The following is a 104,818-nucleotide window of genomic DNA, read 5'->3' on the forward strand; positions in this document are numbered from 1 at the left end:
TCGTCGTGAGTTCCTCGGCGATCTGCTGTTCGCGTTCGGCCGATGCGTTCTCCGGATCGAACCGGGACTCGAACAGCCCGACGAGCAGGGCCGCGGTGCGCGGGGCACCGAGCAGCACCCCTTCGATGTTGTACTGGCTGTACGGGAATTCGGTCTGGCGCAGGTACTTCGCGTAGGCCCGGAGTAGCACGACCTGATTCCAGGTGAGCCCGGCGCGCAGCACGAGCTGGTTGAACCGGTCGGTCTCGACCGCCCCCCGCCATGCCACGGTGAAGGTGTCGGTGAGTCGACCCGCCAGCGTCGGGTCGGTCTCGACGATGTCGGGCTCGATGTCCTCGGGCAGGCAGAGCCCGAAATCGTAGATCCAGCAGTCTATTCCGTCCGATCGCGGCAGCCGGTAGGGCCGCTCGTCGACGACCTCCACACCGAGGCTCTGCAACACCGGGAGGATCCGGCCGAGGGTGACCGTCTCGTCCGCGACGTACAGGGTGAAGCGCAAGGACAACGGGTCGTCGGAGCCCGGGCGGTACAGGTGCGTGTCGAGATCACCGGAGTCGAGGGCTTCCAGACGCCGCAGGTCGTCCAGGGCGCGTTCGGAGCCGAAGTCCTCCTTGTACGCCTCGGGCACGACCTCCGCGTACCGCTGCACCAGCAACGGGTCGAGATCGCCGGTCGCCGCTGCCACCTCCCCGAGCCGATCGGCCCAGTTGCGGGTCACCTCCGCGAGCATCGCCTGGATCCGCAGGCGGTTGTCCTCGGAGGTGTCGACCTCGCGACGGGCGCGCCCGGAGAACCGGATCGTCACGTGCAGCAACGCGAGGTCACGTTCGGAGACCCGCGCGGTGTAGTCGAGTACGCCGCCGCCGAACTCGCGCAGCAGGATGTCCTGGATCGCGACGCGCACCTTCGTCGTGTAGCGGTCGCGCGGCAGGTAGACCAGGCACGAGATGTACCGGCCGTAGGTGTCGACGCGGACGAACAACCGCACCTGCCGGCGGATGTCGACGACCGCCGTGACGGTCTCGTAGAGGGTGTCGGTGTCCATGGAGAACAGTTCCGCGCGGGGCACCGTCTGCATGATCTCGAGCATCGCCTGACCGCTGTAGGACGACAGCTCGACCCGCGCCCGCGCGACGACCTCCCGCACCCGGCGCGACACCACGGGGATGTCGAGGATGTTCTCGTGCAGAGCGGTCACCGTGAGCACACCGAGGAAACGGTCCTCCCCGACGACCGCGCCGTCGGCGTCGAGTCGGGCGACGCCGACGAAGTACGGATAGACGGACCGATGCACGGTGGCGGGAAGCGCGCCCTGGGTGAGCACGAGCAGCGGACGGTGACCCGTGCCGACCTCACCGGGCAGGTCGAGGGGGTCCGCGACCGAGGCATCCGTGCGCAGCACTCCCCTGCCGCTGCCGGGCACGGGCATCGCGCGCACGTTGTCGTCGCCGCCGTCGGGCACGAAGTCGTAGCGGCGGTAGCCGAGGAGGGTGAAGTTCCCGCCGCTCAACCACCGCAGCAGTTCGGCGGTCTCGGTGAGCTGGTCGGCCGTGTACTGCGCGGGCGGGTGGGCGGCCAGGCCGTCGAGTGCGTCCGCGATGTCGCGCTGCAGGGCGTGCATCTCGCCGGAGTCCGACGCCACCTGCCGCACATCGGAGAGCACGCGCCGCAGTCCGTGATCGATCTCCTCCACCGACTCGTCGTCGACGGGCCCGCGCAACTCGATGTGCATCCACGATTCGGCGACTCCACCCGAGGCCCGTCCGCCTTCGTCGGCCAGGCGCTCGAGATCGCCTTCGGCGGTGCGACGCACCGACAGGACGGGGTGGATGACCGTCCCCACCGAGACACCCAACCGGGAGAGCAGTGCCAGCACCGATTCGACGAGCAGCGGCATGTCGTCGGTGACGATCTGCACGGCGACACCCATACCCTCGGTGCGGCGCACACCGACGACAGCAGTGTCCGGCGCGCGGCGACGACCGAGGCGGACGTGCTCGAACGCGGCTGTGCCGTGGTCGGTGGTGAACTCTCCGGAGCTCCGGTAGATCCGCTCGAGGACTGCCTCGGGGGAGTCATCGCTGCCTGTTGGATTTGCCTGCGCCACAGCCGGATCGGCCATCGACACCCCTCCTGCTCTGTCGGGCGGATACACCGCGCGCCGCGGACGGACTCGTGATCGAGCCTATCCGCGGCGCGCAGTCGGGGGGTCGGAACCGGCGGGTCGGGTGACCGGCTCAGCCGGCCGACACGCCGTACCGGCTCAGCCGGTGGGCGTGACGGCGCGGTGCCGGTCGAGCACCGCGCGCACCTCGTCGGTCAGCGGCCGGGACGTGTCGGTCTCGGGATCGAAGCCGACGAGCACGGTGTCGGCGACGGCACACACCATGCCTTCCCGGTCGAGGATCGTCTGACGCACGGTGAACGAGCTCGTGCCGATACGCAGCACCGTCGTCTCGACCTCGATCGGCGCCGACGAGTCCTTGAGCGGCCGCAGGAACTCGACGTCCATCTTCCGGACCACGACGGCGTCGCGTGCCGGCAGCACGCTCCGGAAGAACTTGATGCGCCCTTCCTGCAGGTACTCCACGACCTTGGCGTTGTTGACGTGTCCGAGCCGGTCGGAGTCGCCCCAGCGCACCTCGATCGGGCACCGGTAGGGCCGGTGGCCGTTGCGCTCAGTCACGCGTGAGTTTCCGGTGCGTGACGCGGTGCGGACGTGCCGCATCGGCTCCGAGACGCTCGACCTTGTTCGCCTCGTAGGCCTCGAAGTTGCCCTCGAACCAGAACCACTTGCCCTCTTCGACGTTGCCCTCCCACGCCAGGATGTGGGTACAGGTGCGGTCGAGGAACCAGCGGTCGTGGGAGATCACGACGGCGCAGCCCGGGAACTGCTGCAGGGCGTTCTCGAGCGACGACAGGGTCTCGACGTCGAGGTCGTTGGTCGGCTCGTCGAGGAGGATCAGGTTGCCGCCCTCCTTGAGCGTGAGCGCGAGGTTCAGGCGGTTGCGCTCACCACCGGAGAGCACACCGGCCGGCTTCTGCTGGTCGGGGCCCTTGAACCCGAACGCGCTCACGTACGCACGCGACGGCATCTCGTTCTGTCCGACCTCGATGAAGTCGAGACCGTCGGAGACCACCTCGAAGACCGTCTTCTTCGGATCGATGTTCGCGCGATTCTGGTCGACGTAGCTCAGCTTGACCGTGTCGCCCACCTTGACGGTGCCGCTGTCCGGCTCCTCGAGACCGACGATGGTCTTGAACAGCGTGGTCTTGCCGACGCCGTTGGGGCCGATGACACCGACGATGCCGTTGCGCGGCAGCGTGAACGACAGATCCTTGATCAGGACGCGGCCGTCGAATCCCTTGTCGAGGTGCTCGACCTCGACGACGACGTTGCCCAGACGCGGCGGCGTCGGGATCTGGATCTCCTCGAAGTCGAGCTTGCGGTACTTCTCGGCCTCGGCTGCCATCTCCTCGTAGCGGGCCAGACGCGCCTTGTTCTTCGTCTGCCGGGCCTTGGCGCCGGAGCGGACCCACTCGAGCTCCTCGCGGAGCCGCTTCTGCAGCTTCTGGTCCTTCTTGCCCTGGACCTCGAGACGCTCGGCCTTCTTCTCCAGGTAGGTGGAGTAGTTGCCCTCGTAGGGGTGCAGCTTGCCGCGGTCGACCTCGCAGATCCACTGCGCGACGTGATCGAGGAAGTACCGGTCGTGGGTGACGGCCAGCACGGCGCCCGGGTAGGACGCGAGGAACTGCTCGAGCCACAGCACCGACTCGGCGTCGAGGTGGTTGGTGGGCTCGTCGAGGAGCAGCAGGTCGGGCTTGCTCAGCAGCAGCTTGCACAGCGCGACACGGCGGCGCTCACCACCGGAGAGATGGGTGACGGGCTCGTCCGGCGGAGGGCAGCGCAGAGCGTCCATGGCCTGCTCGAGCTGCGAGTCGAGATCCCACGCGTTGGCATGGTCGAGCTCCTCCTGGAGCTTGCCCATCTCCTCCATCAGCTCGTCGGAGTAGTCGGTGGCCATGAGCTCGGCGATCTCGTTGAACCGGTCGAGCTTGACCTTGATCTCGCCGAGGCCCTCCTCGACGTTCTCCCGGACCGTCTTCTCCTCGTTGAGGGGCGGCTCCTGCTGGAGGATGCCGACGGTGGCCTCCGGATCGAGGAAGGCCTCGCCGTTGCTGGGCTGATCGAGCCCGGCCATGATCTTGAGAATCGACGACTTGCCCGCGCCGTTGGGTCCGACGACGCCGATCTTCGCGCCGTGGTAGAAGCTCATGGTGACGTCATCGAGGATGACCTTGTCACCGTGCGCCTTGCGCACCTTCTTCATCGTGTAAATGAACTCCGCCATGACCACCAGCGTATCGGTCGACGGTCGATAACCCACATCGTGCGAGCGCGACAGGTGGGGCCGGCGCCGGAGTCCGGCAGGTGCCGGAGCAGTTGCCGGGGTCGCAGCAGCTCCGCTGTCGGGGTCGCAACAGCGCAGCTGTCACGGTCGCAACAGCGCAGCTGTCATGGTCGCAGTAGCTCCGCGACGAAGCCCGTGGTGTCGGGCAGCGACGCGAACATCGTCTCCGAATGCCCCGTCGGATACGTCCTGAACTGCGCGTTCGCACCACCGGCCCACAGATCCGCGATCAGCTTGAACGCGAGCGGCGCGGGCACCGTCGTGTCGCGCAGGCCCTGGGCGAGGAACAGCGGCCGGTCGTATCCGGCGGTCGGCACGGCGAGGTAGTCGGTGAACGCCGCACGGAACCCGTCGTCGTCCAGCGGTCGGGCGAGGACCTCACCGACGCCGACCTCGCCGTACCGGTCGATCAGGTCGTCGTAGCAGAGGTGTTCGGCGGCGTCGACGATCTCCCGGCCGAGGGGCGTGAGGTATCCGTCGAGGTCCAGGGCCGGATCGGCGTCGCGCAGGCCCGCGAAGATGTAGGCGGCGAAGGCGGTGAGTCCGTCGAGGCCGAGATCGGGGAAGCCCGGGAATCCGAGCGGGAACAGGTACTCGAGGTTGGACGGGGCGCCGGTCGTGAGCGTCCCGCGGAAGTCCAGTTCGGGTGCGCGGGTGGTCGCCGCGTGCGCGGTGTGCAGACCGGTGTGCCCACCCTGCGACTGGCCGATCACGACCCAGCGGTCGGACAGCGACGGTTCGACGGCGCGTCCTGCCCGCACGATGTCGATGACGCTGTTCGCGGCGCTCTGCCCGTCCAGATAGCGGTGCAGTCCGTCCGACCCGAGACCCGGATAGTCGGCCGCCACGACGGCGTAACCCTGCCCGAGCCAGTGGTCGAGATAGGCGGTGTCGCGCGGTGTGCGCGGCAACCGCGAGGGTGCGCACGAGTCGTCGAGGCCGACGGTGCCGTGCGCCCACGCGACGACGGGCCACCCTCCCTCGGGAGGCGTGCCGTGGGGAAGGAACAATGCCCCGGTCGCGGTGATGGGAGCGCCGCTGCGCCACTGCGTCGTGTAGGCCAGGGTCCGCGCCGAGGACGCGCCGGGCAGCGACAGCCCGGGCTCGAGCGGAGCGACATCGACGACGGTCCCCGGCGTCGGACTCGCATGCACCGCGGGAGGTGCGAGGAGTGGCGTCAGCAGTGCCAGGGCACAGGTGAGCAGCAGGGCCGGGACACGCGTGGTACGGGTCACGTCGTGGACGATACGGGCCGTGCGGCCGCTACGTCCGCATTCGTCCGATTCGCCGGACCGGGATTGAGTGATCCGCAGGACGGGCACCCTCCCGGCATGACATCCCCCTCCCACGGATCCGCGCCCGCCACATCTCCCGCGACCCGCACCGGTCGCGACATTGCCCGCGTCGTGGCCGTGGCGGTGAGCGCTCCGCTTGCCGTCGTGGTGTCGTTCTTCGGTTCGGGTGCGGCCGGTGGGACGCCGGTCGCGGAGGCCGCGGGTGGTGCGTTGTCGGCGGATGCCACGGCGGTCGCTCCCGGCGGCCCGGCCTTCTCGATCTGGACCCTCATCTACGCCGGTCTGCTCGCGCTCGCGGTGTGGCAGGCGCTCCCGGCGAACCACACCGATGCGCGGCAGCGTGCGGCGGGCTGGTGGATCGCCGCGTCGATGCTGCTCAACGCCGCGTGGATCACGGCGATCCAGTTCGACCAGGTCTGGCTGAGTGTCGTGGTGATCGTCGCGCTGCTCGCCGTGCTCGTCCGGGTGTTCCTGATCTTCACGCGCGTGCTGCCGTCGAGCAGGCTCGAAGCGGTGGTCGTCGACGGCACGATGTTCGTCTACCTGGGCTGGGTGTCGGTGGCGACCGTCGCCAACACCTCCGCGGCCCTGCGTTACGAGGACATCGATCCGTTCGGCTGGGGAGCCGACGTGTGGGCGATCATCGTGCTGGCCGTCGTCGCGGCCGTCTCCGTCCTCCTCGCGACTGCGGGCCGGGGCCGGCTGGCCGTCACCGGCGCGCTCGTGTGGGGTCTGGCGTGGATCGCGGTCGCCCGCACGGGTGACGGTGGGCTGGTGTCCACGCCCGCAGCGGTCGCCGCCGTGACGGCCGCGGTCATCGCAGTCGTGGCCACCGTGGTGATCCGTATCGGCGCCGAGCGCTCCCCCACCCGCACGACAGCAACGGCCTGATCTCCTCGGACGTGCACGTCTCGTCGGTCCGTTTCGGCGTGTCGCGACGAGATGTGCACGTCGGAGCGTGTGCGGTCAGCGACCCTCGCGGTCGCGGCGCGCCAGCTCGGCGAACATCGCGTTGTGTGCCGCGAGGTCGGCGTCGTCGTCGCGCTCGGCGGCCCGGTCGACACGTCGCGCCGTGCGCCGGTCGCTGCGCGACCACTGGACGAGCAGGGCGAGCATCACGAGCACGAGCGGGATCTCACCGGCCGACCACGCGATGCTGCCGCCGACCTTCTGGTCGGAGAACAGGTCGTAGTTCCACGGCAGTGCCAGGCCGCGGTAGTAGCTCTCGGCCATCACCGTGCCCATGCTCATGAGGGTGACACCGAAGAAGGCGTGGAACGGGAGCGAACCGAAGACCATGGCCAGCTTCGTCACCGGCTGCAGGTCGCGCGGCGACGGGTCGACACCGATCACCACCCAGTAGAAGAGATAGCCGCTGAGCAGGAAGTGCAGGTTCATCAGGACGTGCGCGGTGTGGCTGTCGATGGTCGCGGAGAAGATCCCGCCGAGATACAGGGCGTAGAAGCCGCCCACGAACATGACCGACGCGACGATCGGATGCGTGAAGAAGCGCGACGGCGGGCTATGGAGGAACTCGAGGATCCATTCGCGCGGTCCGGGAGGGGCGTTGCGTCCGGCCGGCTTGAGCGCACGCAGGGCGAGGGTCATCGCCCCGCCGAGCGCGAGGAGCACCGGGGCGAGCATCGACAGGGCCATGTGCGCGCCCATGTGCACGCTGAACATCGCCGGCGAGTACATCCCGACGCCGGAACTGGTGGCGACGAACAGCACGAAGCAACCCGAGAACCAGGCGATCGACCGGCCGACCGGCCACGAGTCACCGCGCTTGCGCAGCGTCCACAGTCCGACGGCGTAGGCGGCGGCGAACACGAGAGCAGCCGTGCCGAAGATCAGGTCGAAGCGCCACTGGCCGAAGAACAGGCTCACGAACGACGGCGGTACGTCGAGCTGGTAGCCGAGCTCGACCTCCTGGATCGTCGGCACCGAGGCCGGCGGCGGCGGGGGCGTGCGGCCGAGTCCCACGGCCAGACCCATCGTCGCGGCGAGGACGAACGCCTCGACGAGGGTGAACCGCACGAGCGCGGACCGGTTGGTGGGGTCGGCCTCGAGGGCCGGCAGGGCCCGGCGGCGCTGTGCCCAGCCGAAGATGCCGAGCAGGATGAGCGCGACGATCTTCGCGAGCAGCAGCCTGCCGTAGGTGGTCGTGGTCAGGTCGTCGAACGACATGCGGACCGCGGCGTTGATGACACCGCTGACGGCCATGACGACGAAGGCGAGTCCGGCGACGAAGGAGAATCGCCGCGCCGCGATGTCGGTGTGCTCGCCACCCCGCATCGAATGCGCGAGCAGGGCGAACAGCCCGCCCGCCCAGACGGACGCCGCGACGAGATGCAGCACGAGACTGTTGGTCGCCATGTCGTGCGAACCGCCCGACGAGGAGTGCCCGGTCAGGGCGATCGGCATGAGCGCGATGAACGACAGCAGCAGCAGATAGGGCGTCCACGACCAGCGCACCGCGAGCCGGATCAGCAGGGCGGTGATCAGGGCGAGCACCGTCGTCCAGGCCCAGGCCAGCGACACTTCCACCTGGCCGAGCGCCGAGAAGAGGTTCTCCGGACGGATGGCCTCGCTCAGCGGGCTGCCGGACGTGTCGGACAGGGTCAGCGGCACCATCAGCGCCGCGGTGATCGCCCACACCGTCGCCGCGACGCCCGCGGTCCGGACGGCACGGTAGCCGCCGACGTCGAGCACACCCCCTCGTTGCGGGGGCACGAGGAAGGCCGCGAAGAACAGCGATCCGATCGTGATCACGGTCGCGATCTCGGAGATCGCACGGACCGCGGGAAGACCGTAGGTGGTGAGCGGACCGGGATCGGGGATGCCGAGCAACACCAGAGCCTGCGCAGCGGACAGTCCGACCGCGAACGCCGCGACGATGGCGGCGAGGAGGCCGAAGAGGATCAGCAGTGCCGGCGGGTTTCCCCTCGTAGGGGCGGGCGCCGGAGGCTGCGCGGGAGACGCGAGCTCGGATGTTGCCATGCCTACCAGGGTAGGACGTCCACGCCATGACCTACGACACGCCGTCGGAGCCCTCCGGGGCCGGAATCGGCGCATGTGACGACGTCGACGGCGTGCTGCAACGCGAGGAGTGTGTCGGCCGCCACCAACGCGTCGCAGTGCGGGAGCGCCGCGGACATCGCCCCGGTGGAGGGCGTGAAACCGGACTGCCCGGCCCGCGGATTGAGCCACACCACCCGGTGGGCGCGTCGCCGGATCCTGGCCAGGACGTGCGCGAGTGCGGTGGGATCGTCGCTGTCCCAACCGTCCGACGCGACGACGACGATCGCTCCGCGCAACAGGTGGCCGTGGTGGGAGGCGACCACCTCGGCGAGGGACCCGGCGATGCGGGTGCCCCCGAACCGCGTCCGCACCCGGTCGTTGGCGATGTCGATCGCCTGCTCGACCGACCGGTGCCGCAGGACCGGCGTCAGACGCGTCGCTGTGGTGGAGAACACGAAGACCTCGGCCGTTCCGGTGTGCGCAAGAGCACGGACGAGATGCAGATACACCCCGACGTAGGGCCGCATCGACCGGCTGACATCGCAGAAGACGACGATCTGCCGCCGCCGTCGACCGGGACGGGTGCGGATCAACCGGAGCGGTTCGAACCCGGTGCTGTGCGAGGCGGCGATGCTCGCCCGCACGTCGACGCGTCCGGTGTGGCGTTCGACCCGGCGCCGGGTGCGGCGGGTCGCCCATCGGACGCCGGCCTCCTCGATCCACGATTCGAGCAGTGCGAGTCGTGCGGGGTCGAGGTCGTCGAATCGTCGGTCGGCGATCTCCGCCAGCGCACTCGCGACCTCGCGGCCGGGCCGGTCGGCCGCCCGCTCCCCCTCCGCCGATTCGACGACGGTCCTCGTGACCCACGGGACGTCGTGGCCACCGGCCGGAGCATCCCGCCCGAGACGGGACGCGTCCGTCGTGGGCGCCGCGGGCGTGCCGTCGTCCTCGGGTCCGGTGCGGCGGGCGTGCGGGTCGAGTGGGAGCGGAGCGTCGCCGAAGACCCGGTCGAACACCGCGTCGAAGGTGGCGAGGCTCTCGTGCCGGTCGACGAGGGTGAGCCGCGCCGTCCAGTACAACCGGCTCCGGGTGCTCGGAGGGCACACGCGCAGCGCACGCGTGAAGGTCGCCGCGCCGTCCGCCGGCACCACGATCCCGGCGGACCTGAGCCGGTCGACCAGTCCGACCGCGAAGGCTGCGTGATCGACCCCGGGAAGCAATCGGGCGCTCACGACACCTCGGTGGAGACGAAGGTGGTCAGCGCTTCCCCCAGCGCATCGACGTCGTCGGGGGTCTTCGCGAGCGCGGCGAGCGACATCGCCGCTTCGGGCCGCACGAGGTCGGCGACGCCGAGCGCCGCGAGCGCCGACACCCAGTCGATGGTCTCCGCGATCCCCGGTGCCTTGTCGAGATCGAGGCCGCGGGCCACCGCGACGAAATCCGTGGCGCGTTCGACGAGCGCGACGTTCGCCGACGGCACCGTGCGCCGCAGGATCGCCACCGCACGGTCACGGTCGGGAAAGTCGATCCAGTGGTACAGGCAGCGCCTTCGCAGTGCGTCGTGCAGGTCGCGGCTCCGGTTGGAGGTGAGCACCACGACGGGCGGGCGGGTCGCGGTGAGGGTGCCGAGCTCGGGGACGGTGATGGCGAACTCCCCCAGGAATTCGAGCAACAGCGCCTCGAATTCGTCGTCGGCGCGGTCGATCTCGTCGACGAGCAGGACGGCGGGTCTGTCGCCGCGATGGCGGACGCAGCGCAGAATGGGGCGTTCGAGGAGGTACTCCTCGGAGTACAGATCGGCCTCCGCGGGAACCTCGCCACGCGCTTCGGCGAGCCGGATCGCGAGCAGTTGACGCTGATAGTTCCAGTCGTAGAGAGCTTCGGCGACCGACAGTCCCTCGTAGCACTGCAACCGGATCAGCGGGCTGCCGAGGATCTGCGCAAGGACCTTGGCGGCGGTGGTCTTGCCGACCCCGGGTTCGCCTTCGAGCAACAACGGTCGGCCCAGCGCGACCGCGAGGTGGATCGCGGCGGCGGTGCCCTGATCGAGCAGATGGTCGTGGTCGTCGAACCTGGCGACCACGTCGTCGACGTCGGTGAAGATGCCCGGGGACGACGGATCGGTCACGCCACGTCGTCCTTCTCGTAGCGACGGCGACAGCCCGGGCAGCAGAACCACACCGTCCGCCCGGCGACGACGAGGTGCGGGGTCGACTCGGTGACCGTGACGGTCATCCCGCACACCGGGTCGACGGCCGTGCGCGGTTTCGGGCCCGTCTCCCGCGGCACCTCGATGCGTCGCCCGGTCTCCTCGGAGGATCGGGCGAGCCCGCCGCTGCGCGCGACACGCACGATATCGGCGACGATCGACAAGCCGATCTCGGCCGGGGTGCGGGCACCGATGTCGAGGCCGGCCGGGGTGTGGATGCGGGCACGCTCCTCGTCGGTCGGTTCCACCTCGTCGAGCACCGCGTCGCCCCGGGTGCGACTCGCGACCAGGCCGACATATCGGCTTCCGGCGTCGAGGGCCGCGCGAATCACGGTCGCCTCGTCGCCCCCGTGGCTCGCGACGATCACCACCGACGCCTCGGCGGGCACGCGCGTCCCGCGGATCGGTTCCACCGAGTAGTCGACGCGCCGCGCGAAGTCGCTTACCGCTTCGGCGACGGGCGAGTCCCCGAAGACGGCCACCACGATCGGGGGCATCCGTGGTTCGAGGAAGATCTCGGTGGCCCCGCCGGACATGCACGGGTTGACCGCGATCGTCGCTCCCGGGGTGTCGGGGAACTCGCCGGCCCCGGCGGGCAGCACCCGCAGGAGCATGCTCTCCCCTCGTTCGAGCACCGTGCGGGACGCCTCACGCACGGAACTCTCGGTGCACTGCCCGCCGACGAACCCCTCGATCGTGCCGTCGGCGAGGACGAGTGCCCGGTCGCCCGAGTGTGCGGACGTCGGTGGCTGTGCCCGCACGACCGTCGCCTCGACGAACGGCCGTCGTTCACTGCGCAACTGCTTCGCCCGCACCGCGAGATCCATGTTCCCGTCCTCCGATCGTTCTACTGGCATCGTCCGGTGGCGTCGCTCAGATCGGTGGGGTCGCGCGACCCTGCATGGCCTCCCACACCCGCGACGGCGTCAGCGGCATGTCGGCGTGCCGGACGCCGAACGGCTTCAACGCATCGACGACCGCGTTGACGATCGCGGGTGGCGAACCGACGGTGGCGGATTCGCCGATGCCCTTCGCGCCGATCGGATGGTGCGGCGACGGGGTGACGGTGAACGCCGTCTCGAGCGTCGGCACCTCGAGGGCCGTGGGGATCAGGTAGTCCATGAACGACCCGCCCAGGCAGGTGCCGTTCTCGTCGAACGCGATCATCTCCATCAGGGCCATACCGATCCCGTCGACGATGCCACCGTGCACCTGGCCCTCGATGATCATCGGGTTGATGCGGGTGCCGCAGTCGTCCACGGCCAGGAACCGGCGGATCTTCACCTGCGCGGTGCCGGGATCGACGTCGACGACGCAGAAGTAGGCACCGTACGGATAGGTGAGGTTCTCGGGGTTGTAGCAGATCTGCGCCTCGAGACCGCCTTCGAGACCCTCGGGCAGGTCGCCGGCACCGTGGGCGCGCATCGCGATGTCCTGGATGGTCACCGACGCTCCCGGGTCGCCCTTCACGTGGAAGCGGCCCTTCTCCCATTCGAGGTCGGCGACCGAGACCTCGAGCATGCCGGCGGCGATGATCTTCGCCTTGTCGCGCACCTTCCGCGCGACGAGCGCGGCGGCCGCCCCGGACACCGGTGTCGAGCGACTCCCGTAGGTGCCGAGCCCGAACGGGGTGTTGTCGGTGTCGCCGTGCACGACGTCGATGTCGTCGGGCGGGATGCCGATCTCCTCCGCGACGATCTGCGCGAAGGTCGTCTCGTGCCCCTGTCCCTGCGACTGCACCGACAACCTCACGACGGCCTTGCCGGTGGGATGGACACGCAGTTCGCACCCGTCGGCCATGCCGAGACCGAGGATGTCCATGTCCTTGCGCGGACCGGCTCCGACGGCCTCGGTGAAGAACGACATGCCGATACCCATCAGCTCACCCCGAGCGCGGCGTTCGGCCTGCTCGCGGCGCAGTTCGTCGTAACCGACGATGTCCATGGCCTTGCGCATGGTGGTCTCGTAGTCGCCCGAGTCGTACTTCCAGCCGGTCTTGCTCGTGTAGGGGAACTGCTCGGGTCGCAGGAGGTTCTTCAGGCGCAGTTCCGCCGGGTCCATGTCGAGGTCGTAGGCGAGGCAGTCGACGAGCCGTTCGACGAAGTACACGGCCTCGGTGATGCGGAACGAGCAGGCGTAGGCGACGCCGCCGGGCGCCTTGTTCGTGTAGACGGCCGTCATGTGGCAGTAGGCGGCCTCGATGTCGTAGCTGCCGGTGAACACACCGAAGAAGCCGGCCGGATATTTCACCGGGGCGGCGGTGGCGTTGAAGGCACCGTGGTCGGCGAGGACCTGCGACCGGATGGCGAGGATGCGGCCTTCCTTCGTCGCCGCGATCTCGCCGACCATGATGTAGTCGCGCGCGAAGCCGGTGCTCATGAGGTTCTCGCTGCGGTCCTCCATCCACTTCACCGGATGCCCGGTGACCAGCGACGCCACGATCGCCCCGACATAGCCGGGGTAGATGGGGACCTTGTTGCCGAATCCCCCGCCGATGTCGGGTGAGATGACGCGGATCTTGTGCTCGGGCAGACCCGCGACCAGCGCGTACAGGGTGCGGTGGGCGTGCGGGGCCTGCGTGGTGGACCAGAGCGTCAGCTTCCCGGAGATCCGGTCGTAGTCGGCGACCGCACCGCAGGTCTCCATCGGGGCGGGATGCACCCGCGGATAGACGATCTCCTGCCGGGTGACGACGTCGGCCTTCGCGAAGACCGCGTCGGTCGCCGCCGCATCGCCGGCTTCCCAGTCGAAGCAGTGGTTGTCGGTCTTGCCGTCCAGATCGGTCCGGATCACCGGCGCCTCGGGCGACAGGGCCGTGCGCACGTCGACGACCGGGTCGAGCATCTCGTAGTCGACGTCGATCAGTTCGAGGGCGTCGCGCGCCGAGTAGTGATCGTCGGCGACGACGAAGGCGACTTCCTGACCGTGGAAGCGCACCTTGTCGGTGGCCAGCACGGCCTGCACGTCGTTCGACAGCGTCGGCATCCAGGCCAGGCCCTTCTCGGCGAGGTCGGCGCCCGTGATCACCGCCCGCACCTTCGGGTGCGCGAGGGCGGCGGACGTGTCGATGCCGTTGATGCGGGCATGCGCGACCGGCGAGCGGAGCACCGCGAGATGCAGCATGCCGGGCAGCCGGACGTCGTCGACGTAGTTGCCGCGTCCGCGCACGAATCGCGGGTCCTCCTTGCGCAGCATCCGGCCGTGACCACACGGCTTGCGATCGTTGTCCTGTTCCTCCGGGCGTGTGTCCGGTTCGACGGCGGTCATCACGACACCTCCGTGGGTTGCGCCTTCGAGGAGTGTTCGGCGGCCCACCGGACCGACCGGACGATGGTGGTGTAGCCGGTGCAGCGGCAGATCTGCCCGGAGATCGCCTCGCGGATCGTCGCCTCGTCGGGGTCGGGATCGCGATCGAGCAGGGCCCGGGCGGTGATCATCATTCCCGGGGTGCAGAAGCCGCACTGCAGTCCGTGGCAGCGCACGAAGCCTTCCTGCACGGGGTCGAGGACACCGTCGCGTTCGAGTCCCTCGACGGTGAGCACCTCGTGGCCCGCGGCCATGACCGCCAGCGTGGTGCACGACTTCACCGGTTCGCCGTCCACGGCGACGACACACGTTCCGCAGTTGCTCGTGTCGCATCCCCAGTGCGTTCCGGTCAGACCGAGGTGGTCGCGCAGGAAGTGCACGAGCAGTGTCCGGGGTTCGACGTCGGCGGTGACGCTCTCGCCGTTGACCGTCATCGAGATCTGCATCGGTTCACACCCTTTCGGTGACGCCGAGACGTTCGGCGGATCGGCGCAGGGCCCGCACCGTCAACTCCGATGCGAGGTGACGTTTGTAGGCGGCGGTGCCGCGCTGATCGGTCTCGGGATCGCATGCCGACGCGGCCGCGGCGCCCGCCTCGCGGAAGAGTTCCTCCGAGGGCGGCGAGCCGCGCAACAGCTCGGACACCCTCGACAGTGCCGCCTCGTCGGGGCGCACGGCCGTCAGCCCGACACGCGCGTCGGTGATGCGTCCGTCGTCCGCCATCCACAGCGCGGCGCCCGCCGCGGCCACCGCCCAGTCCCCCGCGCGACGCTCGACCTTCTCGTACGCGCTCGAGGCGGTGCCCTTCCGCGGCAGTCGCACCTCGACGAGCAACTCGTTCGGGGCGACCGCCGTCTCGTAGGCACCGAGGTGGAAGTCGTCGAAGGCGAGTTCACGCACCCCCGCCGGGCCGCGGACGACGCACGTCGCGCCGAGCACGGCGCACACGGTGGACAAATCCTCGGCGGGGTCGGCCTGGCAGATCGACCCTCCGAGGGTCCCGCGGTTGCGGACGATCGGATCGGCGATGACCTTCTCCGCGTCCCGGAAGATCGGAAAGATCTCGGCGAGTTCGTCGGATTCGAGCAGCCGACGGTGGCGCACGAGGGCACCGATGCGAACGACCTCGGGTTCGACCGTGATGTGGTCGAGTTCGTCCCCGAGGTCGTTGATGTCGATCAGGTATTCCGGATTCGCGAGCCGCAGTTTCATCATCGGAAGAAGGCTGTGTCCGCCGGCGACGACGCGGGCACCTTCTCCGTGCCGGTCGAGCAGCTCGACGGCGTGCTCCACTCCGGTTGCGCGCGCGTATTCGAACGGGCCAGGAACCTGCATGAAGAACTCCCACCCTCGGGCGGACGCATCGGTTTTCCCCCGCCGATCCGTCCGCACTTCCCCCTTCGGCGCCCAGGTTAGCCCCGAGCCACGGTCCGCGGGTCGAAACGGACGATCTGGACCGAACCCCCATGTCCGCGCCGGCGGGTCGAGAGCCGAACCGCGCTCGTCAGGAGCCCTCGGCGGCGCGAACGGATAGCGTGGAAGCAGCCGATCCGGCGGACGCGACGGGAGCACCACGCATATCCATGGACGTGATCAACGAATTCATCATCGGCCAGGCCGCAGCCCTGTGGGTCTATCCGTTGGTCTTCGCCGTGTGCATCCTCGACGGCTTCTTCCCGCCGGTGCCCAGCGAGACCGTCCTGGTGACCCTGGCGTCCCTCTCCGGTTCGACCGGGCGTCCCTATCTGTGGCTCGTCATCGTGCTCGCGGCGCTCGGCGCGATCATCGGCGACAACATCGCGTACACGATCGGGCGGAAGGTCGGTACCGAACGGTTCCGGTGGATGCGGCGCCCGAAGGCGCAGGCCGCCTTCGCGTGGGCGCGGCGCGGACTCGACAAGCGCGGCGCCGCAGTGATCCTCACGGCCCGCTACATCCCGATCGGTCGGATCGCCGTGAACATGACGGCCGGAGCGACCCGTTACCCGCGGCAGAAGTTCGTGCCCCTCACGATCCTCGGCGGCACGACCTGGGCTCTCTACTCGGCGTTGGTGGGGCGCCTCGTCGGCGGATGGTTCGAATCGCAACCGCTGTTCGGCGCCGCGGTGTCCATCTGCGTCGCGGTGGTCCTGGGTGTCGGAATCGACCATCTCATCCAGCGGTTCAAGACTGGTGGCGTAGACGTTCCCCGGAGCGAGTCGAGCCCCGACGACGAACGCGGCAGCACGCTCGAGCGCTGACCCCGGCGGGCGCGAGGGTGTGTGCGGCGACGCCCGGAGGCACCCGCTAAGATTCTGGCCGCGCCTCCGTAGCTCAGCTGGATAGAGCAAGAGCCTTCTAATCTCTAGGTCGCAGGTTCGAGTCCTGCCGGGGGCACCTCCGACCGTCGGCGCATCGCCCGCCACGGGGCCGCACATCGTACCGATGAACCGGGCAATTCGCCCGACGGACAGGCCGTTCCGGCCGTGTGTTTCTCATCCCACCTTGGAGCCGGGTTAACACATGCTAAGGGCCACGCCCTATAGTTTTCGTCGTAAAACCCTTGTTACAGAATCCTCACAGAGTCAGGTAGGTGGGCGTGTCGACATCGGACCGCATCGAAGAGATCTACGAGCAGGTCAAGGCCCGCAACGCAGGTGAACCCGAATTCCACCAGGCTGCGGCCGAAGTGTTCGAGTCTCTGCATGTCGTGCTCGAGCGCCACCCCGGATACTTCGAATCCGGCCTGATCGAGCGCCTGTGCGAGCCGGAGCGCCAGATCATCTTCCGCGTGCCGTGGATCGATGATCAGGGCAACGTCCACGTCAACCGTGGCTTCCGCGTCCAGTACAACAGCGTTCTCGGCCCCTACAAGGGTGGCCTGCGTTTCCACCCGAGCGTCAACCTCGGCATCGTCAAGTTCCTCGGCTTCGAGCAGATCTTCAAGAACGCGCTCACCGGCCTGCCCATCGGCGGCGGCAAGGGCGGCTCGGACTTCGACCCCAAGGGTCGCTCCGAGCAGGAGATCATGCGCTTCTGCCAGTCGTTCATGACCGAGCTGCACCGCCACATCGGTGAGTACACCGACGTCCCGGCCGGTGACATCGGCGTCGGCGGCCGCGAGATCGGCTACCTGTTCGGCCAGTACAAGCGCCTCACCAACTCCTACGAGTCCGGCGTCCTCACGGGCAAGGGCCTCACCTGGGGTGGTTCGCAGGTGCGCAAGGAGGCCACCGGTTACGGCGCGGCCTACTTCGTCAACGAGATGGCCAAGACCGCCGGCACCTCGCTCGAGGGCCGCACCGCCGTCGTCTCCGGTTCGGGCAACGTCGCGATCTACGCCATCGAGAAGATCCACCAGCTCGGCGGCACCGCCATCGCGTGCTCCGACTCCTCCGGCTACATCGTCGACCGCAAGGGCCTCGACCTCGAGCTGCTCAAGGAGATCAAGGAGGTCCGTCGCGGACGCATCTCCGAGTACGTCGACGAGCGCGGCGACGCCGAGTTCTACCCCGGCGGCAACATCTGGAACGTTCCCTGCGACATCGCACTGCCGTGCGCCACGCAGAACGAGCTCGACGAGGAGTCGGCCAAGACCCTCGTCAACAACGGCGTGAAGATCGTCGCCGAGGGCGCCAACATGCCCACCACCCCGGGCGGCATCAGCGTCTTCCGCGACGCCGGAGTCGCCTTCGCGCCCGGCAAGGCCGCCAACGCCGGTGGCGTGGCGACCTCCGCACTGGAGATGCAGCAGAACGCCTCGCGCGACTCGTGGCACTTCGACTACACCGACGAGCGTCTCGCCGGCATCATGGCCGACATCCACGGCCGGTGCGTCGAGACCGCTGCCGAGTACGGCAAGCCGGGCGACTACATCCACGGCGCCAACATCGCCGGTTTCGTGAAGGTCGCCGACGCCATGTTCGCACTGGGCGTCATCTGACGCTGCGTTCGCACCGGGCGTCATCCGACGACCGAAGTCTCATACGGAGTGCGGGTATCGACGAGTTCGGTACCCGCACTTCGCGTTTCGGGTGAAGGGTCGTCCCGCCGGGGAGGGCGGGACGGCGGTCTAGCGGACGATCTCGCGCCGGTCGTCGGGGAGTCTGCGTGTGCGACCGGCCTTGTCGAGCCGGTCGAGCAACGGCAGGACCACCCGCCGTGTCGTTCCCAGCCGCTCGCGCGCGGCGCTGGTCGTGAAGGGTTGATCCAACTCCCCCAGCAGCTCCACGGCCGAATCGGCGGCATCGGGGAGCAGGACGATGCCCGGGCCCACCCGCCACAACCGTCCGCTGCGTTCGGCCGCGCCGAGGGCACGATCGTCGAGGCCGAGCTCGCGCAGGCGATCGGCGGTCGGGGCCGCGAACGGAGCGGCCGACAGATCGCGGCGCACCTGCTCGACGGCCTTGCGGATCTTCGGCGGCAGACCGTCGGCGCCGGGAGCGATCACCCGTCCCCCGACCACTTCGAGTGGCGGCCGCACCAGCGCCCGGACGAGGTCGGGTGTGGGAAGACGCAGCTGCGACGCCAGCACCGTCAACGGTGCCGCCGGATCCAGTGGATGGGCACGGGCGTGGGCCTGCACGAGTGTGGGCAGCCGGTCGGCGACGGCCTTCGCGAGGCCGGGTGCGACGAGCCACGGCCCGACCGTCAGGTGTTCTCCCTGTTCGAGCGGAATGCCCAACTGCCGCAACCGTTGCCGATGCAGGAGTCCGCGGCGGGAGAGCTCGTCGGCCAGGCGCGGCGTCCCGTCGGCCCCCGCCAGTTGCAGCGCACGGCGTGCCGCCGCACCGCGACGCCGGAATCGCGGCGGATCGGGGTCGAGAACGTCGGCCCGCCAGATCATCCGACGGCCCGGGTCGCGCAGCAACGCGCGGTCGCCGATCCGCAGGGGCAACGGGCGGTCGAGGGTGAGCCGAACGAGATCGTCTCCCAGCGGACGGCACCGGACGCCGACGTCCGCGGCTCCGATGTGCAGCACCGGAGCGACCGGAGGCCGGTCCTCGCCGCTGATCCGCACGTCGACCACGGAGGTGTGGTGCCACGCGCCGGGCGTGACGAGCACACTGCCCCGTCCCAGGTCGTCGACCCGACCGGTGAGGTTGAGGGCGACCCTGGCCACGCCGCTCACCGCGCTCCGGTCGCGACCGAGTGCCTGCACGCTGCGGACGCGCAGCGGTGTGTCCCCGAGCGCGAGGGTGTCCCCGACGCGCACCGTGCCTGCGGGAAGCGTTCCGGTGACGACGGTTCCGGATCCACGCACGGTGAACCGGCGGTCCACCCAGAGCCGGACGTCGGCCTGCGGATCGGGGTCCGGGAGCGAGGCGACCATCGTCGTCAGGGCGCCCCGGAGATCGTCGAGGCCCATCCCGGTGCGCCCGCTCACGGCGACGACGGGTGCCCCCGCCAGACTCGTACGGGCGACCTCCGCCGCGGCCCGCGCGGCCGCGGGTCCCGGATCGGCGAGATCGGCGCGGGTGACGGCGACGACCGCGTGACGCACGCCGAGCGCGTCGAGCGCTGCGAGGTGTTCGGCCGCCTGCGGCATCCACGGATCGTCGGCGGCCACCACGAACAGCGCGGCCGGGACCGATCCCACTCCGGAGAGCATCGTCGTCAGGAATCGCTCGTGTCCGGGGACGTCGACGAAGGCGACCTCCCCCACCTCGGGCCAGGACGTCCAGCAGTAGCCGAGCTCGATGGTCAGTCCTCGTCGCCGTTCCTCGGCGAGCCGATCCGGATTCGCACCGGTGAGCGCCTCGACCAGCGTCGACTTCCCGTGATCGACGTGACCGGCGGTCGCGACGACGTACATCAGGATCCTTCGCGAGTAGCCACGCGCGTCACGGCGTCGATCAGCTCGCCGTCCTCGGCGGGGTCGACCGCGAGCAGGTCGAGCAGCAACCGGCCGCGTTCGACGCGGCCGACCACGGGGTGCTCACCGAGCCGCAACGGGAGTGCGAGATGTTCGGGCAGGGCGATCGCGACGCTCGGCAGGACGACGTCCGGGGCGCCGCCGCCCCCGACGACGCCGTCGGAGTCGACCACCTCGGGGTGGCACTCCGAGGGCAACGCCACGCAGATCGCCTGTGCGCGGGCGCGGAGATCCTCCGGGCGGGAGGCCAGCGCCGACGCCACGGGTGGCATCGGTCCCGTCAGGGTCGCTTCGAGAGCGGCCAGGGTGAGCTTGTCGACGCGCAGCGCCCGCGCGAACGGGTCGCGCCGCAGGCGTTCCACGAGTTCGGCCCGCCCGAGCAGCAGGCCGGCCTGCGGACCGCCGAGGAGCTTGTCGCCCGAGGCGGTCACCAGGTCGGCGCCGGCACGCAGCGCGGTGGTGGCGTCGGGTTCGTTCGGCAGCCGCGGATGCGGGGCGAGCAGACCCGATCCGATGTCGACCACGACGGGCGGTCCGAGTCCGGTGAGTTCCCGGACCGACACCGACGACGTGAAGCCGCTGACGGTGAAGTTCGAGGGATGCACCTTGAGGACGAAGGCGGTGTCGTCGTCGACGGCCGCGGCATAGTCGCTCAGGCGCACGCGGTTGGTGGTGCCGACCTCACGCAGCGTCGCGCCCACGGATTCCAGCAGTTCCGGGATCCGGAAGCCGTCGCCGATCTCGACCAGTTCGCCCCGTGCGATCACGATCGAGCGACCACCGCGTGTGAGCACCCGGGTGACCAGGGCGAGAGCCGCGGCACCGTTGTTGACGACGTGGACGCCGCCGGCGTCGGGTACCTGTTCGGCGAGCGCCTCGAGGGCGCCGCGTCCTCGCCGTCCGCGCCGGCCGGTGGCCAGGTCGAGTTCGACGTCGGTGGCACCCGCCGCGGTGGACACCGCCTCGACCGCCGCTCGGGACAGCGGGGCGCGACCGAGATTGGTGTGCACCACCACGCCGGTCGCGTTGACGACGCGACGCAGGGTGGTCGCCTGCTGCGGCAGCGACGCGACCGCGACGTCGGCGACGGCGTCGGGCCCGATCTCGCCGTCGCGGCACCGTTGCTGGGCCGCGACGACGGTCTGCTTGACCAGTCGGGCGCCGAGCCGGTCGACGGCCTCGCGCAGGCGCGGATCGGCCAGGACCTGGTCGGTGCGGGGAACGTCCCGTCTCGGATCCGGCACGCGCTCCTCATCCCACGGTCGACGAAAACATTTGGCGGAGGCGGACGGGAATCGAACCCGCCCAGCCCAGATACTGGGCCACAACGGTTTTGAAGACCGCGACCGTCACCAGACGAGAACCACCTCCGCGCTCACCCTAACCGAAGCCGGACCCTCGGTGACGACTCGCCCGTATGTTTGGGTCCATGACCGCACACGTCGACCTTCCCGAGGGCGCCATCCGACTCACCCAGTACGCCGCCGGCGGCGGTTGCGCATGCAAGGTTCCGCCGGGTGAACTCGAACGGGTACTCGGCGGTCTGCAGGGCGGACGGGCCGCCGGCGAACTGTTGGTGGGTGTGGAGAACGGCGACGACGGAGCCGCGGTCCGGATCGACCCGGCACCCGACGGCAGCGGCCGGGCCGTCATCGTGACGGCCGACTTCTTCACCCCGGTCGTCGACGACCCGTACGACTGGGGACGGATCGCCGCCACCAACGCCATGTCCGACGTCTACGCGATGGGTGGCACGCCGATCATCGCGGTCAACCTCCTGGGCTGGCCGCGCGAACTCATCCCGTTCGAACTCGCCGCCGAGGTGATGCGCGGCGGCGCCGACGCGTGCGCCGAGGCGGGTGCCCATCTCGCCGGCGGGCACAGCATCGACGACCGTGAGCCGAAGTACGGGCTGGCCGTGACCGGTCTCGGCGATCCGGATCGCCTGCTGCGCAACGACGCTGCCACGCCCGGCCTGCCGCTCACCCTCACCAAGCCGCTCGGTCTCGGCATCCTGAACAATCGTCACAAGGCCACCGGCGAGCGGTTCGAGGAAGCGGTCGCGGTGATGACGACACTCAACCGCGAGGCGGCGCAGCTCGCACACGACGCCGGTGTCCGCGCCGCCACCGACGTCACCGGTTTCGGTCTGCTCGGGCACCTGATGAAGATGATGCGGGCCAGCGGCACGACCGCTGTGATCGACTCCGCGGCAGTGCCGTACGTCGCCGGGGCACGAGAGTCGCTCGCGGAGGGATTCGTCCCCGGCGGGAGCCGGCGCAATCTCGACTGGGTGCGCGAGCAGGTCGACTCGGAGGTGGACGAGGACGAGCTGCTGCTGCTCGCCGACGCCCAGACGTCCGGCGGTCTGCTGGTCGTCGGAGAGCTGCCCGGCCATCCCGTCATCGGTGAGGTCGTCCCCGCGGGTGAGCACGCGATCCGGGTGCGCTGAGGCCCCGGACCGCCGGATCTCCGGGACTGCGTGACACGACGACACACCTGCACCGGGATTAACCGGCACGAAGCATGGGTAGACGGTAGCTTCGGAACGAGAGCGCAGGAAAGGAGTACCGATGGCGGAGAAGGACACGTCCCTCCCCTGGCCCGTCCTGCGTCAGTTCCTCGGCAAGGATCTGCTCGGACGCGGCAAGGCCGCACGGTCCCGTCGTACCGAGGAGATCGAACCGCGCACCTCCACCGCCGATCGTGTCGCCCGCAGCGTGTGCCCCTACTGCGCTGTCGGATGCGGACAGAAGATCTTCGTCAAGGACGAAAAGGTCGTCCAGGTCGAAGGCGATCCCGACAGCCCGGTGAACCGTGGGCGCCTGTGCCCGAAGGGTTCGGCGAGCAAGAACCTCGTCACCAGCGAGCTGCGCGAGACCCGGGTCCGCTACCGCCGGCCCTACGGCACCGAATGGGAAGACCTCGATCTCGACACGGCCATGGAGATGGTCGTCGATCGCGTGCTGAAGACCCGCCGCGAGACCTGGCAGGAGTTCGACGACAAGGGCCACCGGGTCCGGCGCACGATGGGTATCGCCAGTCTCGGCGGTGCCACGCTGGACAACGAGGAGAACTACCTCATCAAGAAGCTGTTCACAGCGATGGGGGCGGTCCAGATCGAGAATCAGGCCCGTATATGACACTCCGCCACCGTCCCCGGTCTGGGGACCAGCTTCGGACGCGGCGGCGCCACCGGCTACACGGCCGACCTTGCAAACGCTGACTGCATCATCATCCAGGGTTCCAACATGGCCGAGGCCCACCCGGTGGGCTTCCAGTGGGTCGTGGAGGCCCAGAAGCGTGGTGCCCGCGTCATCCACATCGATCCGCGCTTCACCCGTACCAGCGCGGTGGCGGACAAGCACGTCCCGATCCGGGTCGGCAGCGACATCGCCTTCCTCGGCGGCATCGTCAATTACGTCCTGAGCAACGAGCTGGACTTCCGCGAGTACGTCGTCAACTACACGAACGCCGCGGTGCTCGTCAGCGACAAGTTCGAGGACACCGACGATCTCGACGGGCTCTTCTCGGGCTTCGACCCCGAGAAACGGACCTACGATCCGACGAGCTGGCAGTACGACGTGGAGGACGAATCCGGCGACCTGCACAAGTCGCAGGCCAACGGTTCCGAGGAGCACGCCGAGCATCGGGAGACGGCCGCGGGCCTGCAGAACGAGGCGCACGGCATGCAGACGGCGAGCCACCCGAGGCGCGACGAGACGCTGCAGCACCCGCGATGCGTCTACCAGGTGCTCAAGCGGCACTTCGCCCGCTACACCCCCGAGGTGGTCGAGCAGGTGTGCGGCGTCTCGCAGGAGGACTTCCTCGACGTCTGCCGCGCGTGGACGGAGAACTCCGGCCGGGAGCGGACGACGGCGCTCGTCTACAGCGTCGGCTGGACCCAGCACAGTGTCGGTGTGCAGTACATCCGCACCGGCGCGATCCTGCAGTTGCTGCTCGGCAACATGGGCCGCCCCGGCGGAGGCATCATGGCGTTGCGCGGTCACGCCAGCATCCAGGGCTCGACCGACATCCCGACGCTGTTCAACCTCCTGCCCGGCTACCTGCCGATGCCCGACGCGAACAAGCACCACTCGTTCACGGACTGGGTCGACAGCGTCCGCAACCCGGGCAGCAAGGGTTTCTGGTCGAAGGCCGACGCCTACGCCGTGAACCTGCTCAAGGCCTACTGGGGCGACGCGGCGACCGCGGAGAACGATTACTGCTTCGACTACATGCCGAGGATCACCGGCGACCACGGCACCTACCGTTCGGTGCTCGACATGATCGACGGAAAGGTCAAGGGCTACTTCCTCCTCGGGCAGAACCCGGCCGTGGGCTCCGCTCACGGGCGCGCGCAGCGGCTCGGGATGGCGAACCTCGACTGGCTCGTGGTGCGCGACCTGTTCGAGATCGAGAGCGCCAACTTCTGGAAGGACTCCCCGGAGATCGAGACCGGCGAGATCGTGACCGAGGAGTGCGCCACCGAGGTGTTCCTCTTCCCGGCGGCCTCCTACGCCGAGAAGGAAGGCACCTTCACGCAGACCCAGCGGATGCTGCAGTGGCGGGAGAAGGCCGTCGAGCCGCCGGAGGACTGCCGCTCGGAACTGTGGTTCTTCTACCACCTCGGCCGCATGATGCGGGAGCGTCTGGCCGGGTCCACCGACGAGCGCGACCGGCCGCTGCTCGACCTGGCATGGGACTATCCCGTGCACGGCGAGCACGACGAGCCGAGCGCCGACGCGGTGCTCATGGAGATCAACGGCTACGACGTCGCGACCCGCCGGCCGTTGTCGTCGTTCACCGAGATGAAGAACGACGGCTCCACCCTGGGTGGCTGCTGGATCTACACCGGGGTCTATGCCGACGGCGTCAACCAGGCCAACCGGCGCAAGTCCCGGCACGAGCAGTCGTTCGTGGCTCCCGAGTGGGGCTGGGCGTGGCCGATGAACCGCCGCATCCTCTACAACCGGGCCTCCGCCGACCCCGAGGGCCGGCCGTGGAGCGAACGCAAGGCCTACGTGTGGTGGGACGACGACGCGCAGCAGTGGACGGGCGCGGATGTTCCGGACTTCGAGAAGACGAAGCCGCCGAGCTACCGCTCCCCCGAAGGCGCCGACGGTATCGAGGCGCTCGAAGGGATCGACCCGTTCATCATGCAGGGCGACGGCAAGGGCGCCCTCTACGTGCCGCAGGGGCTCGTCGACGGTCCGATGCCGACGCACTACGAACCGGTGGAGTCACCCTTCCGCAACCCGCTCTACGCGCAGCAGGCCAACCCGACGCGCAAGGAGTACCGCCGCGACGACAACCCGATGAACCCGGCGCCGCCGGACGACCACATCGACGTGTTCCCCTTCGTGTTCACGACGAGCCGTCTCACCGAGCACCACACCGCCGGCGGCATGAGCCGCTATCTCGAACATCTCGCCGAACTGCAACCGGAGATGTTCGTGGAGGTCTCCCCCGCCCTGGCGGCCGAACGCGGACTCGAGCACATGGGCTGGTGCCACGTGATCACCGCCCGCTCCGCGGTCGAGGGCCGGGTGCTGGTGACCGAGCGGTTGCGGCCTCTGAAGGTGGAGGGACGGACCGTCCACCAGGTGTGGATGCCCTATCACTGGGGCAGCGGCGGCATGGTGACCGGCGACTCGACCAACGATCTGTTCGGAATCACGTTGGATCCCAACGTGCTCATCCAGGAGACCAAGGTCGGTACGTGCGACGTCCGCGCCGGACGTCGACCGACCGGAGCGGGACTTCGGGAGTACGTCGAGGGATATGCGCGGCGGGCCGGGGTAACCGATCACGTGTACCCACCCATCGTGACCGTCCCGGACGGTGATACGGCCTCGGACGACCGACATGCCCCGGAGGCCTCGGACGACCGACATGCCCCGCAGGAGGACGAGTGACCGGCCCCAACAGCTTCTTCGGACCGATCGACCCGGCACCCGATGCCGGGTACGAGGATCCGCCGGCTCGCAAGGGCTTCTTCACCGACACCAGTGTGTGCATCGGGTGCAAGGCCTGCGAGGTGGCCTGCAAGGAGTGGAACGACGTCCCCGAGAACCTCTTCGCGATGCTCGGCACCTCGTACGACAACAGTCATTCGCTCAACGCCAACCAGTGGCGGCACGTCGCCTTCATCGAGCGTCCTGCCGAGTCGAAACCGCCGGTGTCGCTGGGGATGCCGACGGTCGGGGCGACCCCGACGGAGCTCCCGGAGGAGGAGAAGCCGGACTTCCGCTGGTTGATGTCCTCGGACGTGTGCAAGCACTGCACCCACGCGGCGTGCCTCGACGTGTGCCCGACCGGGTCGCTGTTCCGCAGCGAGTTCGGCACGGTGGTCGTGCAGGACGACATCTGCAACGGTTGCGGATACTGCGTGGCCGCCTGCCCGTACGGCGTCATCGATCGTCGCAAGGGTCCGGAGGGCGACCCGAAGGTCGGTATCGCCCAGAAGTGCACGCTCTGCTACGACCGGCTCACCGACGGCCAGACACCGTCGTGCGCGCAGGCATGCCCCACGGAGTCGATCCAGTTCGGCGACGTCGAGGAGTTGCGCGCCCGCGCCGAGGAACGACTGGCCACCCTGCACGAGCGCGGTGTGGGCGAGGCACGGCTCTACGGCAACGATCCCGAGGACGGGGTCGGCGGAACCGGCGCCTTCTTCCTGCTCCTCGACGAACCGGAGGTCTACGGCCTGCCGCCGGATCCGGTGGTGACGACCAAGGATCTTCCGGAGATGTGGACGCGCGCCGCCGTCGCGGCCGTCGCGATGCTGGCAGGCGCCGCCGTGTCGTTCCTGAGGAGGCGCGGATGACCCAGGTGCAGCACGGCGGCAGCCCGGGCAACCCCCGCCGGTCCGGTGGCGGTCGCGGCGGCGACCGGGTGATGGTGCCGGAGGCCGACTTCGAGTCCTATTACGGACGTCAGATCGTGAAACCGGCTCCGTGGGAACACGACATCGCCATCTACCTGTTCACCGGCGGCGTGGCCGCGGGCAGTTCGCTGCTCGCCGCGGGTGCCGATCTCACGGGGCGGCCCGCCCTGCGCCGGGTGGCCCGATTCGGTTCGCTCACATCGTTGCTCGTCAGTGTCGGTGCACTGGTCCACGATCTCGGCAAACCGAGTCGCTTCCTCAACATGCTGCGGGTCGCCAAACCGACCTCACCGATGTCGGTCGGGACGTGGATCCTGTCGCTGCACGGTCCGTTCGCGGGCGTCGCGGCGGTCGCGGAGATCGCCGAGATGCTCCCCGCCCGGTGGAAGCGTGGGCCGGTGCGCCTGCTGCTCGCCCTCGGCCGGCCCGCCGGGATCGTGGGCGCACTGACCGCACCGCCGGTCGCCGCGTATACCGGAGTCCTGTTGTCCGATACCGCAACTCCGGCCTGGCATTCCGCCTTCAAGGAGATCCCCTTCGTGTTCTGCGGGTCGGCGGCCGCCGCATCGGGTGGTCTCGGACTGCTGGGCGCGCCGGTTGCCGAGGCCGGACCGGCGCGCGCCTTCGCTGTCGGCGGTGCGCTCGTCGAACTCGCGACCGAGCAGCAGATGGAGAAGTCGATGGGCCTGTCGGCCGAGACGCTCCACCAGGGTCGCCCCGGACGACTGATGAAGGCCAGCAAGGCATTGACGGTGGCCGGTGCGCTCGGCGCGCTCGTCGGTCGCCGCAATCGGGTGGTGTCGGCCGTGTCCGGTGCCGCCCTCATGGTCGGTTCGCTGTGCACGCGACTCGGCGTCTACGAAGCCGGCATCGCGTCGGCGAAGGATCCCAAGTACACCGTCGTTCCCCAGCGTGAACGAGTCGATCGCGGGGAACCCGTTCGCTACCGCGGCTGAGATCCGGCTCGCGGGCAGAACGAAGGAGAACGCATGGACTCCGGCAAGCCCACGCGCGAACCACACGGCGACACCGCGACGACACAGCCTCCGGGCAGCTTCCGCTGGTTGCTCGTCGCCGGAGGTCTGCTGTTGCAGTTCTCGATCGGCGCGGTCTACGCGTGGTCGGTCTTCGGCGGAGCCCTCGAGAGCGCCGACTCCTGGCAACTGAGCACGGTCCGGGCCTCACTGCCGTTCACCGTCACCATCGGCATGATCTTCATCGGCACCTATCTCGGTGGCCGACTGCAGGATCTGAAAGGCCCCCGCGTCGTCGCGCTGATCGGCGGCATCATCTACGCGCTCGGTATCCTGCTCGCCTCGTTCACCGACGGAGCCGACGACTACTGGCTGCTCATCCTCGGATACGGCATCATCAGCGGCTTCGGGTTGGGCTTCGCATACATCGTCCCGATCGCCATGCTGCAGAAGTGGTTCCCCGACAAGACCGGTCTCATCACCGGACTCGCGGTGGGCGGCTTCGGATTCGGCGCGGTGCTCACCTCGCCGGTCGCGCAGTGGCTCATCGACCGGAACCCGGACGACCCGACGAGCGCCTTCCTGCCCTTGGGTATCGCCTACCTCGTGATGTCGCTGGCCGGTGCCGCACTCTTCCGCAACCCGCCCGAGGGATACACCGTGCCGGGCTTCGAACCCACCGGCAGCGACGGCAGCGGAACCGACCGCGGCAAGGAGTACACCCAGGGCGAGGCCCTGCGCACGCCCCAGTGGTACCTCCTGACCGCCATCCTCACCCTGTGCGTGACCGCCGGCATCTCCTTGATCTCGCAGGCGAAGCCGAGCGCGTCCGACATCGCCGGTTTCAGTGCTTCCGGCGCGGCGGCACTCGTGGGCGCGCTCGCGATCTTCAACGGTGCCGGCCGGATCGTGTGGGCGGCGATCTCCGACCGCATCGGCCGGATGAAGACCTTCACCGCACTGCTCGTGCTGCAGGGCGTGTGCCTGATCGTGCTGCCGCACGCCAGTGGAGTGGTGCTGTTCTCGATCCTGGCCGCGATCGTCTACCTCTGCTACGGCGGTGCTTTCGGCACCATGCCGGCCACTGCAGGCGACTTCTTCGGGGTCCGCAACGCCGGCGCCATCTACGGCCTGATGCTCATCGGCTGGAGCATCGGCGGCATCATCGGTCCGATCATCGCGTCCACGCTCCTCGGTGACGACAAGGCGTACACCCTCGCCTACACCACCATCGGCATCATCGCGCTCGTATCGGTCGTGCTCACGTTGATCACGAAGGTGCCGGAGGCGCGCCGGGAATCGGTCCCGTCCCGGTCCTGAGCCGGATCGCCGTCCTGCTCGTTCACGCTCCGGGTGCTTCGTGGGTGTGCAACCACGAGACGACCTGCGTGCGGGAGTGCACGCCGAGTTTGTCGAGGATCCGTTCGACGTGACCGTCGACGGTCCGGCGTGAGATCACGAGCCGGTCGGCGATCGCGCGATTGCTCAGGCCTCCGGCGACGAGTCCCGCGATCTCCTGCTCCCTCTTCGTCAGCGGGGATGTCCGGGAGGCGGACTCGCCTCCCCCGCGCTGCCGTCGGGCGGAGCCCGGAGCACGCGAGGTCCGCCTGCCCGAGGACTCTCTCGGCTCCAGAGCGCTGTCCACGAGATCGACGATGCGCATGCCGGACTGCGGGTGGGGCGATTCGGCGGTGTCCGTCTCGCCCATCCGTTCCCGGAGGCGACGCTCCGCTGCCATCGAGTCCTGCTCGATGTGCGGCCCGAATGCTGCGATCGTCGTACCGAGGCGCTGCCACACCGTCCGTGCGGCCCCGAACAGCCGTGCGGCCTTCTCCGTGTCGCCTTCGGCGCCTGCCGACCAAGCCAGCAGTTCGAGCGACAGTGCCGTGCAGATCTTGTCCTCGAAGTCGCGCTGGACGGCCAGCGCGCCGTTCGCCGCTTCGACCGCAGGGCCGAGGCGCCCGAGATGGTAATGCGCAAGCCCCGAGACCCACAGCGCATAGGCCTTGTTCCACCGCTCGCCGTGCTGATCCGCCATCTCGACGACGCGAGCGCACGTCTCCAGGGCGTCGTCGAGTCGTCCATCGTAGGTCTGCGCCATCGCCAGCTGGAACAGGCAGGTCAGGTGGGCGGCGTGGTCGCCGTGCGCACGATGTACCCGGGCCGCACGGAGGTAGAGGTCGATCGCCTCGGCCGTCGCCCCGCAGAACAGTGCGTGCAGAGCACTCCAGTGATCGCAGTGGGCTCGCAACCGTACATCACCGGATCCGTCTGCGATCGAACGGCACTCGTCGAGGTGGACCGCCGCTCCGTCGCGGTCTCCCTGGATGAGGGCCGTCCACGCGGTCACCCACAGCACGTTGCCGCGCTCGCTGCTCGAGCGCGGAAGTCGTTGCAGGAGTCGTTCGAGCCGGGCCCGCCCGGTGGACAGGTAGCCACCCGCGATCCAGTGATAGCGCAGCGCGACGGCGAGCGCCGCCCCCGTGGCGAGTTCGTCGTCGTCCCGGATCGATCGGTCGAGCGCTGCCATGAAATCCGCGTGGTCGGCGCGCATCGACGACAGCAGGGCGGATTGCCTCGGCCCGTACCAACTCTCGGCGCAGCGACGGGCACGGTCGAGATAGTGCTCGCAATGCCGCCGGTACAGCTGTTCCCGTTCCCCGCGGGCGTCGAGCAGTTCGTGTCCGTACTCGCGCACGGTCACCAGTTGCGAGTACCTCAACACCGACGACGAACGATCGACACCCACAAGCGATTTCGCGATCAACCTGTCGAGCAGGTCGATGACCTGTTCGCTCGGCAGATCGTCGTCGGCGCAGACGGTCTCCGCGGCTTCGAGGTCGAAACTGCCGGTGAACACCGACAACCGTGCCCACAGCGTCCGCTCGGCATCGGAGCACAGTTCGTAGCTCCAGTCGATCAGGGCGCGCAAGGTCTGCTGCCGCGGCACCGCCACGCGACTGCCCCCGGTGAGCAGTGCGAAACGACGATCGAGCCGGTCGACGAGTTGTGCCGGAGACAACGAACGCAGCCGGGTGGCCGCGAGTTCGAGAGCGAGCGGCACACCGTCGAGCGCGATGCACAGGTGCGCAACGGCATCGGCATTGTCGTCGGTCACCTCGAAGCCCGGGACCACCTGCCGGGCCCGTTCGACGAGCAGACCCACCGCTTCGAACCGCTCGAGATCGGCCGCCCGGTTCCCCGTCGATCCGTCCGGTGTCGTCAGAGGTGGAAGCACGTACTCCGCCTCCCCCGCCACCGCGAGCGGCTCACGACTGGTCGCGAGGATCCGCACCTCCGGTGCATCACCGAGAACGGCAGCGACGAAGTCGGCCACGGTCGCGATCAGGTGTTCGCAGTTGTCGACCACGATCAGCATGTGCTCGTCGCGGAGACGGTCGATGATCTTGTCCATCACGGGTCTGGTGGACTGGTCGGTCACGCCCAGAGCGGCCGCTGCAGCCGAGGGAACGGACTCCGGATCCCGCACCACCGCCAGATCGATCCAGCGGAACGAATCGCGGAACGCGCGCGAGGTTCGCACCGCCAGCTCCTCGGCCACCCGGGTCTTCCCCACTCCACCCGGACCGAGGATCGTCAGCAGCCGGGTCCGCTGGAGGCACGACCGGGCCTCGTCGATCTCGCGACGGCGACCGATGAAGGTCGTCACCGAACGGGTGGGCCCCGGGGTGCGGGGTGGTGCAGCTTCCGGCAGGGCAGATTCCATCGTCACGCTTCTCAGAGATAGTGGGCCCAACATACCCGGGTGGTCGTGTGACGGCCAACACAGGTACTCGATGGGGTAATTCGCCCCGCGTTCTCGTGTGTGATCCACGTCATCGTCGATGCAGACCTTCGGTTCATCCGCCGGAGCGACATCACCGATACCGAGGAGCCAGGACAGATGACCACTTCCTCCACCACCCCCGACACCGACGTCGTCGTCGTAGGAGCCGGATTCGCCGGCCTGTACGCGCTGCACAAACTGCGCGACCGGATGAACATGTCCGTGCGGGTCTTCGAGGCCGGCGACGATGTGGGTGGCACCTGGTACTGGAACCGCTATCCCGGCGCCCGCTGCGACATCGAGTCGATCCACTACTCGTACTCGTTCGACGAGGACCTGCAGCAGGAGTGGCAGTGGAGCGAGAAGTTCGCCGGGCAACCGGAGATCCTCCGCTACCTGAACCACGTGGCCGACCGCTTCGACCTGCGGAAGACGATCACATTCGGCACGCGGGTGATCGGCGTGCACTGGGACGACGAGAACTCGTGGTGGACCGTCCGCACCGACACCGGTGAGACCGTGACGGCCCGGTGGTTCATCTCCGGCGCCGGCAACCTCTCGGTCCCCAAGAAGCCCGAGTTCGGAGGCATCGACAACTTCCGTGGGCAGGTGCTGCTGACCGGCAACTGGCCGCACGAGCCCGTCGACTTCACCGGCAGGCGGGTCGCGGTCATCGGCACCGGCGCCAGTGGGATCCAGGCGATCCCGCTGATCGCGCAACAGGCCGCGGAACTGGTGGTCTTCCAGCGCACGCCCCAGTTCGCCACCCCGCTCGGGAACGGTCCGCTCGACCCGCAGGTGCTGGACGAGGCCAAGAAGATCTACCCCGAACTGAGAGAGGCCGCACGCAACCACTTCCTGGGTGTTCCGTTCGACCAGGTGCAGCCGTCGGCGCTCGCCGTCGATGCCGAGGAGCGTCGGCGGGTGTTCGACGAACGCTGGAACGCGGGCGGGTTCCGCCTGTTCATCGACAGCTTCCAGGACATCCTCTTCGACAGGCAGGCCAACGACACCGCCGCCGAGTACATCCGCGAGCGGATCCGCGAGCGGATCCGCGAGCGGGTCCAGGACCCCGCCAAGGCCGACACGCTCGCACCCCGGGGATACGCCTACGCCACGAAACGTCCCCCGCTCGAGACGAACTACTACGAGGCATACAACCGCGACAACGTGCACCTCGTCGACGTGAAGAGCACTCCGATCAGCGAGATCACCGAAACCGGTGTGCGCGTCGGCGACCGCACCTACGAGGTCGACACCATCGTGCTCGCGACCGGCTTCGACGCGATGACCGGACCGCTCATGGCCATGGACATCCGCGGCCGCAACGGTGTGCGCCTGGCCGACAGGTGGGCACACGGGCCGCGCACCTATCTCGGCATCATGATCGACGAGTTCCCCAACCTCTTCACGATCACCGGACCGCAGTCGCCCTCGGTGCTCTACAACATGCCGCTGGCGATCGAGGACCACGTCGACTTCGCGACCGACGCGATCGCGTATCTGCGCGCACACGATCTCCACGTCATCGAACCCACCCCGGAAGCCGAAGCCGACTGGGTGCGCACCACCACCGAGATCGCCGAGCAGACGCTGCTGCCGCAGACCGACTCGTGGTACATGGGCGCGAACATCCCCGGCAAACCGCGTGCCTGCATGGTCTACCTCGGGGGTGCCCCCACCTACCGGCAGGTCTGCGCCGAGGTCGTCGACGGCGGTTACGTCGGCTTCGACCTCGCCCCGGCACGAGCCACCGTCCCGGCCGCCTCGTAGCGCACCGATCTCCCCCACCTTTCGGAAGGAAACCACCCATGGCACTCGACGACCACGCCGCCGGCCTCATCGCAGGACTTCGGCAGCAGGGATTCACGTCGTTCTCGCAGATGACGGTCGATCAGGTCCGCGCGACGATCGCGACCTTCACCGATCTCCAACTTCCACCGCAGGACGTCGAGCGTGTGGACGAGACCCACTACGAGAGCGACGGCACCCGTCTCCCCCTACGGATCTACACCCCCGGGACGGACACCGGGCCGCGTCCGGTGGTGCTCTACTTCCACGGCGGCGGGTTCGTCGCGGGCGACCTCACCGTCGTGGACGAACCGGCGCGGGCGATCGCCCGCGCGACCGGGGCCACCGTCGTGACCGCGGGATACCGTCTGGCGCCGGAACATCCGTTCCCCGCAGCGGCCGACGACGCGTGGGCTGCGTTGCAGTGGGTCACCGCGCACATCGCCGAGTGCGGCGGCGACCCGCACAACCTCGTGGTGATGGGCGACAGTGCCGGTGGCAACCTCGCAGCCGGAGTCGCGCTGCGGGCCCGCGACGAAGGCGCACCGGTGCTGCGCGGACAGGTGCTGATCTACCCGGCGCTGGACCGCGCTGCCGACCTGCCCTCGCGCCGCGAGTTCGCCGAGGGGTACATCGTCACCGCCGCCGACATGGACTGGTTCCTCGACCGGTACTTCGCCTCACCCGAGGACGCAGAGACACCGTATGCGCTTCCCGCACGCGCGCCCCGTGTGGACGGTCTGCCACCGACCCTGGTGCTCACCACCGAGAACGAGGTGCTCCGCGACGAAGGTGAGCTCTACGGACGACGGCTACGAGAGGCCGGAGTGGACGTGACGATCCGCAGGTTCGACGGGCTCGTGCACGGCGCGTTCTGGATGTCGGGCGCGGTGCCGCGCAGCGGCGAGATGCGCGACGAGGTGGCCGGGTTCGTCACCCGCACCACCTCGGGCGTCCCCGCGCGGTAGGAACTCGATCCGCTACTCCGCGGGAGGGGCCGAGCGACGATCCGACGTCGCCGGCCCTTCTCCGCGTTCCTCGTCGTCCCGCGCCGCGCGAGCGGCCTCGCGCATCTCGATCGCGTCGGTGATCAGTTCACCGATCTCGCGGGTGACGTCCCGGACCGCCCCGGTGATGATCCCCGCGATCGCGCCGACGTGGGTGGCCGCCGACTCGGTGACCTCCTGGATCGTGTCCTTGTTACGCTCGAATCTTCCCACCATGTTCGACCCCCTCGATCGTGTCGTCCGCGAGGGTACCCGCATCGCCGACGAGGTGGTCCGCGCCGCGACGACGGTCGATGATCACCTGCGACTCGGGTTCGGAACGCACCCATCCCGGCGGGAGAGCGAACTTGAAGATCTTCTTCCACACCGACGTCACCTGGGCGGTGAGGCCACCGGTGTTGTACGGAAGTCCGTGCTTCTCGCACAGTTCCCTGACCTTCGGGGCGACCCCCGGATAACGGTGCGCCGGCATGTCGGGGAACAGGTGGTGCTCGATCTGGTGCGACAGGTTGCCCGACATGATGTGGAACAACGGGGAGCCGGTGATGTTCGCGCTGCCCAGCATCTGCCGGACGTACCACTCGCCCCGGGTCTCGTCGGCGGTCTCCTCCTCGGTGAAGGACTGCACGCCGGACGGGAAGTGGCCGCAGAAGATGATCGAGTACGCCCACACGTTGCGCACCAGATTGGCGGTCGCGTTACCGAGCAGGGTCGGGACGAACATCGGTCCGCTCAGCAGCGGGAAGGCGATGTAGTCCTTGATCACCTGGCGACCGGCCTTGCGCCACCAGCCCTTCGCGATCGGGATCACGTCGCGCCAGGAGCGTTTCCCGGCGACGATCCGGTCGACCTCCGCGTCGTGCATCATCACGCCCCATTCGAACAGGAACATGAGAGCGGTCGCGTAGACCGGATTGCCGAGATAGTAGGGATGCCACTTCTGGGCAGGGTCCATACGCAGGATCCCGTATCCGATGTCGCGATCCTGGCCGAGGATGTTGGTGTAGGTGTGGTGCACGTAGTTGTGCGAGTGCCGCCACTGGTCCGACGGGCACACCGTGTCCCACTCGAAGACACGGGAATTCAGTGACGGTTCGCGCATCCAGTCGTACTGACCGTGCATCACGTTGTGCCCGATCTCCATGTTGTCGAGGATCTTCGACACGCTCAGTGCTGCGACCCCGGCGACCCATGCGGGCGGGAGGAATCCGACGAAGAGCAGACCGCGACCGGCGATCTCGAATCCGCGCTGCGCCCTGATGATCCGGTAGAGGTACTCGCGATCCTCGTCACCGAGGGATGCGAGCGTCTGCTCCCGCAGTGCGTCGAGTTCGCGACCGATCTCCTCGACGCTGTCGTGGTCGAGGACGAGCGGTTCGTTCTCGGCCGCAGAACTGCGGCCGGACAGGAAGGGCAGGAAGGGGACGGTGGGTAGGGACAATCCGAACATGATGTCCTCCAAGGTTTTCGGTGGTGTCGTCCGATGGCCGGTTCAGAGTTCGACGGCGACGTCGCCGACCGGGGCGTTGACACAGATCTGGATGCGGCGACCGGGTTCCGAATCGACGTCGCCGGTACGCACGTCGCGCGTGCAGCCCGACAGCCGGACTGCGGTGCAGCTGTGGCAGATGCCCATGCGGCATCCGTGTTCGGGCGTGAGCCCTGCCGCTTCGGCCTGCTCGAGCAGCGTCGACCCGGTGTTCTCGGCAACGACGCTGGATTCGGCGAACGAGATCTCGCCGCCGGCATCGTCCGTCGACACGACCGGTGGTGCGAGGACGAATTCCTCGGTGTTCACCATGGTCTCGGCACCCCGCTCGGCGTAGACCTCGCGGATGCGCGCGACCATCTCCGCCGGACCGCACACGAAGGTGGGTGTGTCGGCATACCAGGGCGCGACGGCCGCGAGGTGGTTACGGTCGAACCGCCCCTGCAGCAGCCCGTCGTCGGAGCGGGTGTGGGCGTGGACGATCTCGATGTTGGGGCGGTCGGCGAGCGCCTCGAGTTCGGCGCGACGCGGAACGTGCCCGGGCGTACGGGTGTAGTAGAGCAGCACTGCGGACCCGTCGTACCCCTCGGCGACGAGACCGGACAGCATCGACAGCACGGGCGTCAGCCCGGAGCCCGCGGCGACGAACAGCAGGCGTCGAGGGCGTGGGCTCGGCAGCACGAACTCGCCTGCGGGAGAACCGAGTTCGACGACATCTCCGACCTGCGCACGGTCGTGGAGGTGGCGCGAGACGGTGCCCTCGGAATGCCTGCCGATGGTGAACCGCAGGTCGGGCCTGCGCTTCGACTCCGCGTCGACGAGTGTCGACGAGTAGCAGCGCGTGTGCCGCACGCCGTCGACGCGGACCGACACGGTCACGTACTGCCCGGGAAGGGGTCGGCACGGCTGTGCGGGCCGCACCGTGACCGTGAGCGAGTCGGTGGCACTTCGGTCCACATCTGTAATCCGGGCGTAGTTCGCCGACGTGACGAGAAGTGGGTCGGCGAGTTCCAGGTAGCGGTCCGGGTGATGCGGATAGGACAGCATCCCGAGTGCTCCTACCAGGAGTTTCCGCAACGAACCCGAGCGCGGGACGGGTGTTGGACGGTCGCGCACGATCATGTCTGTCCGCCTTTCGGTAGACCTCTGCGTGCTCAGTGAACGAATGTGCACTGAAATCAGTGTGACAGTCGGACACACCTGTCTGTCAACCCCGATGTGACCGCAGACACAGATGACCGGACACCGCCCGGAACGTCGTGCCTAGACTCGGGGGGTGTCCACCGCTTCCGTACCCCCGCCGACCACCCGCGCCGAACGCAAGGAACGCACACGTCAGGCGCTTCTCGACGCCGCCCTCGAACTGTCCGCCGACCGGGGACTCGGCGGGGTGAGCCTGCGGGAGGTGGCCCGCAGCGCGGGCATCGTGCCGACCGCGTTCTACCGGCACTTCTCGTCCATGGACGAGCTCGGTGTCACTCTCGCCGCCGACACGATGCGGGTGCTGCGGCGCCTGCTGCGCGACGCGCGGCGAACACCCGGCCCGGCAGGGGCGCGGCAATCGCTCGACGTGCTGGTCCAGCAGGTACGGGCACACAAAGCGGCCTTCCGGTTCCTGGCACGCGAACGCCACGGCGGCGTTCCCGAGGTCGCCGCCGCGATCTCCGTCGAACTGCGCCTGCTGACCAGCGAGCTCGCCGCCGACCTGGGCCGCTCCCCGGGACTCGAAGACTGGGATTTCGACGATCTCGAGATGGCCGCCGACCTGCTGGTGACCGCGATGCTCGATTTCGTCCTCGACCTGCTCGCCGTCGAACGTCCCGGCAGCGCGCAGGAATCGGAGGTGGTCACGCGCGCGGAGAAACAGATGCGTCTGATCCTGCTGGGCGCGGCGGCGTGGCGGCCGCGACGGACGTCCGGCGACCGGTGACGGGTCGGGGTGACGCCGGTTCGTCGAGGTGGACAGGAAATCCTGTCGCAGACCCTCCCCTTCCGTAACGTGGTTCCTATGGCATCGACCGAACCCGCCACCTACGACGACCTGACCTTCGACGTGCGTGTGGCGGGTCCGAGGGACGGCACACCCGTCGTGCTCCTGCACGGCTTCCCCGAGACATCACGCAGCTGGACGCCGGTGGCGCGCCTGCTCGTCGAGCGCGGTTTCCGCGTGATCGCCCCCGACCAGCGCGGATACTCCCCCGGTGCCCGGCCGACCGGCGTCGAGCACTACGGGGTGCCGGCACTCGCCGGCGACGTCCTCGGCCTGCTCGACGAGTTCGAGCTCGATCGCGTCCACCTCGTCGGGCACGACTGGGGCGCCGCTGTGGCGTGGTACTTCGCCGCCCACAATCCCGACCGCGTCTCGGCGTTGACCGCGGTCTCGGTCCCCCACCTCGCTGCCTACGGCTGGGCGTTGCGGGAGGACGCCGACCAGCGCGAACGCTCCTCCTACATCGGGCTCTTCCGCGAGGAGGGCAAGGCGGAGGACCTCCTCCTCGCCGACGACGCGCGGCGCCTGCGGGCGATGTTCACCTCCGCCGTCGACCACGACTCGGTCGACCACTACGTCGCCGCCATGTCCGCGCCGGGCGCTCTCACCGCCGCCCTGAACTGGTATCGCGCCATGACGCGGGATCTCGATTCGACTCCCCCGGTCCGCGTCCCGACGACCTACATCTGGAGCACCGCCGACATCGCGATCGGCCGCGCCGGCGCCGAACGGTGCGGCGAGTTCGTAGACGCCGAGTACGACTTCGTGGTCCTGCCCGACGTCTCGCACTGGATTCCGGAGGAGGCCCCGGACGAGATCGCGAACGCGATCACGCGGCGGCGGAACGGCTGAGAGCCCGCCCACCGCGGCTTCCGTCAGCCCACGACCGGGGCGAGCAGCACCTCGAGTTCGGCGACGACCGCATCGAGCGGAGCCGGACTGCGCTGCGCCTGGGCCACCACCAGTGCGCCCTCCAGAGCTGCGATGACCAGGTTCGCCAACGACCGCGCACGCTCCGCGCCGACGCCGTCGGCCACCAGGGACCGCGTGACGACGTCGACGAAGGTGTCGAAGGCCTCCGCTGCTCGTGCGCGCGCCCGCGGTTCGGTCCCGAGACCTGCGGCCACCACCGGGCATCCCGCGACGTAGTCGGTGGCCACGAGACCCTCGCGCCACAGGTCGACGACGGCGCGCACCGTCTCCACCACGCCGAGACCGTCGACCTTCGCCGTCAGCGACCGCTCGATCCGGGTTGCGGCCTGGTCCGTGGCCTCTTCGACGAGTTGGGCCTTGCCGCCGGGAAAGTGGTGGTAGATGGAGCCGCGCGGCGCCCCGCTGTGCTCGAGCACGTCCCGGAACGATGTGGCCGCGACACCTCGTTCGCTCATCAGCGCGATCGCGCTGGCGATCATCGCAGCGCGCGGTCCGTCCCGCCGTTCTGCAGCGCTCACCCGTTCCTCCGGCAGTGGTGGTTGTCACCCATATTCTATGTATGTAGTCGTACAGATCCGACGCTGGGCGACACCATTTTCGAGGAGACCCTGCCATGACCGACGTCTCGGTGACCACTCATGTCTTCGACGCTGCCGTCGACCTGTTCGAGGTCCGGGACGATCGCACCGAAGGGCACACGCACCCCGCCTACGCGAACATGGTCGGTCCGTTCGGTGGCATCACCGCCGCGACTCTCCTCCGAGCGGTCGAACGACACCCGGATGTCCTCGGCATGCCGCTGTCCCTGACGGTCAATTACGCCGGACCCATCGCCGACGGCCCGTTCGACCTCGCGGTGCGCCCGGTGCGGACGAACCGCACCACCCAGCACTGGTCGATCGAACTGTCGCAGGGCGGCGAGGTCGCCACCACCGCGACGGCCGTCTTCGGTCTCCGTCGCCCCACCTGGTCGTCGACCGAACTGCAGGCACCGGCCGCCCCGGCACCCGACTCGCTCGAGCCGACCCCGCTGCCGGACTACATCGCGTGGGCACGCAACTACGAGATGCGATACGCCGCGGGAGCCGTTCCCGAGGAGGGCAGCGCGGAGGTCGCCGACTCCACGTCGACGCTGTGGGTCCGCGACGTCCCGTCGCGTCCGCTCGACTTCGCCTCGCTCACCGCGATGTGCGACATCTTCTACCCCCGCGCCTTCCTCCGGCTGGGTCGGGTGCTGCCGGCCGGCACGGTCTCGATGACCGTCTACTTCCACGCGGACCCGGAGACCGTTGCCGCACAATCCGACAGCCCGGTGCTCGCGACCGCACGTGCGAATCGCTTCGAACAGGGCTTCTTCGACCAGAGCGCACAGCTGTGGGGACGCGACGGCGTCCTCCTCGCGACCTCGCACCAGATCGTCTACTTCAAGGCGTGACCGGAGGGGCCGGTGATCGATCGACCCGAGCCGTCGGCGTTCGGCGCCGTTCCCGGTCACCGGCACACCTGTAGCCTCGGAAACATCCACCCACCGGATTGCGAGGTCCACTGTGACGATGCCGAGGCTCCTCCGACGGACGGGTGTCATCGCCTGCGCCGCAATCGTGTTCACGACCGTGGGCACGGTCGCCTGCGCCGACACGGAGGACACGGCCCCGGCCTCGGACTATGCGTCGTACGTCGCCCTGGGAGACTCGTTCACCTCCGGACCCGGCATCCCGCCGCAGACCGAAGGCGATCCGTGCGGGCGGTCGGCGAGCAACTACCCCACCCTCGTCGCGACCGATCTCGGCATCGAGGACTTCGTCGACGCGTCGTGCGGTGCCGCCACCTCCCTCGACTTCGCGATGCCGCAGACCACCTTCCGGGGCGCGACGGTGCCACCGCAGTACGACGCGCTGCGCCCCGACACCGAACTCGTCACAGTGGGTATCGGCGGCAACGACATCGGTCTCGTCCAGCTGGCGCTGGGATGCGTCAATCTCGCCGCACCGCCCCAGGGCACCTCGTGCGCGATCACGAACGCCCCTGACGGCACCGACCGCATCGATGCCGCCATCGACACCTTCGCTCCCGTCTACACCACGGTGATCGACGAGATCCGCCGCCGTTCCCCGGAGGCACGCATCGTGCTCGTCGGCTACCCCACCGGGATCCGCGACGGCGGGTGCTTCCCCGAACAACGGATCTGGCCCGACGACGCGACCTACCTACAGGAGAAGATCGACCGGTTGAACACCGTCATGCGCGAGCAGGCCGAGGCCGCGGACGTGGACTACGTCGACCTGCGCGATTCGACCCGCGACCACGACGCGTGCGCCGACCCGGAGACCCGGTGGATGGCCGGCCTGCAGCCGACCGCCGGATCGATCCCGCTGCATCCGAACGCGGCCGGGCACCGCAACGCCGCCGACCAGGTGCTCGCCACGATCACCGACTGAGCCGGTTCACGCCGTCGCGGACGCCTCGGGAGCCCGCACGGCGAGCAGCGCCACCAGGCCCGCGCCGAGCACGATCAGCAATCCCACGATGCCCGCGCGGTCGGTGCCGAACCACCACGCGAAGAACCCGAACAGCGTCGGCGCCAGGAACGACACCGCGCGTCCCGTCGTCGCGTAGAGACCGAACATCTGTCCTTCCCGGCCCGGCGGGGTCAGTCGCGCCAGGAAGGTGCGCGCCGACGACTGGGCGGGACCGACGAACAGGCACAGCACCAGACCGAAGATCCAGAACATCGTGGGACCCGAGACCACGAGCAGGACGATGCCGGTCGCGATCATGGCGACCAACGAGCCCACGATGACCGCCTTGGGTCCGACCCGGTCGTCGACGCGTCCGGCCACCAATGCGCCCACCGCGGACACGACGTTCGCGGCGACACCGAAGATCAGCACGTCGCCCGCTCCGATCCCGTAGACCGTGACGGCGAGGACCGCGCCGAAGGTGAAGACACCGGCGAGACCGTCCCGGAACAACGCCGACGCCCCGAGATACCAGATGGTGCGACGATCCGCCCGCCACAACTCCGTCAGGTCGCGCCACAGCACGCGGTACGACTCGACGAAACCGGCGCGGCGGGCGACGTCGCCACGCGCGACCGGCTTCTCCGGGACGGCGAGGAGCACGGGCACGGCGAACACCGCGAACCACACGGCCGCGAACAACGCCACGAGCCGGATGTTGGTGCCGTCCTCGGTGGGCACCCCGAGGAAACCGCGGGTGTCGCCGTCACCGGCGATGAACCCGGTGTAGCACAGCAGCAGAAGCACGATGCCGCCGAAATAGCCCATCGCCCAACCGAAACCCGAGACCCGGCCGATGTCGTCCGGCGTCGACACCTGACGCAGCATCGAGTTGTACGGCACCTGCGCGAGCTCGGCCATCACGGACGCCACACCGAGCAGGACCAGGCCGAGCCACAGATAGTGGTAGTCGTCGCGCACGAAGTACATCGCCGCCATCGCCGCGACGGTGACCGCGGTGAGAATGCCCAGCGACCACTTCCGTCGCCCGGCCGCGTCGTACCGCTGACCCGACACCGGGGCGGTCACGGCGATGACGAACCCGGCGATGCCGAGCGACCATCCGAGCCAGGTGCTCGCCGAGATCCCACCCGGCAGGTCGTCGCCGACCGCGTCGGTGAGATAGACGGAGAACACGAACGTCAGGATCACGGCGTTGAACGCCGCGGAACCCCAGTCCCACAGACCCCACGAGACGACCTGACGACGTGTCGTGGCCTCCCCGGCCCCGCTCGCCGTGTCCGTGAACGCATTCATGCCCCGGAGCCTAGGCTTCCGGAGTCCCCGCAGCACCGAACGACTCGGCCTCGAGCCGGGGGCGGGCCCGGTCACCACTCCAGCGCCTGCCGCTACGCTGACCCACTGTGACTCTGCCGAATCCCCATCCCGATGCCCGTGCCGTCGTCACCGGAGCGTCCTCCGGCATCGGCGAGGCCCTCGCAACCGAACTCGCCGCCCGCGGCCACTCGCTGATCCTGGTCGCCCGTCGCGGCGAGGTGATGGAGGCGCTCGCCGAGACCCTGCGCGCGCAGCACGGCGTGACCGTCGAGGTTCGCGCGTGCGATCTGTCCGACCGCGACGCACGGACACCGCTCGTCGACGAACTCGGACGTCGGCGCATCAGCATCCTGTGCAACAACGCCGGTATCGCCACCTTCGGCGCGGTCGCCGAGCTCGACGCGGCCTACGAGCGGGCACAGGTCGAGCTCAACGCCGTCGCCGTGCACGACCTCACCCTCGCAGTGCTGCCGCAGATGGTCGAGCGGAACTCCGGCGCGATCCTCATGGTGGGTTCGGCCGCCGGCAACATGCCGATCCCGAACAACGCCACCTACGCCGCGACGAAGGCGTTCGTCAACACCTTCTCCGAGTCGCTGCGCGGCGAACTCAAGGGCACCGGCGTGCACGTCACGCTGCTCGCCCCCGGCCCGGTGCGCACCGAGGAACCCGACCCCGCCGAGGCGTCGATCGTCGACAAGCTGGTCCCGGACTTCCTGTGGATCTCGAGCGAGCACACCGCGAAGGTCTCGCTCGACGCGCTCGCCGCGAACCGGATGCGCATCGTGCCCGGTGTGATCAGCAAGGCCATGTCGGCCGCCGGTCAGTTCTCGCCGCGGTCGATCTCGGCCCCGATCGCCGGCGCGTTCTACAAGAAGCTCGGCGGCAACTGACACGCAGCACCATTTCACCGCCTTCGGCGGCAGCAACACTTCACCGCCTTCGGCGGCGTCCCGTGCCGAAGAGGCTCCGGCCGATCTCCCGGCCGGCCGCGGACGCCGCCGAACGGATGAAGCTGCGCACAGCCGCACTGCCGAGCACCTGCTCTACGACCGATGCCCCGGCATCGTCCGGTGCCTGCGACGACACGTCCGGGACCGGTTCGACGTCGGTCGCCCCGACCACCGACGCGGTGAGCTTCTCGTAGGCCGATTCCCGGTCGATGGTGCGGCCGTATTTGCCGTAGAGCGGGTTCGCCTGCGCCGACGCACGCATCGCGCACTCCCCCACCGTGCCCATCAGCGAATGCGGCGGTCGCAGCCGCGTCCAGGCGACGGGAGTGGGCGCACCCAGTTCGGACAGGACCGTCACGATCGCCTCACCGGTTCCCAGGCCGGTCAGTGCGTCGGCGAGGTCGTAGGCGTCGGTCTTCGGGAAGGTGCGCACGACCTTCGACAGTGCGGCTTCGTCCTCGGGTGTGAAGGCGCGCAGCGCGTGCTGGATCCGCGCTCCGAGCTGAGACAGCACGCTCCGGGGCATATCCGTGGGCGACTGCGTGCAGAAGACCACGCCGACGCCCTTGGACCGGATGAGCTTCACTGTCTGTTCGATCTGCTGCAGGAACGCCTTCGATGCATCGGTGAAGAGCAGATGCGCCTCGTCGAAGAAGAACACGAGCCGCGGCTTGTCGACGTCGCCGACCTCCGGTAACGACTGGAACAGGTCGGCGAGCAACCACATCAGGAACGTCGAGAACAGCGTCGGCCGGGTGGCCTCGGCGCCGAACTCGAACAGGTTGATCGTGCCCTGACCGTCGATCACCCGCAGCAGGTCCTCGACCTCCAGTTCGGGTTCGCCGAAGAATCCCTCCCCGCCCGCGTTCTCGAGGTTGACGACCGCACGGAGGATGACGCCCGCGGTCGCGGGCGACACGGCACCGAGATCGTCGAGTGCGTCGCGCCCTTCGTCGCTCGTCAGGTGCCGGATCACCTGCCGCAGGTCGGCGAGATCGAGCAGCGGCAGGCCGTTGCGATCGGCCCAGTGGAAGATCAGGCCTAGGGTGGACTCTTGAGTGGCGTTGAGCCCCAGCACCTTCGACAGCAGGATCGGCCCGAACGAGGTGACGGTGGCGCGGACGGGGATACCGACCCCCTCGGTGCCGAGCGAGTAGAAGGCCACGGGATGTCCCGTGGGCGTCCAGTCCTCGTCACCGGTGTCGGCCGCGCGGGTGAGCACCGCATCGTCCGGCTCGCCGGCGGCCGACAGACCCGACAGGTCGGACTTCACGTCGGCCATCACCACCGGCACCCCCGCCGCCGACAGTTGTTCGGCCATGACCTGCAGCGTCTTGGTCTTGCCCGTGCCGGTCGCACCGGCGACCAGCGCGTGACGATTGAGCGTGGCGAGCGGGATGCGCACCGGCGCGTCGGGATCGGCGACGCCGTCGAGCACCACCGTGCCCAGTTCCAGCGCCTCGCCGATCACCTCGTACCCGGCCGCGATGGTCGCGGCGGTGATCTCCGGCTTGTCGGTCATGCTCGCCCCCTCCGGCCTCGACCTCGCCCACCGCGACGGTACCGGGCCGCCGAACCCACGGAAGGACCATTCTTATCGGGTGCCAGAATTGTCGCATTACAGTGATTCCCCTCACAACAGCAGCGGGGAGGTTTCCCGCTCAGCGAACCGCGTTGACCTGCACTTTCTCCGCGAGAATCCGTGCCGTCGACGACGCAAGGATCGTTCGCAAAAACAACGACGTGTGCTAGCAACGAACTACGCGACATATTCCACGAACACAGGAGAAACACATTGACGCCCAAGATCGCCATTCTCGGAGCAGGTCCCAGTGGACTCGCACAGCTGCGCGCTTTCGAAGCAGCCCGAAAGGCCGGTCTGGAGCAGATCCCCGACATCGTCTGCTACGAGAAGCAGCCCGACTGGGGAGGAATGTGGAACTACACCTGGCGCACGGGACTCGACGAGCACGGTGAGCCCGTCCACGGGAGCATGTACCGCTACCTGTGGTCCAACGGCCCGAAGGAATGCCTCGAGTTCGCCGACTACTCTTTCGAGGAGCACTTCGGGCGCCCCATCCCGTCGTACCCGCCGCGCGCCGTCCTGCTCGACTACATCATGGGTCGCGTCGAGAAGAGCGACGTGCGCAAGTACATCCGGTTCAACACCGCGGTGCGGTGGGTCGAGTGGTCCGACGAGACGCAGAAGTTCACCGTGACGGTGATGGACCACGACCGGGGTGCGCTGGAGTCCGACGAGTTCGACTACGTCGTCGTCGCCACCGGACACTTCTCCACCCCGCACGTCCCCCACTTCGACGGCCTCGACCGGTTCCCGGGACGCGTGCTGCACGCCCATGACTTCCGCGACGCCCGCGAGTTCACCGGCAAGCGACTGCTGCTCGTCGGCAGCAGCTACTCGGCCGAGGACATCGGAACGCAGTGCATCAAGTACGGCGCCGAACAGGTCACCTTCAGCTACCGCAGCGCACCGATGGGTCACGACTGGCCCGAGCAGTTCTCCGAGGTGCCGTTGCTCACCCACGTCGACGGCAAGGTCGCCCACTTCCGCGACGGCAGCACCCGCGAGGTCGACGCCATCGTGCTGTGCACGGGATACAAGCACCACTACCCGTTCCTGCCCGACGAACTCGCACTGCGCACCAGCAACCGGCTCTACCCGCGCGACATCTACAAGGGCATCTTCTTCCAGCGCAACCCGAAGCTGATGTACCTCGGCGCGCAGGACCAGTACTTCACGTTCAACATGTTCGACGCGCAGGCCTGGTACGCACGCGACTTCATGCTCGGCCGCGTCGACCTGCCCGACTTCGACATGCGCGAGCAGGACATCGACCACTGGCGGGCACGCGAGGAGAAGCTGTCGTCGCCGGTGGAGGACATCGACTTCCAGGCCGCCTACATCCGCGATCTCGTCGACCGCACCGACTACCCCGAGTTCCACGTCGAACGCCAGGGCGAGGTGTTCAAGCAGTGGAAGCAGGACAAGAAGCGCGACATCATGGGCTACCGCAACAACAGCTACCCCTCGACGCTCACCGGCACCGTCGCTCCGCCGCTGCCGGCACCGTGGATGGAGATCCTCGACGACTCCCCCGAGTCCTTCCTTCGACACGATTTCACCGCGCCTGAAGTGACCGCAGAGGGGCGGTTCACCGCCCCGGAAGTGACCTCGGAGGGGCGGACCCTCGACCGTCAGCACACCCCGGCGGCACGTCGTCCCGCCCGTCCGGCCGCGTCGCGCACCGTCTCCGTGAAGGCGTGACGGTGCCCGTTTCGTCCCGGACCGTCGACGCCGCGCCTCGTGGGTGCGGCTCCGGTCGATAGTCTGTCTGTCGTGCAGGACAAACTCGTATGGATCGACTGTGAGATGACGGGGCTGCGTCTCGGCAGCGACAAACTGATCGAGATCGCGGCTCTGGTCACCGACAGTGATCTCAACGTGCTCGGCGAGGGCGTGGACATCGTGATCCACGCCGATGACGACGCCCTCGCCGACATGCCGGAGGTCGTGCAGCAGATGCACGAGCGATCCGGCCTGACCGAAGAGGTGCGCCGCTCGACGGTCAGCCTCGCCGAAGCGGAGAAGCAGGTCCTCGCGTACATCCGCGAGCACGTCCCCGAGGCGGGTACGGCCCCGCTGGCCGGCAACTCCATCGCGACCGACCGCGCGTTCATCACCCGCGACATGCCCGAGCTCGACAACTATCTGCACTACCGGATGGTGGACGTCAGCTCGATCAAGGAGCTGTGCCGGCGCTGGTATCCGCGCATCTACTTCGGTCAGCCGGAGAAGGGGCTGTCGCACCGGGCGCTCGCGGACATCAAGGAGTCGATCCGCGAACTGCGCTATTACCGGCGCACGGCGTTCGTGGCGCCTCCCGGCCCCACGCCTGCCGACCTCGCGGCCGTCGTGAAGGACCTGGGACCGGCCTGACCAGCCGATTCGTCTTTTTCGACTTCGTCAGGCTAGTATCTGTACCGCAGGCGCAAGCGACCGAGAGGTTGCCGGCGGATGCGATGGTGAGTGTAGTTCAGTTGGTAGAGCACCAGGTTGTGATCCTGGCTGTCGCGGGTTCGAGTCCCGTCACTCACCCCGAAGAGAGCCCCCGATCGGATTTCCGATCGGGGGTTTTCTCGTTCCTGTCGGATCCTCACGCCCGGCGGTTCCTCACGCGCAGGGCTCCTCGCGCGCCGAACCGGGGTTCGCCGCTGCTGCAGCGCGCGCACGGCCCGGTTCGGGGCGCGAAGGCCGGTCTATTCGACCGAGCGCGTCACGAAGGCGTCGACGTCGGCCCGGGAGCGCTCCACCGTCGTGTAGTGCCCGGCCATGTAGACGCGGTAGTCGACGTCCGCCCCTGCGGCCTTCATGTCGGCGGCGAGCGCCGCGGACAGCGGCAACGGGACCATCACGTCGTGGATTCCGTGGGCGAGGAAGACCGGCCGGTCGTAGCCGTCCGTCGGGGCGGCGAGATAGTCGGCCAGCAGCGCCGGCATCTGGCCCTCGGCCAGCGGGCGCGCGAGCAGGTCCCCGACCGGGATGTCGCGCACCGACTCCTCGAGATCGTCGTAGCAGAGCTCTTCGGCCCGATCGACGACCTCGCGGCCGACCGGGGTCAGGTAGCCCTCGACGTCGGCCTCGGGGTAGGCGTCGCGCAACCCGGCGAAGATGTATCCGCTGAAGCTGACCAGCCCCCACAGGCCCGGATCGGGGAAGCCCGGGACACCGATCGTGAAGGCCCGCTCGAGGTTCGCCGGGGCGCCCGTGGCGACCGTTCCGCGGAAGTCGAGTTCGGGAGCGCGGGAGGTCGCGATCGCGGCAGTGTGCAGCGCTGCGTGCCCTCCCTGCGACTGCCCCATCACGATCCAGCGCTCCGACAGCGGTGCCCCGCCGTCGCGGGCGGCCCGGACGATGTCGACGATGCTGTTCGCGGCGCTGGGGCCGTCGAGATAGCGGTGGAGCCCCTCGGAGCCCAGACCCGGGAAATCGGCGGAGACGACGGCGTACCCGGAATCGAGCCAGTGCTGCAGATAGGTCCGCTCGAGATCGGAACGCGGCGTGCGGGTCGTGAGTGCGCAGTCGTCGCCCACGCCGGTCGTGCCGTGTGCCCACGCGATGACGGGCCAGCCACCCTCGGGGGCGTCGCCCTCGGGCAGGAACAACGCGCCCGTGGCGAGGGTCGGCTCACCGGACCGCCACTCGGTGGAGTATTCGAGCTTGGTGGCCGTGGCAGCACCGGGCACCGACAGTTCGTCGGGCAGCGGCTGTTGCGAGACCACCGAACCCGGCGCCGGCGCGGACGGCCCCACCGGCGAAGCCGCAGCCCCGGTCGGTGTCAGGGCCGCGAGCAGCACGGCACCGCAGCAGGCAGCACGCAACCATCTCCCCCGAACGGCCATCGATCCCCCTTCACCCGTCACGCCGCAGCGTTGCCGGCCTTCCACGTCGACCACGGGATGTTCCAGTCACCGAGTCCGTCCGTTCCGGGGAGAGTACCGCCCACGGTGTTGCGGACCACGACGATGTCGCCGCGCTTGGTGTTGTCGAAGATCCACTTGGCGTTGGCGGGGCTGAGGTTCAGGCAGCCGTGGCTGACGTTGCGCACACCCTGGTCGCCGAGCGACCACGGTGCGGAGTGGAAGAAGATGCCGCTGTAGGACATCCGCGTCGCCCATTCCACCGGGGTGCGGTAACCCTGCGCCGAGTCGGCGGGAACCCCGTAGGTGGACGAGTCCATGATCATGTTCTCGAACCGGTCGCCGATGATGTAGACGCCGTTGGGCGTGGGCGAGGAGTCCTTGCCGAAGGAGGTCGGCATCGTGATCACGTCGACCCCGTTGCGGTTGACGGTGACCTGCTTGGTCACGTCGTCCGCGGTGATGACCACCGCGTCGCCGATGGTGAAGGACGAGTGGACGTCGGACTGGCCGAAGAGGCCGTCGCCGAGATCCTTGCCGTAGACGTTCACGTCGACGGTGATGGCGGTGCCGGGCACCCAGTAGTTCTCCGGCCGCCACCGCACCTCGCGGTTGTTGACCCAGTAGAAGGCGCCCTCGACGGGCGGGTTCGTGGTGACGGTGATGGCCGCCTCGGCCGCGAGCCGATCCGGAATGTTCTCGTCGAACTGCACGGCGATCGGCTGACCGATGCCCACGATCGAACCCTCACCGGGCAGCACGTAGGGCTGGGTGAGGTTGGCCGGCGACGAGGTCGTGAACGACGCCGTCGACGTGGTCGCGCCGCCGAGTCCGTACGCGACGGTCTCGAGCGTGTAGGAGCGGTTGTACCCGAGCGGTTCGGTGTTCACCCAGGTGAGTCCGTCGGCGGCGAGTTCGCCCTGCACCGGTTCGCCCGCCGGGTTGAGCAGGGTCACCGAGTCGAGCTTGCCGTTGACGACCGAGACCGTCACCGGATCGATCGGCGAGAAGCCGACCGAGGCGTCGGCCACACTCGACGACACCGTCGGCTTGATCAGCGCGGCCACGGGATTGGAATCGATCGGCACCTCCTCGGCGCCCGTTCCCGAACCTCCGGCGCATCCCGTGACGAACGCAACAACGCCGACGACGACCACTCCGAGGATTCCCCGTACCCGACGACCCCGGGGGTTCCCCGCACTCGACTCCGTCACTTCCATACTCCGATCCCGCCTCCCCCAAGGCACCGAAAACGCACGTCACAACACCGAACACGATGATGCCAGCCCCTCTTGCGGCCGACCCGACGCGACTCCCCCGTACGTCGGTAACGTTCGAATGACAATCGCTCCGACCGTCCGATCCGTTACATCCACAACCTTACAGAAAACATTCTGACCAGGCGATTTGGCGCGTCGCGCGACGGTGTGTAATGTTCTCTTCGTTGCTGGGACGGCATCCCGGGAACAGATCGTCAAGCGCCATTAGCTCAATTGGCAGAGCAGCTGACTCTTAATCAGCGGGTTCGGGGTTCGAGTCCCTGATGGCGCACAACACGAAGGCCGGACACCCAGTGTCCGGCCTTCGTTCTGGCGGTGACCCCGTCCTCCGCATCGTCGGGACGACGACCGGGAGACACATCGCCACGCGCCATTAGCTCAATTGGCAGAGCAGCTGACTCTTAATCAGCGGGTTCGGGGTTCGAGTCCCTGATGGCGCACAACACGAAGGCCGGACACCGGAAACGGTGTCCGGCCTTCGTCGTTCGCGACGGTCCCGGAACGAGGAACACCCACGCCGGGTCGGCGTGGGTGTCCTGTGAAGCGGTGGAGCGGACGGGTCAGCGCAGGATCCTGCGCAGCACCAGCAACCCGACGACCGTGCCGGCCGCGATCGCTGCGTACTTCTTCACCTGCGGCTGGTTCACCTTCGCGATGAGGGTCTGCTTCGTGCTCTCCATGAGATTCTTCGGGTTGGCGCGGACACTCAGTTCGTCGAGTGTGCTCGCGAGCTGATTGCGGGCCTTCTCGATCTCCCGCTCGATGTCCTCGGTGTCCCTAGCCACGTGTCCTCCAGAAGGTCGCTGCAGTGTGCTGCGACCACGGTAATGGACGCGCACCGGGAATGGCTGCACGGTCCACTACTGTCGCCTTCATGACCGAGAACAGCAGACTCGCCCCCGGCGATCCCGCACCTGATTTCACCCTTCCCGATGCCGACGGCAACGAGGTGTCGCTGTCGGACTATCGCGGACGCAAGGTCATCGTGTACTTCTACCCCGCCGCGAGCACCCCGGGATGCACGAAGCAGGCGTGCGATTTCCGCGACAGTCTCGCCGAGCTGAACGAGGCGGGTCTCGATGTGATCGGCATCTCGCCCGACAAGCCGGCCAAGCTCGCGAAGTTCCGCGACGCCGAGCAGCTCACCTTCCCGCTGCTGTCGGATCCCGAGAAGACCACCCTCCAGGCGTGGGGTGCCTTCGGCGAGAAGAAGATGTACGGCAAGACCGTCACCGGCGTCATCCGCTCGACCTTCCTCGTCGACGAGGACGGGAAGGTCGAGGTCGCGCAGTACAACGTCCGCGCGACCGGGCACGTGGCGAAGCTGCGCCGCGACCTGTCCGTCTGACGCCCGGCGGCTCGGCCGGCAGCGTTACCGCGGCGCCAGCGAGGTCAGCAGCAACGCCTCGGCCACGGCGAGATTCTCGATCTCGGTGGGATCGACACTCTCGTTCGGCGCGTGGATGACACAGCGCGGTTCCTCGACGCCGATCAGGGCGATCTCGGCCCGCGGCACGGCGCGTTGCAGCGCGGTGCACAGCGGGATCGAGCCGCCCTGACCGGCCGTCCCGACCTCCCGGCCGTAGGCGGTCTCGAGCGCGGCGCGCAGCGCGGCGTAACCGGGACCGTCCGTCGCCGCCCGGAAGGGCTCGCCGAGGACGTCGCGGTCGATGCGCAGGCGCGCGCCCCACGGCACGTGCGTCTCGAGGTGGGCGACGAGCGCGTCCTGGGCGGTGCGGGCGTCGATGCCGGGCGGCACGCGCAGGTTCAGGCGCGCGGACGCGCGCGGCACGACCGCCGCGGCCGATCCGACCACGGGCGGGGCGTCGATACCGAGGACGGTCAGTGCCGGTCGCGCCCACACCGCGTCGGCGACGGTGCCGGAGGTGGGCAGCGAGACACCGTCGAGCACACCCGCGTCGGTGCGGAAACGGTCCTCGGGATACGGGACACCGTCCCAGGTGGCGGTGCAGTCCAGTCCATCGACGACGGTGTTGCCGTGCTCGTCGCGCAGGGTGCCGAGCAGATGGATCAGCGCGGCCAGCGCGTCGGGTGCCGCTCCCCCGTACATCCCGGAGTGGATCTCGCCCTTCAGCGTCTCGATGTGGACGTCGACGTTCGCGATGCCCCGCAGCGTCGTGGTGAGGGTGGGCCGGCCGACCTCGGCATTGCCGCTGTCGCCGATGACGATGAGATCGGCGTCGAACAGCTCGGGTCGTTCGGCGACGAGGTGGTCGAGGCCGGCGCCACCCATCTCCTCCGAACCCTCGATGACGATGCGGACACCGACGGGCAGCGGGCCGTCCACACGCAGCGCGCGCAGCGCGAGCAGGTGCATGACGACGTTGCCCTTGCAGTCGGCGGCGCCGCGGCCGTACCAGCGACCGTCCCGTTCGGTGAGCATGAAGGGTTCGCTGTGCCAGAGCGATTCGTCGCCGGGCGGCTGAACGTCGTAGTGGCTGTAGAGCAGAACCGTCGGGGCGCCCTCGGGGGCGGGTGTGTGACCCAGCACCGCGAGGGAGCCGTCGGCGGTCTCGATCGTCTCGACGTTCTCGATTCCCGCCTCGGCGAAGGCATCCCGCACCCAGTTCGCCGCACCGACGCATTCCTCCACCGGGAACTGGCGCGGATCCGCGACGGAACGGAACGCGACGAGCCGCGCGAGGTCGTCGCGCGCGGCGGGCATCGCCTCCCGGATCCGCTCACGGATGCGCTGCGTCGCGTCGGTGTCTGTCGCTGTCATGATCCGTCCTCCGCACGTCGGATGAATACGTCGATTCGGTCCGGCAGTCGTTCGAGACCGAAACGGTGGTCCTGCTCGTGCCATACTGCCCCGGCCGCGATCGGCCCGGTCGCTGCCCCCGCACTGTTCTGCAGCGAACCGCACGGTGACCTGTGGCTGCCCGGTTTGTGACACTCGGACTCACAACAAGTATTCGGGAAAGGACGGACGTCCGGCTAGCCTGGGCGCGTGGAGTCAGCAACGAACGGCCGCCGCGCCCCGCGCCGGATCGATCCGGCGCTCGAGGTTCAGGCCGAGCCCCAGGAGCTCGTGCCGCGTCGGCGGCCCACCCAGGAGCGGAGCCGCCGCAAGTTCGACGCCCTGTTGGCCGCCTCGCGTGAACTGCTCACCGAGGTCGGCTTCGAGTCGTTCACCTGTGAGGAGGTCGCGTCCCGCGCCGACGTCCCCATCGGCACGCTCTACCAGTTCTTCGCCAACAAATACGTGATCGTGTGCGAGCTCAACCGTCAGGACCTCGTCGGCGTCCAGAGCGAACTCGCCCAGTTCAACGGCAAGATCCCGTCCGTCGACTGGTTGCGCTTCCTCAACAGCTTCGTCGACCACCTCGCCGGACTGTGGACCACCGATCCGTCACGCCGCGAGGTGTGGCTCGCGATGCAGTCCACCCCGTCCACCCGGGCCACCGGTGCCATCCACGAACGCGAGTTCGCCGAGCAGGTCGCGCGGATGCTCGCGCCGCTCACCCCGGACACCCCGCGGCCGCGCCGCAAGCTCATGGCCGAGGTGCTCGTCCACATCGTGTACTCGATGCTCAACTTCTCGGTACAGGACGACCAGACCCACGCCGACGCCGTCGTCGAGCTCAAGCGCATCATGGTCGCCTATCTGCAGATCGCCGAACAGGACTCACGCGCCCAGGCCAAGCGACGCAAGCGCCGCGAGGAACGTGAGGAATCCGCACGCGAACAGGCCGACCGGCAGGACACCGAAACGGATCAGGCCGAGGAAGCTCGCGCTCCCTCGGCCTGAGTCCCCACATCTACGTACGCCGGTCGTCCTCGTCGAGGACGACGAACGCGCCGGCCATGTCACCGTCGTGGGTCAACGACACATGGATCCGGACGCCGGTCAGCTTCTCGGCGACCTGCCGGTGCAACCGGATGCTCGGGCGACCCCACGCGTCCGAGACCACTTCGATCTGCTGATGGATCGTCTCCGGTAACACCGGTGGACTGCCGAACAGCGACGCCGACCACGCCTTGATCACCGCCTCCTTCGCCGCCCACCGGGCGGCGAAGTGACGGGCGGGATCGGAGCTGCGGGTGTTCGCGTCGCGACGCTCACCCGGTGTGAAGTTCGCCAGCATCGTCGTTCCCGTCCGACTCAGCTGCTCCGCGAACTCCGGCACCGACACGAGGTCGAACCCGACACCCGCAACTCCCATCCCGAGACCCGCGCCTACTTGCAGCCGGGCAGACCGGAGCGGTACACGTCGTCCTCACCGAGGCGGGCCTCCGGCGAGAGCAGCACGTCCGCCTCGAGCTGACGCGAGGCCGGTGCCGGCACGCTGTCGCCGCCGAGGCGACGATCCGCGGGCCGCTGGTAGAGCGACGCTCCACCGGTCATCGCGTCCACCAGGCGACGCTTGCCGGCCACGGTGCGCTCGGCAGCCTTGGCCAGGTAGGCCTCCCGGCGCTCGGCCGGGATCGCCTCGACGAACGCCTGCGGGTGGACCACCGCGATCAGACCCGACACGTGCCCGAAACCGAGGCTCGTGAGCAGACCCGCCTTGAGCGGAAGCTGCTCGCCGAACCGGATCGGGGTACGCGGCCACACGAGGTGCTCGAACTCCGCCATCTTCTCGTCGACACAGTCGAGGCTGCGGTTCGGCGGAACCACACCCTGCGCGAGGACCTGGCACAGGCCGATCAGCTGGAAGGCGGCGGCGCCGCCCTTGGCGTGACCGGTCAGCGACTTCTGCGAGACCACGAACATCGGGTTGCCCTCGCTGCGGCCCAGCGCGGCGGCCAGACGCTCGTGCAGCTCGGCCTCGTTCGGGTCGTTCGCAGCGGTCGAGGTGTCGTGCTTGGAGATCACCGCGATGTCGTCGGCCGTGAGACCGAGCTTGCGCAGTTCCTTCGCCAGACCCGACTCGCGTCCACCGCGACCCGCACCGAGCGCACCGATGCCGGGCGCCGGGATCGAGGTGTGCACACCGTCGGCGAACGATCCGGCCCAGGCGACCACACCGAGCACCGGCAGGCCCATCTCGAGCGCGACATCGCCGCGGGCGAGCAGGATCGTGCCGCCACCGGCCGACTCGACGAAGCCACCGCGACGACGGTCGTTGGCGCGGGAGAAGCGACGATCGCTGATGCCCTTGGCCTGCATGTCCTCCGACTTGGCGGTCGCGGACATGTCACCGAAGCCGACGATGCCCTCGATACCGAGATCGTCGAAGCCACCGGCGACGACCAGATCGGCCTTGCCGAGCTTGATCTTGTCCACGCCCTCCTCGACGGAGACCGCAGCCGTGGCGCAGGCCGCGACCGGGTGCACCATCGCGCCGTAGCCACCGACGTACGACTGGACGACGTGCGCGGCGATGACGTTCGGCAGGGCCTCCTGCAGGATGTCGTTCGCCCGCGACTCGCCGAGCAGCGTGTCGATGTACAGCGACCGCATCGAGGACATGCCACCCATGCCGGTGCCCTGCGTGTTGGCGACCATCGACGGGTGCACCCAGCGGAGCAGCTCGGACGGGGTGAAGCCACCGGTGAGGAAGGCGTCGACCGTGCTGACGATGTTCCACAGACCCACCCGGTCCACCGAGTCCGCCATGTCGGCGGGGATGCCCCACTTGGTGACGTCGAAGCCGGTCGGGATCTGGCCGCCGACCGTGCGGGTCAGCTTCGCCTTGCGCGGCACGCGGATCTCGGTGCCGGCCTTGCGGGTGACCGTCCAGTCGCCCGACTCGGCGTCGACCGACGCGACCGTGTTCTCCGGATCGGAGTCGACGAACGCGCGGGCCTCGGCCTCGGAACCGACGACGAAGGACAGGTCCTTGTCGAGGAAGACCGAGGTGAGCAACGGAGCCGTGTTGTCGATCATCGCGCCGTCGTCGCCGTAGCGGCGGATGCCGCAACGCTCGACCACCGCGTCGTGGTAGCGGTCGGCGATCTCCGCCTCGGGCACCAGTTCACCGGTCTCGGTGTCGTAGAAGCCCGGCTTGGGATCGTTCTCCCAGCCGATCAGGCCCGTGACCCAGGCGAGCTCGAGCACACCGGCGGCCGACAGTTCCTCGTCGACCTCCATCTCGAAGCGGGTGCGAGCGGAGCCGTAGGGGCCGAGCTCACCGGCACCGACGATGACGACCGTGTCGGCGAGGTCGGCGGTGACCGGGCCCCACTCGGGGGTCGGCAGCGCCTCGGCGCGCGGAGGCTCGGGCAGCGCCGCGATGGTCGCGGTGTCGTCCTCGTCCGCCTCGACGGCGTCGGCCGCGTCCTGTGCCTGCTTCGCGAGCGCCGGCAGGTCGACGTCCACCTCGGACAGTCCGCCGGTGAGGTCCGCGACGAGCGGAGCCTCGGCGGCGAGACGCGTGGCCTCCGGTCCGACCAGCTTCAGCAGCTCGCCGGCCATCTCGTCGGTCGACCAGGTGCGGACACCAGCAGCCTCGACGGCCTCGACCAGCGGGTCGTTGCCGCCCATCAGACCCGTGCCACGCACCCAGCCGATGAGAGCGTGGGCGAGGGTGACGCGCTCGGCCCAGGTGCGCTCGGCGCTCCAGCGGTTGATGATCGCGTCGAGTGCGGCCTTGGCCTCACCGTAGGCACCGTCGCCACCGAACTTGCCGCGGTTCGGCGAACCGGGCAGCACGACGTGCAGGTGGGTGTCGACGTCGCGGTCGTACCCGATCTGCGACAGTCCGGCGATCAGTCGCTCGACCGACCACAGCAGCACCCGCATCTCCATCTCGGCGCGCGCACCGGCGTCGGCGAGCGAGCCCGCCACGCGCGGCGCGGCGAACGGGAAGAGCAGCGTCGGGGTGAGCGCGTCCTTGATCAGCTTCTTGGCGCCACCGGCGACCTCGACGGTCTCGGTGCCGATCCACTCGATCAGGGCGTCGACGTCGCTGTAGGACGCCATGTTCGCGGGAACCACCCACAGTGCGGCACCGGCGCGAGCGTTGCGTGCGTACAGCTCCTTGTAGAAGCCCAGACGGCTGTCGTTCAGCGAGGAGGTGGTGACGACGACCGTCGCACCGCCGGCGAGCAGCTTCGCGGCGACGGCTGCGCCGATACCACCCTTGCTGGCACCGGTGACCACGGCGACCTCGTCCGCGTACTCGGCACCCTCGGTGACGACGGCGGTCTCGGCGATCGCGGCGTAGGTCTGCGCGAGCTCCGTACGACCGGCCTCGATGGCCTTGCGGCCCCAGAACTCGGCGTGCGCAGCCACGGTCCGACCCGCACCGGTGAAGCGCTCGACGTCGAAGCCGTTCGAATCCCCCGTCGCTCCGCTCGCCCCTTCCCCGAGCCAGACACGGGCCAGGTCCTCACGGGCGGTGGCCCAGCGGTCGTCGATCAGGACGGCCTTGCGCTCGTCGAATGCCGGAGCGACCAGACGCGGCCAGTCGGAGCCGAGCTCCGCGGAGACCAGGTCGACGAGTTCGTCGTCGGCCTTGTCGGCCAGACCCGAGACCTGCTCGGTGTGGCCGAGCTGCTCGAGCACGAGGCGGGCGGCGCCGGCGAGCACCCCGTCGCGACCGGTGATCTGCTCGGCGAACTCGCCGAGGGCAGCGGCGTCGACCGTCGCTCCCCCGCCGCCACCGGCGGACGGCATCGACACGGCGATTCCGCGACGCGAGGCCACCGACTGCACGGCGGCGTCGATCAGCTTGTCGACCGAAGCGGCGTCCGCGAGGGCACCGTCGGTCAGGCCGCCCAGGTCACCACCGCGGACGGACGAACCGTCGCGGCTACCGAGAGCAGCTTCGGCGGTGACGTGCGACGCCCAGCCCTCACCGAGACCCCACACCTTGGTGACGCGGTCGGCGATGTAGGCGGGACGCTTGCCCGACGGACCGAACACCTTGCGCAGATGGTCGTTGATCGAGTCCGACAGCACCGGGCCGAAGGGGCGGTAGGTGCGGGCGAGACGGTCGACCGTGCCGGCGAGGGCACCCATGTCGGCGTCGGCGGCACCGTCGATCGCGCCGAGCGAGAGCTCGGAACCGAGGTCGACGAGGAGCTGATTGCGGCGCGAGGACACGCCGTCGCACAGCGCCTCGATGGTGTCGGCGGGGCCGATCTGGTCCGGGCGCAGCTTCGTCCACAGGGCGATGAGCACCTTGGTGGCGTCGGCGGCCTTGAACGCGATGTCGTCCGGGGTCGGTCCACCGGCCGGCGCAGCGGGAGCCGCGGCAGGCGCCGGGGCCGCAGCAGCGGCGGGAGCAGCCTCGGCGGCCGGTGCGGCCGGCTCGTCGTCCTCGACCGGAGCGGGATCGGTGTCGGTCGAGTACACGATCGACGCCTCACGCTCGATGTTGAGCACCTCGACGGGCTGACCGAAACGGCCGGGCAGCTTCAGCGTCTGCGACGCGAGGTTCGCGACGGTGGGCGCGCCACCGAGGCCGACCTCGACGAACCGCTCGACACCGAGACCACCGTCGGCCTCGTCGGCGAACAGCAGGTCCTGCGTCTCGATCCAGCGCACCGGCGACGCGAACTGCCAGGCCAGCAGCTCGGCGAGCACCACGCGGGTGAGCTCGACCGGCTTGGCCGACCAGCTGTCGAAGTCCGCGAGGACATCGGCGAGCGGCTGCGACGGCACCAGGTCGGCGATCTCCTGGATGAACTCGCGACCCAGGTTGAACGGCCTGGGTACGAGGTTCGGGATGTACCGGCCGATGAGGATGTTCGGGTCGATCTCCTGCGGCAGCAGGGCGAGCAGGCGCTCGCGGAAGTCGTCGACACCGCCGCGCAGCACGGTCGAGTGGAACGGCACGTCGATGCCCGGAACCAGGATGAACGCGCGCTTGCCACCGAACTCGGCGACCTTGCGCTCGATCACGGACTCGAGGGCTTCGAGGCCGGCGACCGTACCGGCGATCGCGTACTGCGATCCGCGCAGGTTGAGGTTGACGATCTCCAGGAATTCCCCGGTCTCCTCGGCGACACCGGCGACGAAGGCCTGCAGGTCCGCATCGTCCACACCGAACTGCGACGGCCGGATCGCGGCCATGCGGTAGTTCGAGCGGCCGTGCTCGTCGCGCGGCACGAGGGCGTGCATCGCGGAGCCGCGCTGGAAGACCACCTCGAGGACGGCCTCGAGCGGCAGCACACCGGCGACCGCGGCGAGCGCGTTGTACTCACCCACCGAGTGACCGGCCAGGAAGGCGTCGTCGACGAACGCGCCCGCCTCCTTGAGCTCGGCGATCTGCGCGACACCGAGGGTCGCCATCGCGACCTGCGTGAACTGGGTCAGGTGCAGCACGCCGTCGGGGTGCTTGTGAGTGACACCGCGGGCCTTGAGAACCGTCGGGTTGTCGCGGACCACGGCCAGGATCGAGAAGCCGAGCGCCTCGCGGGTGTGCTTGTCGGCGCGCTCCCAGATCTCGCGGGCGGCCTTCGAGCGGGCACGGGCGTCGAGGCCCATGCCGGGACGCTGGATGCCCTGACCCGGGAAGGCGTAGACGGTCTTCGGCGCGGCGATACGGCCGGTCGCGACCATCACCAGATCACCGTCGACGCGGCAGCCGACCTCGACGACCTCGGCTCCACCGTCGGTTGCGATGCGGTCGACGCGCACGTCGATCTTCGCGCCCGGACGGACCATGCCCAGGAAGCGGGTGGTCCACGCCGTCAGGCGACGGACCGGCAGCTTCGCGTCCTGCTCGATCGCGGTGACGACCTGCTGGGCCGCGGCCGACAGCCACATGCCGTGGACGATCGGGCTTCCGAGACCGGCGAGCAGCGCGGCATTGTCGGAGGTGTGGATCGGGTTGTGGTCGCCGGAGACCTTCGCGAAGGCGCTCATGTCGGTCGGCGCGACGATCACGGCGTCACGGCGGCGACGACGCGGGGTGTCGGTGACGGCCTCGGTGAGAGCGCCACCGGCGCGGACCGGATCGGCGAGATCGGCGGTGCCGGTGCGGCCGCGGATCGCGAACCGCTCGGCCAGGGTGGCGACCACGCGGTCGCCCGAGCCGTCACCGCTGTCGGCGGTGATGACCACGTCGACCTCGACGACGCGACCCAGGTCGGTGTCGGAGACACCGGTGACCTCGGCCTTGACGCCCAGGAAGGCCGGATCGGTGGGCAGACCGTTCTTGACGTCGATCGCGTGGTCCAGGTGAACCAGGTCGAGCATGCCCTCGATGACCGAGAGATCGGTCTCGGTGCGGGCGGCGCCGAGCGCGGCGAAGACGGCCGGCCAGCAGGCACCGACGAGCACATCGGGCACACCGTTGCCGCTCGGCGTCAGGGTCGCGGGCAGACCCGAACCGGTGACACCGGCGTGGTCGGCGATCTTCTCCGGGAGCCAGCCCAGTGTGATACGGGCAGCGCCCTTCTTGACCTCGGGCAGTTCCTGACCGGCGGCGACACCGAGCAGAGCGGACATCGACGCATCGGCGTCGGCCTCGGTGACGACGGGCGCGCCACCGGAGACGACCGAGGCGGGCACGGTCAGGCGGATCTCGACGGCCTTGTCGCGCACCAGCGGAACCCGCAGGCCGACGTGCTCGTCGTCGAGGATCGTCAGGGTCGCACCCGTCGGGGCGTGCGAGGCAGCGGTCTCCGACTCGACGGTCCACTCGTCCAGATCACCGAGACGGTGGATCGGGTTGCGGGTCTGGCGACCCGCCCACGAGACGTCGGGCGAGGACAGCACGGCGTCGAGCAGACCCGGCGCGATGTCGCGGTGGCGACGCGCGGGAAGCTCGACGGGCTCCGCTCCCTCGGCGACGAGCTCGTCGGCCGTGGCCTTCTCGAAGCGGTCGAGGAGTTCACCGACCGGCTCGTCGACGCGGGTGATGCCGGCGACGGCGACGGTGCCGGGGATGACGCAGACCTGGTCGGCGGAGTACCGCGGATCGTGGGCCTGCCACAGCGAATCCGAACGCCACCAGCGACGCACGTCCTGGTCGACGACCGGAACGAAGTTCACGGGCTTGCCGGGCGTGCGGCACAGCGACACGAAGAACGGCACGTCGGCGGGGTGCAGCACGACGTCGCCCGCGTCGGGGTACTGCGCGAGCAGCGACTTGATCGCGGCGTACGGGCGCTCGAGCACCGCGTCGTCGTCGAACAGCGTCGGGATCGGGCCCCGGCAGACGGGGTGCAGACGGGCTTCGGCGCGCTGCAGCATGTCGCGGAAACGCTCACGCCACGACACGTCCAGCCACGGGCTGGTGTGCGCCTCGGCGAGGACGTCCGCGAGATCGGTGCCGCAATCGAACTCGGCACCGTTGTCCGCGCCGACGGCCAACTCGAGGTAGCGCTCGAGCCACTGCAGGTAGGTCATGGTGTCGAGGTCACCGAAGTACGGCTTCGCCGTTCCGTTCAGGGCCTCGATGATCTCGTCGCGGCGTGCTGCCACGGCGTCGGCGTCACCGGCGACCTCGTCGAGCAGGCGACCCGTGCGCGATGCGGCGTTGTCGATCTCGTGGATGTCGGCACCGAGCTGGCTGCGGCCGGAGGCCATACCACCGGTTGCGGTGCCGGCGGCGACCCAGTCGGGGGTGCCGGGAGTGTCGGCGAGAAGCTGCTTGACCTCGGGAGCCGTCGTGGCCTCGAGGGTCGCCATCGCGGCGGTGCCGACGAGGATGCCGTCGAGCGGCATGGCCGGGAAGCCGTAGACGGTCGACCAGCGACCGGTCAGGTACTCGGCCGCCTTCTCCGGCGTACCGATGCCACCACCGACGCACAGCACCAGGTTCGGGCGCGTACGCAGCTCGGCGTAGGTGTCGAGGAGCAGGTCGTCGAGGTCCTCCCACGAGTGGTGACCACCGGCGCGGCCGCCCTCGATGTGGGCGATGACCGGGTAGTCCGGGACCTCGTTGGCGATGCGGATCACCGAACGGATCTGCGCGACCGTGCCCGGCTTGAAGGCGACGTGCTCGATGCCTGCCTCACGCAGGTCGGAGATGATCTGCACGGCCTCGTCGAGCTCCGGGATACCGGCGGTGACGACGACACCGTCGAAGGGCGCACCCGCCGCGCGGGCCTTGGGCACGAGGCGCTTGCCGCCGACGTGCAGCTTCCACAGGTAGGGGTCCAGGAACATCGAGTTGAACTGGACGGCGCGACCCGGCTCCAGCAGCTCGGTGAGCTCGGCGACGTGGTCGGCGAAGATCTGCTCGGTGACCTGGCCGCCACCGGCGAGCTCGGCCCAGTGTCCGGCGTTCGCGGCCGCGGCGACGATCTTCGGATCGACGGTCGTGGGGGTCATGCCCGCGAGCAGGATCGGCGAGCGGCCCGTCAGGCGGGTGAAGGCCGTCTCGACGGCGATGCGGCCGTCGGGCAGCGCGACCGGCTTCGGAGCGAACTCCGACCAGGCACGCGGAACCTCGGGCTCGGCGCCCGGGGTGAGGAGGTTGCGCTGACCGCCGCGGGTCGCGGCGGCGATGATGCCGACGCCCTGACCACGCAGGCCCGAGCTGGTCATGCGGGTGAGGAGCTCGCCCGGACCGAGGTCGAGGATCCACGAGGCGCCGGACGCGACGGCGGAGTCGACCTGCTCGACCCAGTCGATCGGGGAGACGAGGATGGCCTGCGCCAGGCTGCGCGCGAGCTCGGCGTCGAGCTCGCAACGGGCGGCCCAGTCGGCGACCTGGTCCACGGCGTCCGCGAAGGCGGGGTGATGGAAGCCGACCTCGGCCGCGACGGGCTCGAAGGTCGGGGAGAACACGGCGCCACCGCGCTTCTTGGCCTCGCGCTCGCGGGTCTCCGCGGCGGAGATCTGCTCGCAGCGCTGCTGCACGCGCTCGAGGGCGGCGGGCGGGCCCGACAGCACGACACGACGACGGGCGTTACGGATGGCGACGACGGCGCTGCGCTCGGGATCCTGGCCCTCGAAGACCTCCGCGACGATCGCGCGCAGGCGCTCGGGGTCGACGTTGGCGACGGCGAGCATCGGGTACTTGCCGGCGCCGGAGATCAGGCCGCGGCGGCGACCGACGAGGGTCGCGGCGGCACCGATGAGCTGAGCGATGGCGAGGATCTCGGCGTCCTTGCGGCCGGCGGCGGCGACGGACTCGACGGCGAGGACGCCCTGCGAGTGGCCGATGACCGCGCTCGGCGCGACGGAGTCGACGTCGAGGCCCTGGTTCGCGAGCGCGCGCAGCGCGGCGACCTGGGTGAGGAAGACGCCGGGAAGCGACACGGCGGCAGAGGTGAGAGCTGCCTCGGAGGGGCCGGCGGGCGCGTCGTCCTCGTCGGCGAGTTCGGCCTCGAGGATCCACGCGACGGGGTCGAAGCCCGTCGGGCGGACCACGACGAGGTCGCTCGCGACCGGGGCGAGGTGCGCGGTGGCGCGGTTGACCAGGTCGGTGAGGACCGGTTCGAGTCCGTTGTCGCGGCTGAGCTCCTCGAGCGAGGTGAGCCAGGGGGCACCCTGGCCGCCGAATGCGAGCGCGTAGGGCTCACCCGCGAGGAGCTTGTCGACCAGGGCACGGGCCGGAGCGGCTGCCGTGGACCGATCGGTGGTGCGTCGTGATGCCTTCGAGTTCCGTCCGTTGTCGCCTGGTGTGGTCTCGTCGATCGTCACGCGTGTGGTTCCTCTCCTGAACACCCCGGCGTCGAGGCTTCGTATGTCAGCGCTGCGCGCCGGTGTGCTGCTGGACTAGTGGTCCGCTGTTCGGGCACGCCCAGGTTCGCACAAAATCATGAGGGGTTCCTCATGTTTTGTTTCGCGCAGTTTGCCCAGCACCTCCCCCACCAGTGATTTCCCTCACATGCCCGCTCGAAAGTAACTGGTCGGTAACCCGAATCACTCCTGGCTGCGCCGATGCGTGGACGTCCATGAACCCGAGGAATCCCTCACGTTTTTCGTTATCAAATCGTTACCTATTGACGGGCGTCGCGGATCGTGCATCGCAAGATCGAAAAAGTGTCGGTGCCCCGCGATAGCTTTTCGAGCGAATCGAACAAATATTCGATAGGGGGCACGGTGGGGAGAAGGGTGAAGTACACGCGGGAGGTTCTCGAGGAGGCGGTCGCGAAGGCGACCAGCGTCGCGGGCGTGTTGAGGCAATTCGGATTACGGGAAGACGGCGGCAACCATGCCAACATCAGCCGACGAATCAAGCTCTACGGAATCGACACGTCCCACTTCCGGGGTATGGCCCACCAGAAGGGGATACCGCCTCGGAACCGCCTGCACTGGTCGGAGGTGCTCACGGTCTCACCGGCCGGCTCCAACCGCAGAGAAGCTGCCCGCCTCAGACGAGCGCTCATCGAATTCGGGCGGTCGCACAGGTGCGAGAACTGCGGCACCGGTCCGGAATGGCAGAAATCGCCGCTCGCACTGCACGTCGACCACATCGACGGCAATCCGAACGATTCCCGTCCGGAGAACCTCCGCTTCCTGTGCCCCAACTGCCACAGCCAGACACCCACCTGGGGCAGGAGGATCCGACACAACCGACCGATCCGAGCTCTCGACGCGGCTCCAGCCGAGTCGAGCATCGAGGTGGAAGCGGGGGCACGGTGACGCGACCGGTCAAGTACACGAAGGAGATGCTCGAAGAGGCAGTTCGCAGCTGCGTCAACTTCGCCGACGTCATGCGGTACTTCGGTCTCAAACCCAACGGAGGACATCACACGCATCTGACCCGCAGGATCAGGGCACTCGGTATCGATACGTCCCACTTCACCGGCCGCCCTCCCGTTCAGGGTGGACCTGTGGTGAAGCGGCACTGGACCACGATCCTGGTCGAGACACCGGCAGGCTCGCCACGAACCAAACCTCATCTGCTGCGTCGGGCTCTCGTCGAGTCCGGTCGCCCACACGAATGCGAAGGTTGCGGCACGGAGCCATATTGGTACGGCCGGCCGTTGGTCTTCCACGTCGACCACATCGACGGAAATCCCAACGATTCGAGACCCGACAACGTCCGGTTTCTGTGCCCCAACTGCCACACCCAGACACCGACCTGGGCCGGGCGGCGCCGCTTCACCTTCCGTAGGGAAGAGCCGTCCTCGTGACGTATTGTGTCCGTGACGCGCGAGTGGCGGAACGGCAGACGCGCTGCGCTTAGGACGCAGTGTCCATAGGACGTGGGGGTTCGAGTCCCCCCTCGCGCACCACGTGACCTCACCCACGGTGCACCGACCGGTCTTGGCAGGTCGGTGCACCGTTCGGGTACCGTCGAGGGCGTGTCCGAGCATCGCCCTCCCCGCCGGTTGGCCCTGATCATCCTGGTTCTGGTGGCCGCGGCCGGATGCCTCGGCCTCGGTTACTGGCAGTGGGTCCGGTTCGAAGCGGTCGGCGGCACCTACCAGAATCTCGGCTACGCCCTCCAGTGGCCCGCCTTCGCCTTCTTCTGCGTCTACGCATACCGGCGCTTCGTCCGCCTCGAGGCCGAGGAGCAGGAAGCCGAGAGCACCGGCGGACGACGCCCGTCCGAGCCGGACGAGCCCACCGAGATCCCCGAGGATCTTCTTCCCACCCGTCCGCGCACGCTCGCCGAGGCACGCGAGCAGGAGGCCGCGGATCCCGACGCACAACAGATCAACGAGTACAACGAGTACCTCGCGCAACTCGCGCGCAGGTCCGATAGGAGCGCTCAGTGAGCACGACCCCCGAGCAGGCGTCCGGCCAGGCCACCACGCCGCGCGTCGTCAGTGACGCCGACCGGAAGAAGATCCGGTCCGCTCTGCTGCGTTACCGCGTGCTCGCCTACGCGACCGGTATCTGGCTGCTGATCCTCACCGGTGAGATGGTCGCCAAGTACATCATCGGTGTCGAGAACGTGCCGGCCTGGATCGCGATCGTGCACGGCTGGGTGTACGCGGTGTACCTGGTCCTCACCTTCGACCTGTCGATCAAGGTGCGCTGGCCGATCGCCCGGACGGTGTGGACGCTCCTGGCGGGCACCATCCCGTTCCTGTCCTTCTTCGTCGAGCACAAGCGCACCCAGCAGGTGAAGGCCGACTTCGGCGTCTGAGCCGGCCACCTCCTCGAACACGAATCGGGCGGATCCTTCGACAGGATCCGCCCGATGTCGTCTGTAGACCACGCGCGCTCAGCGTCGCGGCAGGCGCACCACCTGGACGAAGAACTCGTCGATCTGGCGCACCGCGCGGATGAACTGGTCGAGGTCGACCGGCTTCGTCACGTACGCGTTGGCGTGCAGCTTGTAGCTGCGGAGGATGTCCTCTTCCGCTGCCGAGGTGGTGAGGACCACGACGGGGATGTCGGTGAGGTCGGTATCGGACTTGACCTGTTCGAGGACCTGCCGTCCGTCGTACTTGGGCAGGTTCAGGTCGAGGAGGATCAGGTCGGGCCGAGGGGCGTTCTCGTACTCCCCGCGCCGGTAGAGGAAGTCGAGTGCTTCCTCGCCGTCGCGGACCACGTGAAGGGTGTTTCCGATCTTGTTGTCCTCGAACGCTTCGCGCGTCATCAATTCGTCGCCGGGGTCGTCCTCGACGAGGAGGACGTCGATCGGCCGCCCGGAAACGCTCATGCAGATGCCCCTTTCAGAGCGACTTCGGTTGCAGACATGTCGTCGCCTGCCTTGGGAATCGTAAAGCAGAACCGACTGCCCTCCCGATACTGCGGGTCGAGCCAGATCTCTCCACCGTGGTATTCGACGATCTTGCGGCAGATCGCGAGGCCGATGCCGGTGCCGGTGTACACGTCCCGGCCGTGCAGTCTCTGGAAGATCACGAAGACCTTGTCGGCGAACTCCTCGGCGATACCGATGCCGTTGTCCTGCACGGAGAATCGCCAGAACTCGTCGTCCCCGTCGACGATCTCCTCGCAGTCGACACGGATCTCCACGGGCCGGTCTTCTTGGCGGAACTTGATCGCGTTTCCGATCAGGTTCTGCCACAACATGATCATCAGTGTGGGATCGCCCACGATCGTCGGCAGCGACTCGGGCCGGGCGATCTTCGCCCCGGATTCCTCGACCGCCTGGGAGATGTTCGTCAGGGCCGCGTCGAGGGTCACGTCCAGTTCGGTGCGGACGTGCGCGTCGCTGACGCGTCCGACGCGGGAGAAGGTCAGCAGGTCGTTGATGAGCACCTGCATCCGCTTGGCACCGTCGACCGCGAAGGCGATGTACTGGGTGCCGCGTTCGTCGAGCTTGTCGCCGTAGCGCTTCTCGAGCAGCTGGCAGAACGACGCGACCTTGCGGAGCGGCTCCTGCAGGTCGTGCGAGGCGACGTAGGCGAACTGTTCGAGTTCGGAGTTCGAGCGCCGCAGTTCCGTCGCCTGGTTCTCGAGTTGCTCCTCGCGGTCGTGCGCGACCTGCAGTTCGCGCACGATGCGCTCACGCATGTCCTCGACGTCGCGGCCCAGCGCATAGATGTCGGCGGGGCCCTGCGGCTCGATCTCGCGCTCGAAGTTCTGCCCCGCGACGACGCTGCGCGAGCCCTGCCGCAGGCGTTGGATCGGACGGACCACGATCATCTGGAGCAGGACTGCCAGGCCCACACCGGTGAGGAGGAAGACCACGACCATGCCGGCGAGGATGCGATCGCGCGTGATCCGCGTGTCCTCGAGCGTGGCGATGCCGTCCTCTCGGGCCTGCGTGAGGTCGGCGTTCTGGACGGCGAACGCGGCCCGGATCCGGTCGAAGGCGTCCCGTCCCGCTGCGACGACGGCGGGGTCGACGAACTGCGGCTGCCCCGGCACGACCGTGGAGATGAGCGGCTGGGCGTACACGCGCCGCCATTCCGCCGCGTGTGCCTCGATCGCGTCGAGGTCCGCCATGAGATCCTCCTCGTCGCCGACGAGGGCGCGCAACTCGGCGGCCGCGGCCTCCTCCTCGCGCCGCCCCTCCTCGTAGGGCATGAGGAAATCGGGATCGGCGGCGAGGATGTAGCCCCGCGCGCCCGTCTCCTGATTGATCAGTGCCGATTGCAACCGGTACGCCTCGACGCGGGCGGGCTGGATGCGGTCGCGCACGTAATTGGAGTACTCCGTCGTCTCCCGGAGGAAGTGACTGCCGACCACGGTGCCGACGACCACCAACACACCCATCACGCCGAGTACGAGCAGGAACCATGCCTGGACCGTCATCCTGCGAGACGGAGGGCGACGCACGTCCCCCGCCTCCGCCGTTGCGTCGCTGTTCGTCATGCGGTGATGATCACTTCCTGTTCCATTGCACGTGGACGACTGCCACGTCGTCGGACAGCCCTCCCCTACTGTCCGCGAGTTTCTCGGCACCGTCGATCAGCGAGTCGGTGAACTCGGCAGCCGGCAGATGGGCGCGTTCGCGCGCGAGCTCGAGGAGTCCTTCCTCACCGAGTCGTTCCGGGCCGTCGCCCCGATGACCCTCGAACAATCCGTCGGTGAACAACACGATCGCGCCGTCCTCGGGCAGATCCAACTCGTGGACGGGCCAGGTGGCCACTCCCGGCACCAGGCCGAGAGCCGGACCACCGGGCGCTTCGACCCAGTCGATGGTTCCGCCGTGGCGGAGCAACAGCCCGGGATGACCGGCCCGCATGACCTCGACGGTGCTGCGGTCGGCACACATCGTGAGGTTCGTCATCGACGCGAAGAAGCGGCTCTCGGTGCGCTCCGCGACGAGGATCTCCTCGAGCTGGTGCAAGCGGCGGGGACCGTCGACCCCGCTGAGCACGAGCGTGCGCCACGCGATGCGCAGGCCCACGCCGAGGGCTGCCTCGTCGGGACCGTGACCGGAGACGTCGCCGATGAGGACGTGGACGGTGCCGTCGCCGGTCTGCACGACGTCGTAGAAGTCGCCGCCGAGAAGAGCCGACGACCGGCCGGGTCGGTAACGGGCGACGACGTCGAAGTCCTGCCCGTCGCGCAGGAGCGGCGACGGGAGCAGGCCGCGTTCGAGTCGGGCGTTCTCCTGCGCGTGAAGCTGACTCGCCTGGAGTTCCGCCGCCGCGATCTCGGTCTGCTTTCGCTGGATGGCGTAGCGGACGGCGCGGCCGAACAGATCGGGTTCGACGCGTCCCTTGACGAGATAGTCCTGGGCGCCCACGGACAGCGCGGCGAGGCCGGTCTGTTCCTCCGCGAGGCCGGTGAGGACGACGATGGGGACGGAATCGGTGATCTCCTGGATACGGGCGACGGCTTCGAGGCCGCTCGCATCGGGCAGGTGGAGGTCGAGAAGTACGCAATCGGGAGCCGATGTGGCGAGTTCGTCGCGGGCCTGCGCAAGTGTCTGCACCCACACGACGGTCATCTCGGGGGCACTGTCGACGACGAGTTCCTCCACGATGAGCGCGTCACCCGGATCGTCCTCGATGAGGAGCAACGACGGTGGTTCGACCGACTCGCTCTGCGCTCGGTGCATGTCCACTCGGCGCCCCTCCCTCCCTGCTCGAAAGGGAACATTACAGACTCGACGACAGCATAATCACAGGGTGGTCACGGCGGGTCGCGGCCACGGCCGACGGACCGATGTGTGCATCTATCGGCACGATCTTGCATGATGGCAAGGTGAACGATCCCATGACCGCGCATCCGCATATGACTCTTTCCACGACCCGCAACGGCTCCGTGGCCGTGCTGTCCGCCAACGGCGAAGTCGACATGACGAGTGCCCCGCTCCTCGAGCAGGAAGCCCTCGCGCTCCTCGACTCCGACATCTCCGGACTGATCGTCGACCTCAGCGGGGTTGATTTCCTCGCTTCGATGGGTATCGCTCTGTTGGTCGAGTTGTCCAAGCGAGCCGCCGACAGCACCGGTTTCGCCGTCGTGGCACACGGCAGTGCCACGGCACGCCCGCTCGAACTCCTCGGCCTCGGAGAGGTCCTGGCGATCCATCCGAAGCTCGACGACGCGCTCGTCGGCCTCGGTGCCTCGCCGGAAGGCGTCTCCGAGTAGACCGCCGTACCCGACGAACCGAGGAGCCATGTCGTCTGCGCCCGAGGAGTCAGCTTTGCTCTTTCCCGACGAGATCCGTTCGTCGGGTGTGCACGCCGACCCGACCGAGATTGCAGGCCTGCGGGTCGTCACGAGGCGGTGGCTGGCGAAGCTTCCCCTCAGCGAGGACCAACGACAGGACATACTGCTCGCGAGCTACGAAGCGCTCGCGAATGCCGTCGAGCACGCCTATGCGCCGGACGATGCGCACGGGACGCTCGACTACGAGGCGACGTATCTGCCCGACGAGGGTGAGGTGGTCGTGCGGGTCGTCGACCACGGCTCCTGGCACGACGCCGTCGACAGCGATGCCCGACGTTCACGCGGTCACGGGCTGACGCTGATCCGCAATCTGGCCAGCGACGTCCAGGTCTCGGCCGGCCCGAAGGGCACGGTGGTCGAGATGCGCTGGATCCTCGACGAGACGGACGGGGCAGAGGACGACAGGGCGGAGGACGAACTCTCGTCCCACGACGCGAGCTGATCTGCGCGGTAGGCACGCGTCGCGAGTTCCCGATCGAAGCGGCCGCGGGAGGAGCACGATGCTCCTCCCGCGGCCGCTTTCGTCATACCTGCAGGGCGCCCACGTCCGGCTTCGCGGCACCGAACTTCAGTGCCAGTTCGCGGCGTGCCGCACGGTCGCCGAGGTGTTCGAGCAACCGGCGCCCGGGAGCCGATCTCTTCAGGACCTGCGATTTGACGATGTTCGTCGCGACGACGGGGACGACCGCCCAGGGCGGGGTGACCGGTAGCCCCAGATCGTGGAGTCCCTGCTCCCCGAGGAAGAAGCGCAGCATGCTGAGCAGCCGCAGTCGTTCGTAGGCACCCCGGACCCGGGAGAAGCGTCCGTAGTCGAGCGTGCGCTGACCGTCGACGAGCGCGCGGGACAGATCGGCGCCCGCGGGTGTGACGTCGTCCTGCACGAGCACCACATGGTAGTTGAAGCGGTGCTGCTCGCGTTCGGAGTCGAACAACCATTCCTCGTCCACGCCCATGAGCCAGCCGACGTACTTCCACAGGTGCATCACGGCGCGGGATTCGTCGCGGCTCACGGTGTAGCCGAGTGCGCGAACACCCAGGAGCAGGGTGCCGTTGAACAGTCCGAGGGTCGCGGCCTGGTCGGTCTGGTTGATCGGCAGTCCCCAGTGCTCGATGTCCCATCGGCCGTTGTTCTCGAACCGGTCGTTGACGAGTGCGTGCATGGCGCGTACGTGCACGGTGAGCTTGAAGCCGTCCCCGTTCCGGCGCATGCCGCCGGGCTCACCGACGGCGGTGCCCCACTTCTGGGTCTCGCCGAGACGGCGCATGGCGGTGGATCCGGTGAGTCCGCCGGTCTCGACGAGGAGGTCCGGCGGCCCGCCGAAGCGGTAGCCACCGATGAGCGACAGTTGGAGCAGCACGTCGTTGCGGGTGCGGCCCATGCGACGGAATGCCCGTGCACCCTTCTCGAGCAGGTCCCGGTCCACCCAGTCGGGGACGGTGTCGACGACGGCGAAGAACTCGCGCAGCGCAGCGGGTGCATCGGGTACCGCGTCGATCCCGTGTTCCAGTGCCCGGTGGAACTGCTTCATGGTGACGCGTTCCGGGTCGTCCCGGTCGCGGCGCATACCGCGGACGAGCGCGGCCCCCACCTCGTCGCGGGCGAACATCCTCCGGCCGATGCGGTCGAGCAGGTGCTGATCCACCTCGTGGATCCGGGCGAACTTCTTCAGCGGTCTCCCGATGCGCTCGTTGCGGGGCCGATTGCCCTCGTACCGCGTGGGGTACGGGCGCGTGCTCTCGTCCCGTAGCAACTCCTGTGTCACCATGAGGCGATGTTCACACGAGCTGTTACTCGCGTTCAATTCGCGTTTCCGGTACGGCGATGAGCCCGAGCGACCGGCGCCGGCGGCGCGCGCCGCAACAGGAACGTTCCCGCGCGATGGTCGAACGGATCATCACCGCAGGTCGCACGGTTCTGCTGGAAAACGGCTATGAAGGTGCCTCGACGAACCGGATCGCGCGCGTGGCGGGGATCAGTCCGGGCTCGCTGTACCAGTACTTCCCCGACAAGGACGCCATCGTCGCGGAGGTGGTGGACCGCTGGACGGACGGGATGCATGCTCGCATTTCGCGCGTGTTCGCGGACGCTCTCGAAGGCCCGCCCACCCCCGTATCGGTGCGCGACACGATGGGCGAACTGCTCGACGCGCTCGCCGAGAATCCGCGCCTGCTCCAGGTGCTCATCGAGGAACTACCGCGCTCGTCCGACAGCCGGCTCGCCGCCTTCGAACGACGGATCGACGACCTGCTCAACATGTGGCTGCGTTTCCATCTCCGCGGGCGCGGCGACCGTCCGGTGGAGGCGATCGCGTGGATTCTCGTGCGTACGGTCGAGAACGTGGCCGTCTCGTACGTTCTCGACCGTCCCCCGGTGCATCGGGACGTCGTGGCCGACGAGCTCACCGCCATGGTCACGGCGTATCTGCGGGACATGTCGCTGCCCTGAAAGGGGACATGTCGCTGCCCTGAAAAGGGGCATGTCACTGCCCTGACGGGGCGAATCCGGTGTTCCTCGCTATCGTGGCGGGAACCCTGTGACCCTGACAGGGGGTCCCGGCCGGACATTTCGGGTTCGAACGGTCCGTGCGGGACGGTGAGTGAGGAGGCGACGATGGCGCGTTGGAATCCACGGGTGGTACTGGACTGGTTGCGTGCGGGATATCCCGAGGGGATCCCGGCGAAGGATCACTTCGCGTTGCTCGCCGTGCTCAAGCGTCGTCTCACCGACGAGGAACTCCTCGAGGCGATCGAGACGGCAGCGGCGACCGCGTCCGAGCACCCGGAGCGGCAGGTCGACCACGACACCCTGCGGAAGATCGTGGCAGGGGTGATCCACGAGGAACCGGACCCGCAGGACGTCGAGCGCGTCCGTGAACAGCTGGTCGCTGCGGGCTGGCCCGTCGTGGGCGGTGAACTCTCCCGCGGCGACGAGCCGACCGGACCCGCCGAACCGGCTACGCAATCGACGGCCGAGACGGCTGCGGCGCCGGCACCCGACGCTGATGCTGCATCGGATACCGGCGCCGAGGAGCCCGTGCGCGAGGAGCGTGGGACGCAGGCCGGCGCGCGTTAGCGGCTCGCGGCGAGCCGCGAATCAGGCGCTTGCGGCGAGCGCAGCGAGGGCGGGCACGAGCTGGGCGAGTGCCCGTCCTCGATGCGACTGTGCGTCCTTCTCCTCCGCGGACAGTTCCGCGGCGGTGCGTTCCTCGCCTTCGGGGCGGAAGACCGGGTCGTAGCCGAAACCGTTCTCGCCGCGCGGCTCGCGCACGATGCTGCCGCGCCATTCGCCGCGCACGACGGTCGTGACGAATCCGTCGTCCGACGGCACCACGAGCGCGCACGCCGACACGAAGGCCGCGCCGCGACGCTCGTCCGGCACATCCTGCATCTGGCCGAGCAGCAGTGCGGTGTTCGCCTCGTCGTCGCCGTGGCGTCCACTCCAGCGGGCCGAGAGCACGCCGGGCATGCCGCGCAGGGCGTCGACCTCGAGACCGGAGTCGTCGGCGACGCAGGGCATCCCTGTGGCGGCTGCGCCGTCGCGGGCCTTGGCTCCGGCGTTCGCCTCGAAGGTCTCCCCCGTCTCGGGTGCCTCCGGGTAGGGCGGGACGGTGTCGAGACCTACGAGTTCGATGCCCTCGATCCCGGCGCGGTCGAGCACGCGCTGCAGTTCGCGCAGCTTCTTCGCGTTGCGACTTGCGACCAGCACCCGCACGTCAGACTCCGAACTTCTTCTTGACGATCTCCGCCTCGACCGGCTCGGGCAGGGTGCCCGGGTACGGCTCGGCGAGCACCTCGCGCTGGATCCGGCACAGTTCCTCGATGCCGGCGAGCGAGGAGTCGAGCATCGCGTCGAGCGTGGAACGCGGGAAAGTCGCGCCTTCGCCGGTGCCCTGGACCTCGACGAGGGTGCCTGTCTCGGTGGCGACGACGTTCATGTCGACCTCGGCGCGCACGTCCTCCTCGTAGGGCAGGTCGAGACGGACACGTCCGTCGACCACGCCGACGCTGACGGCGGCGATCTGGCACGAGACGGGCTGCGGGTCGGCGAGGCTGCCCGCGGCACGCAGGTAGGTCACCGCGTCGCACAGTGCGACATAGGCGCCGGTGATCGCCGCGGTGCGGGTGCCTCCGTCGGCCTGCAGCACGTCGCAGTCGATCGCGATGGTGTTCTCGCCGAGCGCGGCGAGGTCGATGCATGCGCGCAGCGACCGGCCGACGAGCCGGCTGATCTCCTGGGTGCGGCCGCCGAGCTTGCCCTTGACCGATTCGCGTCCGCTGCGGGTGTGGGTGGCGGCGGGAAGCATCGCGTACTCGGCGGTCAGCCAGCCGAGACCGGAGCCCCTACGCCACCGCGGGACGCCTTCCTCGACGCTGGCGGTGCACATCACGCGGGTCTGTCCGAATTCGACGAGCACGGAGCCCGCCGGGTGGTTGGTGAAACCCCGGGTGATGCGAATGTTCCGGAGTTCGTCGTCCGCTCTGCCGTCTTCTCGTGTCGTCACTCGTCCGAGCCTAGGCGATCCGGGGACGGGCCTTTCAGATGCGGTACACGTCTCCGGCGGTGACCGCGTGGACCGGTCCGGAGTACTCGGCCTTGGCCTCGGCGATGACGTCCTCGCGGGAGGTCCACGGCGGGATGTGGGTCAGGAGGAGTTCGCCGACACCCGCGAGGGCTGCGACGCGACCGGCCTCGGTACCCGACAGGTGCACGCCCTCGGGGCGTTCCCCCGGCGCGTGGGTCCACGACGCCTCGGCGAGCAGCACGTCGGCGCCGCGGGCGAGTTCGACGACCGAATCGCACATCCCGGTGTCGCCGGTGTAGACGAGGGTGCGGCCGGAGTCGCTGGTGATGCGGAAGCCGTAGGCCTCCGGCGGGTGGTGGACGCGGCCGGGGCAGATGGTCAGGCTCCCGAACCGGATCTGCTCGCCGTCGCCGAGCATCCGGACGTCGAGGGTGTCGCTGACGTCGTCGACCTCGCCGGGGATCTCCGCGGACGCCACGCCGATGCGGTGGGCGGTGCCGGCGGGACCGTAGGTGAGGACGCGACCTTGCGGCGGCGACGGGGAATAGCGGCGCCAGACCAGCAGACCGGGCAGGTCGAGGCAGTGATCGGCGTGCAGATGCGACAGCAGGATCGACACTTCGCCGGGGTCGGCGTGGCGCTGGAGCGCACCGAGGACGCCGGGACCGAAGTCGATGACCAGGGGTGGGGTGTCCGGTGCCGTCAGCAGATAGCCGGAGGCTGCGGAATCAGGCCCGGCCACACTGCCCGAGCACCCCAGAACGGTCATGCGCATATCAGCCATGCTGCCATGCCGAAGGTCCCTCGATGAAGCCAACGCGCGTATTGCGGCGCAGACTCACAGTGGCCGGGAAGGTGTGACGCGCGGATCGTTCTGCCTCTTCGCGCGGCCGATCGGTGGGTTGTCGACGTGGGTGGTCAGCGTGGCATGACGGAGGTGGTGGTGCGGCGGGCGCGACGCGCGTCCGCGGACAGCGCCCATGCCGCGAGGACGCCGCCGACCGCACCGAAGAAGTGCCCTTCCCAGGAGATCCACGGTTCGCTCGGCAGCACGCCCCACAGCATGCCGCCGTAGAGGAACAGCACCACGACTCCCAGCAGGATCTGCCCGGCCTTGCGGGTGAACACCCCGCGCACGATCAGGTAGGTGAGCCACCCGAAGATCAGGCTCGACGCTCCGATGTGGGTCTCACCCGAGCCGGCGATCAACCACGTCCCCACCCCGGCGACGACCCAGATGATCGCTGTCGCGGCCAGGCCGCGCCCGATGCCGGAGAGCAGCACCAGGAAGCCGAGGACGAGTGCGGGCACGGTGTTGGCGGTGAGGTGGGCCCAGTCGGCGTGCAGGATCGGCGCGAACAACACGCCCCACAGCCCGTCGGCGGTGCGTGGTTCGACACCGGCCGCGTCGAGATCGGCGGGGAGCACCGCATCGACGGCCTCGATGCCGTAGAGCATCGCGACGAACCCGCCGATCCACAGACCGGCACGTTGCCAGATCGGCCGGATGCGGGTGTCGGCGCCGGTACCGCCGGGAATGGTCATGGCACCATTCTGCCGTCACGTACCGGTCAGCGGCCGAAGACCGAGGGCAGCACGTCGCGGTAGGCGGGGATGTCGGCCACCGAGGTCGCGGACAGGATGGCGTCGACGATCGCGCGTTCGACCACCACCGCCGCGGCCTCGCACACCGCGGCGAGGATCGGCAGTTCGGCGGCGAAGGCCGGGATCGACGGGGCATCGCCCAGTGCGTCGGAGACGTCGGCGGTGCCGGTCGAGAGCGCGAAGATCGTGTCGCCGTCGAGCGGGGAGTGCGCGGGACGTATCGCGCGGCCGAGACCGTCGTGCCCGGTGACCGCGACGCGACGGCACGCGGCCTTCGACAGCGGTGCGTCGGTGGCGACCACACCGATCGTGGTGTTGAGGACGGTGCCCTTGTCGCCGAGCGCGCGGGCCGCGGCCAGATCCGACGCGGAGGGCGACGACAGTCCGAGTTCCTCGGCGCGCGCGGCGTCGACACCCCAGGGCAGGCCGGTCACGGGGTCGAACACCGAGCCGACGGGGTTCGCCACCATCAGCGCCGCCACGGTCACCCCGGCCGCGGGGCCGTCCGTGATCCGCACGCTCGCCGATCCGATGCCGCCCTTGAGCGCCCCGGCGCGGGCACCGGTGCCCGCACCGACACTGCCGCGCGCGAAGTGTGTGGAACTGGCGGTGGCCGCGGCGGTGCAACCGGAATCGGCGGTCGGGCGCGCGGACCACTGCCCCACCGGCAGGTCGAAGATGACGGCGCCGGGGACGATCGGGACGACCGCGCCGGGCGCGCCCATCGGGATCCCCTTGCCGTTCTTCTCGAGATAGCGCATCACGCCGTCGGCGGCAGCCAGCCCGTATGCACTGCCTCCGGTGAGGAGCACCGCGTCGACGCGCTGCACGGAGTGGCTCGGATCGAGCAGGTCGGTCTCCCGGGTGCCCGGTCCCCCGCCGCGCACGTCCACCGAGGCGACGGCGGACGGGTCGGCGAGCACGACGGTGCATCCCGTGGCGGCGCCCGTACCGGGAACCTCGGGGGTGCCGACGGTGACCTCGGGATCGAGGTGCTGCCAGTGACCGACACTCAGACCCGCCACGTCGAGCAGCGAATCGGTCGGTCTCGGCACGATCACGGCTGCAGCGCCTGGACGAGGGAGTCCTGCATCCACGTCAGCCAGTGGTAGACGTCGAGATGCGGGGCACGCGGATCGTCGTCGTCGAGGACGTCGGGGGTGTCGGCGTCGATGCCGAGGGTGGTACCGAGCGCGAGCCGCACGTCGTTGAGTCCGTACAGCCAGGCCTCGGCCTGTTCGGGATTGAGCACCACCTTGCCGCCGCCCTCCGGCACGGTGCGCAGGATGACCGCGCCGGCGGCGAGCTTGGCGTCGATGATGCTCGGTTCGTGCAGGCTCCGCATCGCACCGTTGAGGTCGGCTGCGTCGTCGCCGACATCGGCGACGGCATCGGCGTCGGGGCGGTGGAACTCGGGTAGGAGGCGTCGCAGCGCCGGGATCTCGGGCGGGGTGGCGTTACCGGTGCGCAGGCCGGTCAGCGCCGCGAGGTCGTCCTGCGGGGCCTGTCCGGCGCGTTCCTCGAGCATGCCCAGCACGGAGGACACGAGCGACCGCAGCACCGACGCTTCGTGGGCGTCCATCTCCGACCGGAGCTTGGGGCCGCTGAGCGAGTTCTTCCTGGTCCACTGCCGCACGTCGGTCGGGCCCTCCTGTGGGGATCATTCGTCGCGTTGCATCGTCGCCCACAGTCCGGCGGCGTGCAGACGCTGCACGTCGTGTTCCATCTTGTCACGCGAACCACTCGACACGACGGCCTTGCCCTCGTTGTGGACCTTGAGCATGAGCTCGGTGGCCTTGGCCTTGCTGTACCCGAACAGCTTCTGGAAGATGAACGTCACGTAGTGCATGAGATTGACGGGGTCGTCCCAGACCACGGTCACCCATGGCCTGTCGACCGCTTCGATCTCCTCGACGATTTCGGCCTCGGCCGGAACGGCCTGTCCCGCCATGGCCCGAACGGCCTGGGCCGCCGTCGATCGGACGTCGAGCGGAGTGGTCGTACTACACGGCGCCATGTTCCCAGGGTACGACTTCGGAGCATCGCGAAAAACCCGCCTCGGAGGGCGTGGCTCTACAGTGATCGGGTGCCCGAAGCCATTCACCGTGCCGGTCGTCCCGGTACCGCATTGTTCACGGACAAGTACGAGTTGACCATGCTCGAGGCTGCCCTGGCGGACGGCACGGGCGACCGCCCGTGCGTCTTCGAGGTCTTCGCCCGGCGCCTTCCCCCGGGCAGGCGGTACGGCGTCGTCGCAGGCACCGCACGGTTGATCGAGGCACTCGGATCGTTCCGGTTCGACGAGGCCGAACTCGAACTGGCCGCCGGTTTCCTGGCTCCGCGGACCGTCGAGTGGCTGCGCGACTTCCGGTTCTCCGGCGACATCGACGGCTACCGCGAGGGCGACTTCTACTTCCCGGGTTCGCCGATCCTGTCGGTGAGCGGCACCTTCGCCGAGTGCGTGCTGCTCGAGACGCTGACGCTGTCGATCTTCAACCACGACAGTGCGATCGCCTCGGCCGCGGCGCGGATGGTGAGTGTGGCCGACGGCCGCGCGCTCATCGAAATGGGTTCACGGCGCACCCACGAGGAAGCGGCGGTCGCCGCGGCGCGCGCCGCCTATCTCGCGGGCTTCGACTCGACATCCAATCTGCAGGCCGCGCAACGGTACGGCATCCCCGCGGCGGGTACCGCCGCGCACGCGTTCACCCTGCTGCACACCACGACGGCCGGCCGCGACGAGGCGTCCGCCTTCCGTAGCCAGGTCGAGAGCCTCGGCGTGGGCACGACCCTGCTGGTGGACACCTACGACATCACCGAGGGCGTGAACACGGCGATCGCGGTGGCCGGCCCCGAACTCGGTGGCGTGCGGATCGATTCGGGCGATCTCGGTGTGCTTGCCCGCCAGGTGCGCGAACAGCTCGACGGACTCGGCGCGACCCGCACGAAGATCGTGATGTCCGGTGATCTCGACGAATACGGGATCGCGGGTCTGCGCGCCGAGCCGGTCGACGGCTACGGGGTGGGCACGTCGCTGGTCACCGGGTCGGGGGCGCCGACGGCGGGCATGGTCTTCAAGCTCGTGGAGGTCGACGGCATCCCGGTCGAGAAGCGCAGTGCGTCGAAGGAGTCCCGAGGGGGCGCGAAGCGGGCCGTCCGGTACGCGCGGAGGACGGGCACGTTCGTCGAGGAGGTCGTGTACCCGGCCCGCGCCGAGCAGGTCCCGCCGGGCGAGGGTTCGCAGGTCCACGAACTGATGATCCCGCTGGTCCGCGGCGGCGAGGCGGTCGGCGATCTGCCTACCCTGGAGGAGAGCCGGGAGTACCTCCGGCAGGGCATGGTGCGTCTGCCGTGGGAGGGCCTGACGCTCTCGGCCGGGGATCCCGCCATCCCCACCCGCTTCGTCCGTGAGGGGTGAGTGCCATGCGCGCACTGCTGGTGGTCGACGTCCAGAACGACTTCTGCGAGGGCGGTTCGCTCGCCGTGGAGGGCGGCTCGCGGGTGGCGTCCGACATCACCCGGTTCCTGCAGGCGCGCGGTGACGAGTACGCGCACATCGTCGCGACCCGCGACCACCACGTCGATCCCGGGGACCATTTCTCTCCCGAACCCGATTTCGTCGACTCGTGGCCGCCGCACTGCCGGGCAGGGACGCCGGGCGCGGACTTCCACCCGGAGCTGACCACGGACCGGTTCGAGGCCGTCTTCTCCAAGGGTGCCGACGACGCCGCCTATTCGGGCTTCGAAGGAACCGACGACGAGGGCACGACGTTGGCGTCGTGGCTGCGCGACCGCGGCGTGACGGACGTCGACATCGTCGGGATCGCCACCGACCACTGCGTGCGGGCCACCGCGCTCGACGCGATCGAGGAGGGTTTCGGCGCCCAGGTGCTGCTGCCCTACACCGCGGGGGTGTCGGAGACGACGATCCGCCCCGCCCTCGAGCGGATGCGCGAGGCCGGTGTCGAGCTGGTCACCGACCTTCCCGGCGTCACCGATATCACCGAAGTCACAGGTAGCGGGGCCGCAGGCCGAAGGTGACGGTGGGGACCGATACCCTGTGCCGGTGCCGGATCTCCCCGAAGTCCCAGAATTGCTGCGAACCGCGGTGCACGCGCTGGGCGGTAAGGAGCGGCGCAACCAGCTGACGATGGCCTCGGCCGTCGCGCACAGCATCGACACCGGCGAACACCTCGCCGTGCAGGCCGGCACGGGTACCGGCAAGTCGTTGGCCTATCTCGTGCCGAGCATCCGGTACGCGGTGAAGACGGGCCGCACCGTGGTGGTCTCCACCGCGACCATCGCCTTGCAGCGGCAGCTCGTCGAACGCGACCTGCCACGACTCGCCGACGCCCTCGCCGGTTCGCTCGGCCGGCGCCCGCGTTTCGCGATCCTCAAGGGTCGCGGAAACTACCTGTGCCTGAACAAGATCCATACCGGTCTCGCCGAGGAGACGCCCGACGCCGAGTTGTTCGACGCGTTCGCCCTCTCGCGCATCGGCCGCGAGGTGCGGCGGGTGACGGAGTGGTCGTCCACCACCGAGACCGGCGACCGCGACGACCTGTCCCCCGGCGTCTCCGATCAGGCCTGGCGTCAGCTGTCCGTCACCGCGCGCGAATGCCTCGGCAAGTCGCGGTGCCCGGTGGGAGAAGACTGCTTCGCCGAGATCGCGCGCGCCGAGGCCGCGCAGGTCGACGTGGTCGTCACCAACCACGCGCTGCTCGCCATCGATGCGATCACCGGCATCTCGATCCTGCCCGAGCACGATGTCGTGGTCGTCGACGAGGCCCACGAACTCGTCGATCGGATCACGAACGTCGCCACCGCCGAGTTGTCGCCGGGCACGGTGTCGGCGGCCGCGCGGCGCTGCGTCAAGCTCGTCGAGGACGAGGAGATCGACCGGCTCGACGGTGCCGCCGAGAACTGGGAGTCGTTCCTCGAAGAACTACCGGCGGGTCGCTGGGACGAGCTGCCCGAGGGCGCCGCGGCCGCGCTGGCCTCGATCCGCGATGCCGCCTGGGCCGTGCACACGGCGATCGGACCGGCCAAGCCCGGCACCGATCCCGAGGTCGCCGCGGCCCGCAGTCAGGCGCTCGCGGAGATCGACGAGGTGCACGACTGCGCGGTCCGGGTGCTGACGACCTTCGAGCAGCGAGACCCTTCGCAGCGACCCGACGTCGTGTGGCTCGCCGCCGACGAGTTCCGCGGCAACGTGCGCCGCACCGTGCGGGTCGCGCCGCTGTCGGTCGGTGGGTTGTTGCGCAGCCGGTTGTTCGGTGAGTCCACCGTCATCCTCACCTCCGCGACCCTCACGGTCGGCGGGTCGTTCGACGGACTCGCGGTCAACTGGGGTCTGCCGCCGCAGTCGCCGGCCCGCAGCGACACCACCTCCGCCTCCGGTGCCGAACCTCCGTCCGACAAGGGCGATCTCGCGTGGAACGGGATCGATGTGGGGTCGCCCTTCGATCACGCGAAGGCGGGCATCCTCTACATCGCGAAGCATCTGACGCCACCCGGCCGCGACGGTCTGCCGCCCTCGCATCTCGACGAGATCGCCGAACTCGTCACCGCCGCCGAAGGGCGCACCCTCGGGTTGTTCTCCTCGATGCGCGCCGCGAAGGCCGCCACCGAGGCACTGCGCGAGCGTCTCGACACACCGATCCTGTGCCAGGGCGACGACGCGACCGGCGCGCTGGTCGAGAAGTTCGCAGCCGACGAGGCGACGAGCCTGTTCGGCACCCTGTCGCTGTGGCAGGGTGTCGACGTTCCGGGCCCGTCGCTGTCGCTGGTGATCATCGACCGCATTCCGTTCCCCCGCCCCGACGATCCGCTGCTGGTCGCCCGGCAACGCGCCGTGGAGGCTCGCGGCGGCAACGGGTTCATGGCGGTCGCCGCCAACCACGCCGCGCTGCTGCTGGCGCAGGGTGTCGGGCGTCTGCTGCGCAGCACCGACGACCGGGGCGTGGTGGCGGTGCTCGACTCGCGTCTGGCGACCGCGCGGTACGGCGGTTATCTGCGTGCGTCGCTGCCGCCGTTCTGGGAGACGGCCGATCCGGCGGTGGTCCGCCGGGCACTCACGCGTCTGCGCGGCCGAGCACCCGGCGGGTCCTGATCTCCTACGGGAGCGCGACCATGCCGAGTTCGGCGGGTGAGGCGAGCAGCCCGTGCCTGGGCAGTACCCTCACCGTGTAGCCGACGGCGCCGGCGAGCGGCAGCGGCACGGTCGCGGTGAACTCCTCCCCCAGAGGGTCGGTACCGATGTGCTCCATCGCCACGGTGACGGGGTCGCCGATCGTGTCGTCGGAGCCCACGCGCCCGACCACGGCCTGCACCTCGACGTCCTCCGGGGTCAGGTCGCCGAGCTGGACGTGCGCGGTCAGCCCCAGCGGCAGGCCGATCTGCGGCACGTCCGGGATCGGCGTCGAATCGACCTGCGCGACACGCACTCCCGGCCACGACGCCTCGATGCGGTGCCGGTAGTCGGCCAGCGCCCGCGCGCCCGCGTAGTCGTCGGCGGTCACCTTCGCGGCCGCCGCGGCCGCGGGGATGTAGTAGTCGACGGCGTAGTCGCGCACCATGCGCGAGGCGAGCACCTTCGGGCCGAGATTCTCGAGCGTGTGGCGCACCATCTCGATCCAGCGGGCCGGCGCCCCGTCGGAGTCACGGTCGTAGAAGCGCGGCAGCACCGAACGTTCGAGCAACTCGTACAACGCGGCGGCCTCGAGATCGTCGCGACGGGTGTCGTCGACACCGTCGGCGGTGGGGATGGCCCAGCCGTTCTCGCCGTCGAACATCTCGTCCCACCATCCGTCGCGGATGGACAGGTTGAGACCGCCGTTGAGAGCCGACTTCATGCCCGACGTGCCGCACGCCTCGAGCGGGCGCAGCGGGTTGTTCAGCCACACATCGCAACCCCAGTACAGATAGCGGGCCATCGACATGTCGTAGTTGGGCAGGAAGACGATGCGGTGCCGCACGTCGTACTCGTCGGCGAACCGCACGACCTGCTGGATGAGCGCCTTGCCGCCGTCGTCGGCGGGGTGGCTCTTGCCGGCGACGACGAGCTGCACGGGCCGTTCGTCGTCGAGCAGCAGCGCGCGCAGCCGTTCGGGGTCGCGCAGCATCAGGGTGAGGCGCTTGTAGGTGGGCACGCGCCGCGCGAACCCGACGGTGAGCACGTTCGGATCGAAGACCGACTCGATCCAGCCGAGTTCGGCTTCGGTGGCGCCGCGTTCGAGCCACGCCTCGCGCAGCCGGCGACGCACCTCGGCGACGAGCTGCGCGCGCAACGTGTTGCGGGTCGACCACAGTTCCTTGCGGTCGATGGTCTGGAGCAGTTCCCAGCCGCGGGCCTCCTCGACCCGGTCGGGTCCGGCGAGGCGGTTGGCGAGCGCGATCCATTCGCGCGCGGCCCAGGTGGGGGCGTGGACACCGTTGGTGACCGAGCCGATGGGCACCTCGGCGGCGTCGAATCCGGGCCACAGTCCTTCGAACATGCCGCGGCTGACCTCGCCGTGCAGCTTCGACACGCCGTTGCAGCGCTGGCCGAGGCGCAGACCGAGATGGGCCATGTTGAACACGTTCGGGTTGCTCTCGCGTCCGAGCGCGAGGATGCGGTCGACGGTGAGGCCGGGCAGCAGTGCCGACTCGTTCTCGCCGTTGGTGCCCGAGAAGTAGTGGCGCACGAGATCGATCGGGAAGCGGTCGATACCCGCGGGCACGGGGGTGTGGGTGGTGAAGACCGTGCCGGCCCGCACGGCGGCGAGCGCTTCGTCGAAGTCGAGTCCGGCGCCGGTGACGAGTTCGCGGATGCGTTCGGCGCCGAGGAAACCCGCGTGTCCCTCGTTCATGTGGAAGACGTCGGGGTCGGGCAGACCGTGGATGCGCGTGTAGGCGCGCACCGCGCGGACACCGCCGACGCCGGCGAGGATCTCCTGCTTGATGCGGTGGTCCTGGTCGCCGCCGTAGAGGCGGTCGGTGACCCCGCACAGCTCCTCGTCGTTGGAGGGGATGTCGGAGTCGAGCAGCAGCAGCGGGACGCGCCCGACCTGGGCGATCCAGATCCGCGCGTCGAGTGTGCGTCCGCCCGGCACGGCGACCTGCACGAGCGCGGCGGTGCCGTCGGCCTCGGTGAGCAGTCGCAGCGGCAGGCCCTGCGGGTCGTAGGAGGGGTAGTGCTCCATCTGCCAGCCGTCGGCGCTGAGCGACTGCCGGAAGTAGCCGGACCGGTAGAGCAGGCCGACGCCGATGAGCGGCAGGCCGAGATCGGAGGCGGCCTTGAGGTGGTCGCCGGCGAGGATTCCGAGGCCGCCGGAGTAGTTCGGCAGCACCTCGGTGACACCGAACTCCATGGAGAAATAGGCGATGCCGGCGGGCAGTGTCGTGCCGCGCTCCTGCTGTTCCTGGAACCAGCGGGGGCGGGTGAGGTAGTGCTCGAGGTCGGCGGCGGCGGCGTCGAGGCGGGCGAGGAAGTCGCCGTCCTCGGCGAGCGCGTCGAGGCGGGCCGGCGGCACCTCGCCGAGCAGCCGGACGGGGTCGTTGCTGCACCGGCGCCACAGGTCCGGGTCGACCGATTCGAACAGGTCCTGGGTCTGCGGGTGCCAGGACCATCGGAGGTTGGCCGTCAGAGCTCCCAGCGCAGCCAGCCGCTCGGGAAGATGGGCTCGTACGGTGAACCGGCGCAGTGCTTTCACGGGGAGCACACTACCGACCGACCGCGCTTCGTGACGGCCGGGCGGCGGATCTCACGTGCCCGGATCCACGCCGGTCGCGGACGGGATCGCCCGGCACACGGAGAGGCCCCGCGGCGTGCACACCGCGGGGCCTTCTCTCCTGTGGCCGACCCCCCGTCGGCCGGTGGACTCAGAGTCCGCCGAGGAGCAGGTGCAGCAGGTCTCCGACGACTCCGATCAGACCGGCAACCAGACCCATGTGTTCTTCCCTTCGTCGTGCCCCCGAGGAGGCTGTTGTTGTCTTGCAGAACAAACAGTAGGGAGCGGGGTGTTGCCGTCCGGTCAATTGAAGTGAACGGTGAGTTACAGATAATTTCGGTGCTGCAGAGGGGATTCTTCGCGGGTCCCGCTGCATGCACAGCCGCGCGGCGCGACCTCCATTACGGTGGTTCGAGACACGGTCGTTGCCCCCATCGGCCCTGCTCGTCCACCCGGACCCGCACGGAACGGAGCTAGCGTGACAGGTCGGCTCGCCATCGACGACGTACAACCCTCCATCGACGGAGGGCGTTATCCGACGAAGGCGGTCGTCGGGGAGGTGGTGCCGGTCTCCGCTGTCGTGTGGCGTGAGGGCCACGACGCGATCGCCGCGACACTCGCCGTCCGAGGACCGGCCGACGATCCCGAATCCGCGGGCAGGCTGGTGCGGATCCCGATGGTCCCGGGCACCGAACCCGACACCTTCCACGCCACCTTCTCCCCCACGAGCGTCGGCGCGTGGACCTACCGGGTCGAGGCGTGGAGCGACCCGGTCGCGACCTGGCGCCACGCGGTCACCGCGAAGACCGACGCCGGGCAGGACGCCACCGAACTCGCGAACGATCTCGAGGTCGGCGCACGGATCTTCGAGAAGGCCGCGAAGGGCGCACCGCGCGGCAACCGTCCCGCTCTGCTCGCGGTCGCTGCGTCCCTGCGGTCCGACCGTCCGCTGGCCGAGCGCGTCGCTCCGGCCTTCTCCCCCGACGTCACCGAGATCCTCCGCGCCCATCCCCTCCGCGAGCTGGTCACCCGCGGAAAGGCGTTCACGGCGTTCGCCGATCGCCGCCGCGCGCTGTTCGGTTCCTGGTACGAGTTCTTCCCCCGGTCCACCGGCGGCTGGCACGAGGACGGAACCCCGCGGCACGGCACCTTCGCCACGGCCGCCGCCGATCTGCCGCGCATCGCGGCGATGGGATTCGACGTCGTCTACCTCCCCCCGATCCACCCGATCGGCAAGGTCAACCGCAAGGGACCGAACAACACCCTCGTCGCCGGCCCGGACGACGTCGGGTCGCCCTGGGCGATCGGTTCCGACGAGGGCGGTCACGACGCCATCCATCCCGAACTCGGCACCGAGCAGGACTTCCGCGATTTCGTCGCCCGAGCGAAGGAACTCGAGCTCGAGGTCGCCCTCGATCTCGCCCTGCAGTGCGCCCCCGACCACCCGTGGGCCCGGGAGCATCCGGAATGGTTCACCGTGCTGCCCGACGGCACGATCGCGTACGCGGAGAACCCGCCCAAGAAGTACCAGGACATCTATCCGATCAACTTCGACGACGACCCCGAGGGCATCTACGCCGAGGTCCTGCGCGTGGTCCGGCACTGGATCCGGTTGGGCGTCGACATCTTCCGCGTCGACAATCCGCACACCAAGCCCCCGAACTTCTGGGAGCAGCTCATCGCCGAGATCAAGCGCACCGATCCCGACGTGCTGTTCCTGTCGGAGGCCTTCACCCGGCCCGCCCGCATGTACGGGCTCGCGCGACGCGGATTCACGCAGTCCTACACGTATTTCACGTGGCGGGTCGCGAAATGGGAGCTCACCGAGTTCGGTACCGAGCTCGCCGCGAAGGCCGACGAGGCCAGGCCGAACCTGTTCGTCAACACCCCCGACATCCTGCACGAGACGCTGCAGCACGGCGGGCCCGGCATGTTCGCGCTGCGTGCGGCGCTCGCCGCCACCCTGGCTCCCTCGTGGGGCGTGTACTCGGGATACGAACTGTTCGAGCACCTCGCGGTGCGGCCGGGCAGCGAGGAGTACCTCGACTCGGAGAAGTACCAGTTGCGGCCGCGCCGATACGACGAGGCCCGCCGGCGCGGCGAGTCGCTCGAACCGTGGCTGACCACCCTCAACCGCATCCGGCGCGCGCATCCGGCCTTGCAGCAGCTGCGCAACATCACCTTCCACCACGTCGACAACGACGCGCTGATCGCCTATTCGAAGTTCGATCCGTCCACCGGAGACTGCGTGCTCACGGTGATCAACCTCAACCCCTACGGGGCCGAACAGGGCACGGTCTGGCTCGACATGCCGGCGATCGGACACGACTGGCACGACCACTTCCCCGTTTACGACGAGGTGAGTGGGGAACAGTACTCGTGGGGACAGGCCAACTACGTGCGCCTCGAGCCGTGGCGGGCGGTGGCACACATCCTGGTCCTGCCCCCGATCGGCATCCCCACCCGCACAACGCTCGCCTACAGGAGGCAGTCGTGACCGTGCCGCCCCAGACGCCGGGCGCCGATGTTCCGCGCCGGCGCCACAGCCCGCGACCGGAGGACCTCGACCTGCTCGCCGCCGGCGAGCACCACGATCCGCACGCGGTGCTCGGGGCCCATCCGCATCCGGAGGGGACGGTCATCCGGGCACTGCGCCCCGGGGCCGAGAAGGTCGCCGCCCGCATCGGGGGTCGCGACCATCCGCTCGAACCCGTGGGCGAGGACGTCTTCAGCGCCCTGATCCCGGTCTTCGATCTCGCCGACTACCGGCTCGTGGTGACCTATCCGTTCGATCACGTCGAGGTCGTCGCGGACGGCTACCGCTTCATGCCGACGCTGGGCGAACTCGACCGTCACCTGCTGAGCGAAGGCCGGCACGAACGGCTGTGGGAGGTGCTCGGCGCCCATCCGCGGACCTACGAGACCCCGGACGGCCCGGTGACGGGCACGTCCTTCGCCGTGTGGGCGCCGGGCGCACGCGGGGTCACCGTCACCGGCGACTTCGACGGCTGGGGCGGACGCACCGCCCCGATGCGGGTGCTCGGCTCGAGCGGCGTCTGGGAGGTCTTCGTTCCCGGCATCGAACCGGGCGCGCTGTACAAGTACCGGGTGCACGGCCGCGACGGATCCGTCCGCGACAAGGCCGATCCGATGGCGTTCGCCACCGAGGTGCCGCCCGCAACCGCGTCGAAGGTCACCGAGAGCCGCTACACCTGGAACGACGACGACTGGGTCGCGACCCGCGAGAAGGCGCAGCCCTGGCAGGAACCGATGGCGGTCTACGAGGTGCACCTCGGTTCGTGGCGCCCGGGCCTGAACTACGTCGAACTCGCCGATCAGCTGGCCGAGTACATCCTCGAGACCGGATTCACGCACGTCGAGCTGCTGCCGGTCGCCGAGCATCCCTTCGGCGGGTCGTGGGGCTACCAGGTCACCTCCTACTACGCCCCCACCTCCCGGTTCGGCACACCCGACGAGTTCCGCGCGTTCGTCGACCGTCTCCACGCCGCCGGGATCGGCGTGATCATGGACTGGGTGCCCGCCCACTTCCCCAAGGACGAGTGGGCGCTCGCGCGCTTCGATGGCAGCCCCCAGTACGAACATCCCGATCCGCGCCGCGGTGAACAGCTGGACTGGGGCACCTACGTCTTCGACTACGGCCGCCCCGAGGTGCGGAACTTCCTCGTCGCCAACGCCCTGTACTGGATCGAGGAGTTCCACATCGACGGTCTGCGCGTCGACGCCGTGGCCTCGATGTTGTATCTCGACTACTCGCGCCCCGAGGGCGGCTGGACGCCGAACATCTACGGCGGGCGTGAGAACCTCGAGGCCGTCGCGTTCCTGCAGGAACTCAACGCCACCGTCCACAAGCACTATCCGGGGATCGTGACGGTCGCGGAGGAATCGACCTCCTGGCCGGGCGTGACCCGCTCGACGAACGTCGGCGGGCTCGGGTTCAGCATGAAGTGGAACATGGGCTGGATGCACGACACCCTCGGCTATCTCGGCCGCGATCCCGTGCACCGCACCTATCACCACCACGAGATCACGTTCTCGCTCGTGTACGCGTGGAGCGAGAACTTCGTGCTCCCCATCAGCCACGACGAGGTCGTCCACGGCAAGGGCACGCTGTGGACGCGACTGCCGGGCGACGACGCCACACGCGCCGCCGGCCTGCGCTCGATGCTCGCCTACATGTGGGCCCATCCCGGCAAGCAGTTGCTGTTCATGGGCCAGGAGTTCGGGCAGGTCGCCGAGTGGTCCGAAGAACGCGGCCTCGACTGGTGGCAGCTCGACGAACCGCTCCACGCCGGTATCCACCGGCTGGTGTGCGATCTCAACGGCATCTACCGCTCGCACCCGGCGCTCTACACGCTCGACACCACGCCCGGCGGATACTCGTGGATCGACGCCAACGATGCGCACAACAACGTCCTGTCGTTCCTGCGCTACGGCAGCGACGGCTCGGTGGTCGCGTGCCTGCACAACTTTTCGGGCACCACCTACGCCGACTATCGTGTCGGATTGCCCGAACCGGGCACGTGGGAGGAAGTCCTCAACACGGACGCGACCGCCTACCAGGGCAACGGAGCGGGCAACTTCGGCGCCGTGGAGGCGGACGAACATTCGTGGCACGGGCGTCCCGCCTCGGCTCGGGTGACCTTGCCTGCGCACGGCGCCATCTGGTTGTCGTTGCGGAGGTGACGCTGCCCGACGACAGGAGCACAACGACATGCGACGGACGCACCGGTTCGCGCGACTGGTGGTGCCCGCACTGACCGTCGTCCTGCTGGCGGGATGCGCCCAGCGGATCGAAGGAACGGCGGTGTCGATCTACGACAACCCCTTCACCGTGGCGGGGCTGCCCGTCACCTCCGGGGCGTCGGGTCCACGCAGCGGGGTGCCCGATGCGGACATCGAGATCGAGAACACCGACGGCGGTCCCGTCGACGTCCTGGCCGGCAACGCGATCGCCGACATCGAGGAGTATTGGCGTCAGGAGTTCGCGTCGGTCGCCCGGGGCACCTTCCGCCCGGTCGAGACGATCGTGTCGTGGGATCCGTCCGAGCGCCGGGGTCCGCGTTTCTGCGGCAAACCCACCTACGACTTCATCAACGCGGCCTACTGCAGCGGGGGTGACGAGATCGGATGGGACCGCACCTACCTCATGCCGCAGCTCATCGACAGCTTCGGGCCGATGGCCGCGGTGACGGTCCTCGCCCACGAGTACGGGCACGCCGTCCAGCACACGGCGGGGCTGGTCGCCGAGGACGATCCCGGCATCGTGTTCGAGCAGCAGGCCGACTGTTTCGCCGGTGCCTTCATGCGGCACGTCGCGGAGGGCCGCTCGACGCACTTCCAGCTCGACACCTCCGACGGGCTGAACAACGTGCTCGCGTCGATGGTGCTCTTCCGCGACGCCGATCCGAACGATCCCGACTCGATCCACGGTTCGGCCTTCGAACGCGTGACGGCCGTGCAGATCGGGTTCACCGACGGGGCCGGCTCGTGTGCGCGCATCGATTCCGCCGAGATCGAGTCGCGCCGCGCCGACCTGCCGCAGTACTACGACTCCGCCGACGACGGCGAGCTACCGGTCACCGGCGAGTCGGTCGAGGCGATCTTCGAGTCGTTCCACCAGGTCTTCGACCTCGACGCCCTGCCGCAACTCGATCTGTCGGGCGCCGACCTCGGGTGCTCGGACGCCCGGGCCACCTCACCGGTGTCGTACTGCCCCGCGACGAACACCGTGGGCGTCGACATGGAGGCACTGAGTGAGCGCGGTACGGCCGCCCCGCCGGGAAGCGGATTCGATCCCGGTGTCCGCGGCGACTACAACGCCTACGTGCTCGTCGCCTCCCGCTACGCCCTCGCGGTGCAGAAGGAAGCCGGCCAGTCGCTCACCGAGCCGCGCACGGCCCTGCGGGCGGCCTGTCTGTCCGGGGTGATCAGTGCCGCGCTGAGCCCCGACAGCACCCTCGCCTCGAACGTCGACCCGAGCCAGGTGCTCGTGTGGCTGTCCCCCGGCGACCTCGACGAAGCGGTCTCGGGTCTGCTCACCGACGGACTGGCGGCGAGCGACGTCAACGGCAACACGGTGCCGAGCGGATTCGCCCGGGTGGATGCCTTCCGCACCGGCGTCCTCGGCGGCGAGGCCGCCTGCACCGGCCGTTACCGCTGAGACGACACCGGCCGCCCACCACGAGTGGTGAGCGGCCGGGCCGACGGATGCGTAGGGATCAGTAGAGGGCCATCGCGAGCTTGCGACGCGACGACACCACGACCGGATCCGCGGCGTCGAACAGTTCGAACAGTTCGAGGAGCCGGGTGCGTGCCGCGGTGCGTTCGCCCCGGCGCTGCGGCGCACGAACTCGATGAGACGACCGAAGGCCGCCTCCGGCTGCTGCGCGAACAGTTCGGCGTCGGCCGCCGTGAACTGGGCTTCGAGGTCGTTCGGAGCGGCATCGGCGCGCTCGATCGCATCCTCGGGGACCGTGCTCGCGCGGGCCAGGAAACGCACCTGACGCAGCGCGGCCTGCGCCTCGGTGTTGTTCGGCTCGGAGTTCAGGACGAGCTGGTAGGCCGCCTCGGCGCCCTCGAAGTCGCCGTTCTCGAGCGCCTGCTCGGCGGCCTCGAAACGCGGGTCGGCAGGCTGTTCCTCCGGTTCGGCGCCGGGAGGGCCGGACAGCTTGCCTGCGACGGCGTTCCGGATGGCGTCGAGCCACTGACGCAACGCGGGCTCGGGCTGCACGCCCTGGAAGTCGGCGAGCGGCTGGCCGGCCGCGATCGCGACGACCGTGGGCACCGACTGGACGCCGAAGGCCTGCGCGATCCGCGGGTTGGCGTCGACGTCGACCTTCGCGAGGACCCACGCGCCGTTCGCTTCGTTCGCGAGCTTCTCGAGAACGGGCGAGAGCTGCTTGCACGGCTCGCACCAGGTCGCCCACAGGTCGACGATCACGGGCACCTGCGTCGACCGCTGCAGCACCTCGGTTTCGAATGTCGCTTCGGTGACGTCCACGATCGGGGCGATGGCAGCGGGTGCGGCGCCGTCGCCCCCGGACGGAGGCGGAGGCGGCGGCGCGGAGGCCCTCTCCTTGAGCGGTGAGAGATCCACCGCGCCGGACATCGCCGCGGCGACGGCGGCAGAACGTGCTGGACGGGAACCGGGTCGAGTCACGTCCACCAGTTTGTCACGAGTGGTCCGAATCGTGCTGCGCGGACCGGGGGACGCAGCCGTGAGATCAGACGGTCGCGGTGACGTCCTCGCGGGTCGCCGGAGCGGACAGCTCTCCGAGGCGACCGGTACGCACGGCCCAGCGCTCGAAGACGATCGTGCCGAACGGGGGCACGCTCGACACGAGGGCGAGGAAGGTCGTCTTGAGATCCCACTTCAGCGACCACGCCGTGAGGAGCGCGATGAGCACGAACGGGATGAAACCGGCCACGCCGTGCACCATGCCCGGGATCGCGATGGCCTCTTCGTAGCCGAGCACCCACTTGAAGAACATGGCGATCAGGAGGGCGAGCCAGGTCACCGCCTCCCAGATCGCGATCAGCCGGAATCGTTTCGCGGGCGTGGACACGTCGAGGATGTTGGTCATGCGGCCATTGTGCCGAAAGGCCTACGACAAGCCGTAGTTCAGTGAGAGACATCACGGCCCCGGCATGCTTGCGCCGGGGCCGTGATCATGCTCTCGGGAAGAGGGTCAGTTCTTGGGCACCCGCACGATGAGCGCGTCGCCCTGGCCGCCACCACCGCACAGGGCGGCAGCGCCGACGCCACCGCCGCGGCGCTTCAGCTCGAGCGCCAGGTGCAGCACGATGCGCGCACCCGACATGCCGAGCGGGTGGCCGAGCGCGATCGCACCGCCGTTGACGTTCACCTTCGCCGGATCGATGCCCAGCTCACGGGCCGAGACGATGCCGACGGCGGCGAACGCCTCGTTGATCTCGACGAGGTCGAGGTCCTTCGGGTCGACGCCCTCGCGCTCGCAGGCCTTGGCGATCGCCCGGGCCGGCTGCGACTGCAGGGTCGAGTCCGGTCCGGCGACGACGCCGTGACGGCCGATCTCGGCGATCCAGCTCAGCCCGAGCTCGGTGGCCTTGGCCTTGCTCATCACGACGACCGCGGCGGCACCGTCGGAGATCTGCGAGGCCGACCCGGCGGTGACGGTGCCGTCCTTCGAGAAGGCCGGACGCAGCGAGCCGAGCGACTCGGCGGTGGTCTCCGGGCGGATGCCCTCGTCGGCGGCGAAGACGATCGGGTCGCCCTTGCGCTGCTTGATCGACACCGGCACGACCTCGTCCTCGAACAGGCCGTCCTTCCAGGCACGGGCAGCGTTCTGGTGCGAGGCGGCGGCGAAGGCGTCCTGCTCCTCGCGGGAGACGAAGCGGTCGCCGGAGTTGGCCGACTCGGTGAGGTTGCCCATCGCCTGGTCGGTGAAGATGTCGTGCAGGCCGTCGTAGGCCATGTGGTCGCGCAGGGTCACGTCGCCGTACTTGAAGCCGGCGCGGGACTTCTCGAGCATGTGCGGGGCCTGGCTCATCGACTCCTGGCCGCCGGCGACGACGACGTCGAACTCGCCCGCGCGGATCAGCTGGTCGGCCATCGCGATCGCGTTGATGCCCGACAGACACACCTTGTTGATCGTCAGCGCCGGCACATCCATCGGGATGCCGGCGGCGACGGCCGCCTGACGGGCCGGGATCTGGCCGGCGCCGGCGGTGAGCACCTGGCCCATGATGACGTATTCGACCTGTTCAGGAGCCACGCCGGCGCGCTCGAGTGCGCCCTTGATCGCCACGCCACCGAGATCCGATCCGGAGAAATCCTTGAGCGAACCCTGCAGGCGCCCCATGGGCGTCCGGGCTCCGGCGACGATGACAGAACTGCTCACGGGACATTCCTCCGAAAGATCGGCATGTGATCGGAAAACTCCACTCGGATATTCACCTGAATCCCGATAGGAGTGCACTCAACGGTACCGCTACCGTCTAGAGCATGACCGAGACCTCTCCCACATCCACTCCGGCGGCGTCCGTTCTCGCTTCCGGACTCGTCACCGCCATCGATCACGTCGGCATCGCGGTACCCGACCTCGATGCCGCTCTCACCTGGTACGCCGAGAACCTCGGCCTCGTGTCCACCCACGAGGAAGTCAACGAGGAGCAGGGCGTGCGCGAGGCGATGCTGGCCGTTCCGGGGACCCCCGAAGGGTCCACCATGATCCAGCTGCTCGCCCCGCTGAACGAGAACTCCACGATCGCGAAGTTCATCGACCGCAACGGACCGGGCCTGCAGCAGCTCGCCTACCGCGTCTCCGACATCGACGCCGTCTCCACGGCGCTGCGCGAGCGCGGCGTCCGGTTGCTGTACGACGCTCCCCGTCGCGGTACCGCCGATTCGCGCATCAACTTCCTGCATCCGAAGGACGCGGGCGGCGTCCTCGTCGAGCTCGTCGAGCCGGCGGCACATCCCGCTCACTGACGGCCGTTCCGGTGCGCTCCCGAAGACGGATGGGGCGGGAGCGCACCCGGGTCGTACCCGCAGGGACCGGGTAGATTGTCTCCATGGTCTTCGATCGTGATCGCGCACCCAGCCACCTGCCGTTCTCCATCGTGCGGAAGGGCTTCGACCGCGACGAGGTGACCAACTACTTCGCACGGTTCGAGGCCGAGCTGCGCGTGACCGCCACCGACCGCGACGCTGCTGCCGCGCAGGCCCGCGATCTGGCCCGTCAGCTCGAGAACGCCCGCAACGAGATCGACGAACTGCGCAAGGACGTCGACCGTCTGTCGGTGCCTCCCACCACCGCCGAGGGTATGAGCGACCGCATCTCGCGGATGCTGCGTCTCGCCTCCGACGAGGCCTCCGAGCTGCGTGCCCGCGCCGAGGCCGACGCCGCCGAGATGATCTCGCTGGCGGAGCAGGAGGGCATCCGCCTCCGGGGCGATTACGAGAAGAAGCTCGCCGAACTCGAGGACACCCGCATCGCCTTCGCGGCCGAGCACGAGCGGACGATGACCGCGGCCCGCGCCGAGGCCGAGCGGATCGTGGCCGCTGCCCGCGCCGAGGCCGAGCGACTCGACGCCGAGGCAGAGGCCAAGCGCGAGCAGGTGCAGCAGGACTTCGAGATCACGATGTCCGAGCGCCGCACGAAGTTGCTCGGCGCCCTCGACGAACTCGAACGGACGAGCAAGGCCGAGGCCGAACGTCGTGTCGAGGAGGCCACGCAGGAAGCCGAACGGCGGCTCACCCGCGCTACCGAACAGTCCGAGCGGAAGGTCGCCAACGCGCGCGACCTCACGGAGGAACTCCGCGTGCTGCGGGGACGCATCCTCGGCCAGCTCGACGCCGTTCGCGAGCAGCTCGACGACGTCCCCACGCTGCTCGCGGCGATCAACCGCGAAGGCGAACTGCTCGATCGGGAGATCTCCCTCGACGAGCCCCGCACGACCGTCCTCGGCACGGCGCGCGACAAGCAAGGCAGCGACAAGCAGGGCGGCGACAAGCAGGGTTCGGACGACGAGAGCCCGGAGGAGCCGGCATCCGTCAAGGCCGACGCGAAGGCGGACAAGACCGCGCCGCTGCCGCAGACCGACAAGACCACGCCCCTGCCGCAGGCCGACCGGACGGTGCGTATCCCGAAGAGCGATGCCCCCGGCTCGGCCTCCGGCCCGAACTCGGCCGGGCAGCCGAACACCGGCGGGCAGGGATCGCAGTCCACTCCGCGTACGCCGAACGCCTCGGCACCGCATCGCTCCCCCTCCGTCGGTGCCGGTGCGCAGGGTCGCTCCCCCGCCGTGGCCAGCAAGGTCCGCAACTGACGATCGGTAGCCGTCGGCTTGACCTTCGAGTCGGTCGAAGCTTCATGATGGGCCGGTGACCGACCCGGAGATGATGTCGATCGGCGTGTTCGCCGAACTCGTCGGACTGACCGCGAGCGCATTGCGGTTCTACGACGACGCCGACCTGTTGCGCCCCGCGCACGTCGATCCCTCGACGGGATACCGGTTCTACTGCCGGTCCCAGGTCCCGCGCGCCTGCCGGCTGCGGCAGTTGCGGGAGATCGGAATGCCGCTGCCCGCCATCGGCGAGTTCTTCGCCGCCGACGCGGACGAGGCAGTGCGACTGCTCGACGACCACGTTGCGGGGATGACCTCGGAGGCCGACAGGCTCCGACGGGCCGCCGAGACCCTCGGCGCGTCCCTACGTGCCGAATCACGCCGCGTGGTCTGCACGGTGCCGGGACCCGTCCTCGCCGGGGCCGTCGATCAGGTCTCCGCCTCCACCGGTCACGACCCCGACATCCCGGTGCTGAACGGCGTGCACATGGAAACCGGATCCGGCTGCGTGAGGTTGACCGCCACCGACCGGTACCGGCTCGCCACCCGGACGCTCGTGCCCACCGATCCGATCTGCCCGTCCTGGGCCGGCACACTCGCCGGCGACGATCTGCGGGTCGCGACCTCCCGGCTCCGGTGCAGCCCGTCGGTGATCGTCGAAGCGGATGAGCGGGCGGTCACCTTCCGCACCTCCGCCGGTGACGTCCTCCACTGCCGTCTGCTTCCCGAGCCGTTCCCCGACCACCGACTCCTCCTGGACTCGCTCCCCGCGGTGACGCAGCGGGTCGCCCTCGGCAAACGCCGCGTGGTGACAGTGCTCGAGCAGCGAGCACCGGAGACCGTCGGCCTACGGACCTCCCCCGACCGGCCGGTCCTGGTGTTCCCCGACGGGGACGAGGTGCCGCTCGACGGTACGGCCACCGGACCGGAGCTGACGATCTGGTTCGACCTGGTCACCGTGTATCCGGCATGGAGTCACGCGCTCGGCGACGACCTGATGCTCGACGTGCGCGGTCCCGATCTGCCGGTCACCGTCCGATCGGCCGACGACGGGGATCTCACCACGCTCGTCATGCCGCGCAGTGCCCCCTGACACAGCGCCCCCTGACACAGCGTTCTCCGATACAGCGCCCCCGCATTCGCCGAACACCTCGACAGGAGTCTCATGTCCACCTCCCCCTCGACACCCGATCCCACGATGGACGCGATCGGCGCAGCGGTCCTCCGCGGCCGCGACGGCGACACCGAGTCGGCCCGGCGTGACCTGCTGTCCCTGTGGGAGCGGATCGGTGCGGCGGGCGACGCGTTCCATCGCTGCACGCTCGCGCACTATCTCGCCGACCTGTACGACGATCCCGCCGAGTCCCTGGTCTGGGATGTCCGCGCCCTCGACGCTGCCGATGCCCTCACCGACGAGCGTGCCCGGGAACACCACGACGCCCTCCGGGTCGCGGGCTTCTATCCGAGCCTGCACCTGAACCTGGCCGACGACTTCCGACGCCTCGGATCGTTCCGAGTGGCCGCGGAACATCTCGACCGCGCGCAGGACCACCTGTCCGCGCTCCCCGACGATCCCTACGGCGACACCATCCGCACGGCCGTGCACGAGGTGCGACAGGCGATCGCCGACCGCGACACCACACCACGAGCGTCCGCACCGGGCACCGCCCGCTGAGGCGCGGAACGGACGCGCCGGTTCGACCGGCAGCGGCCGTCTATGCCCGGTTCCCGTAGGCGGCCATGAACATGTCGATCAGGCCGTCGATCGCGTGTTCGTCGACAGGCCGGGGTGTCAACAACCAGCGGTAGTAGAGGGTTCCGCACAGCACTTCCGCGGGATACTCCAGATCCGCGCCGGGGACGAGTTCACCGTTGCGCTGGGCTCGCAGGATCCGATCGTAGGTGCGCTGTTCGACCGTGGACAGGAACCGTTCGTACAACGTGACCCGGAGTTGTGGGTCCGCTTGGGCCTCGGCGATGACGGCTCGGTAGACGGGTCCGATCGGCGGCGTGGACAGGGCGTGGCACGAGCGCACGAACTGCTCGTGCAGGTCCGATCTGATGTCCCCGTCCGTGCGGTAATCCAGATCGCTGACCCACACGAGGCCGAGCGCGTCGAGCAGGAGCGCTGCGATGGACGGCCAGCGCCGGTAGATCGTGTGCTTCCCGACTCCGGCCCGTCGTGCGACCGCTTCGATGCTCAGCCCCGCGTAACCGACCTCGGCCGCGAGTTCGAGCGCCGCATGCAGCAGCTCTCGGGTGCGCGCAGCGCCGCGGCGCCGCGGGCCGGCGGGCGAATCGGTCATACCCGCCATTCTATCGACACGCTCCGTGCCGTTGACGGTCACCGAAATCGGGAGCATGATTCTCGCCATCGACACACACCGTACCGATAGTTCGACGCAGTATCTCGGGTGCAACCGACCCTCACCGACAGAGGAGACGCCGTGAAGACCATGACCTGCCGACAGCTGGGTGGCCCCTGCGACCTGGAGCTCAGCGGAGAGACCGCCGACGAGATCATCAAGGCACAGGATCGTCATCTGCGCGATGCCGCTCGAGGTGGCGACGCGACCCATCAGCCGGCACACGAACAGATGAAAGGACGCTGGCGGCACCCGATCAAAGCGATGGGGTGGTACCGCGACGTCAAGAAGGCGTTCGCCGACCTTCCCCGAGGCGACGGCCGAACGGCGACCGGACGCTAGGACCAGCGTCGCGTGGGGCGGCGGGTCCCGCGTCCCGACCAGCATCCGCTGTGCCAGTGCCGCCGGTCCTCCGCACCGCCGAGCGCATCGGTGGGCCACGCGACGACATGGGGTGTTCCCGGCGCGATCTCGTGATCGCATCCCGGGCACCGGTACGGCTTGGTGGCACGCGAACCCGGCACGGTGCGCACGGTGAAGCGTTCCCCTTCGGCCCCCGCGGGACCGTTCTCGGTGCGCACCGTCGCCCCGAAGTAGGTCGGGGATTCGTCGGCCGCCCCGCCGCGCTTGCGGCCGGTGCGGGATCTGTTGCGGCGCGGCACGATCAGAACAATCTGAACTCGGTGCTCTCGGTGCCCCGCAGCGCCTCGTAGTCGAGCACGAGGCAGCGGATGCCGCGGTCCGTGGCCAGCGTCCGTGCCTGCGGCTTGATCTGCTGAGCCGCGAACACGCCGCTGACGGGAGCGAGCAACGGATCCCGGTTGAGCAGTTCGAGATAACGGGTGAGCTGCTCCACGCCGTCGATCTCGCCGCGACGCTTCACCTCCACGGCGACGGTCGCTCCGTCGGCATCGCGGCACAACAGGTCCACAGGGCCGATCGCCGTGGGGTATTCGCGCCGGATGAGGGTGAAGCCCGTCCCGAGGGTCTCGACGTGCTCGGCGAGAAGTTCCTGCAGGTGCGCCTCGACACCGTCCTTGATCAGACCGGGGTCGACACCGAGTTCGTGGCTCGAATCGTGGTCGATCTCTTCGAGAGTGATGCGCAGCTGCTCGCCCGCCTTGTTGGTGACCACCCACAGGGCCTCGGCGTCCTCGACGGACTCCTCCTCGAGCCAGCAGGGTGGGCTCATCCAGTTCAGGGGCTTGTAGGCACGGTCGTCGGCGTGGACGCTCACCGAACCGTCGGATTTGACGAGGAGGAGACGTCGGGCCGTCGGCAGATGAGCCGTCAGGCGTCCGATGTAGTCCACACGGCAACGGGCAATCACAAGACGCACACAGCCACCCTAGAGGATCGACTCGACTAGTCTCGAACGACCATGCCCGCACGCAGTCACCGCACGGCCCCGCTCGGATCGGCGATCCTGGGAGAGCCTGCCGAACCGATCCGACGGCAACGCATCAGGATCCAGACCCTGTTGACGTTCTCGCTGATCGGTACGCATCTCGTCGGTGCCCTGATCGTGGCCGCTCTCATCAACGTCGTGATCCCGGGCCCGTCGGTACTGACCTCCGATTTCCTCATCGTGACCGCGATCCTCGCTCCGGTCTACGTGGTCTCGGCCGTCGTGGTCGGTTCGGTGCTCGGCACCCGGGCGACGCTCCGCAGGCTGCGGTGGGCGCTGGAGAACCGCCCGCCCACCCCGCAGGAACAGCGGATCGCGTTGCGGATGCCCTGGCGTACCACCCTCCAGCAGGGAGCGCTGTGGTTCATCGGGTTGATCCTGTTCACCGTCGGGTTCGGGGTCATCGACCCGCAGACGATCCCGAAGGTCGCGCTGACCATCACTCTGGCCGGCGTCACGGTATGCGGATTCGCGTACATGTTCACCGATTTCGCGCTGCGCCCCATCGCGGCGCGTGCGCTCGAGGTCGGGACGCCTCGTCGCCCGCGACTGGCCGGCACCACCGGACGGGTGATGCTCGCATGGGCCCTGGGCAGCGCCGTGCCCGTCGTCGGTCTGCTGTTCATCGCGGTGTTCAGCTTCATCCGTCCCGTCACGCCCACGCGACTGGCGATCACCATCCTCGCCATCGGCGGACTCGGTCTGCTCACCGGCTCGCTGCTGATGTTCCTCACCATCCGGTCGACGATCGCGCCGATCGAATCGGTGCGCGCCGGGATGCAACGCATCGCGTCGGGCGACTTCGACACCGCGGTCGTCGTCTACGACGGAACCGAATTGGGACAGTTGCAGACGGGATTCAACCGGATGGCCGAAGGCCTGCGCGAACGGGAGAAGCTGCGCGACGTATTCGGCCGCCATGTCGGACGGGAGGTCGCGGCCGCGGCGCTGGCCAATCCCGGTGTCCTCGGCGGTGAGGAACGGGACGTCGCAGTGTTGTTCGTCGACATCGTCGGGTCCACCGCGTTGGCCGCGAGTCGCCCGCCGACCGAGGTGGTGGCGCTGCTCAACCGTTTCTTCGCGGTCGTCGTCGAAGAAGTGCACGCGGCCGAAGGATTCGTCAACAAGTTCGAGGGCGATGCAGCGCTCGCGATCTTCGGGGCGCCGGTCGCCCTCGACAACGCCGCCGGCTCCGCGCTCGGCGCCGCGAGAAGGATGGCGCGACGCCTCGCCGACGAAGTGCCGGAGTGTCGCGCGGGTATCGGGGTCACGGCAGGTCGCGCGGTCGCCGGGAACATCGGCGCGCAGGAACGCTTCGAGTACACCGTGATCGGCGATCCGGTCAACGAAGCGGCGAGACTGTCCGATCTCGCGAAGACCGTTCCGGGTTACGTCGCGGCGTCGGCCCGCACCGTGCAGCTCGCTCCCGAGGACGAACGCGCACGGTGGGAGCTGGGTGAGGAAATCACCCTGCGCGGCCGCTCCGAGCCGACGCGCCTGGCGATTCCGCGCGCGGACTGACGGCCGGCCTCACTCCCCCGCCAGCACCGCGTCGAGGAACTTGCGAGTGCGTTCCTCACGGGGACTGGTGAAGATGCGCTCGGGCGGCCCCTCCTCCACGATGCGTCCCTGATCGAACATCAGCACTCGATCGGAGACGTCGCGGGCGAAGTGCATCTCGTGCGTCACGATGAGCATCGTGATGTCGGTCGTCTCGGCGATCGTCCGCAGCACGTCCAGCACGTCGGCGACGAGTTCGGGGTCGAGGGCCGAGGTGACCTCGTCGAGCAGCAGGATCTCCGGATCCATCGCGAGGGCACGGGCGATCGCGACCCGCTGCTGCTGACCACCCGACAGCTGCGTGGGATGGGCGGTCTCCTTGTCGGACAGACCGACCATCGCGAGCAACTCCCGCGCACGGTCGCGTGCCTCGGCCTTGCTGCGACCGAGGACGTGGACCGGAGCCTCGGTGAGGTTCTCCATCACGTTCATGTTGGGGAACAGGTTGAACTGCTGGAAGACCATCCCGATGCTGCGACGCATCGTCCTCAGGTAGCGCTCGGAGGCCGGGACGAGACGCGTCCCCTTGCGTTCGTGGCTCAGTGGTTCGCCCTTGACCCACACCACGCCGTCGTCGATCTTCTCGAGGGTCATGAGCAGGCGCAGGATGGTCGTCTTGCCCGAACCGCTCGGTCCGATCAACGTGACCCGTTCCCCCGGGGCGACGGTGAAATCCAAGTGGTCGAGGACCACATGATTACCGAATTGCTTGACCACGGAGTCGAAACGGATCATGGATCCGTCGGAGCTGGCCGCGGGCAGCGAGTCGCCGTCGGCACCGGCTTCCTTGTGCATCTCAATAGGCAAGGCGACGCTCCAATCGGCGGACGAGCAACGACGTCGGGTAGCTGGCGATGAGGAAGATCAGGCCGGCCAGCGTGAGCGGCTCGAGGTACTGAAAGTTGCGCGCACCGAACTGCTGGGCCGCGGTCACCATCTCCACGACGGAGATCGTGAACAGGAACGGGGTGTCCTTGAACAGCGACACCGCGTAGTTGCCCAGCGCGGGCACGACACGGCGCACGGCCTGCGGCAGGATCACCGCACGCCACGTACGCATCGGCGACAACGACAGGGCGCGGCACGCCTCCCATTGTCCCTTCGGCACCGCGTCGATGCCCGCCCGGTACACCTCGGCCATGTAGGTCGAGTAATGGATCCCCAGTACCGCGATGCCGATCTGCAGCGCACTGAACTGCGGGAGCAGGTAGTAGACGAACAGCAGCTGCACCACGAGCGGGGTGAGCCGGATGAACTGGACGACGGCGGACAGCGCCGTCGCGAGCACCTTCGGCAACGAGCGACGGGCGACGGCCACGACCAGCCCCAGCACCGCAGCGACCACGAATCCGAGGACCGTGGCCAGCAGGGTGATCCGAAATCCTTCGAGCAGTACCGGAAGCGCGTCGGCCGCGCGTTCCCAACTCCAGTCGACGGTCATGAGCGTGCCCCCAACGGCTGATCGAAGACCGGGGCGAGCCCGAAGATCTCACGCAGAGTGGGACCGGTCCCGAGTCGGCTCTTCGCCCGCACCTCGAGCGCATTCATCAGCAGCGTCAGCAGATAGCCGAGCACGAAGTACAGCACCAACCCCACGCCGAACGCGAAGATGGTGTCGCCGCTTCCTCTACGGAGCTGCTCGATCTGGAACGTGAGGTCCTGCAGGAGGATATAGCTCGCCAGTGCCGTTCCCTTGAGCAACTGGATGAGCAGATTCGTCAGCGGCGGGATCATCTCGGCCCAGGCCTGCGGGAAGATCACTCGTCGCATGCGCTGCCAGTAACCGAAATTCAGCGCCGTCGCCGCCTCCAGTTGCGGCTTGGGCACCGACGCGATCGCACCGCGCACCACCTCCGCTCCGTAGGCGCCGTAGTTGAGCGACAGGGCGAGGATCCCGCACACGATCGATTCGAGCCGGAACCCGAACAACGGAAGGACATAGAAGAACCAGAACAGCTGGACGAGAAGCGACGTGCCGCGGAAGAACTCGATGAACACCCGCGCACTGCCGCGCAGGGCGAGGTTCTTCGCGCCTGCCGCCAGTCCGAGGGCCACGGCGAGCAGGAACGCGAAGACCGCACTCCCCACGGTCAGTTCGACGGTGACGAGCAGACCGTCGAACAGTTGCGGGAAGGAGTTCCACAGCAGTTCGATCTTGGAACCGAAATCCATTACGACGCAGCCGAGATCAGGAAACGCCCTCGCAGAGCATCTCGGTCGTCAGCCCCGGATCGGGCATCTCCGCCTCCGTGAACCCGAACTCGCCGACGATCGACAGGTACTTCTGCGGGTCGGACGTGATCTTCGCGAGTTCCTCGTTGTAGGCGTCGCGCAGTTCGGTGTCCTCCTTGCGGAAGACCGTTCCGCCGGCGCCCACCTGAGGCACCCCGTCGATCTCCGCGACGAACGACTCGGTGACGTCGACGGGTGCACCCTCGTTGTTCTGCTTCATCCAGTTCAGGGAGATACCCGTCAGCGCGAAGACGTCGGCGCGTCCGTTGACGACGGCATCCATCCCGTCCTGGGGAGACGCCACCTGCATCGCGTCGATGCCGAGCGCAGAGGCGTAGTCGGCTTCGATCGCGCCGGTCATGACCGCCATCCGGACGCCGCTCTCGGCGATCGACTGCATGTCGGCGAGCTGTTCCGGATTGCCCTGCGGGACCATGAGCGCAGTGGTGTAGTTGAACTCCGGCTCGCTGAACAGTGCCTGTTCGCAACGCTGCGGCAGGATCGACATGCCGGCACTGACGACATCGAACCGTCCGGCCTGCAGGCCGGGAATGAGCGCACCGAAGTCGGTGGCCACACCTTCGACGTTGTCGATGCCGAGGTTCTTGAAGATCTCGCGGTGCAGAGCGACGGTGGCGCCGGTGAGTTCGCCGTCCTGCATGAAGCTGTAGGGCGCCTCACCGGCGAAACCGACGGTGACGGTGCCTTCCTGCTGGAGTCGTTCGAGGGTCGAACCCTCGCTGTCGGTGTCGACGCTCGTACATCCTGTGACGGCCGCGCCGATGAGTCCCAGTCCCGCGATCACCGCCGTGAACTTGCCGGCGGTACCCGTAGTCGATCGATTCGTCATCGTCTCGCCCCTCCTCGTCGTCGACGAGAACGCCCCCGACAGGCGCTCACACGCCGAACCCACACGAACCGTGCGATCGTGCATGAGCGGACGTTACCGGCATAAGTAGGCATAGCCTGGAACAGAGCGTGTTTGTTACGAGGTCGTGATCCGCTGGGCGCCGGCGATCGGAGCGGGCGTACCGTACCCGAAAAGCGTTCGGAGCGTAAGGACTTTCCCGTGAGGTGGGATCCCCCGACAGGTCCGGGGAGAACCCGGAGAACACGAAAGGGGACCCACAGTGTGGGTCCCCTTTCGGAACGGGTGTTCGGCGGTGTCCTACTCTCCCACACCCTGTCGAGTGCAGTACCATCGGCGCAGACAGGCTTAGCTTCCGGGTTCGGAATGGGACCGGGCGTTTCCCTGTCGCTATGGCCGCCGTAACT

85 protein-coding genes, 6 tRNA genes, 1 rRNA gene and 2 pseudogenes (1 of these 94 running past the window's edge) are annotated in these 104,818 nt (G+C 68.9%); 44 read left to right on the forward strand and 50 right to left on the reverse strand.

All coding sequences use genetic code 11. The features are described from left to right. The 4 genes from B9C99_RS07115 to B9C99_RS07130 all read right to left on the reverse strand — a co-directional run. Positions 1-2,122, reverse strand: the 5' portion of a protein-coding gene (locus B9C99_RS07115; RefSeq protein WP_088897384.1) for an NAD-glutamate dehydrogenase. The gene continues 2,687 nt to the left of window position 1, outside the view; the window shows 2,122 of its 4,809 coding nt (coding positions 1-2,122); it begins with the start codon at positions 2,120-2,122; its stop codon lies off the left edge, out of view. Positions 2,123-2,263: 141 nt separating this feature from the next. Next, entirely contained in the window at positions 2,264-2,686 is a 423-nt protein-coding gene (locus B9C99_RS07120) for a thioesterase family protein (protein ID WP_088897385.1), read from the reverse strand. After that, positions 2,679-4,352, reverse strand: coding sequence for an energy-dependent translational throttle protein EttA (ettA, locus tag B9C99_RS07125; protein ID WP_026061184.1), 1,674 nt, complete (start codon positions 4,350-4,352; stop codon positions 2,679-2,681). Before ettA ends, B9C99_RS07120 begins: the two co-directional genes overlap by 8 nt. A 164-nt stretch (positions 4,353-4,516) precedes the next feature. Further along, complete coding sequence (locus tag B9C99_RS07130) at positions 4,517-5,647, reverse strand: lipase family protein (protein WP_253250002.1); 1,131 nt, start codon at positions 5,645-5,647, stop codon at positions 4,517-4,519. 96 nt (positions 5,648-5,743) lie between these two features. Between B9C99_RS07130 and B9C99_RS07135 the strand changes: the two genes are divergently transcribed. Then, a complete protein-coding gene (locus tag B9C99_RS07135; RefSeq protein WP_088897387.1) occupies positions 5,744-6,598 on the forward strand; it encodes a tryptophan-rich sensory protein in 855 nt (284 codons plus the stop codon). 75 nt (positions 6,599-6,673) lie between these two features. Here B9C99_RS07135 and B9C99_RS07140 read toward each other — a convergent pair whose 3' ends face one another. The 7 genes from B9C99_RS07140 to B9C99_RS07170 are packed head-to-tail and all read right to left on the reverse strand — an operon-like array spanning position 6,674 to position 15,578. Next, entirely contained in the window at positions 6,674-8,707 is a 2,034-nt protein-coding gene (locus B9C99_RS07140) for a cytochrome c oxidase assembly protein (protein WP_088897388.1), read from the reverse strand. Positions 8,708-8,709: 2 nt separating this feature from the next. Beyond that, the gene (locus B9C99_RS07145; RefSeq protein ID WP_088897389.1) at positions 8,710-9,960 is read right to left on the reverse strand and encodes a VWA domain-containing protein; all 1,251 of its coding nucleotides are present in this window, start codon (positions 9,958-9,960) and stop codon (positions 8,710-8,712) included. Beyond that, positions 9,957-10,856, reverse strand: a complete 900-nt coding sequence (locus B9C99_RS07150; RefSeq protein WP_088897390.1) for a MoxR family ATPase — start codon at positions 10,854-10,856, stop codon at positions 9,957-9,959. The genes B9C99_RS07145 and B9C99_RS07150 overlap by 4 nt, the downstream gene beginning before the upstream one ends. Then, on the reverse strand, positions 10,853-11,764 hold the full coding sequence (locus tag B9C99_RS07155) for an XdhC family protein (protein ID WP_088897391.1): 912 nt from the start codon (positions 11,762-11,764) through the stop codon (positions 10,853-10,855). Before B9C99_RS07155 ends, B9C99_RS07150 begins: the two co-directional genes overlap by 4 nt. Positions 11,765-11,810: 46 nt before the next feature. After that, complete coding sequence (locus B9C99_RS07160; protein ID WP_088897392.1) at positions 11,811-14,204, reverse strand: aerobic carbon-monoxide dehydrogenase large subunit; 2,394 nt, start codon at positions 14,202-14,204, stop codon at positions 11,811-11,813. Further along, on the reverse strand, positions 14,204-14,689 hold the full coding sequence (locus tag B9C99_RS07165) for a (2Fe-2S)-binding protein (protein ID WP_088897393.1): 486 nt from the start codon (positions 14,687-14,689) through the stop codon (positions 14,204-14,206). The genes B9C99_RS07160 and B9C99_RS07165 overlap by 1 nt, the downstream gene beginning before the upstream one ends. Before the next feature lie 4 nt (positions 14,690-14,693). Beyond that, positions 14,694-15,578, reverse strand: a complete 885-nt coding sequence (locus tag B9C99_RS07170) for a xanthine dehydrogenase family protein subunit M (protein ID WP_026061182.1) — start codon at positions 15,576-15,578, stop codon at positions 14,694-14,696. Between the two features lie 248 nt (positions 15,579-15,826). Between B9C99_RS07170 and B9C99_RS07175 the strand changes: the two genes are divergently transcribed. The 3 genes from B9C99_RS07175 (at position 15,827) to gdhA (ending at position 18,165) form a co-directional block, all read left to right on the forward strand. Then, on the forward strand, positions 15,827-16,483 hold the full coding sequence (locus tag B9C99_RS07175) for a DedA family protein (protein ID WP_016692456.1): 657 nt from the start codon (positions 15,827-15,829) through the stop codon (positions 16,481-16,483). 62 nt (positions 16,484-16,545) lie between these two features. Continuing rightward, positions 16,546-16,619 (forward strand) — tRNA-Arg (locus B9C99_RS07180). A gap of 202 nt (positions 16,620-16,821) precedes the next feature. Further along, on the forward strand, positions 16,822-18,165 hold the full coding sequence (gene gdhA, locus B9C99_RS07185) for an NADP-specific glutamate dehydrogenase (RefSeq protein ID WP_026061181.1): 1,344 nt from the start codon (positions 16,822-16,824) through the stop codon (positions 18,163-18,165). Between the two features lie 129 nt (positions 18,166-18,294). Here the strand turns inward: gdhA and selB are convergent, their stop codons facing one another. The 3 genes from selB to B9C99_RS07200 all read right to left on the reverse strand — a co-directional run bounded on the left by selB (position 18,295) and on the right by B9C99_RS07200 (position 21,468). Beyond that, positions 18,295-20,037: a selenocysteine-specific translation elongation factor gene (gene selB, locus B9C99_RS07190; protein WP_088897394.1), complete on the reverse strand. Its 1,743-nt coding sequence runs from the start codon at positions 20,035-20,037 to the stop codon at positions 18,295-18,297. Beyond that, positions 20,037-21,341, reverse strand: a complete 1,305-nt coding sequence (gene selA / locus B9C99_RS07195) for an L-seryl-tRNA(Sec) selenium transferase (RefSeq protein ID WP_059383930.1) — start codon at positions 21,339-21,341, stop codon at positions 20,037-20,039. The genes selB and selA overlap by 1 nt, the downstream gene beginning before the upstream one ends. A 32-nt stretch (positions 21,342-21,373) precedes the next feature. Next, positions 21,374-21,468 (reverse strand) — tRNA-Sec (locus B9C99_RS07200). A 58-nt stretch (positions 21,469-21,526) separates the two neighbouring features. Between B9C99_RS07200 and selD the strand changes: the two genes are divergently transcribed. The 5 genes from selD to B9C99_RS07230 all read left to right on the forward strand — a co-directional run bounded on the left by selD (position 21,527) and on the right by B9C99_RS07230 (position 29,280). Further along, positions 21,527-22,549 (forward strand): selenide, water dikinase SelD, encoded by a 1,023-nt coding sequence (gene selD, locus B9C99_RS07205; protein WP_088897395.1) that lies wholly within the window; start codon positions 21,527-21,529, stop codon positions 22,547-22,549. A gap of 121 nt (positions 22,550-22,670) precedes the next feature. Then, positions 22,671-26,015 (forward strand): formate dehydrogenase, encoded by a 3,345-nt coding sequence (gene fdh, locus B9C99_RS07215; RefSeq protein ID WP_253250003.1) that lies wholly within the window; start codon positions 22,671-22,673, stop codon positions 26,013-26,015. Then, positions 26,012-26,926, forward strand: coding sequence for a 4Fe-4S dicluster domain-containing protein (locus B9C99_RS07220; protein WP_016694431.1), 915 nt, complete (start codon positions 26,012-26,014; stop codon positions 26,924-26,926). Before fdh ends, B9C99_RS07220 begins: the two co-directional genes overlap by 4 nt. Beyond that, complete coding sequence (gene nrfD, locus B9C99_RS07225; protein WP_088897398.1) at positions 26,923-27,942, forward strand: NrfD/PsrC family molybdoenzyme membrane anchor subunit; 1,020 nt, start codon at positions 26,923-26,925, stop codon at positions 27,940-27,942. Before B9C99_RS07220 ends, nrfD begins: the two co-directional genes overlap by 4 nt. Positions 27,943-27,975: 33 nt before the next feature. Beyond that, a complete protein-coding gene (locus B9C99_RS07230) occupies positions 27,976-29,280 on the forward strand; it encodes an OFA family MFS transporter (RefSeq protein WP_088897399.1) in 1,305 nt (434 codons plus the stop codon). A gap of 22 nt (positions 29,281-29,302) precedes the next feature. Here the strand turns inward: B9C99_RS07230 and B9C99_RS07235 are convergent, their stop codons facing one another. Beyond that, the gene (locus tag B9C99_RS07235) at positions 29,303-31,687 is read right to left on the reverse strand and encodes a LuxR C-terminal-related transcriptional regulator (RefSeq protein ID WP_253250004.1); all 2,385 of its coding nucleotides are present in this window, start codon (positions 31,685-31,687) and stop codon (positions 29,303-29,305) included. A gap of 177 nt (positions 31,688-31,864) precedes the next feature. Here B9C99_RS07235 and B9C99_RS07240 point away from each other — a divergent pair, with 177 nt between their 5' ends. Continuing rightward, entirely contained in the window at positions 31,865-33,520 is a 1,656-nt protein-coding gene (locus B9C99_RS07240) for an NAD(P)/FAD-dependent oxidoreductase (protein WP_088897450.1), read from the forward strand. 38 nt (positions 33,521-33,558) lie between these two features. Then, positions 33,559-34,506 (forward strand): alpha/beta hydrolase, encoded by a 948-nt coding sequence (locus B9C99_RS07245; protein WP_088897401.1) that lies wholly within the window; start codon positions 33,559-33,561, stop codon positions 34,504-34,506. Between the two features lie 12 nt (positions 34,507-34,518). Here the strand turns inward: B9C99_RS07245 and B9C99_RS07250 are convergent, their stop codons facing one another. From B9C99_RS07250 to B9C99_RS07260, 3 genes are read right to left on the reverse strand one after another with little or no spacing between them, the layout of a single operon-like run. Next, positions 34,519-34,761 carry a hypothetical protein gene (locus B9C99_RS07250; RefSeq protein WP_006554382.1) on the reverse strand — a complete coding sequence of 81 codons (243 nt, stop codon included), beginning with the start codon at positions 34,759-34,761 and terminating at the stop codon, positions 34,519-34,521. Further along, on the reverse strand, positions 34,739-35,995 hold the full coding sequence (locus B9C99_RS07255) for an acyl-CoA desaturase (protein WP_088897451.1): 1,257 nt from the start codon (positions 35,993-35,995) through the stop codon (positions 34,739-34,741). The genes B9C99_RS07250 and B9C99_RS07255 overlap by 23 nt, the downstream gene beginning before the upstream one ends. Before the next feature lie 42 nt (positions 35,996-36,037). Further along, positions 36,038-37,081, reverse strand: a complete 1,044-nt coding sequence (locus tag B9C99_RS07260) for a ferredoxin reductase (protein WP_253250005.1) — start codon at positions 37,079-37,081, stop codon at positions 36,038-36,040. 229 nt (positions 37,082-37,310) lie between these two features. Between B9C99_RS07260 and B9C99_RS07265 the strand changes: the two genes are divergently transcribed. Together B9C99_RS07265 and B9C99_RS07270 are read left to right on the forward strand one after the other, a co-directional pair. Further along, positions 37,311-37,964, forward strand: a complete 654-nt coding sequence (locus tag B9C99_RS07265) for a TetR family transcriptional regulator (RefSeq protein ID WP_088897403.1) — start codon at positions 37,311-37,313, stop codon at positions 37,962-37,964. 78 nt (positions 37,965-38,042) lie between these two features. Then, positions 38,043-38,876 (forward strand): alpha/beta hydrolase, encoded by an 834-nt coding sequence (locus B9C99_RS07270; protein WP_088897404.1) that lies wholly within the window; start codon positions 38,043-38,045, stop codon positions 38,874-38,876. 23 nt (positions 38,877-38,899) lie between these two features. Here the strand turns inward: B9C99_RS07270 and B9C99_RS07275 are convergent, their stop codons facing one another. Continuing rightward, a complete protein-coding gene (locus B9C99_RS07275; RefSeq protein WP_088897405.1) occupies positions 38,900-39,436 on the reverse strand; it encodes a TetR/AcrR family transcriptional regulator in 537 nt (178 codons plus the stop codon). A 134-nt stretch (positions 39,437-39,570) separates the two neighbouring features. On the opposite strand from B9C99_RS07275, the gene B9C99_RS07280 reads away from it, so the two are divergent. Then, on the forward strand, positions 39,571-40,392 hold the full coding sequence (locus B9C99_RS07280) for an acyl-CoA thioesterase II (protein WP_088897406.1): 822 nt from the start codon (positions 39,571-39,573) through the stop codon (positions 40,390-40,392). A 118-nt stretch (positions 40,393-40,510) separates the two neighbouring features. Next, positions 40,511-41,395, forward strand: coding sequence for an SGNH/GDSL hydrolase family protein (locus B9C99_RS07285; protein WP_253250006.1), 885 nt, complete (start codon positions 40,511-40,513; stop codon positions 41,393-41,395). A gap of 6 nt (positions 41,396-41,401) precedes the next feature. Here the strand turns inward: B9C99_RS07285 and B9C99_RS07290 are convergent, their stop codons facing one another. Further along, on the reverse strand, positions 41,402-42,733 hold the full coding sequence (locus B9C99_RS07290) for an MFS transporter (RefSeq protein ID WP_016694417.1): 1,332 nt from the start codon (positions 42,731-42,733) through the stop codon (positions 41,402-41,404). Positions 42,734-42,840: 107 nt separating this feature from the next. On the opposite strand from B9C99_RS07290, the gene cmrA reads away from it, so the two are divergent. Further along, positions 42,841-43,647, forward strand: coding sequence for a mycolate reductase (cmrA, locus tag B9C99_RS07295; RefSeq protein WP_016694416.1), 807 nt, complete (start codon positions 42,841-42,843; stop codon positions 43,645-43,647). A gap of 40 nt (positions 43,648-43,687) precedes the next feature. Here cmrA and B9C99_RS07300 read toward each other — a convergent pair whose 3' ends face one another. After that, positions 43,688-45,229 (reverse strand): helicase HerA-like domain-containing protein, encoded by a 1,542-nt coding sequence (locus B9C99_RS07300; RefSeq protein WP_088897408.1) that lies wholly within the window; start codon positions 45,227-45,229, stop codon positions 43,688-43,690. Positions 45,230-45,502: 273 nt separating this feature from the next. On the opposite strand from B9C99_RS07300, the gene B9C99_RS07305 reads away from it, so the two are divergent. From B9C99_RS07305 to B9C99_RS07315, 3 genes are all read left to right on the forward strand, one after another. After that, entirely contained in the window at positions 45,503-46,993 is a 1,491-nt protein-coding gene (locus B9C99_RS07305) for an NAD(P)/FAD-dependent oxidoreductase (RefSeq protein WP_088897409.1), read from the forward strand. A 72-nt stretch (positions 46,994-47,065) separates the two neighbouring features. Then, entirely contained in the window at positions 47,066-47,665 is a 600-nt protein-coding gene (gene orn, locus B9C99_RS07310; protein WP_016694413.1) for an oligoribonuclease, read from the forward strand. 86 nt (positions 47,666-47,751) lie between these two features. Further along, positions 47,752-47,824: transfer RNA gene (locus tag B9C99_RS07315), tRNA-His, on the forward strand. A gap of 161 nt (positions 47,825-47,985) precedes the next feature. Here the strand turns inward: B9C99_RS07315 and B9C99_RS07320 are convergent. Next, on the reverse strand, positions 47,986-49,128 hold the full coding sequence (locus B9C99_RS07320) for a lipase family protein (protein WP_253250007.1): 1,143 nt from the start codon (positions 49,126-49,128) through the stop codon (positions 47,986-47,988). Positions 49,129-49,145: 17 nt separating this feature from the next. Next, a complete protein-coding gene (locus tag B9C99_RS07325; protein ID WP_088897411.1) occupies positions 49,146-50,303 on the reverse strand; it encodes an Ig-like domain-containing protein in 1,158 nt (385 codons plus the stop codon). A gap of 321 nt (positions 50,304-50,624) precedes the next feature. On the opposite strand from B9C99_RS07325, the gene B9C99_RS07330 reads away from it, so the two are divergent. Together B9C99_RS07330 and B9C99_RS07335 are read left to right on the forward strand one after the other, a co-directional pair. Next, positions 50,625-50,697 (forward strand) — tRNA-Lys (locus tag B9C99_RS07330). A 96-nt stretch (positions 50,698-50,793) separates the two neighbouring features. Beyond that, positions 50,794-50,866: transfer RNA gene (locus B9C99_RS07335), tRNA-Lys, on the forward strand. Positions 50,867-50,986: 120 nt separating this feature from the next. Here B9C99_RS07335 and B9C99_RS07340 read toward each other — a convergent pair. Continuing rightward, positions 50,987-51,211 (reverse strand): DUF3618 domain-containing protein, encoded by a 225-nt coding sequence (locus B9C99_RS07340; protein ID WP_016694410.1) that lies wholly within the window; start codon positions 51,209-51,211, stop codon positions 50,987-50,989. Positions 51,212-51,300: 89 nt separating this feature from the next. Here B9C99_RS07340 and bcp point away from each other — a divergent pair, with 89 nt between their 5' ends. Continuing rightward, positions 51,301-51,774, forward strand: coding sequence for a thioredoxin-dependent thiol peroxidase (bcp, locus tag B9C99_RS07345; RefSeq protein ID WP_016694409.1), 474 nt, complete (start codon positions 51,301-51,303; stop codon positions 51,772-51,774). Between the two features lie 24 nt (positions 51,775-51,798). Here bcp and B9C99_RS07350 read toward each other — a convergent pair whose 3' ends face one another. Continuing rightward, the gene (locus B9C99_RS07350) at positions 51,799-53,169 is read right to left on the reverse strand and encodes a dipeptidase (protein WP_088897412.1); all 1,371 of its coding nucleotides are present in this window, start codon (positions 53,167-53,169) and stop codon (positions 51,799-51,801) included. Between the two features lie 228 nt (positions 53,170-53,397). Here B9C99_RS07350 and B9C99_RS07355 point away from each other — a divergent pair, with 228 nt between their 5' ends. Beyond that, positions 53,398-54,198, forward strand: coding sequence for a TetR family transcriptional regulator (locus B9C99_RS07355; protein WP_016694406.1), 801 nt, complete (start codon positions 53,398-53,400; stop codon positions 54,196-54,198). A gap of 10 nt (positions 54,199-54,208) precedes the next feature. Here B9C99_RS07355 and B9C99_RS07360 read toward each other — a convergent pair whose 3' ends face one another. Next, positions 54,209-54,613 (reverse strand): holo-ACP synthase, encoded by a 405-nt coding sequence (locus B9C99_RS07360; protein ID WP_016694405.1) that lies wholly within the window; start codon positions 54,611-54,613, stop codon positions 54,209-54,211. 14 nt (positions 54,614-54,627) lie between these two features. Next, positions 54,628-63,939 carry a type I polyketide synthase gene (locus tag B9C99_RS07365; protein ID WP_088897413.1) on the reverse strand — a complete coding sequence of 3,104 codons (9,312 nt, stop codon included), beginning with the start codon at positions 63,937-63,939 and terminating at the stop codon, positions 54,628-54,630. Positions 63,940-64,353: 414 nt separating this feature from the next. Here B9C99_RS07365 and B9C99_RS07370 point away from each other — a divergent pair, with 414 nt between their 5' ends. The 5 genes from B9C99_RS07370 (at position 64,354) to B9C99_RS07390 (ending at position 66,340) form a co-directional block, all read left to right on the forward strand. Then, entirely contained in the window at positions 64,354-64,884 is a 531-nt protein-coding gene (locus tag B9C99_RS07370; RefSeq protein WP_088897414.1) for an HNH endonuclease signature motif containing protein, read from the forward strand. Continuing rightward, positions 64,881-65,378 (forward strand): HNH endonuclease, encoded by a 498-nt coding sequence (locus tag B9C99_RS07375; protein WP_088897415.1) that lies wholly within the window; start codon positions 64,881-64,883, stop codon positions 65,376-65,378. Before B9C99_RS07370 ends, B9C99_RS07375 begins: the two co-directional genes overlap by 4 nt. Before the next feature lie 17 nt (positions 65,379-65,395). Next, positions 65,396-65,480, forward strand: a tRNA-Leu gene (locus B9C99_RS07380). Positions 65,481-65,549: 69 nt separating this feature from the next. Further along, a complete protein-coding gene (locus B9C99_RS07385) occupies positions 65,550-65,966 on the forward strand; it encodes a hypothetical protein (protein WP_024100522.1) in 417 nt (138 codons plus the stop codon). After that, a complete protein-coding gene (locus B9C99_RS07390; protein ID WP_016934294.1) occupies positions 65,963-66,340 on the forward strand; it encodes a DUF3817 domain-containing protein in 378 nt (125 codons plus the stop codon). Before B9C99_RS07385 ends, B9C99_RS07390 begins: the two co-directional genes overlap by 4 nt. 78 nt (positions 66,341-66,418) lie before the next feature. Here B9C99_RS07390 and B9C99_RS07395 read toward each other — a convergent pair whose 3' ends face one another. From B9C99_RS07395 to B9C99_RS07405, 3 genes are all read right to left on the reverse strand, one after another. Beyond that, a complete protein-coding gene (locus B9C99_RS07395; protein ID WP_016693400.1) occupies positions 66,419-66,859 on the reverse strand; it encodes a response regulator in 441 nt (146 codons plus the stop codon). Then, entirely contained in the window at positions 66,856-68,421 is a 1,566-nt protein-coding gene (locus B9C99_RS07400; RefSeq protein WP_088897416.1) for a CHASE3 domain-containing protein, read from the reverse strand. The genes B9C99_RS07395 and B9C99_RS07400 overlap by 4 nt, the downstream gene beginning before the upstream one ends. Positions 68,422-68,491: 70 nt before the next feature. Beyond that, positions 68,492-69,676, reverse strand: coding sequence for a PP2C family protein-serine/threonine phosphatase (locus B9C99_RS07405; RefSeq protein WP_216359291.1), 1,185 nt, complete (start codon positions 69,674-69,676; stop codon positions 68,492-68,494). A gap of 158 nt (positions 69,677-69,834) precedes the next feature. On the opposite strand from B9C99_RS07405, the gene B9C99_RS07410 reads away from it, so the two are divergent. Continuing rightward, positions 69,835-70,209, forward strand: coding sequence for an STAS domain-containing protein (locus B9C99_RS07410; RefSeq protein WP_172414886.1), 375 nt, complete (start codon positions 69,835-69,837; stop codon positions 70,207-70,209). Positions 70,210-70,264: 55 nt separating this feature from the next. Next, positions 70,265-70,732, forward strand: a complete 468-nt coding sequence (locus tag B9C99_RS07415) for an ATP-binding protein (RefSeq protein ID WP_088897419.1) — start codon at positions 70,265-70,267, stop codon at positions 70,730-70,732. An 82-nt stretch (positions 70,733-70,814) separates the two neighbouring features. On the opposite strand, the gene B9C99_RS07420 is transcribed toward B9C99_RS07415, so the two are convergent. Then, on the reverse strand, positions 70,815-72,056 hold the full coding sequence (locus B9C99_RS07420) for an oxygenase MpaB family protein (protein ID WP_088897420.1): 1,242 nt from the start codon (positions 72,054-72,056) through the stop codon (positions 70,815-70,817). A gap of 56 nt (positions 72,057-72,112) precedes the next feature. Between B9C99_RS07420 and B9C99_RS07425 the strand changes: the two genes are divergently transcribed. Next, complete coding sequence (locus B9C99_RS07425) at positions 72,113-72,736, forward strand: TetR/AcrR family transcriptional regulator (RefSeq protein WP_229567846.1); 624 nt, start codon at positions 72,113-72,115, stop codon at positions 72,734-72,736. Positions 72,737-72,901: 165 nt separating this feature from the next. Then, positions 72,902-73,195 (forward strand): annotated as a pseudogene (locus B9C99_RS26335) (DUF3349 domain-containing protein); the annotation flags it as partial. 189 nt (positions 73,196-73,384) lie between these two features. Here the strand turns inward: B9C99_RS26335 and rdgB are convergent. From rdgB to clpS, 7 genes are all read right to left on the reverse strand, one after another. Further along, positions 73,385-73,996: an RdgB/HAM1 family non-canonical purine NTP pyrophosphatase gene (gene rdgB / locus B9C99_RS07435; protein ID WP_059383999.1), complete on the reverse strand. Its 612-nt coding sequence runs from the start codon at positions 73,994-73,996 to the stop codon at positions 73,385-73,387. Positions 73,997-74,003: 7 nt separating this feature from the next. Then, positions 74,004-74,792, reverse strand: coding sequence for a ribonuclease PH (rph, locus tag B9C99_RS07440; protein WP_088897423.1), 789 nt, complete (start codon positions 74,790-74,792; stop codon positions 74,004-74,006). Between the two features lie 34 nt (positions 74,793-74,826). Further along, a complete protein-coding gene (locus tag B9C99_RS07445; RefSeq protein WP_088897424.1) occupies positions 74,827-75,588 on the reverse strand; it encodes a cyclic nucleotide-degrading phosphodiesterase in 762 nt (253 codons plus the stop codon). 143 nt (positions 75,589-75,731) lie between these two features. After that, on the reverse strand, positions 75,732-76,358 hold the full coding sequence (locus tag B9C99_RS07450) for a rhomboid family intramembrane serine protease (RefSeq protein ID WP_088897425.1): 627 nt from the start codon (positions 76,356-76,358) through the stop codon (positions 75,732-75,734). 26 nt (positions 76,359-76,384) lie between these two features. After that, positions 76,385-77,479: a P1 family peptidase gene (locus B9C99_RS07455; protein ID WP_088897426.1), complete on the reverse strand. Its 1,095-nt coding sequence runs from the start codon at positions 77,477-77,479 to the stop codon at positions 76,385-76,387. Then, positions 77,476-78,054, reverse strand: a complete 579-nt coding sequence (locus B9C99_RS07460; protein WP_088897427.1) for a DUF2017 domain-containing protein — start codon at positions 78,052-78,054, stop codon at positions 77,476-77,478. The genes B9C99_RS07455 and B9C99_RS07460 overlap by 4 nt, the downstream gene beginning before the upstream one ends. A 24-nt stretch (positions 78,055-78,078) precedes the next feature. After that, positions 78,079-78,369: an ATP-dependent Clp protease adapter ClpS gene (clpS, locus tag B9C99_RS07465; RefSeq protein WP_225623816.1), complete on the reverse strand. Its 291-nt coding sequence runs from the start codon at positions 78,367-78,369 to the stop codon at positions 78,079-78,081. 135 nt (positions 78,370-78,504) lie between these two features. Between clpS and B9C99_RS07470 the strand changes: the two genes are divergently transcribed. Genes B9C99_RS07470 through B9C99_RS07480 form a run of 3 tightly spaced genes read left to right on the forward strand, consistent with a single transcriptional unit; the run spans position 78,505 to position 82,530 of the window. Continuing rightward, positions 78,505-79,836 (forward strand): nicotinate phosphoribosyltransferase, encoded by a 1,332-nt coding sequence (locus B9C99_RS07470; protein ID WP_088897429.1) that lies wholly within the window; start codon positions 78,505-78,507, stop codon positions 79,834-79,836. A gap of 5 nt (positions 79,837-79,841) precedes the next feature. Continuing rightward, positions 79,842-80,459 carry a nicotinamidase gene (locus B9C99_RS07475; protein WP_088897430.1) on the forward strand — a complete coding sequence of 206 codons (618 nt, stop codon included), beginning with the start codon at positions 79,842-79,844 and terminating at the stop codon, positions 80,457-80,459. 25 nt (positions 80,460-80,484) lie between these two features. After that, positions 80,485-82,530: an ATP-dependent DNA helicase gene (locus tag B9C99_RS07480; protein ID WP_172414889.1), complete on the forward strand. Its 2,046-nt coding sequence runs from the start codon at positions 80,485-80,487 to the stop codon at positions 82,528-82,530. A 4-nt stretch (positions 82,531-82,534) separates the two neighbouring features. Here the strand turns inward: B9C99_RS07480 and glgP are convergent, their stop codons facing one another. Then, positions 82,535-85,111 (reverse strand): alpha-glucan family phosphorylase, encoded by a 2,577-nt coding sequence (glgP, locus tag B9C99_RS07485; protein ID WP_088897452.1) that lies wholly within the window; start codon positions 85,109-85,111, stop codon positions 82,535-82,537. 496 nt (positions 85,112-85,607) lie between these two features. Here glgP and B9C99_RS07490 point away from each other — a divergent pair, with 496 nt between their 5' ends. From B9C99_RS07490 to B9C99_RS07500, 3 genes are read left to right on the forward strand one after another with little or no spacing between them, the layout of a single operon-like run. Then, positions 85,608-87,626: a maltotransferase domain-containing protein gene (locus tag B9C99_RS07490; protein WP_016696452.1), complete on the forward strand. Its 2,019-nt coding sequence runs from the start codon at positions 85,608-85,610 to the stop codon at positions 87,624-87,626. Between the two features lie 2 nt (positions 87,627-87,628). Further along, positions 87,629-89,833, forward strand: coding sequence for a 1,4-alpha-glucan branching protein GlgB (glgB, locus tag B9C99_RS07495; RefSeq protein WP_172414894.1), 2,205 nt, complete (start codon positions 87,629-87,631; stop codon positions 89,831-89,833). A 28-nt stretch (positions 89,834-89,861) separates the two neighbouring features. After that, positions 89,862-91,310, forward strand: a complete 1,449-nt coding sequence (locus B9C99_RS07500; protein WP_088897433.1) for a neutral zinc metallopeptidase — start codon at positions 89,862-89,864, stop codon at positions 91,308-91,310. Between the two features lie 58 nt (positions 91,311-91,368). Here B9C99_RS07500 and B9C99_RS07505 read toward each other — a convergent pair. The 3 genes and pseudogenes from B9C99_RS07505 to B9C99_RS07515 all read right to left on the reverse strand — a co-directional run bounded on the left by B9C99_RS07505 (position 91,369) and on the right by B9C99_RS07515 (position 94,029). Further along, positions 91,369-92,258: pseudogene (locus B9C99_RS07505) on the reverse strand (tetratricopeptide repeat protein). A gap of 115 nt (positions 92,259-92,373) precedes the next feature. Further along, positions 92,374-92,733 (reverse strand): DUF3817 domain-containing protein, encoded by a 360-nt coding sequence (locus B9C99_RS07510; RefSeq protein WP_016696456.1) that lies wholly within the window; start codon positions 92,731-92,733, stop codon positions 92,374-92,376. A 105-nt stretch (positions 92,734-92,838) separates the two neighbouring features. After that, positions 92,839-94,029 (reverse strand): acetyl-CoA C-acetyltransferase, encoded by a 1,191-nt coding sequence (locus B9C99_RS07515; RefSeq protein ID WP_088897434.1) that lies wholly within the window; start codon positions 94,027-94,029, stop codon positions 92,839-92,841. A 104-nt stretch (positions 94,030-94,133) separates the two neighbouring features. On the opposite strand from B9C99_RS07515, the gene mce reads away from it, so the two are divergent. The 4 genes from mce (at position 94,134) to B9C99_RS07535 (ending at position 97,652) form a co-directional block, all read left to right on the forward strand. Further along, the gene (mce, locus tag B9C99_RS07520; protein ID WP_016694038.1) at positions 94,134-94,619 is read left to right on the forward strand and encodes a methylmalonyl-CoA epimerase; all 486 of its coding nucleotides are present in this window, start codon (positions 94,134-94,136) and stop codon (positions 94,617-94,619) included. 83 nt (positions 94,620-94,702) lie between these two features. Beyond that, entirely contained in the window at positions 94,703-95,959 is a 1,257-nt protein-coding gene (locus tag B9C99_RS07525) for a hypothetical protein (protein ID WP_088897435.1), read from the forward strand. Between the two features lie 55 nt (positions 95,960-96,014). Then, positions 96,015-97,070 carry a MerR family transcriptional regulator gene (locus B9C99_RS07530; protein ID WP_088897436.1) on the forward strand — a complete coding sequence of 352 codons (1,056 nt, stop codon included), beginning with the start codon at positions 96,015-96,017 and terminating at the stop codon, positions 97,068-97,070. A 72-nt stretch (positions 97,071-97,142) separates the two neighbouring features. Next, complete coding sequence (locus B9C99_RS07535; RefSeq protein WP_088897437.1) at positions 97,143-97,652, forward strand: hypothetical protein; 510 nt, start codon at positions 97,143-97,145, stop codon at positions 97,650-97,652. Between the two features lie 40 nt (positions 97,653-97,692). Here the strand turns inward: B9C99_RS07535 and B9C99_RS07540 are convergent, their stop codons facing one another. Then, positions 97,693-98,283, reverse strand: a complete 591-nt coding sequence (locus tag B9C99_RS07540) for a TetR/AcrR family transcriptional regulator (protein WP_088897438.1) — start codon at positions 98,281-98,283, stop codon at positions 97,693-97,695. Positions 98,284-98,433: 150 nt separating this feature from the next. Between B9C99_RS07540 and B9C99_RS07545 the strand changes: the two genes are divergently transcribed. After that, positions 98,434-98,685 carry a hypothetical protein gene (locus tag B9C99_RS07545; RefSeq protein WP_202400108.1) on the forward strand — a complete coding sequence of 84 codons (252 nt, stop codon included), beginning with the start codon at positions 98,434-98,436 and terminating at the stop codon, positions 98,683-98,685. On the opposite strand, the gene B9C99_RS07550 is transcribed toward B9C99_RS07545, so the two are convergent. Together B9C99_RS07550 and nucS are read right to left on the reverse strand one after the other, a co-directional pair. Continuing rightward, positions 98,682-99,005, reverse strand: coding sequence for an ATP/GTP-binding protein (locus B9C99_RS07550; RefSeq protein ID WP_088897439.1), 324 nt, complete (start codon positions 99,003-99,005; stop codon positions 98,682-98,684). The two genes, B9C99_RS07545 and B9C99_RS07550, sit on opposite strands and share 4 nt — an antisense overlap. 2 nt (positions 99,006-99,007) lie before the next feature. Next, positions 99,008-99,682, reverse strand: coding sequence for an endonuclease NucS (gene nucS, locus B9C99_RS07555; RefSeq protein WP_006554723.1), 675 nt, complete (start codon positions 99,680-99,682; stop codon positions 99,008-99,010). A 42-nt stretch (positions 99,683-99,724) separates the two neighbouring features. Between nucS and B9C99_RS07560 the strand changes: the two genes are divergently transcribed. Next, positions 99,725-101,272, forward strand: coding sequence for an adenylate/guanylate cyclase domain-containing protein (locus B9C99_RS07560; RefSeq protein ID WP_088897440.1), 1,548 nt, complete (start codon positions 99,725-99,727; stop codon positions 101,270-101,272). Positions 101,273-101,281: 9 nt separating this feature from the next. Here B9C99_RS07560 and ehuA read toward each other — a convergent pair whose 3' ends face one another. The 5 genes from ehuA to rrf form a co-directional block, all read right to left on the reverse strand. Further along, the gene (gene ehuA, locus B9C99_RS07565; RefSeq protein WP_172414895.1) at positions 101,282-102,046 is read right to left on the reverse strand and encodes an ectoine/hydroxyectoine ABC transporter ATP-binding protein EhuA; all 765 of its coding nucleotides are present in this window, start codon (positions 102,044-102,046) and stop codon (positions 101,282-101,284) included. 61 nt (positions 102,047-102,107) lie between these two features. After that, a complete protein-coding gene (gene ehuD, locus B9C99_RS07570) occupies positions 102,108-102,752 on the reverse strand; it encodes an ectoine/hydroxyectoine ABC transporter permease subunit EhuD (protein WP_088897442.1) in 645 nt (214 codons plus the stop codon). Further along, entirely contained in the window at positions 102,749-103,483 is a 735-nt protein-coding gene (gene ehuC, locus B9C99_RS07575; RefSeq protein WP_039586825.1) for an ectoine/hydroxyectoine ABC transporter permease subunit EhuC, read from the reverse strand. Before ehuC ends, ehuD begins: the two co-directional genes overlap by 4 nt. Positions 103,484-103,499: 16 nt before the next feature. Continuing rightward, entirely contained in the window at positions 103,500-104,393 is an 894-nt protein-coding gene (gene ehuB, locus B9C99_RS07580; protein WP_039586823.1) for an ectoine/hydroxyectoine ABC transporter substrate-binding protein EhuB, read from the reverse strand. Between the two features lie 305 nt (positions 104,394-104,698). Beyond that, a 5S ribosomal RNA gene (gene rrf, locus B9C99_RS07585) occupies positions 104,699-104,815 on the reverse strand. Positions 104,816-104,818: the final 3 nt, after the last annotated feature.

Origin of the sequence: Rhodococcus sp. BUPNP1 (assembly GCF_002215235.1) — a bacterium.
GTDB lineage: Bacteria > Actinomycetota > Actinomycetes > Mycobacteriales > Mycobacteriaceae > Rhodococcus.

What these genes read in the sequence shown, in the direction of transcription:
- ettA (WP_026061184.1), bottom strand. Translation starts at nt 4,352, where the DNA reads ATGGCGGAGTTCATTTACACGATGAAGAAGGTGCGCAAGGCGCACGGT.
- B9C99_RS07135 (WP_088897387.1), top strand. Translation starts at nt 5,744, where the DNA reads ATGACATCCCCCTCCCACGGATCCGCGCCCGCCACATCTCCCGCGACC.
- B9C99_RS07140 (WP_088897388.1), bottom strand. Translation starts at nt 8,707, where the DNA reads ATGGCAACATCCGAGCTCGCGTCTCCCGCGCAGCCTCCGGCGCCCGCC.
- B9C99_RS07155 (WP_088897391.1), bottom strand. Translation starts at nt 11,764, where the DNA reads ATGGATCTCGCGGTGCGGGCGAAGCAGTTGCGCAGTGAACGACGGCCG.
- B9C99_RS07160 (WP_088897392.1), bottom strand. Translation starts at nt 14,204, where the DNA reads ATGACCGCCGTCGAACCGGACACACGCCCGGAGGAACAGGACAACGAT.
- B9C99_RS07165 (WP_088897393.1), bottom strand. Translation starts at nt 14,689, where the DNA reads ATGCAGATCTCGATGACGGTCAACGGCGAGAGCGTCACCGCCGACGTC.
- B9C99_RS07170 (WP_026061182.1), bottom strand. Translation starts at nt 15,578, where the DNA reads ATGCAGGTTCCTGGCCCGTTCGAATACGCGCGCGCAACCGGAGTGGAG.
- B9C99_RS07175 (WP_016692456.1), top strand. Translation starts at nt 15,827, where the DNA reads ATGGACGTGATCAACGAATTCATCATCGGCCAGGCCGCAGCCCTGTGG.
- selB (WP_088897394.1), bottom strand. Translation starts at nt 20,037, where the DNA reads ATGTACGTCGTCGCGACCGCCGGTCACGTCGATCACGGGAAGTCGACG.
- selD (WP_088897395.1), top strand. Translation starts at nt 21,527, where the DNA reads ATGACCGCACACGTCGACCTTCCCGAGGGCGCCATCCGACTCACCCAG.
- nrfD (WP_088897398.1), top strand. Translation starts at nt 26,923, where the DNA reads ATGACCCAGGTGCAGCACGGCGGCAGCCCGGGCAACCCCCGCCGGTCC.
- B9C99_RS07230 (WP_088897399.1), top strand. Translation starts at nt 27,976, where the DNA reads ATGGACTCCGGCAAGCCCACGCGCGAACCACACGGCGACACCGCGACG.
- B9C99_RS07235 (WP_253250004.1), bottom strand. Translation starts at nt 31,687, where the DNA reads ATGGAATCTGCCCTGCCGGAAGCTGCACCACCCCGCACCCCGGGGCCC.
- B9C99_RS07240 (WP_088897450.1), top strand. Translation starts at nt 31,865, where the DNA reads ATGACCACTTCCTCCACCACCCCCGACACCGACGTCGTCGTCGTAGGA.
- B9C99_RS07245 (WP_088897401.1), top strand. Translation starts at nt 33,559, where the DNA reads ATGGCACTCGACGACCACGCCGCCGGCCTCATCGCAGGACTTCGGCAG.
- B9C99_RS07250 (WP_006554382.1), bottom strand. Translation starts at nt 34,761, where the DNA reads ATGGTGGGAAGATTCGAGCGTAACAAGGACACGATCCAGGAGGTCACC.
- B9C99_RS07255 (WP_088897451.1), bottom strand. Translation starts at nt 35,995, where the DNA reads ATGTTCGGATTGTCCCTACCCACCGTCCCCTTCCTGCCCTTCCTGTCC.
- B9C99_RS07260 (WP_253250005.1), bottom strand. Translation starts at nt 37,081, where the DNA reads ATGCTGTCCTATCCGCATCACCCGGACCGCTACCTGGAACTCGCCGAC.
- B9C99_RS07270 (WP_088897404.1), top strand. Translation starts at nt 38,043, where the DNA reads ATGGCATCGACCGAACCCGCCACCTACGACGACCTGACCTTCGACGTG.
- B9C99_RS07275 (WP_088897405.1), bottom strand. Translation starts at nt 39,436, where the DNA reads ATGATCGCCAGCGCGATCGCGCTGATGAGCGAACGAGGTGTCGCGGCC.
- B9C99_RS07280 (WP_088897406.1), top strand. Translation starts at nt 39,571, where the DNA reads ATGACCGACGTCTCGGTGACCACTCATGTCTTCGACGCTGCCGTCGAC.
- B9C99_RS07285 (WP_253250006.1), top strand. Translation starts at nt 40,511, where the DNA reads ATGCCGAGGCTCCTCCGACGGACGGGTGTCATCGCCTGCGCCGCAATC.
- B9C99_RS07290 (WP_016694417.1), bottom strand. Translation starts at nt 42,733, where the DNA reads ATGAATGCGTTCACGGACACGGCGAGCGGGGCCGGGGAGGCCACGACA.
- B9C99_RS07300 (WP_088897408.1), bottom strand. Translation starts at nt 45,229, where the DNA reads ATGACCGACAAGCCGGAGATCACCGCCGCGACCATCGCGGCCGGGTAC.
- B9C99_RS07320 (WP_253250007.1), bottom strand. Translation starts at nt 49,128, where the DNA reads ATGGCCGTTCGGGGGAGATGGTTGCGTGCTGCCTGCTGCGGTGCCGTG.
- bcp (WP_016694409.1), top strand. Translation starts at nt 51,301, where the DNA reads ATGACCGAGAACAGCAGACTCGCCCCCGGCGATCCCGCACCTGATTTC.
- B9C99_RS07350 (WP_088897412.1), bottom strand. Translation starts at nt 53,169, where the DNA reads ATGACAGCGACAGACACCGACGCGACGCAGCGCATCCGTGAGCGGATC.
- B9C99_RS07360 (WP_016694405.1), bottom strand. Translation starts at nt 54,613, where the DNA reads ATGGGAGTTGCGGGTGTCGGGTTCGACCTCGTGTCGGTGCCGGAGTTC.
- B9C99_RS07395 (WP_016693400.1), bottom strand. Translation starts at nt 66,859, where the DNA reads ATGAGCGTTTCCGGGCGGCCGATCGACGTCCTCCTCGTCGAGGACGAC.
- B9C99_RS07400 (WP_088897416.1), bottom strand. Translation starts at nt 68,421, where the DNA reads ATGACGGTCCAGGCATGGTTCCTGCTCGTACTCGGCGTGATGGGTGTG.
- B9C99_RS07405 (WP_216359291.1), bottom strand. Translation starts at nt 69,676, where the DNA reads ATGCACCGAGCGCAGAGCGAGTCGGTCGAACCACCGTCGTTGCTCCTC.
- B9C99_RS07410 (WP_172414886.1), top strand. Translation starts at nt 69,835, where the DNA reads ATGACCGCGCATCCGCATATGACTCTTTCCACGACCCGCAACGGCTCC.
- B9C99_RS07420 (WP_088897420.1), bottom strand. Translation starts at nt 72,056, where the DNA reads ATGGTGACACAGGAGTTGCTACGGGACGAGAGCACGCGCCCGTACCCC.
- B9C99_RS07425 (WP_229567846.1), top strand. Translation starts at nt 72,113, where the DNA reads ATGAGCCCGAGCGACCGGCGCCGGCGGCGCGCGCCGCAACAGGAACGT.
- B9C99_RS07445 (WP_088897424.1), bottom strand. Translation starts at nt 75,588, where the DNA reads ATGCGCATGACCGTTCTGGGGTGCTCGGGCAGTGTGGCCGGGCCTGAT.
- B9C99_RS07450 (WP_088897425.1), bottom strand. Translation starts at nt 76,358, where the DNA reads ATGACCATTCCCGGCGGTACCGGCGCCGACACCCGCATCCGGCCGATC.
- clpS (WP_225623816.1), bottom strand. Translation starts at nt 78,369, where the DNA reads ATGGCGGGACAGGCCGTTCCGGCCGAGGCCGAAATCGTCGAGGAGATC.
- B9C99_RS07475 (WP_088897430.1), top strand. Translation starts at nt 79,842, where the DNA reads ATGCGCGCACTGCTGGTGGTCGACGTCCAGAACGACTTCTGCGAGGGC.
- B9C99_RS07500 (WP_088897433.1), top strand. Translation starts at nt 89,862, where the DNA reads ATGCGACGGACGCACCGGTTCGCGCGACTGGTGGTGCCCGCACTGACC.
- B9C99_RS07510 (WP_016696456.1), bottom strand. Translation starts at nt 92,733, where the DNA reads ATGACCAACATCCTCGACGTGTCCACGCCCGCGAAACGATTCCGGCTG.
- mce (WP_016694038.1), top strand. Translation starts at nt 94,134, where the DNA reads ATGACCGAGACCTCTCCCACATCCACTCCGGCGGCGTCCGTTCTCGCT.
- B9C99_RS07525 (WP_088897435.1), top strand. Translation starts at nt 94,703, where the DNA reads ATGGTCTTCGATCGTGATCGCGCACCCAGCCACCTGCCGTTCTCCATC.
- B9C99_RS07535 (WP_088897437.1), top strand. Translation starts at nt 97,143, where the DNA reads ATGTCCACCTCCCCCTCGACACCCGATCCCACGATGGACGCGATCGGC.
- B9C99_RS07540 (WP_088897438.1), bottom strand. Translation starts at nt 98,283, where the DNA reads ATGACCGATTCGCCCGCCGGCCCGCGGCGCCGCGGCGCTGCGCGCACC.
- B9C99_RS07545 (WP_202400108.1), top strand. Translation starts at nt 98,434, where the DNA reads ATGACCTGCCGACAGCTGGGTGGCCCCTGCGACCTGGAGCTCAGCGGA.
- B9C99_RS07560 (WP_088897440.1), top strand. Translation starts at nt 99,725, where the DNA reads ATGCCCGCACGCAGTCACCGCACGGCCCCGCTCGGATCGGCGATCCTG.
- ehuA (WP_172414895.1), bottom strand. Translation starts at nt 102,046, where the DNA reads ATGATCCGTTTCGACTCCGTGGTCAAGCAATTCGGTAATCATGTGGTC.
- ehuD (WP_088897442.1), bottom strand. Translation starts at nt 102,752, where the DNA reads ATGACCGTCGACTGGAGTTGGGAACGCGCGGCCGACGCGCTTCCGGTA.
- ehuC (WP_039586825.1), bottom strand. Translation starts at nt 103,483, where the DNA reads ATGGATTTCGGTTCCAAGATCGAACTGCTGTGGAACTCCTTCCCGCAA.
- ehuB (WP_039586823.1), bottom strand. Translation starts at nt 104,393, where the DNA reads ATGACGAATCGATCGACTACGGGTACCGCCGGCAAGTTCACGGCGGTG.